The sequence below is a fragment of the Bradyrhizobium sp. CCH5-F6 genome (genome assembly GCF_001556045.1).
GTDB lineage: Bacteria > Pseudomonadota > Alphaproteobacteria > Rhizobiales > Xanthobacteraceae > Bradyrhizobium.
In genome coordinates this window covers 1-107,190 of record NZ_LSIC01000050.1, presented here as the reverse complement: position 1 = coordinate 107,190, position 107,190 = coordinate 1, and the positions used below count along the sequence as shown (strand labels likewise).

97 protein-coding genes, 2 tRNA genes and 7 pseudogenes are annotated in these 107,190 nt (G+C 63.7%); 33 read left to right on the top strand and 73 right to left on the bottom strand.

Going from position 1 to position 107,190, the window contains the following annotated elements; genetic code table 11:
* Positions 1-1,220: 1,220 nt before the first annotated feature.
* Positions 1,221-1,472 (top strand): annotated as a pseudogene (locus AX729_RS08925) (transposase); the annotation flags it as partial.
* Positions 1,473-1,571: 99 nt separating this feature from the next.
* On the opposite strand, the gene AX729_RS41745 reads toward AX729_RS08925, so the two are convergent.
* From AX729_RS41745 to AX729_RS40415, 6 genes and pseudogenes are all read right to left on the bottom strand, one after another.
* Positions 1,572-1,715, bottom strand: coding sequence for a hypothetical protein (locus AX729_RS41745; RefSeq protein WP_502686904.1), 144 nt, complete (start codon positions 1,713-1,715; stop codon positions 1,572-1,574).
* Positions 1,716-2,074: 359 nt separating this feature from the next.
* Complete coding sequence (locus AX729_RS08920; RefSeq protein ID WP_245325097.1) at positions 2,075-2,464, bottom strand: site-specific integrase; 390 nt, start codon at positions 2,462-2,464, stop codon at positions 2,075-2,077.
* A 747-nt stretch (positions 2,465-3,211) separates the two neighbouring features.
* Positions 3,212-3,367, bottom strand: coding sequence for an IS66 family insertion sequence element accessory protein TnpB (tnpB, locus tag AX729_RS08910; RefSeq protein ID WP_061022118.1), 156 nt, complete (start codon positions 3,365-3,367; stop codon positions 3,212-3,214).
* A complete protein-coding gene (gene tnpA / locus AX729_RS38485; RefSeq protein WP_082770383.1) occupies positions 3,364-3,786 on the bottom strand; it encodes an IS66-like element accessory protein TnpA in 423 nt (140 codons plus the stop codon). Before tnpA ends, tnpB begins: the two co-directional genes overlap by 4 nt.
* 69 nt (positions 3,787-3,855) lie before the next feature.
* Positions 3,856-4,176 (bottom strand): annotated as a pseudogene (locus AX729_RS38480) (IS256 family transposase); the annotation flags it as partial.
* Between the two features lie 231 nt (positions 4,177-4,407).
* Complete coding sequence (locus AX729_RS40415; RefSeq protein ID WP_197433558.1) at positions 4,408-4,551, bottom strand: hypothetical protein; 144 nt, start codon at positions 4,549-4,551, stop codon at positions 4,408-4,410.
* A gap of 119 nt (positions 4,552-4,670) precedes the next feature.
* On the opposite strand from AX729_RS40415, the gene AX729_RS38475 reads away from it, so the two are divergent.
* A protein-coding gene (locus AX729_RS38475; protein ID WP_245325096.1) for an IS630 family transposase occupies positions 4,671-5,821 on the top strand; the annotation gives its coding sequence in 2 pieces (ribosomal slippage) (positions 4,671-5,133 and positions 5,133-5,821; 1,152 coding nt in all).
* Positions 5,822-6,072: 251 nt separating this feature from the next.
* Here the strand turns inward: AX729_RS38475 and flgK are convergent.
* From flgK to AX729_RS08865, 4 genes are all read right to left on the bottom strand, one after another.
* Positions 6,073-7,941 carry a flagellar hook-associated protein FlgK gene (flgK, locus tag AX729_RS08885; protein WP_061022107.1) on the bottom strand — a complete coding sequence of 623 codons (1,869 nt, stop codon included), beginning with the start codon at positions 7,939-7,941 and terminating at the stop codon, positions 6,073-6,075.
* Between the two features lie 1,034 nt (positions 7,942-8,975).
* A complete protein-coding gene (locus tag AX729_RS08875) occupies positions 8,976-9,527 on the bottom strand; it encodes a GNAT family N-acetyltransferase (RefSeq protein WP_061022104.1) in 552 nt (183 codons plus the stop codon).
* A 197-nt stretch (positions 9,528-9,724) separates the two neighbouring features.
* Positions 9,725-10,129, bottom strand: coding sequence for a flagellar basal body rod protein FlgB (flgB, locus tag AX729_RS08870; protein WP_061022102.1), 405 nt, complete (start codon positions 10,127-10,129; stop codon positions 9,725-9,727).
* A gap of 93 nt (positions 10,130-10,222) precedes the next feature.
* Complete coding sequence (locus tag AX729_RS08865; protein ID WP_061022099.1) at positions 10,223-12,769, bottom strand: TonB-dependent receptor; 2,547 nt, start codon at positions 12,767-12,769, stop codon at positions 10,223-10,225.
* A gap of 858 nt (positions 12,770-13,627) precedes the next feature.
* On the opposite strand from AX729_RS08865, the pseudogene AX729_RS41740 reads away from it, so the two are divergent.
* From AX729_RS41740 to AX729_RS08840, 6 genes and pseudogenes are all read left to right on the top strand, one after another.
* Positions 13,628-13,749: pseudogene (locus AX729_RS41740) on the top strand (IS5/IS1182 family transposase); the annotation flags it as partial.
* A 1,172-nt stretch (positions 13,750-14,921) separates the two neighbouring features.
* Positions 14,922-15,178 (top strand): annotated as a pseudogene (locus AX729_RS41735) (IS110 family transposase); the annotation flags it as partial.
* 608 nt (positions 15,179-15,786) lie between these two features.
* Complete coding sequence (locus AX729_RS08855) at positions 15,787-16,266, top strand: hypothetical protein (protein WP_061022096.1); 480 nt, start codon at positions 15,787-15,789, stop codon at positions 16,264-16,266.
* Positions 16,267-16,395: 129 nt separating this feature from the next.
* Positions 16,396-17,139 (top strand): P-loop NTPase family protein, encoded by a 744-nt coding sequence (locus tag AX729_RS08850; protein WP_061022094.1) that lies wholly within the window; start codon positions 16,396-16,398, stop codon positions 17,137-17,139.
* The gene (locus AX729_RS08845) at positions 17,136-17,717 is read left to right on the top strand and encodes a hypothetical protein (RefSeq protein ID WP_061022091.1); all 582 of its coding nucleotides are present in this window, start codon (positions 17,136-17,138) and stop codon (positions 17,715-17,717) included. The genes AX729_RS08850 and AX729_RS08845 overlap by 4 nt, the downstream gene beginning before the upstream one ends.
* Before the next feature lie 4 nt (positions 17,718-17,721).
* Positions 17,722-19,356, top strand: coding sequence for a type IV secretory system conjugative DNA transfer family protein (locus AX729_RS08840; RefSeq protein ID WP_061022090.1), 1,635 nt, complete (start codon positions 17,722-17,724; stop codon positions 19,354-19,356).
* Positions 19,357-19,634: 278 nt separating this feature from the next.
* Here AX729_RS08840 and AX729_RS08835 read toward each other — a convergent pair whose 3' ends face one another.
* From AX729_RS08835 to AX729_RS08815, 5 genes are all read right to left on the bottom strand, one after another.
* Complete coding sequence (locus AX729_RS08835; RefSeq protein ID WP_197433559.1) at positions 19,635-20,825, bottom strand: DUF932 domain-containing protein; 1,191 nt, start codon at positions 20,823-20,825, stop codon at positions 19,635-19,637.
* A gap of 396 nt (positions 20,826-21,221) precedes the next feature.
* Positions 21,222-21,533, bottom strand: coding sequence for a DUF736 domain-containing protein (locus AX729_RS08830; protein WP_061022087.1), 312 nt, complete (start codon positions 21,531-21,533; stop codon positions 21,222-21,224).
* A gap of 761 nt (positions 21,534-22,294) precedes the next feature.
* Positions 22,295-24,280, bottom strand: coding sequence for a ParB/RepB/Spo0J family partition protein (locus tag AX729_RS08825; RefSeq protein WP_061022085.1), 1,986 nt, complete (start codon positions 24,278-24,280; stop codon positions 22,295-22,297).
* A gap of 403 nt (positions 24,281-24,683) precedes the next feature.
* Positions 24,684-25,373, bottom strand: coding sequence for a hypothetical protein (locus AX729_RS08820; RefSeq protein ID WP_156456819.1), 690 nt, complete (start codon positions 25,371-25,373; stop codon positions 24,684-24,686).
* A 115-nt stretch (positions 25,374-25,488) separates the two neighbouring features.
* On the bottom strand, positions 25,489-26,928 hold the full coding sequence (locus tag AX729_RS08815; protein ID WP_061022080.1) for a hypothetical protein: 1,440 nt from the start codon (positions 26,926-26,928) through the stop codon (positions 25,489-25,491).
* A 209-nt stretch (positions 26,929-27,137) separates the two neighbouring features.
* Between AX729_RS08815 and mobF the strand changes: the two genes are divergently transcribed.
* Positions 27,138-29,804 (top strand): MobF family relaxase, encoded by a 2,667-nt coding sequence (gene mobF, locus AX729_RS08810; protein ID WP_061022147.1) that lies wholly within the window; start codon positions 27,138-27,140, stop codon positions 29,802-29,804.
* Positions 29,805-29,930: 126 nt separating this feature from the next.
* On the opposite strand, the gene AX729_RS08805 is transcribed toward mobF, so the two are convergent.
* On the bottom strand, positions 29,931-30,890 hold the full coding sequence (locus AX729_RS08805) for a metallophosphoesterase (RefSeq protein WP_061022077.1): 960 nt from the start codon (positions 30,888-30,890) through the stop codon (positions 29,931-29,933).
* Positions 30,887-31,462 carry a metallophosphoesterase gene (locus AX729_RS08800; RefSeq protein ID WP_156456818.1) on the bottom strand — a complete coding sequence of 192 codons (576 nt, stop codon included), beginning with the start codon at positions 31,460-31,462 and terminating at the stop codon, positions 30,887-30,889. Before AX729_RS08800 ends, AX729_RS08805 begins: the two co-directional genes overlap by 4 nt.
* A 491-nt stretch (positions 31,463-31,953) precedes the next feature.
* On the opposite strand from AX729_RS08800, the gene AX729_RS39500 reads away from it, so the two are divergent.
* The 4 genes and pseudogenes from AX729_RS39500 to AX729_RS41730 form a co-directional block, all read left to right on the top strand.
* Positions 31,954-32,559: a hypothetical protein gene (locus AX729_RS39500; protein WP_156456817.1), complete on the top strand. Its 606-nt coding sequence runs from the start codon at positions 31,954-31,956 to the stop codon at positions 32,557-32,559.
* Positions 32,560-33,551: 992 nt separating this feature from the next.
* Complete coding sequence (locus AX729_RS39495) at positions 33,552-33,830, top strand: hypothetical protein (protein ID WP_156456816.1); 279 nt, start codon at positions 33,552-33,554, stop codon at positions 33,828-33,830.
* 22 nt (positions 33,831-33,852) lie between these two features.
* Positions 33,853-34,221, top strand: a complete 369-nt coding sequence (locus AX729_RS08780; protein WP_061022070.1) for a hypothetical protein — start codon at positions 33,853-33,855, stop codon at positions 34,219-34,221.
* 96 nt (positions 34,222-34,317) lie between these two features.
* Positions 34,318-35,475, top strand: a pseudogene (locus AX729_RS41730) (recombinase family protein); the annotation flags it as partial.
* Positions 35,476-35,988: 513 nt separating this feature from the next.
* On the opposite strand, the gene AX729_RS08765 reads toward AX729_RS41730, so the two are convergent.
* The 9 genes from AX729_RS08765 to AX729_RS08725 all read right to left on the bottom strand — a co-directional run bounded on the left by AX729_RS08765 (position 35,989) and on the right by AX729_RS08725 (position 42,001).
* Positions 35,989-36,064 (bottom strand) — tRNA-Phe (locus AX729_RS08765).
* 186 nt (positions 36,065-36,250) lie between these two features.
* A complete protein-coding gene (yacG, locus tag AX729_RS08760) occupies positions 36,251-36,433 on the bottom strand; it encodes a DNA gyrase inhibitor YacG (protein WP_061022064.1) in 183 nt (60 codons plus the stop codon).
* A gap of 156 nt (positions 36,434-36,589) precedes the next feature.
* Positions 36,590-37,219, bottom strand: coding sequence for a Maf-like protein (locus AX729_RS08755; protein WP_057027605.1), 630 nt, complete (start codon positions 37,217-37,219; stop codon positions 36,590-36,592).
* Between the two features lie 156 nt (positions 37,220-37,375).
* A complete protein-coding gene (locus AX729_RS08750; protein WP_061022062.1) occupies positions 37,376-37,843 on the bottom strand; it encodes an arsenate-mycothiol transferase ArsC in 468 nt (155 codons plus the stop codon).
* A 71-nt stretch (positions 37,844-37,914) separates the two neighbouring features.
* Positions 37,915-38,412: a UPF0262 family protein gene (locus AX729_RS08745; protein WP_061022060.1), complete on the bottom strand. Its 498-nt coding sequence runs from the start codon at positions 38,410-38,412 to the stop codon at positions 37,915-37,917.
* Positions 38,409-39,704 (bottom strand): histidinol dehydrogenase, encoded by a 1,296-nt coding sequence (gene hisD, locus AX729_RS08740; protein WP_061022058.1) that lies wholly within the window; start codon positions 39,702-39,704, stop codon positions 38,409-38,411. Before hisD ends, AX729_RS08745 begins: the two co-directional genes overlap by 4 nt.
* A 146-nt stretch (positions 39,705-39,850) precedes the next feature.
* Positions 39,851-40,294, bottom strand: coding sequence for a DUF2948 family protein (locus tag AX729_RS08735; RefSeq protein ID WP_061022056.1), 444 nt, complete (start codon positions 40,292-40,294; stop codon positions 39,851-39,853).
* 82 nt (positions 40,295-40,376) lie between these two features.
* Positions 40,377-41,036 carry an NAD(P)H-binding protein gene (locus tag AX729_RS08730; protein ID WP_061022143.1) on the bottom strand — a complete coding sequence of 220 codons (660 nt, stop codon included), beginning with the start codon at positions 41,034-41,036 and terminating at the stop codon, positions 40,377-40,379.
* Positions 41,037-41,062: 26 nt separating this feature from the next.
* A complete protein-coding gene (locus tag AX729_RS08725; protein ID WP_061022054.1) occupies positions 41,063-42,001 on the bottom strand; it encodes an SDR family oxidoreductase in 939 nt (312 codons plus the stop codon).
* Between the two features lie 89 nt (positions 42,002-42,090).
* On the opposite strand from AX729_RS08725, the gene AX729_RS08720 reads away from it, so the two are divergent.
* The gene (locus AX729_RS08720; RefSeq protein WP_061022051.1) at positions 42,091-42,732 is read left to right on the top strand and encodes a TetR/AcrR family transcriptional regulator; all 642 of its coding nucleotides are present in this window, start codon (positions 42,091-42,093) and stop codon (positions 42,730-42,732) included.
* A 6-nt stretch (positions 42,733-42,738) separates the two neighbouring features.
* Here the strand turns inward: AX729_RS08720 and AX729_RS08715 are convergent, their stop codons facing one another.
* The 5 genes from AX729_RS08715 to AX729_RS08690 form a co-directional block, all read right to left on the bottom strand.
* Positions 42,739-43,563: an alpha/beta fold hydrolase gene (locus AX729_RS08715; protein WP_061022050.1), complete on the bottom strand. Its 825-nt coding sequence runs from the start codon at positions 43,561-43,563 to the stop codon at positions 42,739-42,741.
* A gap of 164 nt (positions 43,564-43,727) precedes the next feature.
* Positions 43,728-44,237 carry a hypothetical protein gene (locus AX729_RS08710; protein ID WP_061022048.1) on the bottom strand — a complete coding sequence of 170 codons (510 nt, stop codon included), beginning with the start codon at positions 44,235-44,237 and terminating at the stop codon, positions 43,728-43,730.
* A 232-nt stretch (positions 44,238-44,469) separates the two neighbouring features.
* Positions 44,470-44,778: an EthD family reductase gene (locus tag AX729_RS08705; RefSeq protein ID WP_035706504.1), complete on the bottom strand. Its 309-nt coding sequence runs from the start codon at positions 44,776-44,778 to the stop codon at positions 44,470-44,472.
* Positions 44,779-45,013: 235 nt separating this feature from the next.
* Positions 45,014-46,720: an FAD-dependent oxidoreductase gene (locus AX729_RS08695; protein ID WP_061022043.1), complete on the bottom strand. Its 1,707-nt coding sequence runs from the start codon at positions 46,718-46,720 to the stop codon at positions 45,014-45,016.
* Between the two features lie 39 nt (positions 46,721-46,759).
* Positions 46,760-46,948, bottom strand: a complete 189-nt coding sequence (locus AX729_RS08690; RefSeq protein ID WP_061022042.1) for a hypothetical protein — start codon at positions 46,946-46,948, stop codon at positions 46,760-46,762.
* Between the two features lie 305 nt (positions 46,949-47,253).
* On the opposite strand from AX729_RS08690, the gene AX729_RS08685 reads away from it, so the two are divergent.
* Positions 47,254-47,328: transfer RNA gene (locus AX729_RS08685), tRNA-Thr, on the top strand.
* Between the two features lie 94 nt (positions 47,329-47,422).
* On the top strand, positions 47,423-47,773 hold the full coding sequence (locus AX729_RS08680; RefSeq protein WP_082770385.1) for a RidA family protein: 351 nt from the start codon (positions 47,423-47,425) through the stop codon (positions 47,771-47,773).
* 1,068 nt (positions 47,774-48,841) lie between these two features.
* Here the strand turns inward: AX729_RS08680 and AX729_RS08675 are convergent.
* From AX729_RS08675 to AX729_RS08660, 4 genes and pseudogenes are all read right to left on the bottom strand, one after another.
* Positions 48,842-49,084: pseudogene (locus AX729_RS08675) on the bottom strand (cyclic nucleotide-binding domain-containing protein); the annotation flags it as partial.
* Between the two features lie 472 nt (positions 49,085-49,556).
* A complete protein-coding gene (locus AX729_RS08670; protein WP_061022040.1) occupies positions 49,557-50,051 on the bottom strand; it encodes a Crp/Fnr family transcriptional regulator in 495 nt (164 codons plus the stop codon).
* Positions 50,052-50,180: 129 nt separating this feature from the next.
* Complete coding sequence (locus AX729_RS08665) at positions 50,181-50,810, bottom strand: ferric reductase-like transmembrane domain-containing protein (RefSeq protein ID WP_061022038.1); 630 nt, start codon at positions 50,808-50,810, stop codon at positions 50,181-50,183.
* Between the two features lie 12 nt (positions 50,811-50,822).
* The gene (locus AX729_RS08660) at positions 50,823-51,326 is read right to left on the bottom strand and encodes a peptidase associated/transthyretin-like domain-containing protein (protein ID WP_061022036.1); all 504 of its coding nucleotides are present in this window, start codon (positions 51,324-51,326) and stop codon (positions 50,823-50,825) included.
* Between the two features lie 218 nt (positions 51,327-51,544).
* Between AX729_RS08660 and AX729_RS08655 the strand changes: the two genes are divergently transcribed.
* A complete protein-coding gene (locus AX729_RS08655; protein ID WP_061022140.1) occupies positions 51,545-52,552 on the top strand; it encodes an LLM class flavin-dependent oxidoreductase in 1,008 nt (335 codons plus the stop codon).
* A 22-nt stretch (positions 52,553-52,574) separates the two neighbouring features.
* On the opposite strand, the gene AX729_RS08650 is transcribed toward AX729_RS08655, so the two are convergent.
* From AX729_RS08650 to AX729_RS08620, 7 genes are all read right to left on the bottom strand, one after another.
* Positions 52,575-54,203: a tannase/feruloyl esterase family alpha/beta hydrolase gene (locus AX729_RS08650; RefSeq protein WP_245325094.1), complete on the bottom strand. Its 1,629-nt coding sequence runs from the start codon at positions 54,201-54,203 to the stop codon at positions 52,575-52,577.
* A gap of 80 nt (positions 54,204-54,283) precedes the next feature.
* On the bottom strand, positions 54,284-55,159 hold the full coding sequence (locus AX729_RS08645) for an amidohydrolase family protein (RefSeq protein ID WP_061022033.1): 876 nt from the start codon (positions 55,157-55,159) through the stop codon (positions 54,284-54,286).
* Positions 55,160-55,170: 11 nt separating this feature from the next.
* The gene (locus AX729_RS08640) at positions 55,171-55,566 is read right to left on the bottom strand and encodes a RidA family protein (RefSeq protein ID WP_061022032.1); all 396 of its coding nucleotides are present in this window, start codon (positions 55,564-55,566) and stop codon (positions 55,171-55,173) included.
* Positions 55,567-55,588: 22 nt separating this feature from the next.
* Complete coding sequence (hpaH, locus tag AX729_RS08635) at positions 55,589-56,392, bottom strand: 2-oxo-hept-4-ene-1,7-dioate hydratase (RefSeq protein WP_061022029.1); 804 nt, start codon at positions 56,390-56,392, stop codon at positions 55,589-55,591.
* A gap of 6 nt (positions 56,393-56,398) precedes the next feature.
* Positions 56,399-57,256, bottom strand: coding sequence for a fumarylacetoacetate hydrolase family protein (locus tag AX729_RS08630; RefSeq protein ID WP_061022027.1), 858 nt, complete (start codon positions 57,254-57,256; stop codon positions 56,399-56,401).
* Positions 57,257-57,299: 43 nt separating this feature from the next.
* Complete coding sequence (locus tag AX729_RS08625; protein WP_061022025.1) at positions 57,300-57,917, bottom strand: flavin reductase family protein; 618 nt, start codon at positions 57,915-57,917, stop codon at positions 57,300-57,302.
* 3 nt (positions 57,918-57,920) lie between these two features.
* Positions 57,921-58,886, bottom strand: a complete 966-nt coding sequence (locus tag AX729_RS08620; RefSeq protein WP_061022024.1) for a Bug family tripartite tricarboxylate transporter substrate binding protein — start codon at positions 58,884-58,886, stop codon at positions 57,921-57,923.
* A gap of 128 nt (positions 58,887-59,014) precedes the next feature.
* Between AX729_RS08620 and AX729_RS08615 the strand changes: the two genes are divergently transcribed.
* The 3 genes from AX729_RS08615 to AX729_RS08605 are packed head-to-tail and all read left to right on the top strand — an operon-like array spanning position 59,015 to position 61,979.
* Positions 59,015-59,836 carry an IclR family transcriptional regulator gene (locus AX729_RS08615; protein ID WP_061022022.1) on the top strand — a complete coding sequence of 274 codons (822 nt, stop codon included), beginning with the start codon at positions 59,015-59,017 and terminating at the stop codon, positions 59,834-59,836.
* 60 nt (positions 59,837-59,896) lie between these two features.
* Positions 59,897-61,192, top strand: a complete 1,296-nt coding sequence (locus tag AX729_RS08610) for an O-acetylhomoserine aminocarboxypropyltransferase (protein WP_061022020.1) — start codon at positions 59,897-59,899, stop codon at positions 61,190-61,192.
* Positions 61,193-61,196: 4 nt separating this feature from the next.
* Positions 61,197-61,979 carry an alpha/beta fold hydrolase gene (locus AX729_RS08605; RefSeq protein WP_061022019.1) on the top strand — a complete coding sequence of 261 codons (783 nt, stop codon included), beginning with the start codon at positions 61,197-61,199 and terminating at the stop codon, positions 61,977-61,979.
* Between the two features lie 189 nt (positions 61,980-62,168).
* Here AX729_RS08605 and AX729_RS08600 read toward each other — a convergent pair whose 3' ends face one another.
* Both AX729_RS08600 and AX729_RS08595 read right to left on the bottom strand, forming a co-directional pair.
* Complete coding sequence (locus tag AX729_RS08600; protein ID WP_156456814.1) at positions 62,169-63,122, bottom strand: aliphatic sulfonate ABC transporter substrate-binding protein; 954 nt, start codon at positions 63,120-63,122, stop codon at positions 62,169-62,171.
* Positions 63,123-63,134: 12 nt separating this feature from the next.
* Complete coding sequence (locus AX729_RS08595) at positions 63,135-63,356, bottom strand: hypothetical protein (protein WP_061022017.1); 222 nt, start codon at positions 63,354-63,356, stop codon at positions 63,135-63,137.
* A gap of 388 nt (positions 63,357-63,744) precedes the next feature.
* Between AX729_RS08595 and AX729_RS08590 the strand changes: the two genes are divergently transcribed.
* On the top strand, positions 63,745-64,476 hold the full coding sequence (locus AX729_RS08590; protein ID WP_061022015.1) for an SDR family NAD(P)-dependent oxidoreductase: 732 nt from the start codon (positions 63,745-63,747) through the stop codon (positions 64,474-64,476).
* A 276-nt stretch (positions 64,477-64,752) separates the two neighbouring features.
* Here the strand turns inward: AX729_RS08590 and AX729_RS08585 are convergent, their stop codons facing one another.
* From AX729_RS08585 to phnG, 9 genes are read right to left on the bottom strand one after another with little or no spacing between them, the layout of a single operon-like run.
* Positions 64,753-65,364 (bottom strand): pyridoxamine 5'-phosphate oxidase family protein, encoded by a 612-nt coding sequence (locus tag AX729_RS08585; RefSeq protein WP_061022013.1) that lies wholly within the window; start codon positions 65,362-65,364, stop codon positions 64,753-64,755.
* 23 nt (positions 65,365-65,387) lie between these two features.
* Positions 65,388-65,981, bottom strand: a complete 594-nt coding sequence (phnN, locus tag AX729_RS08580; RefSeq protein WP_061022012.1) for a phosphonate metabolism protein/1,5-bisphosphokinase (PRPP-forming) PhnN — start codon at positions 65,979-65,981, stop codon at positions 65,388-65,390.
* Positions 65,978-67,135, bottom strand: coding sequence for an alpha-D-ribose 1-methylphosphonate 5-triphosphate diphosphatase (locus tag AX729_RS08575; RefSeq protein ID WP_061022010.1), 1,158 nt, complete (start codon positions 67,133-67,135; stop codon positions 65,978-65,980). Before AX729_RS08575 ends, phnN begins: the two co-directional genes overlap by 4 nt.
* A gap of 11 nt (positions 67,136-67,146) precedes the next feature.
* A complete protein-coding gene (phnL, locus tag AX729_RS08570) occupies positions 67,147-67,845 on the bottom strand; it encodes a phosphonate C-P lyase system protein PhnL (protein ID WP_061022133.1) in 699 nt (232 codons plus the stop codon).
* 8 nt (positions 67,846-67,853) lie between these two features.
* Positions 67,854-68,666 (bottom strand): phosphonate C-P lyase system protein PhnK, encoded by an 813-nt coding sequence (gene phnK / locus AX729_RS08565; protein ID WP_061022007.1) that lies wholly within the window; start codon positions 68,664-68,666, stop codon positions 67,854-67,856.
* Positions 68,659-69,549 (bottom strand): alpha-D-ribose 1-methylphosphonate 5-phosphate C-P-lyase PhnJ, encoded by an 891-nt coding sequence (locus tag AX729_RS08560; protein WP_061022004.1) that lies wholly within the window; start codon positions 69,547-69,549, stop codon positions 68,659-68,661. The genes phnK and AX729_RS08560 overlap by 8 nt, the downstream gene beginning before the upstream one ends.
* Positions 69,546-70,649, bottom strand: a complete 1,104-nt coding sequence (locus AX729_RS08555; RefSeq protein WP_061022002.1) for a carbon-phosphorus lyase complex subunit — start codon at positions 70,647-70,649, stop codon at positions 69,546-69,548. Before AX729_RS08555 ends, AX729_RS08560 begins: the two co-directional genes overlap by 4 nt.
* A gap of 3 nt (positions 70,650-70,652) precedes the next feature.
* A complete protein-coding gene (gene phnH, locus AX729_RS08550; protein ID WP_061022000.1) occupies positions 70,653-71,261 on the bottom strand; it encodes a phosphonate C-P lyase system protein PhnH in 609 nt (202 codons plus the stop codon).
* A gap of 4 nt (positions 71,262-71,265) precedes the next feature.
* Entirely contained in the window at positions 71,266-71,730 is a 465-nt protein-coding gene (gene phnG / locus AX729_RS08545) for a phosphonate C-P lyase system protein PhnG (protein ID WP_082770384.1), read from the bottom strand.
* 105 nt (positions 71,731-71,835) lie between these two features.
* Here phnG and phnF point away from each other — a divergent pair, with 105 nt between their 5' ends.
* Positions 71,836-72,567, top strand: a complete 732-nt coding sequence (gene phnF, locus AX729_RS08540; protein ID WP_061021998.1) for a phosphonate metabolism transcriptional regulator PhnF — start codon at positions 71,836-71,838, stop codon at positions 72,565-72,567.
* A 166-nt stretch (positions 72,568-72,733) separates the two neighbouring features.
* Here phnF and phnE (AX729_RS08535) read toward each other — a convergent pair whose 3' ends face one another.
* The 4 genes from phnE (AX729_RS08535) to phnC form a co-directional block, all read right to left on the bottom strand.
* Positions 72,734-73,549 carry a phosphonate ABC transporter, permease protein PhnE gene (gene phnE, locus AX729_RS08535; RefSeq protein ID WP_061021995.1) on the bottom strand — a complete coding sequence of 272 codons (816 nt, stop codon included), beginning with the start codon at positions 73,547-73,549 and terminating at the stop codon, positions 72,734-72,736.
* A 29-nt stretch (positions 73,550-73,578) separates the two neighbouring features.
* Positions 73,579-74,463 carry a phosphonate ABC transporter, permease protein PhnE gene (phnE, locus tag AX729_RS08530; protein ID WP_061021994.1) on the bottom strand — a complete coding sequence of 295 codons (885 nt, stop codon included), beginning with the start codon at positions 74,461-74,463 and terminating at the stop codon, positions 73,579-73,581.
* Between the two features lie 72 nt (positions 74,464-74,535).
* Positions 74,536-75,471: a phosphonate ABC transporter substrate-binding protein gene (gene phnD, locus AX729_RS08525; RefSeq protein ID WP_061021992.1), complete on the bottom strand. Its 936-nt coding sequence runs from the start codon at positions 75,469-75,471 to the stop codon at positions 74,536-74,538.
* A gap of 66 nt (positions 75,472-75,537) precedes the next feature.
* A complete protein-coding gene (gene phnC, locus AX729_RS08520; protein ID WP_061021990.1) occupies positions 75,538-76,347 on the bottom strand; it encodes a phosphonate ABC transporter ATP-binding protein in 810 nt (269 codons plus the stop codon).
* A gap of 173 nt (positions 76,348-76,520) precedes the next feature.
* On the opposite strand from phnC, the gene AX729_RS08515 reads away from it, so the two are divergent.
* From AX729_RS08515 to AX729_RS08505, 3 genes are read left to right on the top strand one after another with little or no spacing between them, the layout of a single operon-like run.
* Positions 76,521-77,192: a transferase hexapeptide repeat family protein gene (locus tag AX729_RS08515; RefSeq protein WP_061022129.1), complete on the top strand. Its 672-nt coding sequence runs from the start codon at positions 76,521-76,523 to the stop codon at positions 77,190-77,192.
* Positions 77,189-78,382: an alpha-D-ribose 1-methylphosphonate 5-triphosphate diphosphatase gene (locus AX729_RS08510; RefSeq protein WP_061021988.1), complete on the top strand. Its 1,194-nt coding sequence runs from the start codon at positions 77,189-77,191 to the stop codon at positions 78,380-78,382. Before AX729_RS08515 ends, AX729_RS08510 begins: the two co-directional genes overlap by 4 nt.
* A gap of 18 nt (positions 78,383-78,400) precedes the next feature.
* Positions 78,401-79,099, top strand: a complete 699-nt coding sequence (locus tag AX729_RS08505) for a DUF1045 domain-containing protein (protein WP_061021986.1) — start codon at positions 78,401-78,403, stop codon at positions 79,097-79,099.
* 3 nt (positions 79,100-79,102) lie between these two features.
* Here the strand turns inward: AX729_RS08505 and AX729_RS08500 are convergent, their stop codons facing one another.
* The 12 genes from AX729_RS08500 to AX729_RS08445 all read right to left on the bottom strand — a co-directional run bounded on the left by AX729_RS08500 (position 79,103) and on the right by AX729_RS08445 (position 95,166).
* Positions 79,103-79,696, bottom strand: a complete 594-nt coding sequence (locus AX729_RS08500; protein WP_156456822.1) for a hypothetical protein — start codon at positions 79,694-79,696, stop codon at positions 79,103-79,105.
* An 83-nt stretch (positions 79,697-79,779) separates the two neighbouring features.
* Positions 79,780-81,180, bottom strand: a complete 1,401-nt coding sequence (locus AX729_RS08495) for a selenium-binding protein SBP56-related protein (protein ID WP_061021981.1) — start codon at positions 81,178-81,180, stop codon at positions 79,780-79,782.
* A gap of 304 nt (positions 81,181-81,484) precedes the next feature.
* A complete protein-coding gene (locus AX729_RS08490) occupies positions 81,485-82,426 on the bottom strand; it encodes a dihydrodipicolinate synthase family protein (protein WP_061022127.1) in 942 nt (313 codons plus the stop codon).
* Positions 82,427-82,550: 124 nt separating this feature from the next.
* Positions 82,551-84,632: a methyl-accepting chemotaxis protein gene (locus AX729_RS08485; RefSeq protein WP_061021980.1), complete on the bottom strand. Its 2,082-nt coding sequence runs from the start codon at positions 84,630-84,632 to the stop codon at positions 82,551-82,553.
* A gap of 112 nt (positions 84,633-84,744) precedes the next feature.
* On the bottom strand, positions 84,745-85,515 hold the full coding sequence (locus AX729_RS08480; protein ID WP_061021978.1) for an enoyl-CoA hydratase: 771 nt from the start codon (positions 85,513-85,515) through the stop codon (positions 84,745-84,747).
* Between the two features lie 14 nt (positions 85,516-85,529).
* Positions 85,530-85,979 carry a MarR family winged helix-turn-helix transcriptional regulator gene (locus AX729_RS08475; protein WP_061021976.1) on the bottom strand — a complete coding sequence of 150 codons (450 nt, stop codon included), beginning with the start codon at positions 85,977-85,979 and terminating at the stop codon, positions 85,530-85,532.
* Positions 85,980-86,027: 48 nt separating this feature from the next.
* Complete coding sequence (locus tag AX729_RS08470; protein ID WP_061021974.1) at positions 86,028-87,689, bottom strand: tannase/feruloyl esterase family alpha/beta hydrolase; 1,662 nt, start codon at positions 87,687-87,689, stop codon at positions 86,028-86,030.
* 80 nt (positions 87,690-87,769) lie between these two features.
* Positions 87,770-89,014, bottom strand: a complete 1,245-nt coding sequence (gene serA / locus AX729_RS08465; RefSeq protein WP_061022126.1) for a phosphoglycerate dehydrogenase — start codon at positions 89,012-89,014, stop codon at positions 87,770-87,772.
* A gap of 249 nt (positions 89,015-89,263) precedes the next feature.
* A complete protein-coding gene (locus AX729_RS08460) occupies positions 89,264-90,496 on the bottom strand; it encodes a rhodanese-like domain-containing protein (protein WP_061021972.1) in 1,233 nt (410 codons plus the stop codon).
* Between the two features lie 69 nt (positions 90,497-90,565).
* On the bottom strand, positions 90,566-91,750 hold the full coding sequence (locus AX729_RS08455) for a PepSY-associated TM helix domain-containing protein (protein WP_061021970.1): 1,185 nt from the start codon (positions 91,748-91,750) through the stop codon (positions 90,566-90,568).
* Between the two features lie 2 nt (positions 91,751-91,752).
* Entirely contained in the window at positions 91,753-93,966 is a 2,214-nt protein-coding gene (locus AX729_RS08450) for a TonB-dependent siderophore receptor (RefSeq protein ID WP_502686903.1), read from the bottom strand.
* Positions 93,967-94,281: 315 nt separating this feature from the next.
* Positions 94,282-95,166 carry a dihydrodipicolinate synthase family protein gene (locus AX729_RS08445; RefSeq protein WP_061022124.1) on the bottom strand — a complete coding sequence of 295 codons (885 nt, stop codon included), beginning with the start codon at positions 95,164-95,166 and terminating at the stop codon, positions 94,282-94,284.
* Positions 95,167-95,331: 165 nt separating this feature from the next.
* On the opposite strand from AX729_RS08445, the gene AX729_RS08440 reads away from it, so the two are divergent.
* Positions 95,332-96,744 carry an FAD-binding oxidoreductase gene (locus AX729_RS08440; RefSeq protein ID WP_061021966.1) on the top strand — a complete coding sequence of 471 codons (1,413 nt, stop codon included), beginning with the start codon at positions 95,332-95,334 and terminating at the stop codon, positions 96,742-96,744.
* Positions 96,745-96,751: 7 nt separating this feature from the next.
* Positions 96,752-97,417, top strand: a complete 666-nt coding sequence (locus AX729_RS08435) for a GntR family transcriptional regulator (protein WP_061021965.1) — start codon at positions 96,752-96,754, stop codon at positions 97,415-97,417.
* Positions 97,418-97,422: 5 nt separating this feature from the next.
* Here the strand turns inward: AX729_RS08435 and AX729_RS40410 are convergent, their stop codons facing one another.
* On the bottom strand, positions 97,423-97,587 hold the full coding sequence (locus AX729_RS40410) for a hypothetical protein (protein WP_197433557.1): 165 nt from the start codon (positions 97,585-97,587) through the stop codon (positions 97,423-97,425).
* A 285-nt stretch (positions 97,588-97,872) separates the two neighbouring features.
* Between AX729_RS40410 and AX729_RS08430 the strand changes: the two genes are divergently transcribed.
* Positions 97,873-99,894, top strand: coding sequence for a YgiQ family radical SAM protein (locus AX729_RS08430; RefSeq protein ID WP_061021963.1), 2,022 nt, complete (start codon positions 97,873-97,875; stop codon positions 99,892-99,894).
* Positions 99,895-100,449: 555 nt separating this feature from the next.
* On the opposite strand, the gene AX729_RS08425 is transcribed toward AX729_RS08430, so the two are convergent.
* Positions 100,450-101,385: a LysR family transcriptional regulator gene (locus AX729_RS08425; RefSeq protein WP_061022122.1), complete on the bottom strand. Its 936-nt coding sequence runs from the start codon at positions 101,383-101,385 to the stop codon at positions 100,450-100,452.
* A gap of 129 nt (positions 101,386-101,514) precedes the next feature.
* Here AX729_RS08425 and AX729_RS08420 point away from each other — a divergent pair, with 129 nt between their 5' ends.
* Both AX729_RS08420 and AX729_RS08415 read left to right on the top strand, forming a co-directional pair.
* Positions 101,515-101,844: a nuclear transport factor 2 family protein gene (locus AX729_RS08420; RefSeq protein WP_061021961.1), complete on the top strand. Its 330-nt coding sequence runs from the start codon at positions 101,515-101,517 to the stop codon at positions 101,842-101,844.
* Complete coding sequence (locus AX729_RS08415) at positions 101,841-102,629, top strand: SDR family oxidoreductase (RefSeq protein WP_061021959.1); 789 nt, start codon at positions 101,841-101,843, stop codon at positions 102,627-102,629. Before AX729_RS08420 ends, AX729_RS08415 begins: the two co-directional genes overlap by 4 nt.
* 151 nt (positions 102,630-102,780) lie before the next feature.
* Here the strand turns inward: AX729_RS08415 and AX729_RS08410 are convergent.
* Positions 102,781-102,981, bottom strand: a pseudogene (locus tag AX729_RS08410) (IS3 family transposase); the annotation flags it as partial.
* A 393-nt stretch (positions 102,982-103,374) separates the two neighbouring features.
* On the opposite strand from AX729_RS08410, the gene AX729_RS08405 reads away from it, so the two are divergent.
* Positions 103,375-103,599, top strand: a complete 225-nt coding sequence (locus AX729_RS08405) for a hypothetical protein (RefSeq protein WP_061021958.1) — start codon at positions 103,375-103,377, stop codon at positions 103,597-103,599.
* A 98-nt stretch (positions 103,600-103,697) separates the two neighbouring features.
* Here the strand turns inward: AX729_RS08405 and AX729_RS08400 are convergent, their stop codons facing one another.
* Positions 103,698-104,387 (bottom strand): Crp/Fnr family transcriptional regulator, encoded by a 690-nt coding sequence (locus AX729_RS08400; protein WP_061021956.1) that lies wholly within the window; start codon positions 104,385-104,387, stop codon positions 103,698-103,700.
* Between the two features lie 92 nt (positions 104,388-104,479).
* Between AX729_RS08400 and AX729_RS08395 the strand changes: the two genes are divergently transcribed.
* Positions 104,480-105,895: a DUF1254 domain-containing protein gene (locus tag AX729_RS08395; protein ID WP_061021954.1), complete on the top strand. Its 1,416-nt coding sequence runs from the start codon at positions 104,480-104,482 to the stop codon at positions 105,893-105,895.
* Between the two features lie 16 nt (positions 105,896-105,911).
* Positions 105,912-106,949 carry a DUF1254 domain-containing protein gene (locus AX729_RS08390; RefSeq protein WP_082770380.1) on the top strand — a complete coding sequence of 346 codons (1,038 nt, stop codon included), beginning with the start codon at positions 105,912-105,914 and terminating at the stop codon, positions 106,947-106,949.
* Positions 106,950-107,190: the final 241 nt, after the last annotated feature.

Sequence of the window (107,190 nt, the reverse complement as noted above, 5' to 3'; positions counted from 1 at the left end):
TCCCTTGTCCCTTAACTCACCGCTTAGTCGCTTCGCGCCTTCGGACACACCCGCATGAACGCGAGGGACTTAAGCGAACCACCTAAAACGGGACGACCTTGGGATGCCCCCCTCCGTCGCAAATTGATAAGAGACGAAGGTTGATGATCGCGCAACAGTAGACAGCGTGTCACTGGACGTCGGCTAGCATTTTGCGGGCAAATGTTGCGTAAATATCACGGAACGCTGAGTTATTCCGACCCGTCCTCCCCAATTGGGGCAAAAGTCGTCGATCCGAATTTTTGGGAGTGAAAGGGTCCGCGGGATAGAGGCATGAGCTTGAACTCGAAAAGGAATTAAGCGCAGCGAAACGGTTGACCAAGCGAGGGAAAATGTGTGGCAATATTGTCCGTCCGTATATCGAAGCGAGCGCAAAGTTCCAACAACCTCGGCATTGCTCGCAGAAAGCTCACCCTTCCATTTTTTGCAAGCGCACTATCGATCTTAAGGGTGTCAGGATAGCCGAGGGACCTTTGCAGGAAGCGTTGTCGTTCTAGAGCCTGCAGTAAATTACGGAATACGCCGGATCCGACGCCGACCGTCTCGGCGCGCACACGCGAGATAGCGACTCTGGCCAATCCATTCTTAGCATCTGTGCTGATGATCGCCTCCCGCACTATTGCACCGATGACGGACTGAACCTCGCTACTCAGTCGCGAAGGCTCGCGCCGGTTGACAATGGCGCTATCATCCCGAATTGCCCCCCAAATCGATTCGACTACTGCGCGCCCCCCGTTAGAGACCGCGCCGCAGCTGAGGTCCATTGGCCGTTGATCTCGTTTTGGCTCCTTTGGATCATCAGGTTCAGCGGTTGAGCGCCCGAGTTGTCTGAGCCGATTTTGCACGCTGGAAAAAGTTCTCGTTAAGATCGCAGCGATAGCTGCCGAGTTATAGCCCTTCTCGGCCAAAGCAACGAGACGCGCCTCCTCGTCAGGCGACCATCGTCGGCCAGCACGTGCCCTATTGGGCTTGTTATCGCGTTGAACCTTAGCCGGCATATCTCCTCGCAGGAACATCGGGATGCGAATCAGCGAAAGCTGTTTTACGATAACGACATTCCCAAAAATTCAGCGCGTGATACAATGGATTGAGGCATGCAGGAGCTATAATTCTGCACAGGGGCGATAAGTGGAGTTTCTGCCTGACAGCGGGCACGCTATGCCTGCGAATCGGGAGCGGCAATGGGCAGAAGAACGCGCCGGAACCACGCACCGGCCTTCAAGGCGAAGGTGGCGCTGGCCGCCGTGAAGGGCGATCGAACGCTGGCTCAGCCTGCCGAGCAGTTCGACGTCCACCCCAATTAGATCGCGGCGTGGAAGGCTCAGCTTGAAAGCAAGGCTGCCGATGTGTTCGGTTCTGGCGGAGGCAACAGAATGAGCGAGCCTGCCGTGGACGTGAAAGCGCTGCACGCCAAGATCGGGGAGCTGACGATGCCCTCGAGTCATGTGAGCTATCTACGCCAGTGAGATCGATACCACACTGTCCGACGTCGAAGGCCTTACGAGCTTGTCACGATTCAGGCCCGCAAGCCGTCATGCCGAAGGATCTTGACCGGATCGCCGCGGCGACCGCGGAAGATGTTGAGATTTAGCATGAGGATCGCGCTTGAGGTTCTCCTGAACTGCCAGCACCAGGCTTTGCATGCCGCGGCGCATGTCCCTGTGGCCGATTGCGATCCAGACCCTGCGCCGCTGGGAAGCGGGATCATCGCGTTCGTCCGTCCGCCAAGGCCGCGATAGCCGCCTTCACTGTTCACGCATTGACTGCGCCGTGATCCGCATACGAGCTCCAAGAGCAAAACTCGATCTCAATTGCGCCGCTACTCGCTGGCCTGATCGGATCAGGCGTCACCTCTGGATCTGGGACCAACTTTGCTGAGACGAAGCCAATTGTGTGCCGGAGGCATCCTTGGGACACGAGCGCTACCACTGTGCCATGGGCAAGTTCAGAAATGTAAAGCTTGACAATAAGCCGCAATTTAAAGGTAAGCGTCGTTCCGCTCCCACCTTCTCGCGGCACATGGGATAGGCGAGTTTCACGATCTCTTTGAAGGGATCGGCTTGTGTCTATGCTTGACCATACGCTTAAGTCGGACGTGACGGCGCGCCGGCTGGAAGTGATCACGGATGTGCGCCCGTTTAGTGGGGATCGTCAGAACCTGTTGGGCGACGCCGAAGGAGGCGGGATCGGCGGCGGCGACGTGATGGAAGAAGGATCGGATCGCGGCAAGCCGGGCCTTGCGCGTTGCGACGGAGTTGTTCCGCTTCTCATCGAGAAAGGCGAGAACAAGGTCCCGATCGAGATCCTCAAGGGCGAGCGCCGCCGGCTTCTTCCCCCTACGGGCGGCGGCAAAGAGGATCAGCATGCGCAAGCCGTCGCGATAGCTGGCCAAGGTCGCGGAGGTGGCGTTGCGCTGCTTGGTCAACCGGCGACGAAAGTACGACTCCAGGAGTGGCGCCAGCAGGAGGTGTTCACTCATGCCACGCCTCCGTCGAGGAAGGCGCGCTCAGCCGCGATGGCGAGGAGAGCCAGATCCTGCTCGTGGTGGCCACCCCAATGCAGAAAGCGGAGAAACGTTCGGATTTGAGAAGTCGCCGCCGTGCGAGTGCCGGAGCTCGCCGAGAGCGACAGCCGATACTCGACGGCGGCAAGGACATGCTCCGCCGTCAACGTCTCGAGGTCTTGGCCAGGATGGCGATGGCGGAGCCAATCCAGAAAGCGCCGTGCGCCCAAGAGAACGCCATCGCGGGACCTTGGCTCAAGGCCTCGTACCCTGCTCAGATAGTCAGAAAAGGAGCTCAAAAGCGGAGCGTCCGGATCATCGACTACAATGGGCGTCGAAGCAATGAATCGTTCGGGCGCCACCCGTCGCTCGTGTTGGAGCGCAGACACTGCCGCAATCCGCGGTGAGTCAGTGGTGAATGTGCATAGACAGCTATCGACGATAGCTTCGCCGATCGGTCCTGAACCGCAATGTGCGTGCCCCGCGATGCGATCCATCTCGGCGCCAAGCACCCCGCTACGAAGGCGCCTAAGCACCCCGCGGTACGAAAAATAGAACTCGAGCATTGTGCCCCTCCGGCGTTACGGCGCAGGGGGATCCCGCATCCGCACGAGAGGCACGAAATATTATGTGGCGGAGGAATCTAGCCGTGGCCGGCCCTGGCTGGCGTTACGGCGCCTCCGCCACATAATCTCGTCCGACACATAAGAACGGATCGAGGCCAAGCATCTCCTGGACCTTCGCAGCAAGCCCATTATGCCCACAGCGGAAGTCGACGGGCCGCGTCGCGATGTAGATCTTCAGATCAGCACCGGCCGTGATCATCGTGACGCTCGCACCGCGCGGATCAACCGAGACAGTTGCTCACCGTCAATGGCCGCTTCCGTCCGCACAACGACGTCGCCAATCGTAATCTCAAGCTCGCCCGCCGAAACGCGACGCTCCTCTATTGGCGCTTCCACAACCAGCGGCGCGAACTGCGGCCGCGAAGCCTCGCACGACGGCAATTCGCCTCGCTGCCGAAAGCGTCGCCGCCAATCGTAAATCTGCCAACGAGTCGCGCCGTGCCTGCGAGCCACCTCCGCCACCTGAGCACCGGGCAGCAGGCTTTCCGCAATGATCCGAGCCCGCTCGGCCTCCGAACGCACACGACGTCCGGACGGGCCCTCAAGCACCTCAAGCCGGCTGACCGCTCCAATTGACGAGCTGTCTAAATGGACGTCCTTTTTGCCGTCCAATCCCATCCTAGGCCTCCGTTTCAATCCGGAGGCTTCTTCGCACGTCTAATCTAACGTCGAACCGAGGGTACCGGCTTAGCGCTTACCAACGTGCTTGATCGTCGTGCGATTGTAGCGAGCTTGAAGGACCGCACGCAGAAGCGACAATTACTTGTGCGGCGCCTTCAACCTCGGAAGCCCTTGTTGGCCGCCACCCATCGCAAGGCCATACCTGCATCCCGCCAGCGTTTGACGGTGCGCGTGACGGGGCGATGGGGCCCATCATGTTCTGGTCGATGTTGGTACAGGCGAGCGATCGACGAAGCTCCTTCGCAGCTTCAACCGGACGACAGCCAGGATTTCGTCGAGGCCTTCGAGCATGCTGGCCGCTACGCCGGGCCAGTGCTGGTCGAAGCGGATGCCGACCGGATGCTCGCACGGGCCGATGTGAGCGGCAACCTCCAGCAAAAAACGCGTAAGCGGAGCTGCGGCATGGTCCGAGCCAAGCAAAGCACCTGAAACGGATTGACATCTTCTTGCCTCCGACCCGAAAGACCCGGACACCTTGGAAGCTGGCGAGAGGCCCTATTAGAATTGTAGGTTGCGAAAGAATCGTGGCGCTTCTTCTGGGCGCGTCCTCACGCGGGGTCAGTTCATCTTTCTGCGAAGCTTCTTGATGATCTCCCGCAGATCGTCGGCATACTCCTCGATCGTCCGCCGTGCCTCCTCGCAACGGGGCGGCTTAGCGGTGGAGGTGTTTTCACCCGAACGCTCTTCGGTCAACAGCTTCATTCTGACATTGTCGACGCGAATCCGACGCGACCTTTGATCTAGTCGCTCGCTTCAATCAATTTGCAAGGACGAGGGTTTTATGATTCGATTCGGTCGCGAGGCAAGCGACGGAGCGGATCATGGCTGCCAAGGAGATTTCGGTAAAGAAGTATGTTGTGCGGCTGAGCGGTGAGGAACGCGAGCAACTCGAGACGCTGATTAGCAAAGGCAAGAGCGCGGCGCAGCGCTTGCTGAAGGCGCGGATATTGTTGAAGGCTGACATTTCCGAAGCCGGCGAAGGCTGGAGCGACAACCGGATCATCAAGGCGCTGGAGACCAGCGCATCGATGGTTTACCGGGTCCGGAAGCAACTGGTGGAAGAAGGCTTCGAGGCTGTGTTGAGCCGCAAGCAACGGGCGACACCGGCGGTTGCACGGATTTTTGACGGCGAGAAAGAAGCCAAACTGATTGCGCTGGCTTGTTCCAAACCTCCCAAGGGACGCGCGCGCTGGACCTTGCGGCTGTTGGAGAAAAAGGTCGTGGAACTGCAAATTGTCGATCGCGCCAGCGACTCGACGATTGGGCGGGCACTAAAAAAAACATTCTCCAGCCCCATCGCCAGCAGTGCTGGGTCATCCCGCCGAAGGCCAACGGCGCGTTCGTAGCCGCCATGGAAGATGTGCTGGCGGTCTACACGCGGCCACGCGATCCCGATTACCCTCTGGTGTGCCTGGACGAGACCTCCAAGCAGTTCCTTGCCGAGACGCGCCTGCCGATCCCGATGAAGCGGGGACGCCCGGCCCGCTGCGATTACGAGTACGAGCGCAACGGCACCGCCAACATCTTCATGATGTTTGCGCCGCTCGAAGGCTGGCGCCACGTCAAGGTCACCGATCGCCATACCGCCGTGGACTACGCTCACGTCTTGAAAGAATTGGCCGATCGCTACTTCGCCAACGCCAAGACCGTCGTACTGGTCCAGGATAATCTCAACATCCACGGCAAGGGGTCACTCTACGAAGCGTTTCCAGCCGCCGAGGCCAGGCGACTGGTCGAGCGCTTCGAATGGCACTACACTCCAAAGCACGGTAGTTGGCTTGATCTGGCAGAGTCCGAACTCGGCGTCCTCACATCCCAGTGCCTCGACCGTCGGATTGTCGATAAACAGACCCTCGTCGAGGAAATCTCCGCATGGGAGCACGACCGCAATGCCAACCACACCAAGGCCAATTGGCAATTCTCAACCCCAAATGCCCGTATCAAACTCAAGCATCTCTACCCATCACTCTGAATGAATCGGGCGACTAGATCAAAGTGTTGCGCACCGAAGATGGCGATCAGGGCTCGGCGGAACGCGTCGGCGAACTTCAACCATCCAGGGCCGATCTAGGCTATACTTGGTTTAATCGTCCGCCAGGCGGCATACATCGGGTGCCTTGGGGAGCCATCTTGCCTCGACCGACCCGGCGGGCGAAAGGACCACGACGCGCGGCAGTTTGAGCTGATATTCGGCGGTCAAACGGAGCACTCGTCTAGTTCCGCTTACGTTTGAGCTTTGATCAAGGTATCCATCATGCTTTGCACCGCAGACATGATGCGCGCGTTGGCGGCGTATGCATTCTGGAGTTGGATCAAATTCGACATTTCAGCGTCGAGGTTGACGCTGGAGGTCGAATTGAATTTCGCCTGCAGCGTCGAGACGACGACGCTCTGGCCCTGCTGTAATTGCGTGGCCTGGGTCGACGCGTTACTCTGGATGCTCAGGAACTGCTGTAGATAGTTTGACACCGTTCCGGTGAACGGCTGGCTCGCCGAGCCCAGTCCCGTCGTCGGGGAATAAGAAAACACCGACGTAGTGAGTTGCGAATACAGGAAATCCGAGCGCGTGGTGTCGCCTGCCGGCGTCGCCGGCGAGGTGTTGTAGACCGAGATCTTGCTCGGGTTCGTGACCACAGCCCCGTTCACCCCGATACGGCCGGCAAGGCCGGTCATCTGCAATCCCGACGATGTGATAGCGCCGGTATAGAGCGCGCTGCCGTCGGTGAACAATGCCATCTGCGGGTTGCCCGACTGCAGCGATGAGATCGTCTTGGTCACCGAGGCAGCATTGACTTTGCTCGCGCCAATGCCGTTGTCGGTGACCCGCAGCGTCGAGCCGCTGCCGGAGAAGGTGAGGCTGGCGCTGCTGCCGAGGGCGGTGTTGAGGGTCGATAGGATCGAAGCCATCGGCGCGGAGAAGTCCACGCCGACCTTGAACGGATTTGCATTGGTGGTGTTCTGCAGCGGCAGCGCTGCCGGATCGGTCACGTTGACGATGGTGATCTCGCGCTGGGCATTGGTCGCGGTGTCGGTGTAGGTCAGGTTGACCGAATTGCCGGGCTGCGCGCCCGATATATCGACCGCGAAGCCGGACGGCGGACCCGCGATCGCGGTGCCCGCGGTGGTCTTGTCGGACAATGCGCTCGCCATCGACGCGGCGAGCTGGTCGACCTGGGTTTGCGCCTGCACCAGGGTCTGGTCGCGCAGCTTGAGGTCGGCCGCGATCTGGCCGGAAGAGACCGCGTTGTTAGCGACGACGTCGATCGAGGAGCCGTTCGGCATGTTGATGTTGAAGGCGCCGACGCCTGACTTGGCCGGATTGGAATCATAAAGCGACTGCGCCGTCAGCGCGCCGGCCGATGCGTAGGAGAACTTCGAGGCGAGCCCCGCGCCGACGAGCTGGATGCCGGTATTGGTGTAGACGTTCGCCTGGTTCGATCCGTCGGTGGTGACGCGGACGTCGACATATTTGGACAGCGTGTTGATGGCCTGGTCGCGCTGGTCCATCAGCGTTGCCGCCGACGGGTCGCTTGCGGCCAGCCCCTGCAGCTTGGTGTTGATGTCCGCGATCTGCTGCATCGCCGCGTTCGCCTGCTGCGCCGAGGTGCCGAGATCCTGCTCGGCGTTGCTGCGCAGCGACTGGATGCCCTTGGTGGTGACGTTGAGTTGCTGCGCCAGCGCCCGCGCCGCCGCGACGGCGACGGTCTGCGCCGAGGACGCACCCGCGCTCGTCGACAGCGCCTGCAACGAGCTCGTGAAATTGTTCAGCGCGGTTTCGAGCGTGCCGCTGCCGCCCGGATTGCCGTAGACGTTCTGGAGCTGCTTCAGAATGTTGGCCATCTGGTCGGCATAGCCGGCACCGCCCGTCTCGGTGCGCAGCTGGCCCAGAACGTAAGTGTCGAGGTCGCGGCTGACGCCGGTCGTCATGACCGTCGAGCCGAAGGTGCCGGTGGTGACCTCGATCTGGTTGGGCGACTGGGCGACGTAGCCCGGCGTCTGCGAATTGGCGACGTTAGACGAGACGATCGACAGCGCGGCCTGGTTGGCACGCAGGCCGCTCATCGCACTGGCGAGGGACGAACTCAAACCCATATCAGTTCCCGCCTTCGGTTACGTTGCGCGCGAAAGATCGGCGCAGGGTGGTCAGGAGATACATCGCCATCAAATTCGTCGTAGTGATCACTTTGGTGTTGCCGGAATAGGCGTGCTGGATCACGATCAACGCGCACCTGAGGAGATGCTCGCAGTCGGTCAGCTCCCGATCGACTTCCTTTGCAGCTTCGAGATGTCGCTCCGATCGCCCTGTCGGTCCCGTTGGTACTGCCTCTTTCGCGCGCTGCGATCAACGTCGTCTCCACATTCGGGCTCGGCGGCATCCGATATATGTTCGCCGCCTATCAAATGGAGCTTCGCAAACATCGTGCCAATGCAGATAGCGTAGACAAATCATTGGCCTACATGAACAAGGACGATCGGTGATCCCGGACATAATTGCCGGGGTGCGCTATAATTGCCGAGCAGAGCCTTCGGTGATTAATGGGGATTGGTAGCGAGTTGCCACAGCGGCAGGCTGCCGAGCTGGATCGGATTTGCCCGCATCAGTAGCCGCTCCATGATCGCGTGTCTTCGCCCGAGTCACCTTGGCCCCTTGGCCGTCCCGGTGCCGCTCTGGATTGTTGTTCGCGCCGGCGCGGTACGCATGCCGCGCCACGTGGCCCGCTCGTCGGCAAGTTTCCCATCCCTCACTGCATCAAAACGAGAGATGAACTCGACGGCGTTGCGAGAAGCCGCCATGCACCAGCGCGCAGGAAATCGATCAGCGGAGCGGCAAAGCTCCTGGCTGGGAGAGTTAGAAAACACTAGTGTTCGGGGTACCACTCCTGCGGTGGAGAAATGGAGTCGAACCAGCACCCACGATAGCCGCCTGACCCCTGATGCCGTCACCAACTTTTTTAGCCCGTCCTCACGCCCTCCTGAGGAACGGCGTCCTTCAATGATCGGCGACCTCGAGCGTAATTCGTAACTCTGACCGCGAGCCGGGCTGACCAGACTGCGCTCCGCCGCCCAGATGCGGACGAGCTACAGAGCGCAGCGGACGGTGCTTGCCGAAGAAAGCCTGTTCGCGCTCATCCGGCATGGGTTGCGCGGTCCGTGCTTTCAGCGCTATCGTCAGTTCTTCGCTCAGCCAATTCAGAGATCATTGCTCGCCCACCCACATATGTGAGCGCTTCTTCGACGCCGACAAAGCCTGCATATTCGTACAGGTGCCGTGCCGGATTTTGCGGGTGAACAACCAACTCAATGTGCGCGACATTTTGACGTTTGGCGTAAGCTGCCAGATGACAGAGCAGCTGAAGTGCGATGCCCCTTCTCCGAAACGCCGATTCAACAAACAGGTCTTGCACGTACACCGCAGGCTCTGGCCAGCCGGTGTAGTATTTCAAACTAAAGAGGAGGGTGCCGACCATGCGAGAGTTGTGCTCCGCGACCAGCGCTTCAAATTGCCGATCAGGTCCGAACAAGCGCTCGATCCATAGTTCAGCATTCGGCGCAATAGTATGCCTGTTGCCCTCTTCAACCTGCAATGCATACTTGAGCGCCGCTATCGCGCTTCCATCGCGCGGCTCAGCCAACCTTACGCTGAAAATCTGATTTCGATTTGATATTGCTTCCTCCATTCGGCGCTTCTTGCATCCCGTGGCGATGACGCGCCGGGACCTTCATCCAGTTCTCTCGGACTAAATTAGCTTTTATCGACACAGACCTAAAGGAAGCAGACCTTCTGCCGAGCAATACTCGATCCTCGCCGGGATCCGTCCAAGCCACGGCGCAAAACTTGAAAGGGATAAGCAGTAGGCGAAAAGCTCGATCCCCCTTAGCGTTTCCCTATCGCAGTCTTAAGGAGATTCAAGTTTTTGGTATACAATGAGGTTGCCGCCGCGTAGTCCATCTGATTTTGGGAAGATTTCATCATTTCTTCCTCAAGGCTGACCGCGTTCCCGGCTGGACGAGTTTGATATCCCGCTCTGGCACTGGGGCTTGACGACGACGTGGAGCTCGATGCCAGATGGCCCGGGCTGGTTTGTACCATCAGGAGAGAGGCCCCGGAAACGCCAGAAGGACGGCCAGCACCGTCGAATTTTGGCTCAACGAGATCCAGAGGCTTGAACCGCGGCGTATCCGAATTTGCGACGTTCTGGGCCAACACGCGTTGGCGTTCTTGATGCCATTGCATTTTCGTGCGGAGCACGGAGAGCGTCGAGATGTCACTGATTGCCATCGGCAATTCTCCAAGGGTAGGCAGAATTTGCCGACTGCATGGTTAATTTTCGGTAAATGCACCTCCCCGCGGCATATTGCCCCAACGATCAAATTAGTATCGCGCGGAGACGACCAGGTAGGCGGCACGCCCAGGTGCTTCCAGGACAAAAGGCGCCGCGCTCTGGTACAGAGCGTCATAGTAGCGCTTGTCGAAGATATTGTTCACGAATAGCTTCACCGTCCAATTCTTGTTCACCTTCGCCTCGGCAAAGGCATCGAACCGCCAATAGCTCGGCAGCGAGGCACCCTGGTTCGCGGCAAGGAACGTGCCGCCGTAGATCTTCGAGCGGTACACTGCCTGTCCGCCGAGCTCCCAGATATCCGTGAGCTGATATTTGGTCAGCAGACTGAAGGATTGGTGCGCGACGTTGGCAAGCGGCAAACCGACATTGCTTGCGTAGAGTGTCGTGTTTGCCGGCGGGATCAATGACTTCGTCACCTCCGACTGCATCAGCACGAGACCGCCGAACACGCTCCATTTGTCCGTGATTTTACCGCCGGCTTCCAGATCGACGCCGCGGATCCGATAAGCCGCCCCGGCGCTGATGCAGGACACCGTGCCGGTCGAACCGGTCGGATAAGGACAGCTTGCGGTCGCGGTCGCAGGCGTGATGTTACGCGACTCGCGCGCGTTTTCCTTCTCGGTCTGGAATACTGCCGCGGTCAGAAGCAGATGCCGGTCAAACAACTCCCATTTGGTACCAATTTCGATCGCCTTGTTCTTCTCCGGTCCGAAGATCTGGTTGGCATTGCCGTTCAGCGTCGGCGCCAGGCCGCCATATTGGGCGCTCGTCCCGTCGAATTCGGCACCGACCGGATTTGATGAAGTCGCGTAGGCCGCATATACGCTGGCGACCGGCATCGGCTTGAGCACCATGCCAAGATTGAAGTTCGGCAGTCCATAGTGCTGTTCCTGCTGCCCAAAGACGTTTGAAACGCCGTTGACGGTCCCGTAGCCGTTCACCTTGATTTTGTAGTCATCGTAGCGAATGCCGCCGTTAAGAATGACAAGATCGTTGAAGTTCGCCGTGTCGAGCAGGTACGCGCTCGTCGTGTCGATGCCGAGCTTGGTTGGGAAACCGGCCAATGACGGAGTACCGAATGGCAGAAACGTGTATTGAGGATTGAAGACGCTCACACCCGGGACCGAACCGCTCGCTGGCGCACCGCCCAGCGCTTCAGAGCTCAATCCCGTATATTTGTCGATCTTGGCGGTTTCCTGCGAAACCTCGACGCCCGCAAGCGCCGTGTGGTGCCAGCCTTCGGTCGCAAACTTGTAGGTAGCCTCGGTCTGATTGGCCAACACATTGGTGACCTGATACCGGCTTTGCGGATTGGCCGTCAGCGTCGAGGCCGACAGCGGATTGGCGATCAGCGGCGCCTCCGGCAGGGTGCCGATGTAGTTCAGCAGCGACTGCGACTCCCTCGTCTTGTTGCTGACCTGCAGATCGGGCGTAACCTGCACCTCCGTGTTGATGGTTGCGATGTCCTGCTTGACCTGGAAGAAGTCGCGATTGACGAAACCGTACCAGTTGTTGCGGTTGACCCCGAAGTCTGGGAAGGGCCCGCCTGCGGTGCTGGCCGTGCTCGGCCGATAATAGGGCACGCCGAAGTCGGGCAATCCGTGCAGGTCGGTGTGGATGTAGCCCGCCGTGACTTTCACGGCATCGGTTGGCGTCCATTTGCCAGTCACGAAGCCACCGCCCCTGTCATCGCTGACGAAATCTCGGCCGGCGACGCCGGCATCCTGGAACAGGCCGCCGGCTCGCACGGCGAGGGTCGGGCTGATCACCTGGTTGACGTCGAGCACCACCCGCTTGGTCTTGTCGGTGCCAAACGTGGTTTCCATGTTGTAGAAGCTATTCTCCGTCGTCGCCTGCTTGGTGACGATGTTGATCGCGCCGCCCGTCGTACCGCGGCCGGCAAAGGACGAGCCGGGTCCGCGCAGAATCTCGACCTGCTCGGTGAAGAAGTTTTCGCGCACGCTGACGCCAGGGTCACGCACACCGTCGATGAAGATGTCGTTGCGCGCATCGAAGCCGCGGATGAAGAAACGATCCCCGAAGGCGTTGCCGCCCTCGCCCGTGCCGAGCGTCACGCCAGCCGTGCTCAGGATCGCTTGCTTCAGCGTGGTGGCGTTCTTGTCCTCCAGCACTTCCTTGCTCAGCACCGTCACCGTCTTTGGCGTGTTGAGGATGGGTTCTGGAAATTTGCCGGACGCCTGGACTCGGTCGATCTTGTAGGGGGCGATTGGATCGGCATAGGGATTGCGGTCCGCGGCAAGGCCGCCGGCATTGGGAAACGGTACCGGTGCTTGCACTGTCTGCTGGCGCTGAGCGGCATGCCGGAGCGCATTACGCGCGCGAACCTGTTCCGGCGAAGGTTTGCTTGCCGTGGGTCGCGGCCGTTCGACGGGGGCGTCCACGGTGACGGGCGGTAAGCTGGTTTGTTGCGCGTGTGCTCCGCTTGAGAGCGAGGCCATCGCAATTAGGCCGGCGACGGCCGAGACTGGCTTGCCGGATTCGACCTCGAAAGCTGCGCCAACATTGCTACCCGCCGCAGTCAAACGCAATGACCGCGGAGCCTTCGCTGTTCCCATCTTACGCCCCGCATATTCCCTTTGATCGTCCGCATGGGAGCAACCCTACGCTCCTCGTATCGAGCGGGACGAAATCGGTCAATGCGATCACGCTTCTTGTCAGATTTGAATCGATCAAATCAGGGACTTAGAATCTCTCCAGATTAGATCTCTTTGCAGGCAGCCAAATCCGTCGCTGGTGCTAGTTTGATGAACGCCCGATAACTGGCAACGAGCTTGTCGTAACTGGTCGCGGCACGTCGAATTCCTAATTTTGTCCGATCAAGTTGCGAGCGCAATGGAAGCGGGCTGAAGCGGGTCGGGTTTTTGCGATTCCGTCGACGCGGAGTATTGCACCACGTGCCTTGTCCGCAAGCGAACTCCCTGATCGAATCGCGCCATATCCGTGATCTGCGAGTAACATCGTTTGGGGAAGCAAAGTGTTGTGAAGAACCGGGAAACGATTGTCGCGCCTCTTTTGGGGGCGAGAGTGCGCGATACACCGGCAGGCCATTGCTGTTCGCCACCGCATGAATTCTTGCTTGTCAGAAGACCTCGTGAGCGACCGACATTTCGCTGATTGTACTGGGCGATGCAGGCTCCACGAGGACGATCGAGGTATCGATCGTTGCACTGTTGCGTCACGACTGCCGGCCAGTGCATCCCTGATCCGGCTTCAGTCGCCGGCCTACCGAGGCGCACTTTTTTCCAAAAGCCTATGACCATGTTCGAGTAGCTTGGCCATTCGGCTTTACCCTACAGCGCCGGGTGGGCGGCTTTCCCGCACCCGGCTCTTCCCGAGGGTGTTCCAAGCTCCGAAACGGGAGCCTTGTATTGTGCGCTCCGTACAGCAATTACGATTAGACCGCCATTAAATCGATGCTGCCGAAAAGCTGCGCGGCGTCCGGCGTGGCATTGACCGTCGTGTGCTCAATGGCATCTTTTGGGTACGCCATGGCGACCAGCCGAAGGACTGCGGCCCCCAGCATTTGTACAATCGCAATCGGACGGCTGCCCTCGCCTTTTCCCGCGCGTCCATGTCTCGCATGGGCCAGGAGGTGGGGGGTGTCGGTTTGGCCGATCAACAGGAGTATCGGCTCGCTGGGCGGCCGCTGAAAATCTTATCCGCGACGTGAGGACAGAGGGCGATCGCAGCCCGGGAAATCCGATGGCTCACCGTTCGGACACGTGCCATTGGCGATCATCATGTGGACGTTTCGACGGACGACTGATCGAAGAATGGTGAGGCGTCCGTGCGCAATCTCAAAGCGCGCACGGCATCCCACGGCATCTCTCGATTTGGCAGTCACGCGGCTACTTTAACCAGCCGTCGCCATCCCGGATTGGATAGCGACCGTTCTTTTGCAAAAAAGACCATGTGTGATGCTCATCACAGCGGCGAACGATGAGCTGCACTAGGTTGAAATCGACATCGGCCAAGCTGGAAGAACGGTGGTGAAGACGCCTTCTCCCTTACGATGTCGGTCATCAAATCGAAACTCTGGAGATGTCTCATGTCACGCAAGACTATCATCGCTTTTCTAGCTTTAAGCTTGATTGGGGGCGCCGCGCTTGCTCCGACTACCGCCTCCGCAGACGACGTGCACGACCAGTTCTTCAGCCTTTTGCATGGCCATGGACACGGGCATGATGGCGGCCATGGGCATGACGGCGGCCATGGACATGATGGTGGTCATGGACATGATGGTGGTCACGGGCATGGCGGTGGGCATGGGCATTGATGCCTAAGTCGCGACCTCGTCAATGAGGTCTGACCTAAGTAGTGCTTAGAAGTCACGGCGAGGTGCGCTCGGTGTTGGGGCGCGCCTCGGCTTGGTTCTGTCCAACGTCAAGAAATGTTGGTTACAGGACCATTGGGAGGCACAGCCATCAGTACGAGGCTGTGAGCAAAGGCGGACAGGTGGCCGCAACGACCGAATGCCGCAACGTCAGAAAAGGTCCGCCATGCGGACCCATCCACAGTGATGGGTGTGGTGGCGGCGGTCACCGGCATCGAATGTGCCGAAAGCCTCGTCACATTCGCTTGAACGAAGCCATCCGCGGCACCGGCTGTGACCATTGGACTGATCGACTGATCTCGCCTGGTATGTTTTTCAGGTTCACGAGTTTTGACGCGACAAGGTTACCGTCGGATTGGTTGGTGAAGACCCGCGGCACCGCTCATCATTGGGCCGCGAACTGATGCGCTCGGACACGAGGTGCGGTTGATGCTGGCGGATAGTTCAAGACGTACGTCAAGCGCGGCAAGCATGATGCGGTCGACGCGGAGGCCATCTGCGAGGCCGTGATCGGCCCGACGACGCGGTTTGTCGAAATCAAGAGCGGGGCGCATCAATTGGTCTGATGCTTCATCGGACACGCGAACTGCTTATCTGGCAACGGACCGCGCGGAATAAAGCGTTACGCGGCAGAAGCGATAATCGCACTCCTCGGAGAGGTCATCGCCACCCACCGCCTGTCGATCTCATTTTAGTCCAAGCATGTGCTTGACAGCGAGGCTGAAGGCAGCTTGGCTTCTGAGAGCCCATTCGGCTTTTCCGAAGTTGGAGATGCACAGGTGTGCCCAAAATCTGAGTGGTCTTCTGTATGGTACTTTCTCTGGCCTTCGTGTGGTTGTTAGTGGTCGTACTGCGGACCTCGGTGGTCATGCGCGGCCCACCCGCTAGGTGGGTGGGCCCGAAATCGGACAGGCCGCCTCGTCGAGTAAGCGAAGAAAGAGCATCTTGGTACGACGGTGGCGACCGTCTGCCGTCCAGCTTGAAGAACCGGTGTCCCGGCCCGGCTCTTCAAGCTGGACCGCAACTCGCTTCCTCCCCCCTGGGATACTGATTTCAGCAAAGCGTAGGCGGCGCCCTTCCGGCCGGCCCTAGAGGGCCCGCCGACCGTGAGCTTGAAGCGCGCGATCGTTCAACTTTGCACGATCCGGTTGGTGGTTAATTGGCCCTATCCCGGCTTACGTGTGGCCCTGCGTGTCCCCCGGGTGGCGCCGTTAACTTCCGCCACCTACGTACTGCATCATGGATATCGACCTGAAACGTCTGCGCGGCGACATGAAGCGGCTCAAAGCTGCTCGCGTCGCCTCGCCGATAGGCAAGATCAAGACAGGCGCGACCGAGGTCATCCGAAGCAATTTCGACGAGCTTGAGCGCTTGCACCGTGAGGACGGTGCGACCTGGACCGAAATTGCCAGCGGTCTGGCCGCTCAGGGCGTCACGCAAGGCGAGGGCCAGCCGATTACGGGGCGACGGCTGACGGCGCTAATGCACAACATCAGAACTCGCGCGGAGAAGCTCAAGGGCAAGGCCACCGTGCAAGATCGGGTCAAAGGGTTGCCGGAACGCCTTCAAAAGCACGGCCGGGCTAACAGGAAAACGGTTTCTCTCAGTCCCGAGATGGGCAGACCGATCGGCGATAGCCTGCCGAGCCAGACCATCAGCGAGGACGAGATCCGTCGCGCTGAGCTTGCCAAACACGCCCACCTGCTGGGCAAGCGCTGACCGGCCTCACAGTCCATTTTCAATTGGTCTGCAAACTGGAGCGGCCTTTCTCGCTAGACCTCCTGCTTCACCCACTTGGCTGACCGCAACCGGATTGCGCTCGCCATTCAGTGCCTCAGGAGCATTCCCATGCCACGCCTTTTGCTTGTTGCCCAGGAGACCGGCGGTGTCGGTAAGTCCACGCTCACCCGCGGGGTCGCGGAAGCTGTGCCCGACGCGCCGATCATCGAACTCGAGTCCACGCCGCGAATCCTGGAATACGACCACGGCAAGACCAAGGGACCGAAGCGTGTCTCGCATTTCCCGGTGCGTGCCGACCGGGCATCCATCGACCGTACCGGCGGCCAGGCCGCCCGTGCCGAGTTCGACGGGCCGATCAACGCCATGGTCGGCGCCGAGCTGCCGACCATCATCGACGTCGGCGCCAACACCGCCTCATCGCTGCTTGCTTCGTTCGACGATGAGTTCGTCACCGGTATCGCCGACACCGGGATCGAGATGGCGCTGGTCGTGGTGGTAACGGCCGATGCCGCCGCGTTGACCGACGGCGCCAAGGTGTTGGCGGCGTCGAAGCGTTGGGCCAAGGCCCGCTTCGTGGTCGAGAACAAGCTGCGGGGCGATGTCGATCCCGCGATGCTGAAGCGGGTCGCCGACGGCGCATATGTCACGGTGCTGCCGAAGTTCGGGTTCGAACCGCGCACGCTCGGCTTCCTCCAGGCCACCGGGCTCTATGCCATCCCGCAGTTGAAGGCGTCCGACTTCCAGAAGGAGTACGGCTTCAACGAGGCACGGCGCATGGTGAGCGACCTCAAGGCGTTCCGCCTCGCGGTGATGGAAGCGGTTCGGCCCGCTGCGACGTGGCTCGCGTCATGAGCAAGCGCCTGCAAACTTTGCGCAAGCGGTTCATCGACGCGAAGGCAGACGCCGACGCGTCGAAACGCGAGGTGCGTCAGGCGAGCGCAGCCAAGCTCGCTGAACTTCGGGCATTGCCGGATCCCGCCGCGCGGCTGGCGGGCTTGAAGGATCCGGCGCTGCTTCCCTCCGACCGTCAGGTTCTGGAGCACGCGCTCGCGGACGTGTTGCCGCGGCGGCACATCCGGTTTCCTCGAGCGATCGGGGCCACCTTGCGGTCCGGACTGCGGCACGCGCGCTACCATTGGCGGGGCTTGGTGGTGGTCACCCTGATCTCGATCCCCGCCATGATGATCGGCGGCTTCGCGGTCCACAACACCGGTTACGCAACGGTTCATTTCGACCGAGACCTCGACCTCATCTGGACATTGCCGGATGGGCATACCGAACTTCGTCGGCTGACGACCGACACGGCAGTTGTCGTGATGGGCCGGACTACAGCTGGAGACGTTCGGCTGCGGGTGTGGTCGCCCGCAGAAGGCCACCTCGAAGCCATCATGTTGGCAGAAGCCTACGGCCGGCTTGCACGCAAGGAGTAATCAAATGTTCTGGAAGATCTTCGTGCCGCTCACCATCATGGCCTTCCTGTTCGGCTTTCCCGTTGCGGAATTCACGGTGCATGGCCTCGACGCCTCGCTGTGGCCAAACACGATCCAGCCTCCTTCTGTCTGGTTCACCGCGATGCGAAACAGCTGGGGTCTGGATTCGCTTCTCGCCTACCGTGACATGGCGTTCGGCCAGACCAAGGCGCTTGGGCCATATGGTAGGACCGCTCTCGCCTGGATCGTCGCTGGCCCACTTCTGGCATTCGTCGCGTGCTTCGTGCCGAACTACGGACCTCGGCGCGACCCGCGCGGCACCTACGGCAATGCCCGGTGGGCGAGCCGCAAAGAGCGGGCGCGCATGCGGATCGGCCTCGAGCTGGGCCTCGATCCCGACACCCGTCGGCCGATCCGCGTCTCGACCGAAAGCAGCCTCATCACTGTCGCGCCGCCGCGCACGGGTAAGACATCGGGGCTGCTGATTCCCAATCTCGCCGTACCCGACAATAAGGGCTGGTGCGGACCGGCCGTTGTCATCGATCCGAAAGGTGAGGCTTATCGCGCCGTCGCCGCCCGTCGGCGCGCGCTCGGTCGCACGGTGCATTGCCTCGATCCCATCAACATTGTCGGTGGGACGGACACGTGGAATCCGCTTGCGGAAGTCGATTCCAAGGACATCCTCCATCTGCAGCGGATCGCTCGCTCCCTCCTACCAGAGCAGGCGCAGGGTGAGGCGGTTTACTTTCAGAACCGCGCGGTCGACGTCATCGTGGGGGCGTTCCTGGTCGCGGATGACATCAAGCGCCCGACGCCCAAATGTGCCGCATGGCTGTTGTCGAACCTTCCTCACTTCGAAAACGCGCTTGCGCCTTTGAAAGGAGTGGCCGCGGCGGCCGCCAAGGCCGTGCTCGCTATGGAGCCGAAAGGGCGGGATTCGATTCTGTCGACCGCGGCCCAGGCCTTCAGTTGGTGCGCCGATGAAAGATTACAGCGTCTGACCGATGAAAGCAGTTTTTCCATGTCGGACGTGACGTCCGGCAACGTAGACCTGTTCGTCACGTTGCCGGCGGAGGACATGGAAACGCTGACGCCGCTGACGCGATGGTTGCTATGCGAACTCTTCACCGCAGTCCGGCGACGCCGGGCTCGAGAGCCGATCGTGTGCTTCATCGACGAGGCGGCGACGCTTGGCCGCTTCAAGGAACTCCTGATCGCTGCCGGCGAGCTGCCTGGACAAAATCTTCGGCTCTGGACCTTCTGGCAAAGCCGCAGCCAGATTATCGACGTCTACGGTGCGGAGGGCGCCCGTACGCTGCTGAACACGGCGGAGTTCACCACCTACTCCGATCTGCCGCTCACCGATCCGGATGAACGCGAATTCCTCTCGCGGTCAATCGGCGACTTCACCCTGATGGACATGGTCGAGACCACCGACGAGAAAACAGGCAATATCTCTCGGGCGTTTCAGCCGAAGGCGGTGCGTCTGATGACGGAGGACGGCGTCGGTCAGGTTCCGACAACGGATGTTATCGTGTTTCCCAACAGCAAGCGGTACGCCAAGCGGCCGATGATCTTGCGCAAGACCGCCCACAACGATTCCCGATTGACGAATCTTATCGTCTCCGAGCAGCGCTGAGGAACGTCGTCGAGAACGACTTGACCAGGAGTGATCGCCGCAGCATCGCCAAGCTGAAACTTCATGGCAGTGGTGCTCGTGTTCTTGAAATGAGAATTCCTCCTTAAGGGTCGGGCCATTCTTCCTCGCGAGCCGGGCCGTCAGGCCCGGCGAGCAGCGGGCGCGGCTACGCGTCAACCGCCGGTCCGGCCAGCCGGATCGGCGGAAAAATTCGAGATTCTCCCCAGGCGGAGCATCTGCCGTGCAGCCAGGGAGCGGCTGCACGGCTTCTGCGGTGCTCAGGCGGCCTGCTCCAACAATCGTTTCGCTTTGCCCTCAAGCTCAAGCCGCGCATCCTGATGCGCCCTGCCGCGGGCCAGCGCCGTGATCCCCTGCACGAAATCGAAAACGCTTTCCGGCGGCCGGCCTTCTTCATGCAGGACAGTTTCAATGATCTTGGCGGTCTCCGTCTTGGAGAAGCCGCGCTTGCGGAGGAAACCATCCCGATCCTCTTCGTTGCGAGCAACGACCCGTTCTCGCGCCGACTTGATACCTGCGACGAAGTGAGCGGGCGAGGAGTTGGCGAAATTCGTCAGCGCCGGTGTTGCCTCGTGCGCAAAGCGCTGCGCCGCAAATTTGGAATGCCGGATGGTGATTTGCTCGAAATTCTCGACACCCCAGAGATTGCGATTCATGCAGACCGCGCGAAGATAGAAGCTCGCAATGCCTAGCGTCTTGCTGCCGACCTCGCTATTCCAGCAATAAAACCCCCGGAAAAACAAATCCGGCGATCCATCGGGTAACCGTCCCGCTTCAATCGGGTTGGTATCGTCCACCAGAAACAGGAAGACGTCGCGGTCGCTGGCGTAAAGCGTCGTCGTCTCCTTGGTGATGTCGACGAACGGATTGTGGGTCATGGTCGCCCAATCCAGCACCCCCGGGACCTTCCACCTCGTGTCGCCAGTCCCGTTGCCGGCGATCTTCATCACAGCGGCCGTCAGTTCATGATCCCAGATACGCCCGTAGTCTGGTCCAGTCACCGCGCGAAGCTCGACCCGCCCATCATCGGCTTCCAATGTCTTCAATAGCTCTACGCGATGTGACAGCAGACCGTGTTGCAGGTTGATCCCGGCGAGCGGCGCAGGAAGCTGCCGCATGTAAGAGGTCGGGGCGCCGACAAGGCTGCACAACTGCCCAAAGCTCCAATGCGTCGGCAGGACCGGCTCGCTGCGGCCCGGCACCATCAAGGCGAGCCGCTCCGCATCGTCGCGGCTTGCCTCAACCCGCACGGCGCGGCTTTCCACGGTCCGGGTTTGGGCGCAATCGGCGCGGCGGTGGACAGCGTCATGAAGGTCGGTCAGGCTGAGATAACGCTCGTCATCGGGGCGGGAAAACCACTGCGAAGACACGCGGCCGACGCGCTCGCCGCGCGATAAGTCCACGCGAAATCCGCTGGAAACCGGCTGCTCGTTACGGTCCAAGGTAATCATAGTCATGGGTCTTTCTCCTTAAGGGATTGGGTTGAAGCGCAGCGCTGCGCTGCAACCCTGCCCGTCGGCGAGACCGGGGTAGCAAGAGCAAGGGCGGCTGGAGTGGAGGGGGATCACCCGCCTGAAGGGGCGCGCATCAAGCGCGCGTCTGCACGCGCCCAAGGGCCATGCCGTCTCGAAATTCATGGGCGCGGAAGACCGGGGACACCGCTCCAGCCGGCACCGGCTTCGGGGCTTCACCCTTGCTCGCGCGAGGGCGGAGCCCTTAGCAATCGTCGTGAAAAGCGTGACCGAGGCTCTTGCCGAAGGTCTTTTAGTCTTCCTGTAGCGCGTCGAGCCATGGGCACGAAGAAAAGCCCCGCCTCGGAAGGAGGCGGGGCGGATCGATCCCGGCGATTACTCGCCGTTGCGGCGGGACCAGATCAGCGTGTAGCTGTCGTCGCCTTCGCCCTTGACCAGCGAGGCGTAGATCGGGGCCGGGAAGCTCGGATCGTCCAGCTTGACCGAGAGATATTCGCGGTCGGTCTCGCGCGCGGTCTTCCTCCAGGCGGCACCGAACTCGGTCGCACCCGACCGGATGCGATAGTCCGGCGCCTTGTCGTTGTCCTTTTCGGATGCGACGAAGGTCGCCTTGACGTTGAGCGTGAGCGTTTTGACCGAACCGGTGAAGCCGTTGTTCGACGCGGTGAAGGTGCCGATGGTAGCCATGGTGTCTCCGTTCTGTTGTCGGGCCGCGACCGTCGCAGCCTCGATGGCGGTCCTTGGCCCGGGGAGCGATCGGCCCGCAGCCGTCAGGCCCGCAGCAGAGCGGAGGACGGCATGAGACGGCTTTTTTGTCTTCCGCGAGGAATGCCGCCACTTCGCGGCAGGGGAAAAAAGCCGCCGAAGCCGTTGCGGGAAGGCGATCGAGGCTCTTGCCGTCCCTCGGGACTGATCCGTCCATTCGAGGTTGCAGAGGACCCGGCACATCAACGAACTGATGGAGATATCATGGCTGCGATCATCCGACCGTCACAAGGAAAGGGCCTCACTGAGGACAAGGACGCTCGCTGGCGGGTCAACGAGGACAAAGATCCGACATGGGACCGACAGCCCTCTGCATCTGTGCGCGCATATTCGGATGCTTCTGGAGGAAGACCTCGCGGAGTCGAGACCGTGATGTGATCTCGGCGTGAGCCTCCGATCGTCCAGACGGTCGACCTCGCAAAATGGGCTATAACGACGGCAGCTCCATGTTGATCTGGCACCTCCGCAACGGCGGCTGATCCAACTGGAACGATCGATCACTGCTTCTCCGGGTGCGGGACCACAATGTGCCGCGACGCGCCTTGTCTTGCCTTGCTTTCGAAATGCGGCCCGTTGGAATATGGGTATCGTGATGATGGCCGCGCGCCGAGGGCGCGCGGCCGAAAAATTCGGCGGTTGCGGGTGAGAAGGCCGGGACCGCAACAGGGTCCCGGCCTTGCCGATCACTCGGCCGCGTTGGCATAGGCGTTCGCTCGCCCATCTGTGGGAGCATCCGCCGCTGATGGTGCCACCTCCTGCTGCGTGGCTTGCGGCGTCCGCAGCAACGCGGGCAGCCAGTCCGTTGCGGCCAGCAATTGCTCGGCGGCTTCCGCCATATCCGGCTTCTTCATATCGGCCATGCGGTCCGCTGCCTCAGCGCCGACGGCTTCCCGCACCGCTTCGAGGATGCGCGCTTTGGTGATGCGCCCGAGATAGGTTCGCACTGTCGGTCGCCAATAGCCGGTCATGTCGAGAGCTACGACTTCGGCCAGTCTGTTGGCGGTTGCCAGCGCACGCGGGCGATGATCGCGCGGCAATTTGACCGCGTTGGCGGTCAAAGCCACGCAATGCGCAAAGATCGCCATGCGACTGTCGTAATCGAGGGCAACGACGAACGCCCAGAGATCGGCGACATCTCGCGGCAACTGCGCCGCCCAGCGCGCATGACGCTCGGACCAAGACCGGCCCGCTGCGGTATCCGCTATTCCGTCCGCGTGGGAGCCGAGGAACAAGCTGCCCGGACGAAGATCAAGGACGCTGGCCTCGGCGCCCCGGTAGAATGTCTGCGCCACCAGCGCATGGGTGACGGCGATCATTGCGATATCGGGTTGCTCCGACAAGGCGAGACGAAGGCCAAGGGTTCGGTGCGCCGTGAGGTCGGCAACCAGATTGTCCGAAAGGCCGGCGTCGGTTTCCGTATCGTCTTCGCATTCGGCCGCATCCTCCTCATCGTCTTGTGCGGCGCCTCTGGCCGTAGCCTTCTGCCTGATATCGTCTTCGGGGCGAATAAAGCCGCGCTCGATGCGGACGCCACCGTCATGGTTGAGAACCACGAACGCACCGCCACAGGCGATGTCATCGGCGTCGTAGGCCTTGCGCAGGACTTCAAAACGCTCGATCTCGGCCTCAAGCTCGCCGAAGCGGATATCGACATCGTCGGGCAGTTCCTCAAAGCTCTCGTGCTGCTTGGTGAGGAGGTCGAATTCCGCCTGTGCGGCCTCATAGAGGGCTTGATCCTCCGGCGAAAGTTCGGCTTCCCGGGGATAGACCCGCCGCAGACCGTGACCGTGCGGAAAATCGAGGTTGGCTTCTACCCACTTCCACCCCTCATTCGTCTGCAAGATGGCTGCGACCTGTTGCAGCTTTTCCAGCGCAAGCCGGTCCAGCAGCACCGCATCCTCGAAATAACCGCCGCGATCCTCAGTAAAGAGATCACGCAGGATGGTCCCGCCCGCCTCAAGGTAGGCCTCATGGCCGACGAAGACCGCGCGCCGGTCGGTCGCCGCGACATTGGTTTCTGTCAGCATCCGTCGGATCGTGGCGGGATCGCGGCTATAGGTCAGGCGGCTATAGATTTCCTCCTGCCGGTCATGATCGTCGATCAGGGCGAACGCGATTAGCTGCTCAAAACCGATGTCGCCGTTGCGGTAAGCATCGATCAAGCGCGGTGATACGCTACTCAGCCGCAGGCGCTGCCGCACCAGATGCGGCGTGACGCCGAACCGGGCGGCGATTTCTTCGGCACCGAACCCCCGTTCGTCCGCGAGCTTCTTGAAAGCCTCGAACTGGTCGGCGGGATGCATGCTTTCGCGGGTGACATTTTCATCGAGGCTGATTTCGTGGGGATCATTGGCAGTGTCGATGACGCAGCGGATCGGCTCGGTCTTCTTGATCTCCTTGCGCCTGACGCGCAAGAGTTGGGCAAGCCTGCGGCCTTCGCCGATGGTGACGAAATAAAAGCCGGTGGCAGCGCCCTCGCTATCCAATTCCGGTTCGACGACAAGATTTTGCAGAATGCCTTTTGCGGCGATGCTTGCCGCATAGGCTTCGATGGACGCTTCGCTGTGCGGCGTCTTGCGCGCATTTTTCGGCGACTTCTTGAGTTTGTTGAGCGGAATCAGGACTTCTGCGCCGCTTGCGGCAAGTGTTTGAAATTTCTTGGCAGACATGGGGCATTTTCCTTTCAGGCATGGGTTGCAAGCGCAGCACGCGCTGCAGCCCTGCCCGTCGGCGAGACCGGGGTAGCAAGGGCAAGGGCGGCCGGGGCGGAGGGGGATCACCCGGCCTGCACAAGCGGGCCTTGAGAATTGGATTCGTCCGAAAGTGATCCGCGCGGAAGGTCGGGGAGACCGGCCCGGCCGGTCCCGGCGTCGCCGGGACGTCACCCTTGCCCGCGCGAGGGCGGAGCCCTTAGCACTGAAGCCATGAGAGGCAGGTTGGCAGAGCGCAAGTCGAGAGGGGCGATTGGACGCCCAAGCCGGCTTTGCCACGCAACTCTCGGCCGGCCATCCAAATTGGCAAAGGGCAGAAAACAGGGGCGTCCTTTCGGGCGCCCCTGCAATCGAAAGTGGCCTAGGCGACCGGCGGAAGAGGCGGCATGATCCACTTCAGGCTCAGACGCCACAGCCTCAGCGGCCTCGGCAGCCCCGGCGTGTAGATCACGAGGATCGCAGCCCGGCTCGCGATCACCTGCTCGCAGAACGGGAACAGACTTCCGGTGATCCCGATTGCGTCAGCGTCCTTCTCCACATCGGACAGCCAGTAGCCGTTCGTTGCGAGATAGGCGCCCACCGTGTTGGCGATTTCGCGGCCATCGAGAACGTGCCGTGCGTCATCGACCGTCAAGAAATGCCAACCGTTGTTCACGAGGGAACGGATCACGTCCCGCCCCGTCGCGAACGGCATTTCGCCATCGCCCTCAACCAACGTCGCACCATGCTCTAGGAAAGTCGTCATGTACGCTTGGCGACCCCCGATCAGCCCGCGCGCAGCCCTCTCGCTGACGCGGATCAGCGGTACGTCATCAAAACGGCACGTTCTGTATTCGACCAATTCGATACGCGGAAGGCTCGGATAGTCCGCTTTGACCAGATAGCAATGCGGATACCGGGCGAGCATCGCAGCAGCGACCTCAATGGCGTTCCGGTGGCACAGTCCCTGTCTCAGATTGCGAACAGCCTGAACTAAGGGCCTTTTGCCGAGATCTTCACTGATTTCGGCGAGGCGATTTTGCAAGATAGTTCGAATGGCGCGGAAATTCATGGTTGTCTCCTGCTTTAACGACAACCGGTGTTGTCGTGCGAGCAGGATGGCCGATGAGCCGACGCGATGTTGCAGACCAATTGAATATAGGCTGCGCCCCGTCAGATGAGGCCGCTCACCACAATAGGGGACGGAAACGCCGCACGTGAAGCTTCTCGCCTTTCGTCATCTGCGAAAAATTCTCGTAGTCCACGGATAGGCTGATGCCTTCTTGGCCTCTTCCGACCTTGAAACGCTGATCGATCCTGGCGTCTGGATGGTCAGGTTTTACCGTTCTTGGCGTAATGACGACGTTGTAAAATAGTGGACGTACTGGAACGGAAGTTCGCGTTGCAAGGGCCTGTTGTGCTGCCTCTCGGAGACTTTCTCCTCCGACGAGCAGATCAACCAGATATTGGATCTCTCTATAAATCTTTTCGAGATGCTCAATATCATCTTCAATGACCGCAAACCTCGGCTTCGATGAGAGGCAAGTGATTAACGTCACAGCGATTTCGGGCGGCAGCTCATCACAATCGCCGCGGGCGAAATAGCCGAGCCACGCGGCAAGGTCAAACAGGTCGGTCAGCGATTCGAATTCACCATAAAGTGCAGTCGGGTTGATGCCGCCATAGAGCGCCGTAATAAAGCAGCCCCAGAGGTTAAGATCGAATTCTTCGCCGTAGTCCAGGCGCGCCTTTATTCCGGGGCTCACGGCTGCGCCGTTCGCCACCTGAAATTCGGCGGTTTCCCGCGCGATACGATGCACCGTTAGTGCCCGCAGATGGGCTCGACGCAGTACGCTAATGATAGGCAACTCCCGGTCAGCGACCGCCTGATAGCTGAAGGGACCGTAAATCTGCTCGTAGCAAAGAATTTCGACGTTGGCCTGCGCCCTGATGCCGGTCGGAATCTGCTTGAACCAGGTCTTGACGTGGTCTCGTCCTTGCGTTTCGACATGGTCCATGGTCACGTTGCGTTCCCGATCTTCGCGCACTTCGGGCGTATCATATATATCGCTGACGTCTCGAAAGACGTTCTCGACTTCTGCAAGTTCCAAGTTCTTCAACTGATCCCGATCAGTTGTGTTGAACTGCGTATGCGGGTGTCTTTCCCGCGCGGCTCTAAATTGCGCCATCTGAAGCACGCGGTTCGCTCGCACAAATTGAGCGTGCAGCGCCGTCCTTAGGATCGCTGTGATCGATCCTTGGTCTGGATTGCCTACTTCACCTTCGTCGTCATGCGCCGGAACGATGGCGATCCAATCCCCGCGCTCGAATGCCGCGCTTTGAGTTTCGTTGAGTTTGACGCCTCGGGTGCGCAGCTGGAATGTCGTGACCGCCTGAAAGTCTTTCGTGCGCCACTCTGCGAGAACACCTGCGTTGCTGGGAAGCGGCGGAACGCCGAACTTGGCGTTGTAGTAAACGATCGGGACCCGGCTGAGGCTGTATCGATCGCGAATCACATGAATTTCACCTTCCGGGTACTGTTCGCACACCTTCGTCAAATAGTCTTGTTCCAGGTAAATCCGCGCGCTGTCGCGATGTCCAAAAATATCAGGCCTTCCAAAGAGCATACCGCTTCCTCTGCCAACTAAAGTGACAGTGCGGATTAACCCAGCGGGCATTACAGGTCGGCGAAACGCGCTCCGCAGTTTTGAGTAGAATTTGATCTTCTATCGCAGCGCGGGCGGATTCCGGCGCTCCGAGCGCGGCTTCTTCAATTGGCCTGCAACATGAGGCGATAGACGCAACTACTGACGGGCTTCCTTCGATGGAGGCCGACGTGGTAGCGACGATCGCGGCAGGAACGACCGCCCGATATTACAGCAAGCAATCCGAGTACTATCTCGGCGGCGGGGAGCCTGCCGGTCGCTGGATCTCCTCGACCAACGATTTCGGCGTCAGCCATGGTGCCGAAGTCGACAATGCTCTCTTCGAACGCCTCCACGCTTCCCTTGATGTGGATGGACAACCCCTTCTGTCGAACAGCGGCGACACCGCAAAGCGCGTCGGCGGCATCGACCTGACGCTGTCGGCCCCGAAATCGGTTTCCGTTGCTTTTGCGCTCGCCGATGTCGAGACACGTCGCGCCATCGAGAAGGCTCAGCATGAGGCTTGCGAAGCAACTATCGCATTCCTGGAGAGGAATGCGGCGTTTTGTCGTCGCGGCAAGGATGGTCATCGTCTCGAACGCGCCACGCTCACCGTTGCGGCGTTTCAGCACGGAGAAGCGCGCCCCGTCGAGCATGACGACGGCAAGGTCTACGCCGACCCCAACCTGCACACGCACGCAGTTTTATTAAACTTTTCACGTCGTCAGGATGGCACTGTCGGCGCTCTCGACGCGCGCCATCTGTTCGCTCACAAAATGGCGGCCGGCGCGATCTACCATCTCGCGCTATCCTCAAATTTGCAGAGAATTGGTTTCGAAATCGGAGAAATCGGCCGCAACGGGGTATTCGAGCTGGTCGTCCCCCAGGCGGGTGACCAATCGGTGGCGCTCGCGAAGAGTTTTGCGGCCTTGCAGCGCCACTATTCGGGGCGGCGGAAGGAAATCGAAGAGGCCATCGCGGCTGAAGGACTGTCGACAGCGGAAGCGCCGACACTGGCGGCTGCGATCGCTCTTGGAACACGCTCGACGAAGCAAGAAGCGCGCACAACCGATCGTTTCGAACTATGGGCCGAGGAAGCCGCACCGTTCCTGGACGTCGAACGGCTCGCAACGAACCTGCGCACCAACAGGACATTGAGCCAGGCCGAGCAGGAAAAGCTCATCGCCGAGCGCGTGGCGGCCGTGCCCGCGCAGCTGACCGAACACGAAAGCGTTTTTGAGCGGCGTCACCTCTACGCAGCCGTCGCATCAGCCTTGGTGGGAACAGGTGCCGCCGCGATGCGCGTCGAGCACGAAGTGGACCGCCTGGTAGAGGCAGGTCGCATCGTCGAGCTCGGACGGGACGCCCTCCAGCAGCCGGTCTATTCGACGCCGGAGCAGATCGCTATCGAGCGCGAGCTGGTCGCGGTGGCCGATCGGCTGACCCGCGAGCGCCGCGCGGCGCCTGATCCGGAATACGTGCTGCGGCTTTGCCGTGAGCGGGGACTTTCCGCGGAGCAAACCCACGCGGCGCAAATGGCGACGAGTTCGGCCGCCATCGCTGTCATCGAGGGTGCCGCCGGGTCGGGAAAGTCAACGACCTTGGCCGCTATCGTGGCGGCGTACGCCCGAGACAACGGTACGGGACTTCCCTTTGCTGGCGCTGCGCGGCGCGTCATTGGCACGAGCCAATCCTGGAAGGTCGCCCGGGAGTTGCAGAAGCTCGGAATCGAAGCAATGGCCACTGACGCGTGGCTTGCCCGAACCAAAGAGCCATTTCTCGATGCCAATACCGTGCTCGTTGTCGATGAGGCCGGGCTTCTGTCCTCACGCCAAATGTTGGCGATCACCGAGAGGGCAGCGGTTGCGGGAGCAAAAATTATCGTCGTAGGGGACCGTGAGCAGCTCCAGAGCCCGGGGGCAGGCCCAGGACTTTCCATTCTCGCTGGCGTCACCGGCACAACCCGGGTCGACACCATCGTCCGCCAGCGCGAAGCCTGGATGCGAGCAGCTGTGACGGATTTCGCCAAAGGCCGCGCGGCGGAGGGCTTGGCTGCTTTCGAGCAGCGTGGCCTCTTGCAATTTGCGCGCGGCGAGAAGGCGACGGTCGCGCGGGTTGTCGATGCGTGGGAGAACGCAGAGCGCGCGGAGCCGAACGCATCAAGGTTGTTGATCGCCAAGACCAACGTCCAGGTGCGCGCCATCAATGACGAGGTCCGCCTCCGGCTGAAGCGCGACGGGCGCATCATCGACGAGGATATCGAGGTGGCGTCGGTGACGCCGTCCGGCCACGGCCAGACGCTTGCCTTCGCAATTGGCGATGAGATCCGGTTTCTGGTCCGGCACGATCGCCTTGCCGTCATCAACGGCACCACGGCTACTATCACGGGCATTGACGATCGCGACACGCAGGATCCAGCCGTTCACGTAGACATCAGCGGGCGTCGGGCGAGCTTTCGGGTGTCGGAGTTTGCTGATGAACACGGCCGCGCGCGGCTCGGCCATGCCTACAGCACGACGATCTATGGATCGCAAGGTCAGACCACCGATCGGGCTTTCGTCTGGGCTGGACCGTCGATGACGAGGAACGAGGCGTATGTCGCATTCTCACGGGCGCGAGACCACCTTGAGATCTTTGCCGACATCCGCGAGATCGATGCACAAGTCCGCCTGGATTTGCCGCTGTCGGAGCGGCTGCAGGCCACCATCACGCCGGAGTGGCGGCTCGACTGGTTCGCGGATCGGTTGTCGCGATTGCAGGTCAAGACTTGCACGCTCGACCCCATGCTGGACCAAGCCGTGCGCGCCTATGAACGATTGCCGGAGCGAGGTCGGGCGGCGGGGTATGAGCGCAGCTAAGGCGCGGATGCACGGAGCTTATCCTCATCGAAGCGCCAAATCGCGCTTCGTAAAGAGCGAACAACAACAGGCGGCAGGTCAAATTCCTCAAAGAGAAAGCCAGACAGGGTGTATTCGTGCGGCAGCCTACATTTCCGCTGCCGCGCTGATGTTTTGCGCGTGCACCTGCCTGACGTTGTCTGCCGTTCGCTTGGCTGCGATGTCTGCCACATGCTGGCTACCGGTCACGACCTCGGTCTGAAGGGAAGGCCTCCCATCGACCTCGACGATCATGCCCGCATCGAAATCTGGATTCTCGCGCTTGCCGCCGGGCGCCGGATAACCGCGCGGGTTGCAAACAATCCGCGTTCCGCCGACGCAATAGTCGCGGCTGCTGTGCACATGACCGTGTAGCCACAGCGCCGGCGGGGCGCCGCCGGTCATCAGTCGCTCGACATCGCTGGCGTAGCACCAGTCCAGGTCCGTGATCGTCGGCCAGTGGAGCAGCGACCGCGGCGACGGCGCCATGTGCGTGATGACGACTGCGTCCTGGCCCGCCGGACGCATAGCGAGAGCCTTCTCGATGTACGCGACTGAGGCCTTGTGGGCGTCGATCGTCTGACCGGGGCGGAGCCGGTCCTTCGACCGGCCGGCGCCAGTCTTTATTAAACGGTAATCGTTCATCTGCGTCGTGGCCGCGCGCACCGCGTCGCCGAACATCACGTACGGAGACCTGGTCATGAAATCCGTCCACAGCGTAGCGCCGACAAAAAGGACGCGGCCGATCTCAACTGATGCATCATCGAGAAGGATGATCCCGAGTTCCTCCGCGACCTCAGGCATCCGCGCGCGCTGCTCCTCCCACGTGGTCTTGAGGTCCGGACGGTGCTTGTCGTGAAAGGAATAAAAGTCGTGATTTCCGGGGACGTAGATGAGCGGCCGGTCGCGATCGGGGTAAAGCTCGCGGACATGCCGCAATGCCAGCGTGCCGGGCGCGGCGGCGTCGCCTGCGACTACGGTCACGTCTGCGTCGATGCGCGGCATGCTGCCGAGCCCATTGCGCTCGATATCGACGTGCAGGTCAGAAACCGGATTAATGCGGATCACGGCACCACTCCATTGTTCTCGATATCTCTGCCCTCCAGATCCACGCGTGGCGGCAGTTTCGCCATGTAAGCCTTGATGGTAGCAAGGCGGACCGGAGCGATGCCCATGACATCGACGCCGATGTCAGCGGACTGCTGGTTGCCGGGCATCTTGCCGTGATGATGCCCATATAACATCAATGTGGTCGGCTTGCGAGACCCGGGCCAGCTCGCCCATCGATAGTGGCAGATTACGCATTTGGTGCTCTCGATCGTCTCATACGCGACATCGCGGACCGATTCCCAGCCGAGGCCCTTTGTGGCCTCGCCGTCGTGATTGCCTGCTACCAAATGTTTGCGTCCTGGTAGGCTGTCGAACAGCTTGCGAAGCTCAACCGGATCGGCTCGGTGAGCAAAGTCACCGACGACGATGATCTCGTCGTCGGGCCGCACGACGGTGCGCCACGATGCAGCCATCGCCTCGTTCATCTCGCGTCCATTCGCGAACGGCCGGTTACACATTCGGATAATGCCGTCTGCTTTATCCGGCGATGCGTGGAAAAAATGCGGATCAGCGTAAAACCAAGTCGTCACTGCAGCTTTCCCTCCCTCGGGTCATTTCAAACCACAACGGCTTTGCCCGCCTCGATGTCGTACGGGTTGACGATCATGTTAGGGACTGCCGTCGCCTGGCTCATACCTGTTCAGTGTGCCGGCAGATGAAGCCGCCGCCCTCCTGAAATACCAGGACGCTACAAGTGGAACATCAGGGCTGGCGAATAGTCTCACAGTGGCTCTTCTTCCTGGTCAAATTATCTGGCAGAATCGAGCGGAGGCGTCAGTTCTTCGAGCCGGCTTCAATCAACGCTAGTTCCTCTTGGATTGCTCTGATCGCGTCTTCTGGATTGACGCCGGAAACTACTGTCAGGTCGGCGAGTACCTTGTGGCAGTGCGTCGTCAAACCCGTTAGCGCGCGCAACATTGACGATCAGTTACTCGCCCGGGTCGGCTTTCTTTTTGAATGCCGCGTGGTTGACGCGCAGTAATCGCGCTCAAGCCCCGCCGTTTACAGGCGCCGAGCCGTAATGGACAGGCTCGATAGAAATGGCCAGCAGGTTTTGCAGAGATCTTGCTCTGGGGCTCACCACGATATGCGCCAAAATCTTCGCCGGCGGGGCTTGGTCAGCCACGAAATGTCGCTGAGTCGTGTTTTGAATCACGATGAAGCGCTCTCCAATTATCGGAGCCCCTTGGCTTATTCTTCCGCGGTTGACGTGAGAGGTTGGGTAGCCGTAATTTCCCCTGCTGATATTTCCGGGCACGCAATAGCTGAGGATGGGATGCCACGCTTTTTTGTTAGCTATGATATTAAGAAAGCAACGCCTGATCCGCATCCCGCGTTACTTGAGCTCGCGAGCGAATACGGGTTTGATGTTTGGCTTCCCATGGAAAATGGGGAAATTAAGCGGCTGCCGAATACCACTTTAGTTGGATCGTTTCCGCTGGTGGAGGAGGCGCGGAGCGCCTTCAGAAGGCTTGTCACGGCGACGAGCAAGAAAATCGGACAGACGGTCGTCGTCGAAAAAGTTTTGATAGTCAAGTCGGCGGGCGCGCGTCTTCAATCCGATAAAAAGAAGCCAAAGACCGACACGCTGCGCCTAATAGAGATGGTGAAGAAGGCACGAGGCTAGGCACCTCCTATAGCCGCTGCTCCCCTCGCCCGAAAAATCGCAAGAGATGCTCGACGTGAGGCCTGGATCGTTGAGGCGGTGCGGTGCCAACTTGGTCGGGGAACTCCCCAGAGCTGTTAACACCTCCCGGCGTTGTCCATTTCCTCGGGTGCGAAACCTGCAGCCCTGTCACCATCAGCTCCAAGCCGCTCTTGCTCGCGTTCCAGCTCCTCGAATATGTCAATATAATCCTTGAGGCTGCTTGATGGGCCTATGTGTCGGTCGATCAAATGTCGAAGCTCATCTCGGAAGACTTCGCGATTAAAGGGCATATTCAGCTCCACAAGTCCGCGTCATTGAGCGCGGCTCCAGAAAATCTCTTGGCGTTGGCGATAAAACGTTCTTGTGGCGGATTCCTGTCCTAAACGTGTTGCCAAACCAGCGGGCGCGCGCGATCGACGGCGCACGAGCGTGGCTAAGCGCGGCCCAATGCCACTGCTACATGAGCGGGCGCCGTTGCGAGAGCCAGAAGCGAGAAACTCGCAACCGTTATGGTCCCTTCTCGGACAGACGCTGTCCGGCTCAAGTACGTTGCCGCGCACTTGCTGAAGCCGAACGCTTGAGTATTGGCAACTTATGCCGAACGATCGAAAGGCTTCTCTACGTTTTATCTAAAATCCAACTCTTGCAACGACCGTCAACGCGGGCGTCGACCAAGACAGCACCGATCTTGTTCAATTGGTCTGCAACCTGATCCGCTAAACGTCACTACAGACAGCCTCCTTTGATGGAGGCTTTCGTGGTTGCGGCGATCGCAGCGAAAACAACGGCGAGCAGGTTCACCAGGCAGCACGGGTATCATCTCGGCTGCGGTGAGCCCGCAAGCCGTTGGGCCTCATCCCAGGGCAGCTTCGGCGAACGACACCAGGTCCGTTCTGCCAGCTGGCCGACCCGGCTCCAATTCAAGGCTTGCAGCCTTGATCTTACGCTCAGCAATGCTGCGGGGGCCGGCCGTGGCTAAATCACGCATCACCAAGATCCGGTTGCGGCCGCGAGAGACAGCACCGGCCACGCTCCCGCAGCCACTGGCGACCGGCACGAGGCCGACCAGGACGGCACAGGTTCGTGGCCCCTCTGGCCACTTGCGGCCGTCAGACCCCGAGTTCTGGACCGTGATCAATGAGGTCGCGGATCCCACTCCCATCGCGCCCGCCGAGCTCGACGCCATCGAGCGTTATTTCTCGGCGGTGCTCGATGACGTCTTCGCTCCTTCTCGCAAGACGTCTCCTTAAACCAACCGAAAGGACTGCGACCATGCCCGACAACAACCTCCCGCTCGACACCAACACCATGCCTCGCATGCAGGTCGAGCACTTCGCCAACTTCGCCGTTGAGGCCGCGCTGGGGTTGGTGCTCGCATCGATCGATGCGATCGCCAACAAGACCGATTTCGCCCCCGATCCGGAGAGCTGCTTCAGGGTGCTCGGTCGGCTGCCGGCGATCCGCCAGTTGCGCGAGCTCACGGAAGAGCAGCGTCACGACATGTTCGTGGAAGGCTTCCGTCGCATTCCGAACGGCGCCCAGGAGACGTTTGAGTTGCTGCTCGCCACCAACAGAGAGCTTCTGTGGGAGGGCTTCCGGCAGCGGTGGAATGTGGTCGCAAACGAGGTCCCGCTTCCCTGATCTTAACCCTGCAGGGGAGTCAGGCGAAGTATCACTTCCCCTGATTCCCCTGCATCGATAGACTCTTTTCTTCTGTATCGCGTGAGGAAGCTGCCGATGGCCCGCAAGAACCTTCAAGTCTCAGAAGCTCCCGACAACGCCGCCGGGCCGCGGCCGCGCAATGTCCTGATTTATATTCGCGTCTCAACTGAAAAGCAGAGCAGTAACCAGCTCAGCCTCAACTCACAGGAAAAGAATTTGATCGCGCGCTGCAAGCGCGACGGCGACCATATCGCCGGCATCTTCCGCGAAGAGGGTGAGACTGCGACCAACATGAAGCGGCCGGCGTTCGAGCAGATGATTGCGCGCGCGACCGACGGCACGCGCACTGTCGACGCGATCATGGTGTATTCGTTTTCGCGGGCTTTCCGAAACCAAGTCGAGCAAGAGCTGACCGTCCAAACCCTGCGCAAGCATAAGGTGGAGCTAATCTCGCACGCCGAGCCGCTGGCGAACGATGACACCGGCGACATGTTCAGGAAGTTCATCGGTATCGTCAACGAATACCAGTCTAAGGAGACCAGTCGTTCCACGATGAGAACGATGAAGGCCAATGCTCAGCTCGGCTACTCCAACGGCGGCATCATTCCCTTTGGCTACAAATCCATCGACGCAGAGGTCATCGGCAACAAACAGAAGAAAAAGCTTGCCATCGAACCGGTTGAAGCGGAAGTGGTGATCCGCGCCTTCGATCTGGCCAAGAACGGCGACGGCAATAGCGGCCCGCTGGGCACGAAGAAGATCGCGGAGTGGCTGAACGCGAGCGGCTATCGCTCGCGCAACGGTTCGCTGTTCGGGACCGGCACCGTCCACGAAATGCTCACGCGCCGCGCCTACACCGGCGTGCGGAACTTCAACGAGTTTGATCGCAAGGGCGACGGCGAGCGCAAGGCGCAGTCCGAGATCATCGAATACGAAATTCCCGTCATCATCGACCCGGCGACCTTCGAGGCGGTTCAGGCCCTGCTGGTGTCACGCCGCCCGAGATCTCGTGGGCCGCGGCTCGTCTCGGCGCCGTCCTTGCTGGGCGGCCTCGTCCGTTGCGACTGCGCCAAGTCCTGTGCCCTGACCACCGCTACCGGCACCTCCCGGACCGGCGTCATCTACAGCTATTACAAATGCATCCAGTCCATCAAAAAGGGGCCGCATAAGCACGCCGATGGCGCCTCCTGCAGTAACCGCAAGATTCCTCGTCCGGTCATCGAGAAGCTCGTGGTCGAGGCCCTGCTGAATCAGCTTCTGCAGCCCGAACGGGTGATGGCCATCCTGACCAACCTGAAGGCCCGCCGAGACGACCGGCAGGCGTCTGCTGACCGCCGCCTGGTCGACCTCGCTCGTCAGGTTACCGATGCTGAAGAACGCCTCTCACGTCTCTATGCCTCGATTGAGGCCGGCACCATCGACGGCACGGACCCGACGCTGAAGGAACGCGTGGCCGCCTTGAAGACGACCCGCGACCGGGCTCGTGAGGCCCTCGACTACGCCAGGAAATCCAGCGCGGCCCCGATCGAGATCGACCCTGTGGCCGTCGACCGCTTCATCCGTTTGATGCGCGAACAGCTCGTGTCAGGCGACGTGGCCGCCCGAAAGGCCTACCTCAGCGCGATTGTGGATGCCATCGTTGTGAGCGAGAGCACCATCCGGATCATCGGCTCGAATGACAATATCCGGGCCACGCTCGGCCCGAACGGCGAACCGAGGACCCTGGTTCGTAAATCTGTTCAGGAATGGTGCCCAGGGGCGGAATCGAACCACCGACACTGCGATTTTCAGTCGCATGCTCTACCAACTGAGCTACCTGGGCGTGCTCCAAGAGAGGGGCCAAAGCCCATCGAGCGGGCGGTTTATAGTGGCCCGAGGGCTGCCTGTCCACCCGGCTTCGCCAAGAGGCTTCGCCGGGCGCGGCCCGGCTGTGCACAAGGTGGGGCCAACCTGCCATTGCTACCGCGCGGCGTGGCAACCACACCTTTAATGAATTGATATTACTTAGCTATTCGACGTCGTCCACGTCATCGTCACGGCCGGGGATGACATAGGTGCCTTTCAGCCAGCGGTTCAGATCGACGTCGCGGCAGCGCGAGGAGCAGAATGGGCGGGTGGCCTGTGCCTGCGGCTTGCCGCAGATCGGGCAGGGCTTGAGCGGAGCGGCGGGCGTTTTGACGTGGTCGTCCATGGTCGGGGCGGCTTACGCGGGGTGAGAGAGGTCAAGCGCCTGTCGGCACACGGGTTCCGCGGACGGCGGCGCAGGCGTCGCCGACGAATCCGCGAGGCCAATTCTACTGTGCATGGGGTTGTTTTCGCGAATCTCGCAGGCGCGGGTTCTCGCGGCTCACACCGCGGTGGTGTTGAGCCAGCCGAAGCGGATCGGAAAGCCTTCGCCGCCGAGCAGCGTCGTGGTCTCGTAGAGCGGCAGGCCGACGACGTTGGTGTAGGACCCCACCATCTTGACCACGAAGGAGCCGGCGATGCCCTGCACGGCATAGCCGCCGGCTTTGCCGCGCCATTCGCCGGAGCCGATATAGGCCTGGATGTCGTCCTCCGACAGACGCTTGAAGCGCACACGGGTCTCGACCAGGCGCTGGCGGAATGCCTCGCGCGGCGTGACGAGGCAGATCGCGGTGTAGACGCGGTGGTTGCGTCCCGACAGCAGCCGCAGGCATTGCGCAGCCTCATCCACCAGATTGGCCTTGGGCAGGATACGGCGGCCGACCGCCACCACGGTGTCGGCGGCAAGGATGAAGGCGCCGCGCAGCTCGTCGTCGAGCTGCACCGACTTCAGCGCCGCGTCGGCCTTGGCCCGCGCGAGGCGGTTGGCGCAGGCGCGCGGCAGCTCGCCCCGCTTCGGCGTCTCGTCGACGTCGGCCGGCCGGAGCGCGTCCGGCTCGATGCCGGCCTGGTTGAGCAGCGACAGCCGACGCGGCGAACCGGAGGCAAGTACGAATTTGGGGCGGCCGAGCATCAGGTGATTTGGGGGATGAAGCGGGGTGAATTGCGCGCGGAACCTATCGGAAGGGGGCCGGTTTCACAACCCGGGAACTGGAGGTTTGGTGATTCGAGGCTCCCCACCACGCATCTGCCTGCGCTCTGTGACGCGGGTGTTACGCAAGGTCTCGTGTCAGACTGGCGCCGAGCCCAATTTCGCGAAGCGCCTGCGGATGCGCATCAAGAGCTGATCGCAGACCTCGCGATAGGCGGCAAGTTTCTGGTCGCGGCTGCCTTCGATGGTGGTGGGATCCTGCGTCGGCCAGTACTCGACCTCGGCTGCGAGCGTCCGCGTCAGCTCCAGCGCCTTGTGGTGCGCCTCGGGCGAGAGCGTGATGATGAGGTCGAAATTCAGCCCCTCCCAATCCTCCAGTTCCTCGAAGGTCTGCGGCTTGTGCGCCGAGATGTCCTGGCCGAGCTCGGCCATCACGGACACCGCAAACGGATCGAGCTCACCGCGCTTCGCGCCGGCCGACTTCACGTAGAGGCCTTGCGGAAACATGTGCCGAAGCAGGCTCTCGGCCATCGGCGAGCGCACGCTGTTCATCGCGCAGGCGAACAGCACCGATTGCGGATTGCGGGCGCGTGGCGGATCCGCCATCGCGCTTAGCCTCTTTTGATAGAGGGCATGGCCTTGTCGGAAAACCGCTGCACACTTTTCCGGGCCATGCCCTAACCCTTCCAATGCAGGACGGTGATGAGCGTGAACAGCCGGCGCGAAGTCTCGAAGTCGACCCGCACCTTGCCCTTCAGCCGCTCCTGGAGCGTGCGCGAGCCCTCGTCATGGATGCCGCGGCGGCCCATGTCGATCGCCTCGATCTTGTCCGGCGTCGCGGTCCGGATCGCCTGGTAGTAGCTGTCGCAGATCATGAAATAGTCCTTCACGATCCGCCGGAACGGCGTCAGCGACAACAGGTGCGCGACGACGGGGGTGCCGTCCTCGCGGCGGATGTCGAACATCAGGCGGTTGCCGGTGATGCCGATATGCAGCGTGAACGGGCCCTTCCCGTCCGCGCCCTCGGGCGCGAACAGGTTCTGCTCTATCAGATCGTAGATCGCGATCGCCCGCTCATGCTCGATGTCCGGCCCGGAACGGCCGATCGACTCCTCGTCGAGCGTGACGCCGACGATGCGATTGGTCGAGTCGTCCTGTTCGGGCGGCTTTGTCATGACAGATTGAGGCGCAATCCAATCGAGCGCGAGTGGGCGTCCAGCCCCTCCGCCTTGCCGAGCGTCATCGCGGCCGGACCGAGCGCACGCAATTGATCGGGTCCGCATTTCAGTATCGAGGTGCGCTTGATGAAGTCGTGCACCGAGAGCCCCGAGGAAAATCGCGCCGAGCGCGCCGTCGGCAGCACGTGATTGGAGCCGCCGACATAATCGCCGATCGCCTCGGGCGTATGGGGCCCAAGGAACACCGCGCCGGCATTGCGGATCTTCGCGGCGAGCGCGTCGGGATCACCAGTCATGATTTCGAGATGCTCGGCGGCGATGGCGTCCGCGAGCGGGATCGCGTCGGCCAGAGTCTTCACCATGATGACGGCGCCGAAATCGGCCCAGGACGCGCCTGCGATCGCCGCGCGCGGCAACGTCTTCAACTGTGCCTCGACCGCCTTTTCGACGTCGGCGGCAAGGCGCGCCGAGTCCGTGATCAGGATCGACTGCGCGCTCGCGTCGTGCTCGGCCTGCGCCAACAGGTCGGCGGCGATCCAGTCGGCATTGCCGGTGTCGTCGGCGATGACGAGCACCTCCGAAGGGCCGGCGATCATGTCGATGCCGACCTTGCCGAACACCAGCCGCTTTGCGGCGGCGACATAGGCGTTGCCGGGTCCGACGATCTTTGCGACTGGTGCGATGGTCGCGGTGCCGTGTGCGAGCGCGGCGACGGCCTGCGCGCCGCCGACACGATAGATCTCGGTGACGCCGCCGAGATGCGCGGCCGCCAGCACCAGCGGATTGAGCTTGCCGTCCGGCGAGGGCACCACCATCACGAGGCGCGAAACCCCGGCGACTTTCGCGGGCACCGCGTTCATCAGCACCGACGACGGATAGGCCGCAGTGCCGCCCGGCACGTAGAGGCCGACGGATTCGATCGCGGTGTAGCGCCAGCCGAGCTCGACGCCGAGCGGATCGGTGAAGCGCTCGTCCTTCGGGAGCTGACGGCGGTGATAGGTCTCGATGCGATCCCGCGCGAGCTTGAGCGCATCCAGCGTCGCGGCATCGCAGGCCTTCACGGCGGCCTCGATCTCGGCGGCGGTGACGCGGAGGCCCGATGCATCCAGCGTCAGGCGGTCGAACTTTGCCGTGGCTTCGAGCAGGGCGGCATCGCCACGCCTGGCCACGTCGTCGACGATCGTACGCGCCGCGGCCTCGACATCGGCCGAAGCCTCGCGCTTGGCGGCGAGGAAGGCGGCGAATCGCTGGTCAAAATCGGCGCTGCTGCGGTCGAGGCGAACGGGCATGTTTCGCTTGGCTTCCGGCTGGTCTTCGGGGGCGGGATCGGCGCACCAGCCCCCTGCTCAATGGCGCGGCCGGGAAGCTGCGTCAACCCTCGGAAGATGCCGTTCCGGCGCGGGCGTAAGCCCATTTGGCTGGTATACGGGCCACTTCACCCCTCCCCCTCAACGCCCGTTCCCAGCGCGTCTGCCCCGAGATCGGTCAGCTCGCATTCCAGGCATTCGACGTCCAGGCGGATGGCGCCGCCCTGGGCGAACAAGAGCAGCGCGCTGCCGCCAGGCTCGTCAGGGCGCCCGTCCTGGGGGTGGAATTCAATGCCGACGAGGTCCAGCACGTTGTCCGGCGCGGCGAGGTCGATGTTGCGCGACTTGCAGGCGAGCACGCGGTCGAAACGGAGCGCGGCGACCAGCCGGCGTGGTTCGGTCTCGCCCTCCAATGTCTGCCCCCAGTCCAGACGGCTCATTCCGACCACGAGCCGCTTCTCGCCCTGCCGCCAGATGATGTCGGAGGTCTGGACCCGGGCGTCCTGGACATGGGTCGAGATCACGGCGAGATCGTCGGCGTCGAGCGCGATCAGTTTGAGCTGGGGCGACATCGCCGAAGCTTCTCCTTGGGAGGGGACAGGGCTCAACGCGCGCGGGCCCCGAAATTTCCGCACAAACTAACGCGCCGGCAGGCTAGAGGCCATTGATATCCTCCATCTCCAGCACCTTGCGCGGGTAGCCCTCCCGGGCAACGCGGATCATGGCGCGGCCGATCTGCTCCGTCGATGTCACGAGCCGCGGCGAAATCCGGCGCAGCACCGACCAGAGCGGCCCGCTCACGGCATAGACAGCCTGCACCCAGGGGGTCTTGGACCGGGCGCCATGCAGGGGCTGGATCGCGCCGGGCCGGAACGCGTAGGCGGCCTTGAACGGCAGTTTGAAGAGATCGTTCTCGGTCTTGCCCTTGATCCGCGCCCACATTCGCGGGCCCCGCTCGGTGGAATCGGTGCCGGCGCCGGTGACATAGGTGAAAATCATCTGCGGATTGAGCCGCGCCAGCGTCGTCGCGGCAGCGAGCGTGAGATCGTAGGTGAGGTGGCGGTAGCGCTGCTCGTTCATGCCGATCGAGGAGACGCCGAGGCAGAAGAAGCAGGCATCGAAGCCGGTCAGCTGCGCCTCGATCGCCGAATAGTCCATGAAATCGTTGTGGATGATCTCGGTGAGCTTGGCGTCGCGCACGCCGGTCGGGCTGCGGCCGACCACGAGCACATGGTCGATGCCGGCGTCGAGCAGGCATTCGCGCAAGACGCCCTGCCCGACCATGCCGGTCGCGCCGAAGATGATGACCTTCATCGAAATGTCTCCAGCGGCCTCGCGGCTCATGCGGCGGCCGCGATCTCGTCGAACGATACACCGGTCAGCGTTGCCGAGGCATCCCAGAGCATGGCCGCCGCAGCGAGATCCCTCGCCTGCGGCATGATCCTCGCCGGCCCGGGCGATCCCTTCAGTTCGTAGAACCCGTTTGGGCCGTAATAGCCACCGGGCTCGGCGTCAGGAGAAGTCGCCGCAAACAGCGTGGGCAGCGCGCCTTCGGCTGCCGACTGGCTGATCCAGGGCTGGAGCAGCCGGCCGACCCGCCCCTGGACGGTGTTGGTGCCCGGACCGTTGGCGATGAGATCGGTCCGCGCGTAACCGGGATGGGCGGCAACGCTCGTCAGGCCCCAGCCGGCAGCGAGGCTGCGGCGTTGCAGCTCCAGCGCAAACATCAGCATCGCCAGCTTGGATTGGCAGTAGGCGCGCCATGGACGATAGGAATGCTTGCCCTGCAGATCGTCGAAATTGATCGCACCGGAGCGGTGGGCGAGGCTCGAGAGATTGACGATGCGAGGCGCCCCGGCGCGGCGAAGCTGGGGCAACAGCCGCGCCGTCAGGGCATAGTGACCGAGGTAGTTGGTGCCGAGCTGCATCTCGAAGCCATCCTCCGTCTGCTGCCGCTTCGGCAGAGCCATCACACCGGCATTGTTGACGAGGAGATCGAGTCGTTCGTTGTCGGCGGCAAAGCGCCGGGCAAAATCGGCGACGGAGGAAAGGCTTGCGAGGTCGAGATGCTCATAGGCGATCAGGGCGTCGGGAAACCGTTCGCAAATGCCTTCGATTGCCCGCAGGCCCTTTGCGTCGTCGCGCCCCGTGAGTATGACGATGGCACCGGCGCCGGCGAGCGCCATTGCCGTCTCGTAGCCGAGGCCGCCCGTCGCCCCGGTCACGACCACGGTCTTGCCGCTGAGTGAGGGGATGTGCGCCGTGGTCCAGTCGGTCATGCCATGTCTCCGCGGCTTTCAGGGATGGGAAAGGCCCGCGACCGGTCTAAATGTGCACTGAGTGCAAGTTTGCAAGAGGTGAAAACGATTTGAAGGCTTCGAAGCTCGCCGGAAAGGGCGTCAAGTCATTGTCCGCAGGAGGAAAATCTCCGGCCGCCACCGGTCTGCGCCAGCGCAAGCGGCAGGAGACCCGCGAGCGGCTGGCCCGCGCGGCGATGACCCTGTTCCTGCAGCGCGGCTTCGAGGCCACCACCATCGACGACATCGCGGCGGCAGCGGACGTGTCGCGACGCAGCTTCTTCCATTATTTCGCGTCGAAGGAAGACGTGGTCGCCGCCTGGCAGGAGGGCGCGGCAAGCGCGCTGGTCGCCGAGATCGTCGCCCGGCCCGCGGACGAATCCATGCTGACGGCGGCGGAGAACGCGATCGCCGCGGCGGTCAAACGGCTCGATCCTGCGGAAGCTGCGGCGATGGCGCGGCTCAAGCGCGACAATCCCGCGCTTCAGGCGCGCGACCAGCTCAAATACGAAAAGATCGAACGCGCGCTGGCCGACGGGCTGGCACAGCGCGCACGCACCAAGTCGGACCGACAGAAAGCGCGGCTCGTCGCCATGATCGCCGCCGGCGCCATGCGCGTCGGCGGCGAGAGCTGGATCGGCGAAGGCGCGCGGGAGAAGCCGGAGGCTTTCGTCAAGCGCACCTTCGATGCGATCCGGGCGATACTGAAGTGAGGTCTCTCACTCCCTGAAGAACGCCAGGAGATCGGCGTTGATGGTTTCCGCGTGCGTGGTCGGCATGCCGTGCGGAAAGCCCTTGTAGGTCTTGAGCGTGCCCTTCTTGAGCAGCTTGGCCGACAGCGGCGCGGAATCGGCGTAGGGCACGATCTGGTCGTCGTCGCCGTGCATGACCAGCACCGGCACGTTGATCTTCTTGAGATCCTCGGTGAAGTCGGTCTGCGAGAACGCGACGATGCCGTCGTAATGCGCTTTCGCACCGCCCATCATGCCCTGGCGCCACCAATTCTGGATCACCGCTTCCGACGGCTGTGCGCCGGGGCGGTTGTAGCCGTAGAACGGGCCGGCCGGGAGATCGCGATAGAATTGCGTGCGGCTGGCGGCGAACTGCTTCTGGAGATCGTCGAACACGCTCTTGGGAAGTCCGCCGGGATTGGCCGGCGTCTGCACCATCAGCGGCGGCACCGCGGAGAGAATCGCAGCTTTCGCCACCCGGCTCTCGCCGTGGCGTGCGATGTAGTGCACGACCTCGCCGCCGCCGGTGGAGTGACCGACATGAAGGGCGTTCTTGAGGTCGAGATGCGCGGTGAGCGCGGCAAGATCGTCGGCATAGTGATCCATGTCGTGGCCGTCGGCGACCTGCGCCGAGCGGCCATGGCCGCGGCGATCATGCGCGACGACGCGGTAGCCGCGCGTCACGAAGTATATCATCTGCGCGTCCCAGTCGTCCGACGACAGCGGCCAGCCATGGCTGAACACGATCGGCTGGCCCGAGCCCCAATCCTTGTAGAAGATCTCGACGCCGTCTTTGGTGGTGATGGTGGGCATTGCACGGCTCCTGTCGTGAGAGAGTCATTTTCGGGGCACGCGCGGCGTGAACCCGGAATCTGGAGATTGTTGAATCGAGCTTCTCAGGTGCGCGATTGCGCACCAGAGTTCATCGCTGCGCGATGCCCCGGAATGACACGTGAATGCGTCGCGCGCGCGAACGGTCAGGCGAACGTCATCGGCCTGAAGCGGCGCCAGGCGCCGATGGTGAGCACCACGAAGAACACCAGCACGATGCCCTGCACCACCGCGAACACGGGGCCGGACGGCGGCGCGGGCGGCACCGCCGGCGCGAGCGCGGCGAGCGCCGGCACCTTCAGGAACGACTGGATCACCAGCACGAAGACGTTGAAATAGAGCGAGATCATCGCGGTCACGATATAGACCGGGCGCCAGACGCCGGCGAGCTTCCTGCCGTACAGCGCGATGCAGGCGATCGCGAGCAGCACCAGCGAGATGATGCCGATGATGTGCGATGGCAACAGCTCCTTGAACGGAAACAGGAATCCGGTGGCGCTGGTGAGGATCGTGGTGAGCAGGAAGATCGCGGTGAGGCCCGGCATCGGCTTCGAGCCGAGCAGGCCGAACATCACGACGAGGCCGGCGACGATGGCGATCAGGCTGATGACGACATGGAGAAGCGTAAGGGCGGGCAGACTCAATCCAAGGACCATGAGGTCTCTCCTACTCTCCGCGTTGAGACGATGAGAGTAGTATTACGGTCCTCATCGGATTACCACCTGCGTTGTCGTCACATGCAGTGGCGCAGCCATGCGTCATCGTGCGAATTGGCAAACGCGTGGCTGAATTTTTCGCATCGCTGTCGCAAATCGCAGCAGATTGCGACGAAAGTTGAATCCGGCGTTGCAACATCGGCCCGCGACCGGCGGGCCGATGCGACGCATCTCACACGTCCTTGGTGTCGAAGATCAGCAAGTCAGCGCCGCCGCTGGCGAATTTCGGCACGTCGGCGCCGGTCGCCTTGCCTTCCGGACTGGCGAATGCCGCTTGAATGTCGGCCACGCTGTCGAAGGTGAGAATGGCAACGAGATGAATCCCGGAAGGACCTGCGGGAGATGCAACCGGCCCCTTGCTGACGGCGTATTTCTTCAGCCCGGGAAGTTTCTTGGCGAGCGGGATGTGCGTCTCGGCATAGTACTTGTCGAAGGCGGCAGCGTCCTTGGGCGTTTTGTAGAGCACGACGATTTCAGCCATTTAGTCCTCCCTTTGAAACTTCTTCTGTTGGATCCTCATGGTGAGGAGGCGCGCCAGCGCCCCTGCGGACGATGCTTCGCATCGCCACGCGAACCATGCAGGCCTGGCTGTTGCATCCAGGCCTTCATCCTTCGAGACGCCGCTATCGCGGCTCCTCAGGATGATGAGATAGTCTGTACTTGCCGGCACGATGGCAAGCCTCATTCCGCTTGCCATTTTCTTCACTTGTCCTTGCCTAGAGCGCCGGTTTTGCGGCGTCGCCGAGATAGCCGTGCAGGGACGCCACGACCTGGGCGCCTTCGCCGATGGCGCCGCCGACGCGCTTGACCGAGCCGGAGCGGACGTCGCCGACGGCATAGACGCCGGGCACGGAGGTTTCCAGCGGCGCCACCAGCTTGCCCTGGTTCTGCTCGGACTGCGCACCTGTCACGACGAAGCCGCCGCGGTCGAGCGTGACGCCGCAGCCGTCGAGCCAGGCGGTGGCGGGATCGGCGCCGACGAACAGGAAGAGATTGCGGATGTCGGCAAAATCCTCGTCGTCCGAGAGCCGGCTCTTCCAGCGGATGCGCCGCAGCAGCGAGGCCTCGTCGCCTTCGAGCGCCGTGATCTCGGTGTTGAACATCAATTCGATGTTCGGCGTGGCTTCGATGCGCTCAATGAGATAGCGCGACATGCTCGCGCCCAGGCCGCCGCCGCGGATGATCATCAAGACTCTCTTGGCATGACCCGACAGGAACACGGCCGCCTGGCCTGCCGAATTGCCGGCCCCAACCAGCGCGACTTCCTCGCCGGCGCAGAGCCGCGCCTCCACGGGCGAAGCCCAGTACCAGACGCCGCGGCCTTCGAACTTGTCGAGGTTCGCGATGTCGGGCCGGCGATAGCGCGCGCCGCTTGCGACCACCACCGCGCGCGAACGCAGGGGATCGCTGCCCTCGAGCGCCACCGAAAATGCACCGTCCTTGCGCGTGCAGTCGAGCGACTTCACCGTCACCGGAATCATGATGTCGGCACCGAACTTCTGCGCCTGGGTGAAGGCACGCGCGGTCAGGGCCTGGCCGGAGATTCCGGTCGGAAAGCCCAGATAGTTCTCGATGCGCGCGCTGGCGCCGGCCTGACCGCCGAAGGCGCGGGTGTCGAGCACCGCGACCGACAGCCCTTCGGACGCGGCATACACGGCGGTGGCGAGCCCCGCGGGGCCGCAGCCGACCACCGCAACGTCGTAGATGCGGTCACCGTTCGCGCCGCCGATCATGCCGATGGCGCGCGCGAGGTCGGTCTCGTTGGGATTGCGCAGCACCGCGCCATCGGCGGTGACGACCAGCGGCCAGTCGTCGGGCTTGGGCAAATACCGCGCGATCAATTCGGCCGCATCGCGATCGCGATCGGGATCGAGCAGATGATGCGGCTGGCCGTTGCGGGTGAGGAATCCCTGCAACCGGACCACGCCGGCGGAGTTCGACGGTCCGATCAGCACGGGACCACCGGCGCCGTCCTGGATCAGATTGACCCGGCGCAGGATCAGCGCGCGCATGATGCGCTCGCCGAGTTCGGCCTCGGCGACCAGCAGCGCACGCAGCCGGTCCGGCGGCAACAGCAGCGTCTCGACATCGCCCTCGGCGCGGCCATCGACCAGCGCAGGCCGGCCGGAGAGCTGGCTGAGCTCGGCCAGGAATTGCCCCGGCCCCTGGTCGATCACCGGGGTGACGTGGCCGAGTCCGTCGCGCTGGGTGATGGCGACATGGCCCTTCAGCACGACGAACATGCCGGGCCCGGGCTTGCCCGTCTCGAACAGCAACTCGCCGTCCGCGAAAGTGCGGATCTCGCCGAACTGCCTGATCCGTTCGATCTCGGCGGGCGTCAGCGCCGGAAAGGTCTGTTCCGGGCGCGCGAATCGCGACAGCTGCGCGTCACGGTCGGTTCGTTGCGGTTGGTCCTGCCCCATTGCCACGTCATGCACTCCACAAATTCCAGCCGTCCGCCTTCAACTGCCGGTCTTGCCGGCGGTCCCCTCATTTAGGGAACCATCGTCGTTCTGCGAGGGGTCGGTGATTGCGGCGCGTTCGCGGGCCTGCATCTTCCGCCGCTTCAGGTTTTCGCGCAGCGCCGATTTCAGGCGGTCGTCCCGGGACGCCCTCGCCTGGCTCGCGTTCTTGTCGGTCTGATCAGTCATCCAGGGTCCATTGACGGGATCGACGACAGGATGCCACCGAAGTGTGGCAGCTCAAGAGGCCAATGCGTGCGAAGCGCGAAATGGAGCCAAGTCCCGCGTTCCGGCAACTACCCGGTTGGCCGGGATATCGGAACCGGAATCGGCGCAAAATCGGAGATTTCGAGCCAAACCGGGCATTTTGGCCCCGATATCGGCCCGATTTTCTCGTCCCGATCAGCCTGGCAAGCTTGCGCAGGAGGGGGGCTTGTGGCAGATATCGGCCCGCTTGGTCGGCCCCTCGGGCGCCCGATTCTTCACCAGCACATGCTGCCGTAGCTCAGTGGTAGAGCACTCCATTGGTAATGGAGAGGTCGACAGTTCAATCCTGTCTGGCAGCACCAGCCTTCGCTATTGAAGCGAGCCTTGTTGAAACAAGCCTTATTGAATCAAGCCTTGAGCCTGGCCAGCGAGCCAGCAACTTCCACGGATGCCATCGTGATCAAACGTTCCCTGCCCTATGAAGGACTGCTCCACGAGATCGTCGAGCATAACGGCGTGCTCTATCTCGGCGGCATCGTCCCCGAGGATGCCGGGCTCGACATGGCAGGCCAGGCCGAGGATGTGCTTCGCCAGCTGAAGACCCTGCTCGAGGGGGCCGGCTCCGATCTCTCCTGCGTTCTGCAGGTGACCATCTTCATGGCTGATCTCGCCGACAAGGCGGCGTTCAACCAGGTTTGGAAGCGCTATTTCACCGCGGAGCATCTGCCGGCACGCGCCGCCATCGGCGGCGCGGATCTCGGCAAAGGCGTCAGGCTTGAGCTGACCGCGATCGCTGCCCGTCGCTGATCCTCAAGCGGCACTGGCGAAGCGAGAACGCCGGGTCATTCCTGCGTTCGCGCATGAAGCAGCATTCTCGCGGCTTGAAGCGCCCGAGTTTTGCTCGTTTCCTTGACCCTCTTCCTTGAAGAGAGCGCAGGGAAGGCCGGGTGCCGGCTGGCACCCTTGATCCGCCGCGCGAAGAATTTGCACACGCAAATGCGCAAGCGGGACAACAGGTAGGCCGGAAAACACCCGGCCTTCCCTGCGCGATGGTTCGACGGCTTATGCGCGCTCTCCCCGGAGCCGAGTTCCTTCTGGCCTCCGTCACCTCGCGAATTGGCGATGCATCGCGACCCGGTTGGGCCCCGATCCATCTCCGCAAGGCTTGACCGTAGCAACGACGGTCAGGACCACGCGCTTTCGCCGTACGCAGCCGGCCCGGCGCCGCCCAAGGGCTTCGCCGGACGTGAGCGCCGTTCGTCCGCACGCAGTGAGACCTCACGAGGTTCATCTCGCCCTGGCCCCACCCTCGCGTGCCCGGCACTGCCGCGTCCACCGCAGCCCGGTCCACGTTCGTGACGACGTACGATCGCCCCTCTCCCCGGACCGGGATGGCGGGAGAGTGCCGTATTTCCGAATTTCGTTAAAGTGGAATATTTTCGCGGCGGAGGGTTGACGGGGTCGAGGTGTTTTGCCCGACGGCGCGCGATGGGGCCGCTGTGGTAAGGTTAATTCTTCCTTTCGATTGTCGGTAAAGTTTTATCTATTATGGTCTTTGGCATTCGTGACGAACCAGAGGTTTCGCCAGTGTTCGCGTTTTGCCTGATCGTGGCTGGGACTGCGCTGCTTCTTTCCGGCATCGTTGCCTTCGGCTTTCATAGAAATTCGCTGCACTCGATGGCACTGCTGTAGCCGTATCAGGGCGCGGGCTTGCGGGACGGGTGGGGCGTGCGCGAGTGAGCGACACACTCCGTCATTGCGAGCGAAGCGAAGCAATCCAGGATCTTTCCGCAGAAGGACTCTGGATTGCTTCGTCGCAAGGGCTCCTCGCAATGACGAGTTGAGACACCTCCGTCACCCCCATCCTGCGCACGATCAATTGTCGTTATCCGCCGCGCGCCGCGCGAACCGATCGTCTGCCCGCCGCAACCGCCGGCACAGCTCGCGATTGATGTTCTGCAGGACGATGACGTAGGCGTGGATGTCGGCCTTGTAGCAGGCGTAGAGATTTTGCGCGGTCAGCTCGTACAGCAGTGTCGGACTTTCCGCGACAACCGTGGCGGAGCGGTTCTGCATTTCGATCAGCGTCATCTCGCCGAAGAAGTCACCGGACTGCAGCCCGTATCGGCGCGAACTATCGCTTCTGATTTATCGATCGTAGGATGGGTAGAGCAAAGCGAAACCCATCAAATCATTCCGCGCGGTGACGAAGCCGATGGGTTTCGCTGCGCTCTACCCATCCTACGCTCTTCGCAAAGATGCAGTCACGCTGTCCTTTTGACCCCTAATTTCATGGTGATAATGTCGTAACCTGCGGTCCGTCCGGGAGGACACCATGGAATGGTTTGACCGGCTGTTTGGAAGGACGTCGTCGCCTCCGACCCGGCTCTTTGCGAGATTCAGGCGGCGGGCACCGACTGATCCCGACCTTCTGAAAATCGCCAAAGACCGGAAAGGGCATGTTTCGCGAAGAGCCGTGCGAGATGAATATGATCGGCTGGTCTTGGAGAAGTACGCGCACGATAAGTCGTGATTTCCAAGCCCCATCGAGCCTTGCGCAGTGGCGAAACATGATGGTTTCGCAACAGCTCTATCCGTCCTGCGCACCATCGATCGAGCCACCCACCTGCCGTGCCGCGAACCGATCATCTGCCCGCCGCAGCCGCCGGCACAGCTCGCGATTGATGTTCTGCAGGACGAGCACGTAGGCGTGGATATCGGCTTTGTAGCAGGCGTAGAGCTTTTGGGCCGTCAGCTCGTACAGCTCGGTCGGGCTCTCCGCGACCACCGTGGCCGAGCGGTTCTGCATTTCGATCAGCGTCATCTCGCCGAAGAAATCACCACGCTCAAGGCCGGAAAGCGGGATGACGCTGCCCGAACTGGCCCGCTTACTCACCGCCAGCCGGCCGGATTTGACGATGAACATCGAGCGTCCCGGCTCGCCCTCCGCCACGACGGTTGCTCCGGCATCGAAGCGGCGCTCGACCAGCATTGAGATCAGGAGGTCGAGGCTCGGCTCCGGGAGACCGCCGAAGAACGGTGTGGCGAGCAGGAACGCCTTCAGATCGGGGATGGTGACGGTCATGGTGCAAGGATATGCCGCGTCACCCTGCACGACAAGCAGAGCGGCGTAGCCCGGATGGAGCGCAAGCGTAATCCGGGGCCATCAACCACGGATGCAGTTGCCCCGGATTTCGCTTGCGCTCCATCCGGGCTACGGGCTCTCCCCGCGCAGCGTCCTTCGCTTTCGCCAGACCTGCAGGTCAATCATGACCTTTGCAGTTGCGGCGACCACCAGCACGCACAGCACGGCCTTCGAGATCGTCTCCATCGTCCCCTCGATCAGCAGGCAATGCACCACGCTGCCTGCGACGATGACAATCGCGAGCGGAATGTGGACGATGCGCCAGGTTCGGAGCCGCAGCCCCAACCGCCGGCGCAGGGCCGCCAGAAGCGCGACGATGAAGATGGCCCACATGGCGGTCACGCCGAAGGGGGAGAACGGCGTCGGCGATGCGTAGGTCAGGGCGTCGATCATGTCGGGCGGGCTGGTGAACCAGAGGCCGGCGACGTGAATCACCACCGCCAGCACCAGCGCGCCGCCGATCCAGTGATGGGCGCGCCGGCCGCGATAGGCCGACAGGCCCGGCAGATATCCGCCGATCAGCAGGGGCTGCATGAGCACGAGACCGAGGGCGATAATCCCGGCGAAGCCGGCGAGGATGTAGACCGGGCCGCGCCATGCGAGTTGCTCGCTTGCCGCAGCAGCGGCGACCGGCACGCCAATGGCCAGGACAAGGGCGGCCCAGATCAGGCTCGCCCGGGCCGATCTCCATCCCCTCATTTTCAGGTCAGCTCAGGCCGGCTGCAGCACGAAGTGCGCCTCGAGGCTGGTGTCCTTGGCGCTGCGCATCACCGGCCGCAGGAAGACGGTCTTGAACTCGCCGCTGTCATAGGCGAGATGGCCATGCGGCTGGCCGAAGATCGGGATGATCTGCGGCATCTCGAGCCGGAACTTGCCGTCCTTGTCGGTGAGCGTGGCGCCATGGCTCTGCGGCTCGTGCTCCTGCCCTTCGACCGTGTGCGCCCAGATCTGGATGCGCTGCCCGGCGAGCGGAGCGCCGTCGCCGGCGCGGCGCACCGTGCCGCTCATCCAGAAGCCGCCCTTGCCGATTCGCTCTACGATCGCCGCGCCCTTGCGGTAGTTGTTGGCCCCGCCCGACATCGACTGGGTCGGTGCGAGGCCGTCCGCGCGCGCCGGCAACAGGAGGCCGGGGAAGCCTGATGCCAGGACCCCGGTTGCGAGGACGGTGCCGCCGGCGGCGAGGAGACTGCGGCGGTCGAGTACGACGTTGGTCATGTCAGTTCCTCCCGGCATCGGGGCTCTTGCTCGCGCAAGCTACAACAACAGGCGCAGAACGCCCAGTTGAGACGAAGGGCGCCAGTGGTCGCAATAACAGTGTTGTGAACGGCCATGCCGGCGGCTCAAACTGTTGAGCGGCCGTGTCTTCCCGACATTACATGTGACCCTTGCAGACGCGCATCATCGCGCAGATCCTCCACTCAGGTGCCCCCCGCATGATCCCCTTCTCCGTGCTCGACCTCGCGCCGATTTGCCAGGGCGGCGACGCCGCGCAGGCGTTCCGCAACTCGCTCGACCTCGCCCAGCACGCCGAGAAGTGGGGCTACAAAAGGTTCTGGCTCGCCGAGCATCACAACATGACGGGGATCGCGAGCGCGGCAACGTCGGTGGTGATCGGGCACGTCGCGGGCGGGACCAAGACGATCCGCGTCGGCTCCGGCGGGATCATGCTGCCGAACCATTCGCCGCTGGTCATCGCCGAGCAGTTCGGCACGCTGGAATCGCTCTATCCCGGGCGGATCGATCTCGGGCTTGGCCGCGCGCCGGGCACCGACCAGTTCACCGCGCGGGCGCTGCGGCGCGACCTCGCGACCACGTCCGAGAATTTTCCGCATGACGTGCTGGAATTGCAGGCGCTGCTCGGCGACGTGCAGCCGAACCAGGCGATCCGCGCCGTGCCCGGCATGGGGACCAAGGTGCCGCTGTGGATCCTGGGATCGAGCACCTTCGGTGCGCAGCTTGCCGCGATGCTCGGGCTGCCCTTCGCGTTCGCCTCGCATTTCGCGCCGCAGATGATGATGCCGGCACTGCGCGAATATCGCGCGCGCTTCGAGCCCTCGGCGCAGCTCGACAAGCCCTATGCGATGATCGGCGTCAACGTGTTCGCGGCGGACACCGACGAGGAGGCGTGGCGGATGTTCTCATCGCTGCAACAGCAATTCATCAATCTGCGCCGTGGTACGCCGGGGCCGCTGCCGCCGCCGACCGGCGACATGGACGCGCTGTGGTCGCCGGCGGAGAAGGCCGGCGTCGGCCAGTCGCTGTCGTGCTCCGCGGTCGGCTCGCCTGATGTGGTGGAAGAGAAGCTGAAGGCGCTGATCACTGAAACCGGCGCGGACGAATTGATGACGACGGGGCAGATCTACGATCACGCCGCCCGGCTGCGCTCGTTCGAGATCGCGGCCGAGGTGCGGGATCGGATCGCGAAACAGCCGGTCGCGTGAGCCCCGGTCGCCTCGCGGCCGCCTAAGGCGCAGCGCAGGTGAAGTTCTCGGCCTTCTCGATGCTGCCATGGCCGAGATAGCGCGCCTGGCGCGGATAGGGGCACAGCGGCCGGCTACGTTCCGGCCATGGCGTTTTCGCACCCGCGCGGGCCTCGATGCGCTCGGGCGCGCGTCCCTGCTCAACCCAGGCGACCAGCGGTGTCAGCACGTCGAAACTGTCGGTGGCGGGGCCTCCCGAGCAATGGTTCATGCCCGGCACGAGGAAGAGGCGGGCAAAGTCGGCCGTCTCCTTCTCTGCGCCCACCGCGCTCGTGAGGCGCTTGTACCAGTCCACGGTATCAAGCGCGGAAAAAGTGGGATCGCTGACGCCGTGATAGAGCAAGAGCTTGCCGCGCCGCGCACGGAACCCGGAAAGGTCGACCGAGTTGGCGGAGATTGTCTGCACCGAACTCTCGGGCATCGTCGCGCTGGTGCCGAAGATTTTCGCATGGGCGTCCGTGACGTCGACGGAGCGATAGAAGTCGTAAACGGCCTCCGCTTCGTTGGCCAAGGGCGATTGCGGCGGCGTCATGTAGAGATAGGCCAAGGTCGCACCAAAGGAGACGTTGAAGGCGTTGACGCGGCTGTCGGGCGCCGTGCCGAGAATCCAGCGCCGCCAGCCCTCCGTGGCAACGCCGGCATCATAGGGATAGGACGCATAGATCCGGCGGCCCTGCGCCGTGGCCGGTCCCTGGAAATAGGTTTCGAGCGCTGCGACCTGGCCTGAGGACAGACAGCTCGCGGTCTTTTCGGCCGGACATTGCAGCTTGCGCGGGGAGAAGCGGCAGGCCGGCATGTTGTCGATGATGCCGTCGGCAAGGCCGTCGGACTCGTCGCAGGACTGCAGGATCGACTTGGAGAGCAAATCCATGTCGGCCTGCGACAAGGCCTGCGCCAGGATTGGCCGGCCGTCCGGCGCCGTGGGTGAGATCGCCGCAAAAGCTTGTGTCGACGCGGCGCCAGCAAGGCCCTTCTCGGGCATTCGGAAAGCCGGTGCGCCCGCGGCCACGCCATCGAAATGATCCGGATAGCGCTGCGTGACCATCATGCCGTGACGCCCGCCATTGGAGCAGCCGAGGAAGTAGGAGTAGTTCGGCGGGCGACCGTAATAGGTCTGGATGAGTTGCTTTGCGCGCCGGGTCACCTGATCGTCGGCGCGATAGCCGAAATCGATCCGCGCCTGCGGATCGAGGCCGAAGCTGGCGCCGCCGAGCGGCCCCGGCGCATTGCTGTGGCCGGCATCCGTCGTGACCGTCGCGTAGCCCTGATTGAGCGCACTCGGCTTCCCGCCGCCGGGCTGCGCATCGCCGTTGCCGAGGACGCCGTCGGTGCCGCCCTGCCCCTGAAACACGAAGCGGCCGTTCCAGGCGTCGGGTAGTCTCAGATGCAGGCCGATCGCAAACTTCTGGCCGTCGGCGCCGGTTCGTTCGTCGAGATATGCGATCACCTCGCAATGCGCGGGCAAGCCGCCCGACGCCGGCCGTGCCTGCGCCTCGCTGACACGCATCGCCGCGCCCGACTCGGCCTGAAGCCGATCGCACGCGGTCACCGGCGCGATCGTCTCACCGGCGACTGCCGTGGCGATGGAGACGACGCTTGCGATGCAAGCCAACGTGGCCCGCCAAACCTGACGATGCAGGTTTCTCTGTGCCGAGACAATCAACTTGCGTCCCCCTGTCGCAAACGCTCCGGCTAATCCGGAAAGCCGAACAGCTTGGCCGGATTGTGCACCAGGATCTTCTCCAGCTCCGCCTGGTCGGGCGCGTAGCGGTACATCAGCTCGAGCAGATCGGCATCGTTCGGCGGCTGCTTCACCGAGACCGGATGCGGCCAGTCGCTGGCCCAGACGCAGCGGTCGGGAGCGGCCTCGATATAGGCGCGCGCGATCGGGATCACGTCGTCGTAGGGCGCGCCGACCTTCGAGGTCTTCTCGCCAAGCGAGAGCATGACCCAGAAATTGCCTTTGGCGAGCAGCTCGAGCATCTTGCGCAGGTTCGGATCGGCGTTGCCGGCTTCGGGATCGGGGCGCGCCATGTGGTCGATCAGCACGGGCACGTCGAGATTCTCGTACTTGGCAACGCTCGACATGATGCCGTCCTTCTCCGGCTGGATCTTGACGTACCAGCCGAGCTCGCGGATGCGCGCCATCGCGCGGGCGAAATCGGCGTCGGACAGCACGGCGCCAAGCTCCTGGCGAAAGCTGAAGCGCGCGCCGCGCACGCCGGCATCGTGGAGTTTCGCGAGATAGGCGTCGCTCGCCTCGGCGAACACCAGCGCATTGGCGCAGCCGCGGTAGTTCGGACCCATCGCTTTGAGCCCGTCGAGCACGACGGCATGGTCGGCCCCATAGGTCGTGGTCTGCACGATGATGCCGCGCTCGATGCCGAGCGCCTTGTGCATGCGCAGCGCTGCTTCCCAGGTCGCGGTCGGCATCCGATAGGCGGCGCCGGGACGCTCCGGATATTTGTCGATGGGACCCAGCACGTGAAACTGGCTGTCCACGGTCTTCGGCGGCGGCGCCTTGCTCGGGCGGCGCGGGTTGGGATCGAACGGCAGATAGGTCGGCATGCGAAACTCCCTCAGTCGATCACGGCGGTGAAGTCGCACTGCACCAGCGCGCCGCCGTCCATGTTGTCCATCGGCAGCGCGTGGCGCGCCGGGCGCGAATGCTCGTCCGGAAACATCCTCAGCCACTCGACATTGACTGGCCCGCGATTGCTGCGGTCCTTCAGCCACACCGTCATCTTGATGATGTCGTCGGTGGTGCCGCCGGCCGCTTCCACCGTGGCCTTCATATGCGCGAACATGTTGGCGCATTGCGCGTCGAGACTCTCGGGCATCGTATTGGTCGCGGGGTCGCGACCGAGGATGACGCCCGACATCACGAGATTGCCGATGCGGCAGGCGTTCGGAATGGGATTGGCGTGCTTGAAGCCCCCGATGTGGATGCTCTTGCGCCGCTTCTGATCTGACATTGTGCGCTCCCTTGTTGTTGGTTCAGACGAACTGGCACGACACCGAGCCGAAGGCGCCGTAATCGGCGTGGAAGGTGTCGCCGCGGCGGATGTCGACGGGACGCGTGAACGATCCCGCCAGCACGACCTCGCCTGCGGCGAGATGCTCGTCGTGCGGTGCGAGGCGGTTGGCGAGCCAGGCGATGCCGTTGGCGGGGTGATTGAGCACGCCGGCGGCAAGGCCGGTCTCCTCGACCTCGCCGTTGCGGAACAGGAGCGCGCCGATCCAGCGCAGATCCGCATCCAAGGGACGGAAGGGACGGCCGCCGAGCACGAGCGCGGCGTTCGCGGCGTTGTCCGAGATCGTGTCCATGACTTTTCGCGTCTTGCCCGTCTCCGGATCGACGCGATGCATCCGCGTCTCCAGGATTTCCAGCGCAGGCGTGACGTAGTCGGTGGCGTTGAGCACGTCGAAGATGGTGCAGTCGGGCCCGCGCAGCGGCGCCTTCAGCACGAAGGCGAGCTCGACCTCGATGCGCGGCGCGTGGAAGCGGTCGAACGGGATGGGCGTCGCATCGGCATAGAACATGTCGGCGAACAGCACGCCGTAATCGGGCTCGGAGATGCCGACCGCGTTCTGCATCGCCTTCGAGGTGAGGCCAATCTTGTGGCCCTTGATGACGCGGCCGCGACCGAGCTGAAGCCTGGTCCAGGCGCGCTGGATCGCGTAGGCGTCCTCGATGCTGAAGTCGGGGTACTCCTTCGTGAACATCGGAATCAGCGTCTTGGTGCGCTCGGCTTCATCGAGGCGCGCGGCGAGGCGTTCGATCGTCGCAGCATCCAGCATGGCTTATTACTCCGCGGCCACAGTGTTGCGCAGCACGCCGATGCGGCTCGACTCGACCTCGACGACGTCGCCGACCTTCAGCCAGCGCGGCGGATCGAAGCGGACGCCTGCGCCGGTCGGGGTACCCGTGACGATCATGTCGCCGGGCTTCAGCGTGGCAAAGGTGGAGAGATAGGAGATCAAATAGTCGAACGGGAACATCAGCCGTTCGGTGCTGTCCTGCTGCCGGACCTCGCCGTTGACGCGCGTGACGATGTCATGCGGCCCGCGCGGGTCGAGCTCGTCCGCCGTGACGATCCACGGGCCCATGCTGCCGGAGCGGTCGAAGTTCTTGCCCTGCGTGACGTTGAACTTGCCGTGGCGGAGCCAGTCGCGGATCGTGCCCTCGTTGCACAGGGTCATGCCGAAGATGTGCGACCACGCCTGTTCGCGCGGGATGTGGCGGCCGCCCTGCCCGATCACGATGACGAGCTCGCCTTCATAGTCGAGCTGCTCGGAAACCTTGGGCTTCTCCAGCGGCTGGCCGGAGCCGGTCATCGAGGACATGCTGCGGACGAACAGGCTGGGATATTTGGGCAGGTCCGAATTGTCTTTATATTCGGCGTTGCGCTCGGCGTAGTTGACGCCGATGCACCAGAGCTTTTCCGGCGCCAGCACCGGCGGCAGCAGGACGAGCTTTTCCAGTGCGTGGTCCGGCGCGGCGCCGGCAACCGCCTCCTGCGCGTCGGGCAGCGCGTTGGCCGCGATCAGCGCCTTCAGATCGGAAAAGTCGCGGCCGATCCGTTTCGTCAGATCGACGACACCGCCTTCGACGACCGCGCCGTAGCGCGGCTCTCCGTCCAAGAGATAGCTTGCGAGTCGCATGGTGGTTCTCCAATGGGGTCGCGGCGCCGCCGGAGCTGCGCGCTCAGTCGGTCGATTTGGGAGTCTGGAAGACGGAGTTCAGCGTCACGATCTCGCCGAGGCTCGCGTAACGCGGCCCGCCGATGCGGGCGATCGGGTCGAGCGCCCTGGTCTCGACCTTGCCGTCGTTCACGAGGCCGTCGCGCAGGTGAAACATCACGACCTCGCCGACGATCAGCCGGCTGCGGGCCTCGCCGAACTCGAGGCACTGCCGGAAGCGGCATTCCATCGCGACCGGCGCGGCGGCGAGCCGCCGCACCTTGATGAGGTCGCAGGGCAGCGTTTCGAGTCCGAGATGCTCGACCTCGCTGACTTCAGGCGGATGCTCGACGGAGCTGTCATGCACCGCGGACATCAGCGGGGTATCGGCAATGTGGATGACGTATTCCTCGGTGTCGAGGATGTTGTGCGCGGTGTCCTTGTAATCGGCGCCCTTGCGGCCGACGCTGATGGCGAGCATCGGCGGCTTCTGCGAGACGAAGGTGAAGGCGCTGAACGGCGCGAGGTTGAGCACGCCGCTTCGCGACAGGCTCGTCACCCAGGCGATCGGGCGCGGCACCACGATGCCGGTCATCAGCCGGTAGATGCGCTCGGCGCCGAGCTCGGCGGGATCGATCCGCATCGATCAATCAGCCCTGATGTTGGCCTTGCGCACGACCGGAATCCACTTGGCATCCTCGCGCTCCAGATAGGCCTTGAACTCGCTTGGCGTCATCGGCGTGGCTTCGCCGCCGAGCTTCTCGAACTTGTCGATCACGGCGGGGTCCTTCAGGATCGCAACCAGCGTCTCGTGCAGCTTGTCCACGATCGGCGCCGGCGTGCCCGCGGGCGCGAACAGGCCCGTAAAGGTCTGGCCGTCGAAATCCTTGTAGCCGAGCTCGGCGAAGGTCGGCACGTCAGGCAGCGACTTCAGGCGGTGCGGGCTCGTGACAGCCAGCGCGCGGAACAGGCCGGCCTTGATGTGCTGGAGGCTGACCGTGAGCTGGTCGAACGCGAACTGCACCTGACCGCCGAGCAGATCGTTGATCGCCGGCGCGTTGCCGCGGTAGTGCGCGGTGACCCATTGCAGGCCGAGGTTGGACTGCATCAGCTCGCTGAGCAGATGGTTGGTGGTGCCCGGACCGGGCGAGGCCATGGTCAGCTTGCCGGGCTCGCGCTTGGCGAGATCGATGAACTCCTTGAAGTTCGTCGCCTGCACCGAGGGATGCACCTCGAGCACCAGCGGCGTCATCGAGATCGTCGAGATCGGGAGGAAGTCCTTCTTCCAGTTGTAGGCGTCGCGCTTGTTGATCTCGGTCGCGAACAGCACCGGACCGTTGGCGCCGACGAACAGCGTGTAGCCGTCGGGCGCCGATTTCGCGAAGGCCTCGCCCGCGATCATGCCGCCGGCGCCGGCCTTGTTCTCGATGACGAAGGGCTGGCCGAGCTTTTCCTGAAGCTTGTCGGCGACGATGCGCGCCGCGCTGTCGACATTGCCGCCGGCCGGATAGGGCACGATCAGCTTCACGTTACGCGCCGGCCATTCCTGGCCCGATGCGGGCCCGGCCAGCATCGCAGTGACGGCAGCTATGGCAATCCAGATTAATCTCATGTTAACCTCCCGGCGGCGCTTCCAACTCACGTCGAATGCCTGACGTTTCGCATGGCATTCCGATCGGAGCGCAATCTCCAGATGCGCGCTTGCCCTGTCGAGTGAATTGTGGCGTTCTTGTCCATATCATGGACAAGAGGCGTTCGGTAAAATCCACCCGCGGCGCGGTTGAGCCGCGACAGGGCGCGCAGGCGATCCGGCGCGCGCTCGCCGTGCTGCGCATCCTTGCCGCCGGTCGCGAAGACGGTGTGCCATTGGCCGACGTGGTGCGCGCGACCGGCCTCACCCGCCCGACCGTGCATCGCATCGTCCACGTGCTGATCGAGGAAGGCATCGTCGAGCGGCATGGCAAGAGCGGCCGCTACGCCATCGGCAACCAGGTGCCGGAGCTGGCGCTGGCGCGGCCGCGGCCCTCGCGGCTGCTGGTCGCAGCAAATCCGTCGCTGCAGCGCGCGTCCGCCGAGATCGGCGACACGCTGTTCCTGACGGTGCGCACCGGCAACGACACGCTGTGCGTCGATCGCCGGATCGGCGTCTATCCGATCCAGGTGCTGTCGATCGAGATCGGCGCGCGCCGGCCGCTCGGCGTCTCCAGCGCAGGCGTCGCCATCCTTGCAGCAATGCCGGCGCAGGACGCGCGAAAGATCGTCGCAGCGAACGAGAAGCGGTTCGAGGCCTACCGGACCGACGTGGGTGCCGTGACGAGCCAGGTCACCGCAGCGCGGCGGCGGGGTTACAACATGAGAGAAATCGGCCTCGTGCAGGGCACCAAGTCGATCTCGACCTGGATCAAGACCCCGGACGGACAACCCGCCGCTGCAATCACGGTCTCCGCCGTTCGAACCAGGCTCGGCCCCCGCCGCGAGCAGGAGGTCGCGGAGATACTGTTGCGGGAGGCACGCGCCATCGAGCAGGCCATCCGGGGCCAGGCGGCGCTGTCAATGGGCTGACGTGGTCCCTCGTTTTGTGGCACAAGAGCCGCCATCGCCGACCCACCAACGAGGCCACGCATGCCCGCGCCAAAACCGCCTGCTTTCGAGACCCTGAGCCTGCATGCTGGCCAGCATCCGGATCCCGTGACCGGCGCCCGTGCGGTGCCGATCTACCAGACCACGTCCTACGTGTTCCAGGATTCCGATCACGCCGCGGCGCTGTTCAATCTGGAGCGCGCCGGCCACATCTATACCCGCATCTCCAATCCGACCACCGGCGTGCTGGAAGAGCGGCTCGCGGCGCTGGAAGGCGGCGTCGGCGCGATCTGCACCGCGAGCGGCATGGCCGCGCTGCATCTGGCCATCGCGACGCTGCTCAACGCCGGCGATCACATCGTGGCGTCGAGCTCGCTCTATGGCGGCACCATCAACCTGCTCGCGCACACGCTGCCGCGCTTCGGCATCACCACAACCTTTGTAAAGCCGCGCGACCTCGACGCGTTCCGCGCCGCGATCAAGCCGAACACCAAGCTCGTGATCGGCGAGACCATCGGCAATCCCGGGCTGGAGGTGCTCGACATTCCCAAGGTCGCGGCGATCGCGCATGAGGCCAAGATCCCGCTCTTGATCGACAACACTTTTGCCACGCCCTATCTCAGCCGACCGATCGAGCTCGGCGCCGACATCGTGATGCATTCGGCGACCAAATGGATCGGCGGCCATGGCATCGCGATCGGCGGCGCCATCGTCGACGGCGGCCGCTTCGACTGGCGCGGCTCCGGCAAATTCGGCGTGCTGACCGAGCCCTATGGCGGCTATCACGGCATCGTCTTCGACGAGCAGTTCGGCACGGCGGCTTTCATCATGCGGGCACGCACCGAAGGCCTGCGCGATTTCGGCGCCTGCCTGTCGCCGACCAATGCGTTCCAGCTGCTCCAGGGCGTGGAGACGCTTCCGGTGCGCATGGACCGCCACATGCAGAACACGCATCTCGTGCTGGAAGCACTCAAATCCAACAAGGCCGTCGACTGGGTGCTGCATCCCTCGCTGGAGACGCATCCCGACTATCAGCTCGCCAAGACCCTGCTGCCGCGCGGCGCCGGCTCAATCGTTTCCTTCGGCATCAAGGGCGGCCGACCGGCGGGGCGCAAGTTCATCGAATCGCTGCGCATGATCAGCCATCTCGCCAATGTCGGCGACGCCAAGACGCTGGTGATCCACCCGGCCTCGACCACGCATCAGCAGATGGATGCCGAGCAGCTCAAGGCGGCCGGCATCGGCGAGGAGCTGGTGCGGCTGTCGGTCGGCATCGAGACGGCAAGCGACATCATCGACGATCTCGCCCAAGCGCTGCGCATCTCGCAAAAGGTCTGACGCCATGAAGCTTTCCGTCAACGGCACTGAAGTGTTCGCCGCAACCGGCGGCCGCGACTTCGACAAATCCCTGCCCGCGGTCGTCTTCATCCACGGCGCCGGTTTCGACCATTCCACCTGGGCGCTGCATACGCGCTGGTTCGCCCATCACGGCTTTGCCGTGCTGGCGCCCGACCTGCCCGGCCACGGCCGCTCCGCCGGGCCTTCACTCGGCAGCATCGCGGAGATGGCCGACTGGACGGCGGCGCTGCTGGATGCGGCAGGCGCTGCGAACGCGCATCTGATCGGTCATTCCATGGGCTCGCTGATCTCGCTGGAGACGGCGGCGCGCCATCCCGACAAGGTCGCCGCGCTCAGCCTGATCGGCACCGCAGCGACCATGACTGTCGGCCCGGATCTCTTGAAGGCGGCCGAGGCCAACTCGCAGGATGCAAACGACATGGTCTCGATCTGGGGTCTCGGCTTCAAGGCCGAACTCGGCGGCAGCCTCGCACCGGGCCTGTGGATGCACGGCGGCGCACAGGCCGTGCTCCAGGCTTGCGAGCCCGGCGTGCTGTTCAAGGATCTTTCCGCTTGCAATGCCTACACGAATGCGCTTGCCGCCGCGGCGAGCATCAAGGTGCCGACGACGCTCATTCTCGGCGAGCGGGACATGATGACGCCGGCAAAGGCAGGCAAGGCGCTTGCGGCCGCGATCCCGCATGCGAAGACCGTCGTGGTGCCCGGCGCAGGCCACATGATCATGGCCGAGCGCCCGGATGAATTGCTGGCGGCGCTGAAGGGCTGAGCCGCTTCCAGCTCAAGCGTTTGGTACGCGGATAGCCGCGGGGAGCGGCATGGCCGGGCTTGTCCCGACCATCCACGCCTGGCGGCGAAGACCGGAGAACGTGGATGCCCGGACCTTCGCCTCGCCGAAGCGGCTTCGGCGCGCGGGCGGGACAAGCCCGGGCATGACGGCGTCCTCTCAATGTCCAGCTCACGAGCCCGGCGTCCATTTCCAGACGATGTCGGAGACGTTGACCGGCTTTGGGATAAGACCGAGTTTTGCGAAGCGATCGGCGACCGCCTGCTGGCTCTTGACCACCTCGGCATCGAGCGGCACGACGCGATAGTTGGAGCGGGCCACGAAGCGCCTGACAGCCTCGATATCGACGCCGGTCGCCTCTGCTTGCGCCTTTGCCACATCCTCGTGGTGCGAATCCGCCCACACGCCTTCGGACGCGAAGGCTGTGTTGAGCTTCGCGACGAGGGAAGGATACTTCTCCACGAAGTCTGCGCCGGCGATGTAGAAGGCGTTCGGCTTGTGCACGTCCTTGTCGAAGACGATCACGCGCGCATTCTCCTTCAGTTCGGCGAGTGCGAGATAGGGATCCCAGATCGACCAGGCGTCGACCGAGCCCTTCACAAAGGCTGCCGTCGCATCCGCCGGGGCGAGCGGCGCCGGGGTGATGTCGGACCAGGACAGGCCGGCTTTTTCGAGCGCCGCGACGAGGAGATTGTGCGCGCTCGATCCCTTGCCGAAGGCGACGCGCTTGCCCTTGAGATCGGCGAGCGTCTTGATCGGCGAATCCTTCGGCACGACGATCGCCTGGGTGTTGCCTTCCGATTTCACCGCGGCGACGTAGCGGATCCTGGCGCCGCCGGCCTGCGCGAAAATCGGCGGGGAGTCGCCGACATAGCCGAAATCGACGCTGCCGACATTGATGGCCTCCAGCAGCGGCGGACCGAACTGGAAGTCGATCCACTTGATCGCGATGCCGAGCGGCCTGAAAGCATTTTCGAGCGTCTGGCGCTGGCGCACCGCCGGGAAGAACCCGCCCTTCTGCGTCCCGATGCGGATTTCCGCCGGCTTGTCCGCGGCGTGCGCCGGCGCGGCGACGGCGGTGGCGATGAGCAGCGCTGCGGTCAGGATGTGTCGTCGTGCAATCATGTTGCGGTCCTTTCAGTAGACGGAGAGTGGGGAACTCGCGCGACGGCGCCGCTCCGAGAACACGGCACGTGCGGCGCGCTCGGCATCGCGGGCCGAGCGGAACTGGCGGCCTTCGAGACTGTCGAACAGTCGCTCGGAGGAAAAGAAACGGAAGCCGCGTTCATCTCTCGTGATGATGCCGGCGGCGCGGTCGTGGATCTCGATGATGTAGGCATTCGACTGAGCCTGGGACATGACTGCTCGTTCGCCGAAGTCTCGGCGTTCCTGCTTGGGGATTTTCGGTGTGAGGTGTTGCTAAGAGGCGGTCAGCAACAACAACAGGCGCCCGTTGCCGCGCAGAAACAGCGCCGCGTCATGCACGCATGCATGTCGCCTTGGTTACGCTGGTGATCCATTCTCATATCGCGGCATCAAGCTCGAGGAGCAGCTTCGATGCTCCGAATATCGAGCAGCTGGCACGATTGGTCAATGAAATGGCTATCCATATTTGCGGTCGCCGCGCTTGCGCGCTTCTCCCGGCGCAAGCACCGGCAAACGGATTCATCTCGCGATGAGTTCAACACAGGCTCACGGGCGGCGTGATACGCTTCAGGAGCCAAAACGCAGGTCGGGAGAATCAGAGATGGCTGATGATCTGAAGGGGCGCACCGCGCTCGTGACCGGCGGCTCGCGCGGAATCGGCGCCGCCGTTTGCCGTGCGCTGGCCGAAGCAGGCGCTGCCGTGGCGATCAATTGCCGCGAGCGGATCGGGCAGGCCGAGCAGCTGGCTGGCGAGATCGGCGAGCAAGGCCGCCGCGCCATCGTCGTCGCTGCTGACGTCTCGCAGCCCGGGGCCGTAGCCGCAATGGTCGAGCGCGTCACGGCCGGGCTCGGGCCGATCGACATTCTCGTCAACAATGCCGGCATCGCCATCACGCGCGGCATCGACGATCTCACCGAAGACGATTTCGACCGCACCATCCTGGTCAACCTGAAATCCGCCTTCCTGTGCACGCAGGCCGTGTTGCCGTCGATGCGATCAAGGAAATGGGGCCGCATCGTCAACATCTCCTCGGGCGCGGCGCGCGGCGCCGGCTCGATCGGCCCGCACTACAATGCATCCAAGGCCGGCATGGAGGGCCTCACGCGAGGTTATGCCGCGCGGCTGGTGAAGGAGGGCATCACGGTCAACGCAGTGGCGCCGTCGCTGATCGAGACCGACATGATGAGCGGCCAGCCCCAGCTCGTCAGCCGCATCCCGCTCGGCCGCTTCGGCACGGCGGAGGAGGTGGCGAAAGCCGTGATGCTGCTGGTCGACAACGCGTACATGACCGGGCAGACCGTGGCGCTCAGCGGCGGGATGGCGTTTAACTAGGTAAGCAGCTGGTCTCCTTCACCTCTCCCCGCTTGCGGCAAGGCTGTCGCATATGAGTTCTTGGCAGGGCCTGAGCGCGCGCCTCGTCCTTCGAGACGACCGCTTTGCGGTCTCCTCAGGATGAGGCTAAGTGACATCGGAGCCCACCGAAACTGCTGCCGCGCACTCCGTCCTCATCCTGAGGGCCCGCCAACGGCGGACGTCTCGAAGGATGGACACAGAGAAAACGCTCCCACTAGCGATGGCGCTGCACAAGAAGGGGAGAGGAGAGAAGGATCACCACATCGTCGCGGCGGCGCGTTCCGGCCAGATGCGATCGTACTCCGCGCCGCCGACCTTGTTCTCGCTCATTTCCGCGAGGATCTGGCCGGGCGTCGGCAAACTCTTCGGGTCGACGCGCTTGTCGGGATTCCAGAGATCGGAACGGACGATGGCGCGGGCGCACTGGAAGTAGATTTCTTCGACGTTCATCACCATCACGCTGCGCGGCGCCTTGCCCTCGACCTTGAACGAGGCCAGCAGATCCGGATCGATCGAGAGACAAGCGCGGCCATTGGCGCGAACGGCGTTGCCGGAGCCGGGGATCAGGAACATCAGCGACACCCTTGGGTCGCGCACGATGTTGCGCAGGGAATCCACCCGGTTGTTGCCGCGGCGGTCCGGCAGCATCAGCGTCTTGGGATCGTGGATGCGGACGAAGCCCGGGAGATCGCCGCGCGGCGAGCAATCGATGCCTTCGGGCCCGATGGTGGCGAGCGCGGCAAACGGCGCCTTCTCGATGAAGATGCGGTAGAGCGGCGTGACGTGGTCGGCGACTTTCACGGTCGAGGCGTCATTGGTGGCACCATAGATGGCCTCGAGCTGCTCGACCGTTTCGATCACCGTCATTCCACTCTCTCCTTGTTGGCCGGCTATTCGTGCCAGCCATCATCCCTGATCACGCGCAACAGCTGGCGGCCGTGATACTCGGCGCTGCCGGCGTTGAGAATGGTGACGTCGGCCCGTGCCGACGCGTCCTCGACGCTGCGCGACAGCCGCTCGGCGATGTTGCCGTCGCTGTGCCGTGCCCGCGCCGCAAGCCGCTGCGCCAGTACGTCCGGCGGCGCGGTGATGGCGACCACCACGACATTGGCATAGGTCTGGCGCAGCGCTGCGATCACGGTGCGCGAGACGTTGACGACGACTGCGCGGCCGGCACGAATGTCGTCGTTGATTTCGAGCGGCAACGCATAGGCGTGTCCATGCGCCTCCCAGTGCACGGCGAAGTCGCCGTGCTCGCGCGCGCGACGAAACTCGTCGGGGCTCACGGAGATGTTGTCCTCGGCCTCGGAGGATTCGCGCGTCACGACGCGGCGTGGAAAGACGACGTTGCGATCGTCCGCGCAGGCCGCCTGCGCGAGCCGGAGCAGCGTGTCCTTGCCGGCACCGCTCGGACCGACCACCAGCACCAGCCGGCCGGGTCCGATCGCGCCTGCCTGCTTTGCCATGGTCGCGGTCTCGCTCATGCGACGCGGTTCCCTTCGCGCCAGACGCTGCGGACCACCGGAACGCTGCCGGCGACGTGCACGCGGATCAGGTCGGCGCGCTTGCCGGTGGCGATCTCGCCGCGGTCGGAGAGACCGACCGCCTCGGCCGGCGCCTTCGTCACGGTGCGAACCGCTGCCGGAAGACTGATCGCCGGCACATGCTCAGGCAATTGCAGCGCCGCCATGAGAAGGCTCGACGGGATGTAGTCCGACGACAGGATGTCGAGCAGGCCTTCGCGGGCGAGATCGACCGCGGCGATGTTGCCGGAATGCGAGCCGCCGCGCACGACGTTGGGCGCGCCCATGAGAATGTCGATGCCGGCCTGATGCAGGCCGCGCGCGGCCTCCAGCGTGGTCGGGAATTCCGCCACCGAGACGCGATCGCGCACGGCGTCCGCGACGTTCTCCTCGGTGGTGTCGTCATGGCTCGCCAGCGGGATCTTGTATTGATGCGCCAGCGCGACGATCTCGCGCATGTTGGTTGCCGCATATTGCTTCTGGTACTCGAAGCGCTTTGCGAACAGCTCGTCGAGCTCGGCGTCGGTCTTGCCGCCGCCCTTGCCGCGATAATAGTCGCGCAGCTTGACCTCGTCGCGGAACTGGCGCTGGCCCGGCGTGTGATCCATCAGCGACATCAGCTTGACGTCCGGACGGTCGATCAGCTCCTTGGCCTCCTCGACCACGCTCGGCATCGGGATCTCGCAGCGCAGATGCAGGAAGTGGTCGGCGCGCAGCAGGCTGGCCTCGCGCGCGGTCGTTATCGCGGCGGCGAGCACGCCGGCGCGGCCATCGACTTCCTCGGCGCCGTCCTCGCGCCAGACCCGGAGCGAGTCGAACACGGTGGTGATGCCCGAGGTGGCGAGCTGGCCGTCATAGGAGATGACGGCCGCGACCGGATTCCAGAACACCTTCGGCCGCGGCACGTAATGCGCCTCGAGGTGGTCGGTGTGGAGCTCGATCAGGCCGGGCATGATCAGGTCGCCGCCGGCGTCCTCGGTACCCGCGGGCGCCCTGCCCTCGCCGATCTCGGCGATGCGTCCGTCGGCAAGAGCGAGCCAGCCCTGCTCGATCACCCGGTCGGCCAGCACGATCCTGGCGTTGGTAATGACGGTGTCCTTCGGCTTGGGGTTCATTTCCTCTTCCTTCAGGCCGCGGCAGCAAAGCTGGCGACGTCGACAATGCGGTCCGCAATCAGATGACGGATTTCGTCGTCATGGACAATGGCGACCATGGCGACGCCCTGGCGCTTCTTTTCAGCGACCAGCTCGACCACGACGGCGCGATTGGCGGCATCGAGCGATGCGGTGGGCTCGTCCAGCAGCAGGATCGGCAGGTCCGAGATGAAGCCGCGCGCGATGTTGACGCGCTGCTGCTCGCCGCCGGAGAAGGTCGCGGGCGGCAACTGCCAGAGCCGCTCGGGGATGTTGAGGCGATGCAGCAGCGCGCCGGCGCGCGCCTGTGCGTCGGCACGGCTCATACCGTTGACGATCAGCGGCTCGGCGACGACGTCGACGGTCGCGACGCGTGGCACGGCGCGCAGGAACTGGCTGACATAGCCGATGGTGGATCGGCGAACGTTGAGGATCTGCCGCGGCTCGGCAGTGGCGAGGTCGATCACTGTGCCGCGGTGACGGATGCCGATGCGACCGCTATCGCAGCGATAGTTGCCAAAGATCATCTTCAGGATCGACGATTTGCCTGCGCCTGACGGCCCCGACAGCACGACGCACTCGCCCGGATTGACGTGGAAGGTCACGCCGCGCACGACCGGCAGCTCGATGCCGCCCTGCAAGTGCATCGTGAAGGTCTTCTGGGCATCGGCAACGTCGATCATGGCGGTCATCGAAAGGCTCATGGCGGGAGAATCGAGGAGACGAGGAGTTGCGTGTAGGGCTCGCGGGGATCGTCGAGCACCTGGTCGGTGAGACCGGTCTCGATGACGCGGCCGCCCTTCATCACCATCACGCGATGCGACAGGAGGCGCGCGACCGCGAGATCGTGGGTGACGATGATGACGGCGAGATGCAGCTCGGCGACCAGACTGCGCACGAGATCGAGCAGGCGCGCCTGCACCGACACGTCGAGGCCACCGGTCGGCTCGTCCATGAACACCAGCCGCGGCTCGGTGACGAGGTTGCGGGCGATCTGAAGACGCTGGCGCATGCCGCCGGAATAGGTGCGCGGCGCATCGTCGATGCGTGCGACGTCGATCTCGACGCGGGTGAGCCAGTCCGAGGCGGTGTCGCGGATGCGGCCGTAGTGATTCCAGCCCACGGCCATCAGCCGCTCGCCGACATTGGCACCGGCCGAGACCGCCATGCGCAGGCCCTGCGCGGGGTCCTGGTGCACAAAGCCCCAATCGGTGCGGAACAGGAAGCGCCGCTCGGCTTCGCCGAGCGTCGTGAGGTCGCGCGTGACGCCGTCGCGCATCCGGTAGGACACATGGCCGGCGCTCGGCGCCAGCTGGCCCGACAGCATCTGCAGCAGCGTCGACTTTCCCGAACCGGACTCGCCGACGATCGCCAGCACCTCGCCCGGATACAGCGAGAACGACACGTCGCGGCAGGCGGCGATGCGACCGAAGGACTTGCTCAGGGACTCCGCCACCAGCAGCGGCCGGTCGCTTTCGAGCGTAGCGAGATCAGCCGAGCCTTGATCAACCATGTGAGCCCGCCTTTTCCTTGTACGGCGCAGCGCTGAGACTGCCGTGATGGCCCGCGGCCTGGCGGCCCTCGCAATAATCCGTGTCGGAGCAGACGAACATCCGCCCGCCCTTGTCGTCGGTCACGATCTCATCGAGATACGAATTTTCCGCCCCGCAGAGCGCGCAGGGCGCGTTGAAGCGGTAGGGCTCGAACGGGTGATCCTCGAAGTCGAGCGAGACCACCTGCGTATAGGGCGGGATCGCGTAGATGCGCTTCTCGCGGCCGGCGCCGAACAATTGCAGCGCGGCGCAATTGTCCATCTTGGGATTGTCGAATTTCGGCGTCGGGGACGGATCCATCACGTAGCGCGCATTCACCTTCACCGGATAGGCGTAGGCGGTCGCGATGTGGCCGAAGCGGGCGATGTCCTCGTAGAGCTTCACGTGCATCAGTCCGTACTCGGCGAGCGCGTGCATGCGCCGCGTCTCGGTCTCGCGCGGCTCGAGGAAACGCAGGGGCTCGGGAATCGGCACTTGGTAGACCAGCACCTGGTTCTCGTTCAGCGCCGTCTCCGGGATGCGGTGACGGGTCTGGATCACCGTCGCCTCTTCCGTCGCCGTCGTCGTCGCAACGCCGGCGGTCTTGGCGAAGAACTTTCGGATCGAGATCGCGTTGGTGGTGTCGTCGGAGCCCTGGTCGATCACCTTGAGCACGTCCTGGGGACCGAGGATCGCGGCGGTCACCTGCACGCCGCCGGTGCCCCAGCCATAGGGCATCGGCATTTCGCGGCTGGCGAACGGCACCTGATAGCCGGGAATGGCGATCGCTTTCAGGATCGCGCGGCGGATCATCCGCTTTGTCTGCTCGTCGAGATAGGCGAAGTTGTAGGCGGGCGCGTTCATTCCGCGGCTTCCTTCATGACGTCAGGCGCATTGGCATCCGCGAACTCCTGCCGCAGCTTGCGCAAGAGGCCGAGCTCGGACTGGAAGTCGACGTAGTGCGGCAGCTTCAGATGCTCGACGAAGCCGGTCGCCTGGACGTTGTCCGAATGCGACATCACGAATTCTTCATCTTGCGCCGGGGCGAGCGCCTCTTCACCGAGCTCGCGGGCGCGCAACGCGCGGTCGACCAGCGCCATCGACATGGTCTTGCGCTCGCTCTGGCCGAAGGCGAGGCCATAGCCGCGGGTGAAGCACGGTGCTTCGGTCGCAGACCCCTTGAACTGGTTGACCATCTGGCACTCGGTCAGCTCGATCGCACCGAGCGGCACGGCGAAGCCGGCGTCTTCCGCGAAGAATTCCACCTCGACCTCGCCGAAGCGGATCTCGCCGGCGAAGGGATGGTTGCGGCCATAGCCGCGCTGGGTGGAATAGCCCATCGCCAGCAGGAAACCTTCGTCGCCGCGCGCCAGATTCTGCAGGCGCAGGTCGCGATCCGCCGGGAAGTTCAGCGGTTCGCGGGTGAGATCGCCGACCGGCGCGCCGTCCTCGGCCTGCGGCGAGGATTCGATCAATCCGTCGCGGCCGAGAATGTCGGTCACGCGGGGCGTGGGCGCGGTCGACGATTCAGCCGTCGCAGGTGCGTCGGGAACGAAGCCTTCGGCGAGCGAGGGATCGAGCAGGCGATGGGTGTAATCGAAGGTCGGTCCAAGGATCTGCCCGCCGGGAATGTCCTTGAAGGTGGAGGACACCCGCCGTTGCACCCGCATGGCGCCGGTGTCGACGGGCTCGCTGGCGCCGAAGCGCGGCAGCGTGGCGCGGAAGGCGCGGACCAGGAAGATCGCCTCGATCAGATCGCCACGCGCCTGCTTGATCGCCAGCGCCGCGAGTTCGCGATCGTAGAGCGAGCCTTCGCTCATGACGCGGTCGACGGCGAGGCCGAGTTGCTCCGAGATCTGGTCGAGCGTGACCTCCGGAACGCTCAGGTCGCCACGCCGCTTATGCGCGAGCAGGCGATGGGCGTTCTCGATGGCGCGTTCGCCGCCCTTGACTGCGACATACATGCTTCAGCTTCCCTTGCTCACGACGCGCGTGGTGCGCGGGATCGCAACCACGGCGTCATCGGCGACCAGCACCACGTCGATGCCGCGCGGAAACAGCGCCTCGTTGATTCGCAGGCGCTCGAACAGGTCGAAAGGCTTGATCGACGCCTGCAGGGTCGCGACACCGTCGATGCCGGGGCCGTGAAGCTCAAAGCTGCGCCCGGAGGCCAAGCTATCGACCTGAATGATCACCGTGGTCGAACGATCCGGGTATTCGCTCGTCCCTAGCGCAAAACGATCGAGCGATGGAAGCGCGGCACCGTCGCCGATCAGCGCGAAGCTCGCGATCGAGCAATCCTGCACCACCGGCGCGCCGGTATGAAATTTCAGCCATTTCACCAGGTCGGAGCCCTCCGCCATCCGCGCATCGAGCCAGAGCGGCGTGTCATGGTCGAACAGCGTCAGCGCGATTGCGGCGGTACCGCGCATCATCGGCCCCGTCGCCCCCGTCATCGGCACGATGCGCTGAACCGAGCCCGGCCGCGCCATCGCGTCCATGACCGAGCGAAAGGTCGACTGCGCCGACAACACCTTGTCGGCAAAACCCGGCGGCAGTTCCGCAATCGTGGTCATGATCTCAGCCCTCACCGCGCACCATGGTGTAGAAATCAACCTTCGTCGCGGCGATCTCGGCCGCCGCCTGCTTGCGCCGAATCATAAGCTGCTCTCGCAAGGGCGCGATGACATCCCGCTCCACCATGCCGCCGTGATCGCGGGATTGCACCATCGCATCGCACAATGCGATCAACCGCGCCTTGTCACCGTCACGGCCGAGCGTGTAGCCGAAACCGATTTCACCGCTCGCAAGCCGCACGGCGGCGCGCGACACCGTGGCCTCGCCGAGATTGAACGGCGCGCCGTCGCCGCCGACCCGGCCGCGCAGCATGACGAGACCGTTTTCGGGCGCGCGCAGATCCTGATGGGCCGGGAGGGCCAAGTTGCGGAGGCGAGCGGCGATCTCGCCCGCCTCCGCTTGCGCCAGCACCGCCATCGCGGCCTTGCGCCGGGCTTCCTGATTGTTGCGCTGCGTCACCTGGTCCACCGAACTTGCCGCATCGAAGTTGTCTATGATAATAGACAACTTCATACGGACGCGCCATGACTGTTTCGTGACAATGATGTGATTTCTGGAGTAGGTTCCCGCGACATGAGCATGCAGGACACAGCCTCCTCGGGCGTCGCGCTATGGCGCCTCGTTGCCGACGGCATCGAGCGCGGCATCGCCGACGGCCGCTTTGCGGCCGGCGACAAGCTGCCGGGCGAGATGGAGATCGCCGAAACCTATCGCGTCAACCGCCACACCGTGCGACGCGCGCTGGCAGCCCTCGCCGAGCGCGGCCTCGTGCGCGCCGAACGGGGCAGCGGAACCTATGTCGAGGCGCAAAAGCTCGCCTATCCGCTGCGCTCGCGCACGCGCTTCTCCGAGATCGTCGGTGCGGGTGGCCGGGAACCGCATGGGCGGCTGATCGAGGCGACCGACGATATCGCGACGCGCGAGCTCGCACGGGAACTGGGACTAAAGACCGGCGCGCCTTTGGTGCGGATCGAGGCGATCCGACTCGCCGACCGCACGCCGATCTGCGTTTCCACCACCTGGCTATCGGCGGAGCAGTTTCCGGACGCCGGCGCGGTGTTCGCGGCGACGCGCTCGATGACGAAGCTGCTCGCACATTACGGCGTGCGCGACTATCGCCGCGGCGCGACCCGAATCACGGCTGGCATCGTCGATGCGACCGACGCCGCACGGCTCGATCTGGCGCTGGGGCGGCCGATTCTGGTGGTCGATGCTTCCGACCACGATCTCCTGGGCCAGCCGCTGGTGACGAAGCATTCGCGCTTCGCGGCGGAGCGCGTGGAGTTTGTGGTGGAGAACGGGTGAGAGCGCCCTCTTCCCCTCTCCCCTTGTGGGAGGGTGGCTCGTCGCGAAGCGACGAGACGGGTGAGGGGTTTCTCTCCGCGAGTCCCATTCTCATTTGAGTGCGCGGAGAGAGACCCCTCATCCGGCGCTTCGCGCCACCTTCTCCCACAAGGGGAGAAGGAAGAATTCACGCCACCGCCCGCCGCCCGATGATCGCAAACCGCAGCTTGCCCGAGATGAAATCGATCGCGGCGACCGCGACGAGGATCATCAGGATCAGGAACGAGACCTTCTGCCATTCCAGCACGCGGATCTGTTCGGCGAGCTGGAGGCCGATGCCGCCGGCGCCGACGATGCCGATGATGGTGGCCGAGCGGGTGTTGGATTCGATGAAATAGAGCACCTGACCGGCGATGACGGGCAGCACCTGCGGCAGCAGGCCGAAGCGGATCTCGTGCAGCGCGCTACCGCCGGAGGCGCGGATGCCCTCGACCTGCTTCTGGTCGGCGCCCTCGATCGCCTCGGAGAACAGCTTTCCGAAGGCGCCGAAATCCGACACGGCGATGGCAAGCACGCCGGCGAACGGGCCGAGCCCGACGACGTTGATCCACACCAGTGCCCAGATCAGCGTGTCGACGCCGCGGATCGAATCCAGGAAACGACGGACCGGGAAGCGGAGGAAGTTCGACGGCACCACGTTGCGCGCCGCGAGCAGGCTCACCGGCAGCGCGAACAGCGCCCCCAGCGTGGTGCCGAGCAGCGCGATCGACAGCGTCTCGCCGAGCGCCTTCAGATAGACCGGCAGCGAGGAGCCGGGATCCGGCGGGATCATCATCAGGCTGATCCAGCCGAGCTGGCTGAGGCCGGCAAAGAAGCGCGACGGCGAGAAGTCGAGATCGACGACGCCGTAGACCAGGATCGCGAACGCCCCGACGATCATCGCGGGCGTCGCGAGCCGCGCCGACGCCGGCCGGTCGAACACGTCGGGATAGCGCGCACGCATCTGCGCGGCATCGACCTCCTGTGGAGTCCTCACGTCCGCGCCTCCTTGCCGAACAGGCGGCCGCGCAGCCAGCCGGTGGTGATGTCGATGATGAAGACGGTGACGACGATGGTGAGCAGGATCGCGCTGACGTCCGAATAGTAGAACTTGCGGATGGCGACGACCAGCTCCTGACCGATGCCGCCGGCACCGACGAACCCCATCACCGAAGCTTCGCGGACGTTGATCTCGAAACGCAGCAGGGCGTAGCTGGCATAACCGGCGGTGACTTGCGGCACCACGGCGAAGCGCATGCAGGAGAGCCAGCTCGCCCCGGTCGAGCGGATGCCCTCGACCGGCTTCATGTCGGCATTCTCGACGATCTCGGAGAACAGCTTTCCGAGCGCGCCGGTGGAGTGGATCGCGATCGCCAGCACGCCCGCCATCGGCCCGAGGCCGAAGGCGATGACGAAGACCAGCGCGAACACGATGCCGGGCACGGTGCGGGCGAATTCGAGCAAGCGCCGAACGACGAAGCGCAGCCAGGGCGCAGGCGAGGTGTTATCGGCCGCGAAGAAGTTGAGGGCGAAGGCCAAAGTGGCGCCGATCAGCGTGCCGACATAGGAGATCAGCAGCGTCTCGGCCAGCATCTTCAGCCATTTGCGCCAGCCCCAGAACCACTCGCCGACATCGGTCCAGACACGCTGGCCGTTCTCGAGCGTGAGGATGCGGTCGAAATAGCTGAGGAAGTTGCCGAAGTAGGTGAACAGCGTGCGCAAATTCACTTCCGCGCCAATCGCGGCGAGAAGCAACGCGGCGGCGAAGACCACGGCTCCCAGCAGCAGACGAAGCCGCCGGCGCGCGACCGCCTGGCGATAGGCGGCATTGAGCGCGGCAAGCTGCTGCTCGGGAAGGATCGAAACCGCTGTCGTCATCGGCCGAACAGGTCCCTTCAAAGAAAGAGCCGGGTCCGAAGGACCCGGCTCGAGTTGCATCGTCCCAAAACGTCAGGACGCCTTCTTCTTACGCAGCGCATCGACGAACTTGATCAGCTCGATCGTGCCATCCCAGTCCTTGGTGGTGGCGGGATGAAAACCCTTCTTCTGGCCGTCGGAGAGACGGTCGAAGGCGGCCTTGTCCTTGGCCGGCGCGTCGAAGAACGCTTTCGCAATGGCGGCCTTGGCGTCTTCCGGCAGGTCGGAATTGTAGGCATAGGGGCCGTTGATGATCGGCGCCGATTTGTGGACGATGCGGAAATCGTCCTTCTTCATCGCCGAGCCGTCGGCGTTCTTCAGCATGCCCTTGATCAGCATCTGCGCCAGCGTGGAATCGTTGTCGCTGGTCCACTGGTTGGCCGCGACGTCGACCGTGCCCTGCGCCAGCGCCAGCATCGCATTCTCGTGGCTGCCGGTGAAGACGACCTTGCTGAAATAGGTGTCGGCATCGTGGATGCCCAACTTGTCGAGCTCGAAGCGCGGCACGTTGTTGCCGGAGGTCGAATTCGGGTCGACGAGGCCGAGGTTCTTGCCCTTGAGGTCGTCGATCTTCTTGTAGGCGCTGCTCGCCTTGACGAAGAACACCGAGTAGTAGCCGGTCGAGCCGTCGGCGTTGATGTCGTTGGCGAAGGCGTCGGTCTTGACGCCGGTCAGGCGGGCGCGGGCGAACGAGGCCGAGCCGTAGCTCGCGATGTGGATATTGCCGGCGCGCTGACCCTCGATCACAGCGGCGTAGTCGTTGGCGATGCGCAGCGTGACCTTCACGCCGAGTTGCTTCGAGAGGTATTCCACGAACGGGGTCCAGCGCTCGGTGACTCCCGAGGCGTTCTCGGCCGGCACGACCGCGAAGGTCAGCTCGGGATATTTGGCTTTCCAGTCGCTCGCCGAGGCGGAGGCGGAGAACGCGAGCGCGGCGGCGCCGGCGAGGACTAATCTGCGAGTGATCATGATACCCTCTTCATCGGTTGGGGTCGGTTGACGCAAGAACTTGCAACGAAACAGATGCGTCGCGACTCAGGCGGCCGCGGCCGTTCCGAGTGCCGGGACACCCGCAGGCGCCGGGGCAGGCGTGCCGCCCATAACGTCGGCGGCTTCGAGATCGTAGAGCTCGCGGGCGACGTGATCGGTCAACTCAGCCGGCGCGCCGTCGAACACCACGCGCCCCTGCGCCATGCCGATCAGGCGATCGCAATAGCTGCGGGCGAGATCGAGCGAATGCAAATTGCAGAGCACGGTGATGCCGAAATGCTTGTTGATGCGCAGAAGCGCATCCATGACGATCTTGGTGTTGCGCGGGTCGAGCGAGGCGATCGGCTCGTCGGCCAGAATGATATCGGGCTGCTGCACCAGGGCGCGGGCGATCGCGACGCGCTGCTGCTGGCCGCCCGAGAGCTGATCAGCGCGCTGGGCGGCGAGCGAGGCGATGTCGAACTGCTCCAGCGCGGACATCGCCAGCGCCTTGTCCTGCTCGGGCCAGGCCTGCGTCAGGGAGCGCCAGGCCGGCATCGTCGCGAGGCGCCCCATCAGCACATTGGTGAGCACGTCGAGCCGGCCGACCAGGTTGAACTGCTGGAAGATCATGGCCGAACGGGCACGCCACTGTCGCAGCTCCTTGCCGCGCAAGGCGGTGACGTCTAGGCCGTCGAACAAAATACGGCCCTGCGACGGTGTCGCGAGGCGGTTGATCGTCCGCAGCAGCGTCGACTTGCCGGCGCCGGATCGGCCGATCACACCGACGAAGCCGCCCGGGGAAACCTGAAACGAAGCGTCGTCCACCGCGGCTTTCGCGCCGAAGCGACACGTCAGACCATCCACCACCAGCATGCAGCGCTCCAGAGTAGCTGGAGGCAACCAGCTAACGTCTGTGCTTAACACTTGTGTGACAGCACCATTGCAGCGCAGCGATCAAGCACGCTTCATCCACTGTCATCTGGACGTCATGCTATCGTCATCAAGCCACCCGAAGAGAAATGCCCGCCCTCCGCCTCGGATTCAACATGGCCGCCAAAAAGCTCTCGGTCCAGCCGACAATCGATCCCTCCGCCAAGCTGCACGAGACCCGGCTCGGCGCTTATACCGAGGTCGGCGCGCGCACCATCCTGCATGAAGTGGCGATGGGCGATTACTCCTACGTCGTCAACGACGCCCAGATCACCTACACGACGATCGGAAAGTTCTGCTCGATCGCGGCGATGACGCGCATCAATCCCGGCAACCATCCGATGCACCGGGCGACGCAGGCGCACTTCACCTACCGTTCCAGTGCCTATTTCGAGGGTGAGAGCGACGACGCCGAGTTCTTCGACTGGCGGCGCCAGCATCATATCCATATCGGCCACGACGTCTGGATCGGCCATGGCGCGATCGTATTGCCGGGCCGCAACATCGGCACGGGCGCGGTGATCGCCGCCGGCGCCATCGTCACCAAGGACGTGCCGGCCTACACCATCGTCGCCGGCAATCCGGCACGCATCGTGCGGCGGCGGTTCTCGGAGGAGATCTCCGGGCGGCTCGCCAAGCTCGCCTGGTGGGACTGGGATCACGACAAATTGCACGAGGCGCTGCCCGATTTCCGCAAGCTCGGGATTGAAGATTTTCTTTCGACATACGAAGCACGGGTGAGCTCCCTCACCAATTCTCCTGCCAGCAAACGAAGCGCGGTCGCGTGACAGACATATTCCTTGCGGGCGGCCGGACCCTGATCGGCGCCGAGTTCGTCGAAACCTCACTTCTGGTGTCCGGAACGGACATTGCACAGGTCGATGCTTCTCGCGGCCGCGCGCGGCTAGCGATCGACGCCCGCGACCTGCTGGTGCTGCCCGGCATCGTCGATCTGCACGGCGATGCCTTCGAGCGGCAGATGATGCCGCGCGCCGGCGTCGATTTCCCGATCGACGTGGCGCTCGCCGACAGCGACCGGCAGGCGATCAGCAACGGCATCACCACCGTCTTTCACGCGACGACCGGCTCCTGGGAGCCGGGCCTGCGCAGCGCCGGCAACGCGCGCGCCCTGATGGAGGCGATCGAGCGGCAGCGCCCGCAATTCGCAGCCGACACCCGCTTCCATCTGCGCCATGAGACCTACAACCTCGACGCCGAGGCCGAGATCGCCCAGTGGCTCGCCGAGGGCCGCGTCGACCTGTTTGCCTTCAACGACCACATGGACGGCACCGTCGCCGACATGGCCAAGCCGCGCAAGCGCAACCGCATGGTGGAGCGTACCGGCCTTTCGAGCGAGGACTTCGACCGGCTGGTCGAGCGCGTGGTTTCGCGCGCCGACGAGGTGCCCGCTTCGGTGTCACGCCTCGCCGCCTCTGCCCGTGCGGCCGGGGTGCGGATGCTCTCGCACGATGATGCAACGCCGGCGATGCGCCGCGAGTTTCGCGATCTCGGCGCTGACATCGCGGAGTTTCCCATCAACGAGGAGACGGCGCGGGCGGCGGCGAGCCACGGCGATGCCATCGTCTATGGCGCGCCGAACGTCGTGCGCGGCGGCAGTCACACCGGCTGGACCAGGGCATCCGACATGATCGCCAAGGGGCTCTGCTCGGTGCTGGCGTCGGATTATTACTATCCCGCACAGTTGCTCGCCGCGTTCCGCCTCGCCGCCGATGGCGTGGTGCCGCTGGCACAGGCCTGGGATCTGGTTTCCGCCGGCCCCGCCCGCGCCACCGGCCTTGCCGATCGCGGCGTGCTCGCGGAAGGACGCCGCGCCGACATACTGCTCGTCGACGACAGCGTGAAGCTGCGGCCGCGGCTGATCGCGGTGATCTCGGGCGGCAAGCTCGTCCATCTCACCGACGCGACAAGGCTGCTCACTGCCGTGACGGCGCCGCGCGAGGCTGTCGCCGCGGCGTAAATTGGTTATGCTGAGGTGATGACAGGCTTTCCCCGTTACGCGATCTATTTTGCCGCCGGCGCCGACAGCGCCCTCTCCCGTTTCGGCGCCGAGCTGCTCGGCTATGACGCCTATACCGGCGACGATGTGGCCTTTCCCGCCGACCCAATGCGCATCGCGCCGGACTGGCGCGACATCACCGCCGATCCCCGCAAATACGGCTTTCACGCCACGCTGAAGGCGCCGATGGCGCTGGTGTCAGGCAGGACCGAGGCCGAGCTCATGGCGGCCTGCGCGGAATTCGCCGGCCACTCGCGGACAATTCCAGTGATCAGCCCTATCGTCGATGCCATCAGCGGCTTCATCGCCGTCATTCCAGCCGAGCCGGTCGACGCTCTCCAGCAGCTTGCCGCCGATTGCGTTCGTGAATTCGACTCCTTCCGCGCGGCCCTCACCGCGGAAGATCGTGCGCGGCGCAAGCCCGAAAAGCTCACCGAGCGGCAGCGCGACTATCTCGACCGCTGGGGCTACCCCTACGTGATGGAGGAGTTCCGCTTCCACATGACGCTCACCGGCCGGCTGGATGCCGAGCGCCGCAGGCCGGTTCTAGAGATGTTGCGGACCCGGTTTGCGTCGCTGCGTCTCGGCGCGCTGGCGATCGACCGTCTCGCACTGTTCAAGCAGGACGAGGCGAAGGCTCGCTTCCGCATCATCGGCGAGTGGGCATTGACGCGGTAGGCCTCACTGCCAGCTCCCAAGATTGAAGGCGAGCGCCACGGCGCCGACCAGGACGAGGCTGGTCGCCCAAACAGCATCCAGATTGAACCAGCTTCGCGAGACGAATCTCAATCCCAAATAGCGGTAGACCAACCACGCCAGACATCCGCCGGCGCTGACCATGGCGGCAACGTGCACCAGGGACACCAGCGCCGCCATCCCGACACTTGCCTTCATCAACTCGCCCGCCGCCTCATGTCCGGCGTCGAGCTCGAAGGCCTGGCAGAGTCCAAGATAGATCGGCACGAGCATCAGGGCGGCGCCGTGAGCAATGGCGACGGCGAACGACCAGAGCACCAATTGCGTCGGCGGAATTCGTGCCAGTGCGCGCGGATGGCGCCGAACGATCAACCGGTAGACGCCGAAGCCGATGACGAGAAGGCTCGCACCGATCTGGATCGGACGCTGCCACTCCGCCAGAACGAGCAGGAACGCGAATGGCAGCAGCACGAGAAACGTTGCGAGCAGATGCCCGGCCGACAGGGCCCACAAGGCTTGGAAAAGCGCGCGCGGGCTCTTGTCCATGAGCCCGGCCGAAACGGCGAGCGGCCACCCCATGCCCGGATTGACTCCGTGATAGAGACCGCTCGCAACGAGAGCGAGCCACAGCCAGCCGAGTGCCGGGCTCGCCTGCCCCCAATCTAGACCGACGGATAGCAAAAGGAATCCGTCGAACAATCGCCGCCCTCGAGCCTGATCTGGTGCGCACGATATCCGTCGGGGAAGCTCACGAAATAGTTCTTGTCGAGCTCGAGGCCGCCGTTGCGACCGACATTAGCCATCACCTCAACGCCCGGAACCCCATCGGGATAGAACTGGTCATCCCAGGTGGAATAGAGCGAATTGGTCCAGTACACGCGCTTGCCGTCGCGGCTGATCTCGACCATCTGTGGACCCGCCGCAAAGGCCTTGCCGTTCGGATGCGGCGTGCGGCGCGCGATACCGCCGATATGGACCGAGCCCGCAAGCTTCGGCTTGCGCGGATCACTGACGTCGTACTGGCGCATTTCTCCCGTGCCCCAGCACGAGACATAGAGAAACCGGTCATCCATCGACAGGTCGATGTCGGTCACCAGCGGCGGCACGGCACCGAAGCCCTGGAGCAGCGGCGGGAGCTTCTCCTTTGGCGCGGGCTCGGGCGGGATCGTCGCGGTCTTCTCCGCGTGGAATTTCCCGCCTTCGCGCCACCACGTCCAGATCGATGCTTCGAGATTCGTAGTGTCGACCACGACGCCTACGAAGCCGTATTCGCGAACCGGATCGTGCGCCGGTCGTACCTCCAGCGCCATTTGATGATTGGCGCCGAGGTCGATGGTCTGGACGTTGCGACGTGCGCGGAGATCCCAGAAGTGCAGACGATGTCCATATTTGTTCGCAAGCAAATCTTCCGGGACGATCCCGTTCTCGAACTGCGGCGGCAACGCCCATTCACTCGTCACCATGTAGTCGCTTGGCAGATTCCACCAGAAATCATAATGCAGCGTCTGTGGACCGCGGTCGATCTCCCATCGTCCGAGGACCTCGAAGCTCTCGCAATCCATGATGAAGACGCCTGGAGGCCCGTTGGTGCCGTCCTTGCCGCCACCGCCCAGCGTGCTCACGTAAATGCCGTCCGGTCCGCAATGGATCGTGTGTGGCCGCGAATAGCCGGTCTTCCTGAAGACTTCCTCTGGCTCGATGATCTTGTGGATCTTGGCTTGGGTCGGATCGGGCTTGGTATCGATGATGTAGATGCGCGACGAGCGCAGCCCGGGAATGATGAGATAGCGCCGCTCGATGAAGGCATGTCCGGCGAGCGGCGACAGGGCGGAGGAGCAGGCATTCCAGCCGAAGTGATGAAACTCGTCGCCCTTGTTGGGCATCGTCACGGTGTGGACGATCTGGCTATAGGTTGGCGATCCCGGCTTGACGTCGATGACCGCGAGAGCATCCGGCTTCGAGAAGTCCGGACTGAGCAGCAACGTGTAGGCAAAGTTCTCCGCAGGTGCTTCCATCGCAAGCCTGGGCGATGCGTGAAAGGTGGGATCCGGCCTCATCGTCATGGCACTGCCTCCCTGTTCTGTCGGTTTGCGCCAAACTGACTCGGGATAACGGCATAGTGAAGAGGTATTGCGCGATGTCTTGACCGCTCCGCAGAGTCTGGTTGGTCAGCGTACGATACTTGATCGCCGGGTCCGGGGGAACTGGCGGAATTGCGCCAGTTCGACACCTGGAACCGAAATGGGCGGGCCCCATCACTGCGGCGCAACGGGGCAGTCCAGCTTGTCTCCGCGGAACCGGCCTGGATTGCTTCGTCGCTTCGCTCCTCGCAATGGCGACGGAAGGACCGAATTTCGGCGGGAGAGGTTACTTCCCCCACCGCAGCGCCAGCGCGTCGCGCTCCTTGGCGAGCTCCAGCAGGCCCGCGCGCGTTGCCGGATGCAGGGGCTGGAGCGGATGGCGCACGGCTTCTGACTTGATCACGCCGCCGGCCTGCATCATGACCTTGCAGGCGATCAGGCCGCATTGACGGTTCTCGTAGTTGATCAGCGGCAGCCAGCGCTCATAGGCGGCCTTCGCCTCCTCGCGCTTGCCGGCGAAATACGGATCGATGATCTGGCGGATGCCGTCGGGATAGCCGCCGCCGGTCATCGCGCCGGTGGCGCCGGCATCGAGATCGGCGAGCAGCGTGATCGCCTCTTCGCCGTCCCACGGGCCTTCGATGTCCTTTCCGCCCGCCTCGATCAGGCTGCGGAGCTTTGCAGCCGCACCTGCGACCTCGATCTTGAAGTAGCGGATGTTGGCGAATTCGCGCGACAGCCGCGCCAGAAGCTCGACCGACAGCGGCGTGCCGGCCACCGGAGCGTCCTGGATCATGATGGGAATGTCGATCGCGCCCGACAGCACCTTGAAGAATTCGACGATGCCTTTCTCGGGCACCCGGAAGGTTGCACCGTGATAGGGCGGCATCACCATCACCATGGCGGCGCCGGCCGCCTCGGCCTGCTTGCTGCGCGCCGCGCACACGGCCGAGCTGAAATGCGTGGTGGTGACGATCACGGGAACCCGTCCCGCGACATGTTCCAGCACCGCATGCATCACGGTCTCGCGCTCTGCGTCGGTGAGCACGAACTGCTCGGAGAAATTGGCGAGGATGCAGAGGCCGTGCGAGCCGGCATCGATCATGAAATCGATGCAGCGGCGCTGGCCCTCGAGGTCGAGCTCGCCGCGCTCATCGAAGATGGTGGGCGCGACCGGGAATACGCCGCGATAGGGACGCTGGGCCTTGTATTGCGGCGTGACCGGCATCGAACTCTCCATCCCTGATATGTCTTGCGTCTGTCGCCGCGCTCGTGGAGCGAGACGGCACAGATGTACCCGCCACGCGGACCGGCGGCAATGCCCGCGCGACGTTGGATGGTGAGAGAACGAACTACGCGGTCTTGACGGCTCCCAGGAAGCCCTCGACCGCGACGCGGAGACGATCGGCGTCGGCCGACATCTTCTTGACGGACTCCGTCAGCACCGTGCCGGCGTTGCCGGTCTCCTGGTTGAGCCTCGCGACGCTGCCGATGGTGTCGGTCACCTCGCGGGTGCCTTGAGCGGCCTGCTGGAAATTGCGCGAGATCTCGGTGGTGGCCGCGCGCTGCTGCTCGACCGCGGCCGCAATCGTCGTCATCTTCTCGTCGATGCCGCTGATGGCGCCGCCGATCGAGCGGATCGCGGCAACGGCCTGGCCGGTGGCGCCCTGGATCTCCTCGACCTGGCGCGAGATCTCTTCCGTCGCTGTCGCCGTCTGGGAAGCGAGGCTCTTGACCTCGCCCGCGACGACGGCAAAGCCGCGACCGGCCTCGCCCGCACGCGCGGCTTCGATGGTGGCGTTCAGCGCCAGGAGGTTGGTCTGGGCGGCGATCGCGTTGATCATCTTCACGACCTCGCCGATACGGCTCGCGGTCTGGTCGAGGATCTCGACCGTCGCGTTGGTCTGCTCGGCCTGGGCCACGGCCTCGCGGGCTTCGCGGGCGCTCGACTGCACCTGTGCGGAAATCTCGCCGACCGATGCGGAGAGCTCCTCCGTCGCGGCCGCGATGGTTTCGAGATTGTTGGTGGCCTGCTCGGCCGCGGAGGAGACCGCCGCGGTCTGGCTGCTCGATTCGGAGACCAGCGAGCGCACCCCGGTCGCGGTGGCGTCGAGCTCCCGTGTCGAGGCCACGACGCTCTGGATGACCGCCTGCACGGTGTCGTCGAAGCTGCGGCAAGCGGCATCGACGGTGCCGGAGCGGGCGAGCTGGAGCGCCTGCTGCGATTCGCGTTCCTGGCCCAGCCGTTCCGCGGTGGCCGCGCTTTCGCGCAGGCTCTCGAGTGCGGCGGCCATGGTGCCGAACTCGTCGGGATGGCGGGATTGCGGAACCGGCGTCGCATAATCGCGCGCGCTGATGCGCGCGATGGCATCGAGGATCGCGCGCACCGGACGCATGAGGCGATTGCGCACCACGAACACGCCGGCCAAGGTTACGGCCAGCGCGAGCAGGAACGCGAGCGACTGCACGATGAGATTGGTGAGGGCTTTTGCCTGAACCGCCTCCGCGCGCGCGATCGAGAGGTCGAGCGCCTTGTTGGCGACCGCGACGATGGGAGCGAAGGGCGATTGGCACAGCGCGTTCCATTCCGCGGCGGGCATCGCGGGACGGCCGCTGCCGTCGAAGGTCTTGGTCAGCTCGCCGATCTGCTTGAGGACGCCGTCGGTCTTGGCGCGTGCCTCCTTGGCCGTGTTGACGAGATCGGCGGTCACATCAGGCGCAGCCAGCAGCTCCTCCATGCCGGCCCAGCCGGCAGTGATGATGCCATTCCATCCGGCCACGGTCTGCTTCTGGGTCTCGTCGAGCGGCTTGGAGCCGTTGACGTTCGGACGCAGGGTCGAGCACTGGATGCCGTAGCGGTCGCGCACCTGCCAGGCAAGGCGGCGGGCCTGGATCATGCGGGCAATGAAGGGGTCGTTCATCCAGGCGCGGTTGGACACCGCAGTGGACGCGAGATTCGCCGTCTCGATCACCTTGGTGACGGAATCGTACCAGGGTGCGGTGCGCTCGACCTTGCGTTCCGCGCGCGGCAACTTGGCTTCGTCGTAGAACAGCTGGAACTTCGGCGCGGCCTCGCTCCAGCGCTGCTTCAGCGTGCTGGCCAGCTCGTCGCGCCGCGCGAATTCGACGGTCGAGAGTGCGGCGGCGATGGCGTCGAAACCGGCCTGCTCGGCCTTCTCGGCGGCGCCGAGCTTGGCGCGCGGATCGTCCTCGCCGAGCAGCGCGCTTTGGGCATCGCCGCGATTGTTGCGCAAGGCCAGCACGCCCTGGAAGATCGCCTTGTCGGCATTCGCGAGCCGTTCGGTCTCCAGACTGTCGCTGTAGCGGGAGAAGGCCCCGCCCATCTGAATGGCCGTGCTGGTCAGCGCACCGACGGCCAGTAGCGCCATCAGCACCAGGAGGAGCGTGCTTACCGATCTCTTAAAAATTGACATGGGTCGAGGGACCTAACTCGCGGGAGAGGTCACCTTGCACCGGAACATGCCAATGTTTCGTTAAGGTTTGAGTTGAATCCGAGCGATCCAACCTGCACGCATTCGGGATCCGCTATGCGACCCGGGTGAAATCCGGCGCTCGGCGCTCGGCAAAGGCCGTGAACGCCTCCCGCGCTTCGGCGGTGCGCAGGCGCTGCGCAAACTGCTCGCCTTCGGCCTGCATCTGCGCGACCAGCATCTCTCCATTGCGCATCAGCTTCTTGGTGGCCGTGAGCGCACCGAGCGGCTGACGGGCGAGACGCTGCGCGAGGGCGAGCGCCTCGGCATCGAGCTTGTCGAGCGGCACCACACGGTTGGCAAGGCCCCATTCCAGCGCCGACTTTGCGGGTACGGTCTCGCCGAGCGCGAACATCTCATAGGCGCGCGCATGGCCGATGCGCGCCGGCATCAAGAGGCTGGATGCCGCTTCCGGCACCAGCGCCAGGCTGACGAAGGGCGTCGACAGTTGTGCGTTGTCGGCGAGCACGACGAGATCGCAATGCAGCAGCATCGTGGTGCCGACGCCGACGGCACGTCCCTGCACGGCGGCGACCAGCGGCCGGGTGCAGCGCGCCAACGACTGGATGAAGCGCACGACGTTGCGGCTGCCTTCCGACTTGCCCGCTGCGACCGCCGCGAACTCGCCGACGTCGTTGCCGGCGGTGAACATGTCGCCCTCGCCGCGGATCAGGATCACGCGGGCGGACGGATCGAACTCGGCGGATTCGATTGTGTCCGCCAGCTTGCCATACATCGCATCGGTCAGCGCGTTCTTCTTGTCGGGACGCGCCAATGTCAGCGTGAGAATTCCAGCGTTGCTCTCGATCCGGACGTGCTCGGTCATTCGTCTGCTCCCTGTTATTCGTCTGAAGTTCTTGGAAACTTGTCCTGAATGCTGGTCAGCCAGCGCGCGACGATGTCGATCTCCGCGGCCGTGAATCCTTCCGTCAGCGCCGCATTGACCGCGGCCGCGTCGGCCTTCGCTTGCGCCAGCGCGGTACGCCCCTTCGGCGTCAGCCAGATGCGCCAGGCGCGGCCATCCTCGCGGTCGGCGCGCCTCTCGACCAGACTTGCGGCAGCGGTGCGGTCCACCAAGCCGGAGATGCCGGCCGGCCCGAGATCGAGCGCCGCGCCGGCTTCGCCCATCAGCACACCGTCCTGCCTGCCGAGGATGAACAGCAGCCCCGCCTGCGCAGGCGTCACCGTGCTCTGCGGCTGCGCCGCCATCCATCGCTGCAAGCGGCGGTGCGCGACGCTCAGCAGGTAGATCAGCCGATGATGCTTCGCTGCGGCCTCGTTATTTCGCATGCGAAGTATCTAGCCGCGCACGGGGCGATTGTCAAACCGGCCGTTTCGCTATGGCGCGCAGGTAAAACTCGACGCCTCCGACACCGCACCCGCCTTGTAGTGCGGCCAGGCTGGCCAGCGGCACAGCGGCAGCGCGCGCAGCGTCGCGAACGAGGGCGACTCGACCTTCTGCTCGGCAACCTCCAGATCGCCGGGCGCCTTGCCGTTCTCGACCCAGTCCACCAGCACGCTCAGCATGTCGACATTGGCCGGCGCGCCGGAGCCGACATGATCGACGCCGGGCGCGGTGTAGAGCCGCGCGAACTCCGCCGTCTCGGCCTTGCCCATCTTGCGCTCGACGTTCTCGAAATAGCGGATGCCGGCATAGGGACTCTGCGCATAATCGGCCATGTGCTCGAGCATGATCAGCCGGCCGCCGCGGGCGCGAAAACGGCTGAGATCGGGATCGGTCGAATCCATCAGCTTCGAGACCTCGAGCAACCGCGCCTTGTGCGCCTCGACCTTGTAGGTGGTCACATCGAGCTTCGGATCGCGCGCGAAGACATATTGAATGCCGCCGGCGCCGTAGATCCAGGCAATGCCGTTGTTGGGCGCAGGCGGCTGCGCCGGCGGCGCCGTGCCGAGCCACCACGCGACCCAGCCGCCGGTCGGCCCGATCGCCGGCGTATCCTCGCCCGAAACGCCCCAGCCCGGATAGTCGTCGAGACCGTTGGCGAGCGCGAACGGGAATTTGTAAGGAGCGTGCAGCGTGTTGATTGCCTTGATCTGGGGATCGGTGAGGCACTGGTCGCCACTCTGGCCCGTCGCGCAGCGCAGCGTCTCGACCTTGAATGCCGCCTTGCAGGCGACGGGATCCTGCACCAGCGCATCGTCGGAGCCGTCGGCCTTGTCGCAAGCCGCACGCACGGCATCGCCGACCAGCTTGACCTGCGCCGGATTGATCCAGCCCTCCCCCATGGTCACCAGGCCCGAGCGCGTTCCGGCATGTTGCAGACCGACCCAGTTGATCACGGGGACGCGGGCGAAGATGCCGTCGAAATCATCGGGGTAGCGCTGCGCCATGGCGAGGCCTTCGCGGCCGCCCTCGGACGAGCCCATGAAGTACATCTTGTCCGGCTTCCTGCCGTAGGCGCGCTGCATCAGCGCGACGGCGGCGTCGCGCACCTTCTTGTAGGCACGATGGGCGAAATTCTCGAAGGCCTCGTCGTTGAGCGCGAACACCTGCGGCGGCTCGCCCTGTCTGGTCTCGTGGCCGGAATCGGTGCCGTAGGTGACGAAGCCGCGCGCGAGCGGCGACGGCTTGTCGAAGGGATAGGCCGGCGGCAGCGCGAGGCCGGTGATGAGCACGCCATTGAACCCGCCGCCGCCATATTGCAGCGAACGGCCGTTCCATTCGACGGGAAGGTTGACCTGAAACTTGATCGGCGGCGCTTTGGGATCGACCGGATCGATGTGGCCGAGCACCTTGCAGAAGCGCGGATTGGCCGGCGTGATGCGCCCCGACGGCGTCGGCCCACGTTCGGCAACGGCGATTTGCGACGGCGCCTGCAATGTCGCGCTATCGATCTTCATAGCGTCACTACCGCCATGGAGGCCTTTGCAGACGGTCTCAGCGTCCTCCGTCAACGTCACGGCAAGCGCGGCGTTCGCGCTCAACGCAGCTGCCGTTCCCACGAGCAATCCGCACAGCTTCGCCCTCGTCGGAGTCATCGTTTCCACCCGGTTTCTTGTTTGTCGATCCGTCAGGAGACCGCATTGAATGCGACCTCCTGAAGCCCGTCAACAAGACTCTAGTGCTCGAACACCAGGCGCGCGCCGATGGTGCCGTCGAGGGCGCGGATCTGCTCGAGAAGCTCGCCGGAGTCGTGGCCGCCGAGATCGGCGTCGAGCACGACATAGCCGAGGTCGCCGGCTGTCTCCAGATATTGAGCGGCGATGTTGATGTCGCGCTGCAGGAACACCTCGTTGAGCCGCCGCAACATGCCCGGCACGTTGCGATGAACATGGCTGAAGCGCGCGCCGGAAGGGCGAAGATGCAGTTGCACTTCGGGGAAGTTCACCGCGCCCATGGTCGAGCCGGTGATGAAATAGTCGACCAGCTTGCGCGCCACCTCGCCGCCGATACGCTCCTGCGCCTCTTCGGTCGAGCCGCCGATATGCGGGGTGAGGATGACGTTCTCGAGGCCCTGAATGGGACTCTTGAAGCGATCGGAATTCGAGGACGGTTCGACCGGAAACACGTCGACCGCCGCGCCGGCGAGGTGACCGTCGCGCAAGGCGCGCGCGAGCGCATCGAGATCGACCACCGTGCCGCGGCTGTTGTTGATCAGGAACGAGCCGGGCTTCATCGCCCGCAGCTCCTTCTCGCCGATCATGCCTGCTGTCTCCGGCGTCTCCGGCACGTGCAGGCTGACGACGTCGCTCTGTGCCAGCAGCTCTTCGAGCTTCTCGACAGGCTCGGTGTTGCCGTGGCGGAGCTTGTCGGTGCGGTCGAAATAGATCACGCGCATGCCCATGGCCTCGGCCAGGGTCGAGAGCTGCGAGCCGATATTGCCGTAGCCGACGATGCCGAGCGTGCGGCCGCGCACCTCGCGGCTGCCGGTCGCCGACTTGTCCCAGCCTCCGGCGTGGGCCGACACCGAACGCGGAAAGATCCGCCGCAGCAGCATCACGATCTCGCCGATCACGAGTTCGGCGACGCTGCGCGTATTGGAGAACGGCGCGTTGAAGACGGGAATGCCGCGCTTGCGCGCCGCCGAAAGATCGACCTGGTTGGTGCCGACGCTGAAGCAGCCGACCGCGAGAAGCTGGTCGGCGGCGGCGAGCACCTCATCGGTGATCTGGGTTCGCGAGCGGATACCGAGCAACGACACGCCCTTGAGCGCGCGGCGCAGATCCTCGCCATCCAGCGCCTTGGTCAGCCGCTCGACATTGGCGAAGCCCGCGCTCTTGAACAGGTCGACGGCGCTGTCATTGACGCCTTCGAGGAGCAGCGCCTTCGCATTCCGCTCGGGGCCTTGGCCTGGGGCTGACATGGTCTCTCCGTAAGTCACAGCTTCGCCGCAGCTCATAGACCGCGGACGGTGCGCGGCACAATAGGGCACTGATACGGGGAGAAAATGGCGGGGCGGCAGGGACGGGTTACCAGACCCGTCATCCTGCGGTGCGAGCCAGCGAAGCGTTGCGTGGGAAGCCTCGAAGGATGAACGGCCCCGCTGCGGCAGGACCGTCGCCCTTCGAGGGCCGCTGAAGAAGCGGCCACGTCAGGGTGACGGATAACGGAATCAAATCACGTAGAACCCATGCGTGCCGTCGCGGCGGAGCTGCTCGACGAGGCCGTATTCCCAGTCGAGATAGGCCTGCATCGCAGCTTCGGCCACATCAGTCCCTTCATAGGGCCGGCGGTAGCGGTGTGCCGGATCCGGCTTCGGCAACACGTGCGGCGGGCCGATCTCAAGCGCGCCGTCATAGCCGCCTTCGAGCACATAGACCTCCCAGCCCATCTGGGCCAGCCACGACGCCGTCATGTCGGCGCGAACGTTCTTGTCGTCGGTCAGGATAATGCGCGCGCCGCGCACGGGTGCGGCCATGTCGGTCTCCTGGACGAGCTGGCCGCCGGGATAATGGCGAAAACCGGGGAGATGGCCGGCCGCATATTCCTCGGCCTCACGCACGTCGAAGCGATAGAGCGTACGATGGGTCTGCACGGCAAGCGCCGACATCTCGTGCGCACCGATATGGCGAACACCGGCGCGATAGGCGACATCGCGGGCATTGGCCGGGCCGCCCTCGAACGGCCCGATCGCGCCGCGCCTGTCAGCGCCATGGTCGAGCGTATGCCGCGCCAGCGTCCAGCCGATGGTGCCGTTGCGCAGCGCGCGCACCTTGTTGGGCACGCCGGCATTGATCAGCGACTGGGTGCCGATGATCGAGCGGGTACGGCCGGCGCAGTTGACGATGATCGTCGTCTCGGGATCGGGCGCGGCTTGCCCTGCCCGCAGCACCAGCTCCGCGCCGGGCACGCTGACCGAGCCCGGGATGTTCATGGTCGCATATTCGTCGAAGCGGCGGACGTCGAGAATGGTGATGTTGGCCTTGTCGGCGATGAGCTTGGCGACCTCGTCGGCGCTGAGCGAAGGCGTGTGGCGGCGCGACTCGACCAGTTCTCCGAACGCCTTCGAGTAGGAATTGACGTCCTCGAAAACCTCGAAGCCCGCCGCGCGCCAGGCCGTCAGCCCGCCGTCGAGGGCGGTGATGTTGGTGTAGCCGAGCGCGGCCAGACGCTCGGCGCCGGGCGCGACCAGCCCATCACCGCCATCATAGAGCACGATCGCCACATCCTTGCGCGGCAGCCTGACCTCGGCCTCTATCTCGATCCGGTCGAGGGCCATGTTGGCGGCGAACAGCGGGTGTCCGGTCGCGAAGGCAGCCTCGTATCGGAGATCGAGCAGCGCGATTTCTTCGCGCAGCAGCAGCGCACGGCGGAGGTCGGCGGGGGTAGCGGTCGGAAGCTTCATGGCGTGGATCCCGGGAAAGGCAGGCCATGGTTTCTGAACGATTGCAACCGCGTTGGCTAGTCTGTCCGCTCACTCACCGGGAACGAGCCGCCCGAGCGGCGGCTGCGCCGGGCGCCGCAGCTTGCGACGCGACAGATAGAGCAGGATGCCGGTGACCGAGAACAACGGCATCAGGATCGCGGCCATCATGAAGGCGAGCTTGCCCGGCCATCCCAGGATCGCGCCGCGATGGATGTCGTAAATGGCCGCGATGATCTTCTCGCCGAATGTCTTGTCGTCATAGCGCTCAGCCGAGACCATCTGCCCGGTGACTGCGTCGATACGAAATTCATCGCGTGTGGTCTCGAGCGTCCTATCGTTCCCCCACGACCGGATTCGTATCACCGTGCCAGAGCCAGCCGGCAGCGTCAGCAAGGCCCTGGAGAAGCGGCCGCCTTCCTCGCGCTGGAACGTCGTCCAGGCCCGATCGAATCCGATCGGCTGCGCGGTCCCAGGACGGTCGGCCGCCCGCGGCGACTTTGCGGGCATCTTCGCTACGGTGACGTGAGGACGCGCCAACAGCCAGGTCACGCCGTCCTTGTACCATTCGAAGGAGAACCACAGCCCGGTGAGCGTCATCGCGAGATAGACCGGAAGCACCCAGGTGCCGATCACCGCATGCAGCGACCGGTGCAGTCCGCGGCCGCTCAGCGCGAGGTTCGGCTTCAGCCACATCTTCACGCTGCTCGCGCGACGCGGCCAGCGCAACACGAGGCCCGAAACCAGCATGACGATCAGACCGAGCGCGATGGTGCCGGTGATCGGACGTCCCCAGCCCTTGGCGTCGCCGGGAATCAGCAGCCAACGGTGTAGCTTGCGCACGGTCGCGAAGAACGCCTCGCCGCGCGGCGAACCCAGCACGCGCGCGTCATGGGGGTCGACATAGAGCGAGCCCGGCCGGCTGCCCTGTTCGTCCCGCGCGAAGCGGACATGGACCGCCGCTGCCGGATCGCTCGACAGCGTGACGGCCGAGACTTTGCCGACATCCTGCGCCGCCTTCACCCGGGCGATCAGGTCGTCAGGCATCAGCACCGGCGTTTGACGCGGCGCGACCTGCATGATCCCGGCGTTGAGTTGATCGACGATCTCGTCCTCAAAACTCATGATCGCGCCGGTCAGCGCGATCAGGGCCAGCAGCAGCGCGAGCACGAGGCCCGCGACGGAATGGATCTGGAGCAGGGCTGCCTTGACCTTATGCCCGATCCGCACCGTCATCGCTAGAACTTCACCGTTGCCGACAGCGACACGCGGCGTGCGTCGCCGATGGCGACGCCCAAATTGTTCTGGGCGGAGGTGTAATAGAGCGTGTCGAACAGGTTCTTGACGTTGAGCTGATAGATGACCGGCAGTGTCTGGTGCTTCGTCTCATAGGTCGCGAAGACATCGGCAACGACATAGGATGGCAGCACGAACGTGTTCAACGCATCGCCGGGCCGGTCGCCGACATAGCGGGCACCGCCGCCGAGCCTGAGCTGACCGGGAAGCATCGTCCCAAAATCGTAGACCAGAAACAGCGAGGCCGTGTTCATGGCAACGTTCTGCAACTGCTTACCGGCATATGTCGGATCCTCGATCACGCGCGCATCGGTGTAACCATAGCTTCCGATCATGCTCCAATGGTCGGTGAGCCGGCCGGTGACGTCGAGCTCGACACCGCGCGAGCGGACCTTGCCGGCTGCGGTATATACGTTGAGACCGGTTGCCGTGTTGAGCTGGCTGACCAGCACGTTATGCTTCTCGATATCGTAAATCGCGAGCGTGCCTGAGAGGCGCTTGTTGAGATCGAACTTGAGGCCGGTCTCGTATTGCGTGCCCTCCTCGGGCGCGATGTCCGATCCGAGCACGACGCCGCCGCCGTTGCTGAGCGGAGCAATGGTGGAGTTCGGCTTCAAAGACTGGGTATAGCTCGCATAGAGCGAAAGCTCGTCGGTGAGCTTGAAGATCGCGCCGCCGAGCGGCAGTACCGCATCCGCGGAGACATTTGTGTTGGTTTTGAACGGCCTTCCGCGCCCGGCGAGCTGATCGTAGTCCATGTAACGCACGCCGCCGACCAGCGCAAACCGCTCGGTCAGATGCAGCGTGTCCTGGAAGAACAGCGACCATTGGCCGAGCTTATCGGTCTGGGCGCTGTCGCTATTCGAAACCGTCGTGCCCGGCCCGATCAGACCGTAGACCGGGTTGTAGACATTGAAGGACGGGGTCGCCTGCCGGATCAGATTGTCGCGGTAGATCGTGCGATACTGGCCGTCGCCGCCGAACAGCACCTCGTTGCGCATGTCGCCGAGCCAGAACCCGCCCGAGATGTAGGACGTCCCGTAGCTGGAATTGCTCAGCGAGCCCTGCGTGCCATCATTGCTGCGAGTCTCGACACCGGTATTCGCGTTGACGCCGGTGATGCGGAGCTGGTTCGCGCTGAAGGTCTCGGTGTTGTAGCTATAACCGGCAAAGAGCTTCCAGTCCTGATTGATGCGATGCTCGACCGAGGCCTGGATCAGGTCGGACGTCCCCCACATGTTGTTGTAGGGCTCGTCGAGCCGGCGCGTCTTCGGAATCGCCAGCGGCGCGCCGTTGATGAACGCCGTTCCGCGGTCGAACGGATAGATGAACTCGCGATGCTCGTAGTTGAGCTGGACCGTGGTGTCCTTTCCGTACCAGGCCAGTGACGGCGCAACCAGCATTTCGCGGTGCCGGCCGAAATTGCGCCAATAGTCCTCGCTGACGCCGTAGCCGATGAAGCGATAGGCAAGACCCTGATCGCCGATCGGGCCGGTGACGTCGAGCAGGCCGTCGGCGCCGCTGCGATTGTTCGCGTAGGTCGAGCCGAGCAGCGTGACCGAACCGTGCTGATAGAGCTCCGGCCGCTTGCTGATGGTGTTGACGATGCCGCCGGGATCCATGATGCCGTAGAGCAGCGAGGCCGGCCCCTTGAGCACCTCGACGCTTTCAACCGCGGGATTGAGACTGCGGCCCTGCACCAGCGGCATGCCGTTGCGCATGATCGAGCCGTCGCGATTGTCGCCGAAGCCGCGGCGGATCACGGCGTCCTGGGTGCCGGCGAGCGTGTTGGTCTGGGTGACGCCCGAGACGTTGGCGAGCGCATCGTCGATGTTGCGCGGGAGCTGATCCTTCAGCACCTGCTCGGGCACCACGTTGACGGCCTGCGAGGTGTCGAGCGGCGAAGCCCCGCTGCGCAGCGTGGTCGCACTCGGCATCGCGCGGTAGCCGAGCTTTGCGGCTTGCTGTGCGGCGGCTTCCGCGGCCGCTCGCTCCGAGAGCGTCGGCGCTGCGGGTGCGGTATTGCGACTACGTTGGCGCGCGGCGGTTTGCGAGCGGCGTGAAGCCTGATCCGATGCCCGCGCCGGTTTCGGCCGCTGCACCGGCGCTTCCACCGTCACGGGCGGCAGAGCGGATTGCGCCTGCGCGGTCGTCATGTTGGAGGGGCATTCGGCGAGCAGCACAGCCGCTCCGATGAGAAGACCCGCTCGGCTCTTGCCGGCACGGTGACGGTGGCCGCTAGCGCATTGGCCATCCAATTGAGCACGCACGTTCGATTCACTTCCAGGTCAGACGCAGCATTGAAGCTGGCGCGTCTAACAGGCACGGAGCGCGAGCGGAACCGTAGGCGGAGTTGAATCGCTCTAGTATTGAATCGTTCTAAGAACGGATCGGACCAATCCTCAATCTTCAATTGCCACCACGCCGAGTGCTGCACGCACCACGCGCATTTGCGACGCCGCATCGCGATTCTACGCGATGGCAGGCACCATCAGCGCGTCGAGACTTCGCTTGAGCGCGGCGCCGTCGGACAACGCGCGGAGCGGGGGGCGAACGCGCAGCCAGCCTGTATCGCCCGTCTGCGCCGCGAGGATAGCCTTCAACGTCGCGACCAGAGACGGCGTCTTCACCACGGCATCTGCCGCTGCCTGCATGCGCGCTTCGACATCCTTGCCGTCAAACATGCCCTTGACCAGCTCCGGTACGATGTTGGCCATGCCGCAAATGGTGCCGGCGCCGCCCGCGGCGATCGCGCGGGCGATGTCGGGCTCGTTGCCGACGGTGATGGCGAGCTCGGGCGCGGCTGCGCGGAAGGCCTGGAACTGCTTGAAGTCGCCGCTGGAGTCCTTCAGGCCCGCGACCTGCTTGCCGTAGCGCTTGCGCAGGTTCGCGGCGACCTTCGTCGGGATCGCGACGCCCGACACCTGCGGGATGTGATAGAGCGAGGCGCGCAGCCGATCATCGGCGACGCCGTCGATGATCGCCGCAAAGGCATCCTCGATGCCTTCGGGCGTGACGCTGCGGTCGAAATAGGGCGGCAGCAGCAGCACGTGGCGCAGGCCGAGGCCGAGCGCGGCGCGCGTCAATGCGATGCTGTCGGTGATGGCAGGAAAGCCGCCGCCGATTCCGATGCGTTCGGGCGCAACGCCGGCCTTGAGCATCGCCTCGATGGTCGCGACGCGTTCGCCGACATTGAACGAGGTGCCCTCGCCCGTGGTACCGAACAGCACGACGCCATCGACGCCCTTGCTGAAGAGCTGCTTGGCGTGGGCGGCGAGCCTGGCGGAATCCACACTGCCGTCCGCTGCCAGCGGCGTCGCCGATGCCACCCAGAACCCGCGAATTGCCTCCGTCATCACGCCACCCCTTGCTGCCGTCCCGAGCTAAGCCGCTGATCTCCAACGATCTTCCGCACTTACCGGGATCCCAATTTTGCTTTACTTTCTATCTTGTACCTTACATACAAGACCGACGCAAACCGACACGCCTTGAGCGCAGCCAGAATTTTGAGGAGGTCTCGCATGGACATGGTGACTCCCACCGGGCGGCCCGATCAGTTGCTCGGCGTCCTGCGCGACAAGCTTGGGCAAGCCGCGGTGTTGACCGGCCGCGACGTGCCCGCGCGCAATTGCAACGACTGGAGCGCGAGCCTGCCGCAGACGCCGCTCGCGGTGATCCGGCCGGTCGATGCGCAGGGCGTTGCCGATGCGATTGCGACGTGCCGGCAGGCACGGCTTCCTTTCGTGCCGCAGGGCGGACTGACCGGGCTGTGCCGCGGCGCATCGCCTGAGGACGGCTGGGTCGCGATCTCGCTGGAGCGCATGACCGGAATCGAGGAGATCGACCGCGCCTCCGCGACGATGACGGTCAAGGCGGGCACGCCGCTTGAGACGATCCAGAAGGCTGCGGACGAGGCCGGCTTCTTCTTTCCGCTCGACCTCGGCTCGCGCGGCTCCTGCGCCATCGGCGGCAATCTCTCCACCAATGCCGGCGGCAACCGCGTCATCCGTTACGGCATGACGCGCGAGCTGGTGCTCGGCCTGGAGGTCGTGCTGCCCGACGGCACCATCATCACCAGCCTCAACAAGCTGATGAAGAACAATGCCGGCTACGACCTGAAGCATCTGTTCATCGGCTCGGAAGGCACGCTTGGCATCATCACCCGCGTGGTGCTCAAGCTGTTTCCGAAGCCGCGCTCGACCATGGCGGCGCTCTGCGCGCTCAAGGATTATGCCGCGGTGATCGCGCTGCTCGATGCCGCGCGCAGCGGGCTCGGTCCGCTGCTGTCGGCCTTCGAGGTGATGTGGCCGGACTATTGGGACGTGATCACCACGCGCGCCGGGGTGAAGCCGCCGGTCGCCCCAGGTCACGGCCTCTACGTGCTGGTGGAGGCGCAGGGCACCGACGAGAGCCTGGACGCACCGCGCTTCCAGAGCTGGCTCGAAGAGCTGATGGAACGTGGGCTGCTCGCCGACGCCGCCGTCGCGCAATCGCTGGCGCAGACGCAGGCCTTCTGGCGCGTGCGCGACATCTGCGCCGAGTTCGGCCAGGTGCTTGGGCCGCACATCTCCTACGACATCGGCCTTGCGGTGGCGCGCATGGACGAGTTCGTCTCGCGCTGCAAGGCGGCGCTGGCCTCCGGCATCAATGGTTGCGAGAGCGTCTATTACGGTCATATCGGCGACGGCAATCTGCATCTCGTCTCCTGGGTCACCGGCCTCTCCGTGGCGCAGCAGCCGAAGGACGCGATGGACGCGATCATCTACGGGCTCGTCCGCGACATGGGCGGCAGTGTCTCGGCCGAGCACGGCATCGGCACGCTGAAGAAGCAGTGGCTGGGCCATGCCAGGAGCGAGGCCGAGATCGCGCTGATGCGGACTCTGAAGGCTGCGCTCGATCCCGATCGCCTGCTCAATCCCGGCAAGGTGATCTGACAGCGCCATGCGATCGCTCAAGCTCGACACGCCGAAATCGCTGTCGCAGCGGGTGATGCAGCGGCTGCGCCAGGCGATCATCGACGGCGAGTTCGCGCTGGGCGCTGCCATCTCCGAGGAGATGGTGGCCAATTCCTTCGGCGTCAGCCGCACGCCGGTGCGCGAGGCGATGGGACAGTTGCAGGCGCAAGGCCTGGTGGTGATCCGGCCGCAGGTTGGTAGCTTCGTGTTCACGCCGAGCGCGGAGGACATCAATGCGCTCTGCACCTTCCGTATCGCGCTGGAGCCCAGGGCGGCCGAGCTCGCCTTCCGCCACGATCGCAAAGCGGCGATTGCGGCAATGAGCGCAGCGATCGCGGCGATGGAGCCGGCGGTCGCGGCAAGAGACAACATCGCCTATGGCCGCGCCGACGCGGCCTTTCACGAAGCCTTGTTCGCCCATTGCGGCAACCGATATCTCGCAGAAGCCTACCAGCTCGTCTCCGGCCGCGTCGCCGCGCTTCGCACCAATCTGACCTCGCCGATCGACGTGCGCACCCGCACGTCCTTCGACGAGCATCGCAGGCTGCTCGATTTGTTCGCACGCGGCGAGTTCGTCGCCTTCGAGAGCCTGATGACGACGCACATCACCAATTCCGGGCGCGTCTACGCGAAGGCGCTGCAAGTGGATTAGCGGGTCTACCGCTGTTCCTTCGGCGGCTGCCTGTCGAGAAAATCCAGCGCGGTGTTGATCTGGTCGAGCTGGTGCTCGATCTTGTCGCGATCCTCCACGGACGGCGCCTTCTCGAGCTGTTCGACGAGCTTCTGCTTCCGCAACAGCAAGTTCTCTATGACCGTGCTCACAGCTCCCCCATCGCAGAGGCGACGTCGCGAGCGCCGAAATGACGGAGGCGCCTCAACCCGGGTCCGAGTCGAACCCTCGACCAGAATGTTTGCTGGCACGGTTGGTTCCTACGGCCGATATCCGATCGAGGACGGAACCCGCCGTTCGCCGCATTGCGCGCTCCCGGCGTCGGCATGAATCGATCGGTGTGTGGGCCGTGTCACAGTCGCACAGGCCATCACAATCGGCGTGGCGGCACAGCGATCGGTTGAATTTGCGGGCCCGGGGTCCTATGCGTAGGCGCCATGGACACCCAGATGATCACCGCCGCCAAGCCGCTAATGGCGCAGGCAAAGCCGCGCAAGCCGGCGCCGTTCCTGCCGATGAGCCGCGCCGAGATGGATGCGCTCGGCTGGGACGCCTGCGACATCGTGCTGGTGACCGGGGACGCCTATGTCGACCATCCGAGCTTCGGCATGGCGATCATCGGCCGGCTGCTCGAGTCGCAAGGCTTTCGCGTCGGCATCATCGCGCAGCCGGACTGGCATTCGGCCGAGCCGTTCAAGGCGCTCGGCAAGCCAAAGGTGTTCTTCGGCGTCACCGGCGGCAACATGGACTCCATGGTGAACCGCTACACCGCGGACCGCCGCATCCGCAGCGACGATGCCTACACGGCCGGCGGCGAAGGCGGCAAGCGGCCGGACCGCTGCACCATCGTCTACGCGCAGCGCTGCCGCGAGGCGTTCAAGGACGTTCCGATCGTGCTCGGCGGCATCGAGGCCTCGCTGCGCCGGATCGCGCATTACGACTACTGGTCGGACAAGGTGCGCCGCTCGGTGCTGGCCGACGCCAAGGCCGACCTCCTGCTCTACGGCAACGCCGAGCGCGCCGTCGTCGAGGTGGCGCATCGGCTTGCGGCCGGCGAGGCACCACGCGAGCTCGACGACATCAGGGGCGTCGCGCTGTTCCGCAAGGTCCCGGCTGACTACACGGAGCTGCACGCCGACGATCTCGATTCCGCCGACGAGGCCGCGTCACGGACGAAAGGCCCGACCGTGATCCGGCTGCCGGCCCTGGAGCAGGTCGAGCAGGACAAGGAAGCCTATGCCCGCGCCTCACGCGTGCTGCACCGGGAAAGCAATCCCGGCAATGCGCGGCCGCTGGTGCAGCGTCACGGCGACCGCGATCTCTGGCTCAACCCGCCGCCGATCCCGCTGACCAGCGAGGAGATGGACGCGGTCTACGACCTGCCCTATGCGCGCGCACCGCATCCCTCCTATGGCGAGGCGAAGATCCCCGCGTGGGACATGATCAAGTTCTCGGTCACGATCATGCGCGGCTGCTTTGGCGGCTGCACCTTCTGCTCGATCACCGAGCACGAGGGCCGCATCATCCAGAACCGTTCGGAGGGCTCGATCCTGCGCGAGATCGAGAAGATCCGCGACAGGACGCCGGGCTTCACGGGCGTGATCTCCGACATCGGCGGCCCCACCGCCAACATGTACCGGATGGCGTGCAAGGACCCGAAGGTCGAGGCCGCGTGCCGAAGGCCGTCCTGCGTCTTCCCCGAGATCTGCCCGAACCTCAACACCTCGCATGACGATTTGATCCGGCTCTATCGCAAGGTGCGCGAGACCAAGGGCATCAAGAAGGTGATGGTCGCCTCCGGCGTGCGCTACGACCTTGCGGTCGAGAGTCCCGAATACATCAAGGAGCTCGTCACCCATCACGTCGGCGGCTATCTCAAGATCGCGCCCGAACATACCGAGCGCGGCCCGCTCGACAAGATGATGAAGCCGGGCATCGGCGCCTATGACAAGTTCAAGCGGATGTTCGACGCGGCGGCCGAGCGCGCCGGCAAGAAATATTACCTGATCCCCTATTTCATCGCGGCGCATCCGGGCACGACCGACGAGGACATGATGAACCTCGCGCTCTGGCTGAAGAAGAATCGTTACCGCGCCGACCAGGTGCAGACCTTCCTGCCCTCGCCGATGGCGACCGCAACCGCGATGTACCACACCGGCGTCAATCCGTTGCGCGGCGTGCGCCACGGCGGCAGCGACAAGGTCGAGGCGATCAAGGGCCTGCGCCAGCGCCGCCTGCACAAGGCTTTCCTGCGCTATCACGACCCCGACAACTGGCCGGTGCTGCGCGAAGCCTTGATCCAGATGGGCCGACGCGACCTGATCGGCTCGCAGCCCCACCAGCTCGTGCCCGCGCACCAGCCGCCGGGCACCGGCAAGGCGGCCGGCACGAAGCGGCCGATGCGCCCCGGCGGCAGGACGCAGCGCTTCACGACCAAGGGCCTGCGGGTGATGAAGTAGCCGGCGGGAGCCGGATCGGGGCCGGCTCTGCGTGGCGCTGTCGCACCTCCAAAACAAAAATGTCGAAAACAACCCCATGCACAGTAGACGGGGTCAGCAGGATCAATGACTTGGAGCGCGACGCGCTTGCGATGGCCCGTCATCGCGGCCTGGCTTGCTGATTGCCCACAAGCTTTCGAAAACTGCCGCGGACTCTCCTGATTTTACGAACGTTGCATCGTCGGGCAAAACAGGCGCATGATGGCATCATCGCGAGACGTGGGAGAGGGCGAGCCCCTCAGCGTTTCGGTATCGACATCCTCGAGCTTCACACAACATCCTGCCCGCATATTGTTTCTCGCCTGTTCGAATCGCGGCAGGGGATCGCGTTTCTAATCGCCGGCTCAGCTGGCAGCCCAGCAACGTCTGCGAGATGACCGCACCGGCCCTTCTCGCCCTGGTTCAGCATGCTCATGGAAGTCGGGTTTCCCAGGCAGTGCGGAAGTCAGCCGTCTTAGCCGGTTAGGCTGCTTGTGACCCATAACCGAAGTTGAATTCACAGCGGTCGAATGTCCGTTACTGGCGCTTCCGAACCTTTGACGGCGTCAGGGTAATGCTGGCTCCACTTTGCCGCCGCGCGAAGTCGACGAACGCCTTGAACGCGGCAGTCGGGTTGCGTCGGCTCGGATAGTAGAGGCTCAACGGCGACAGAATGGGCGTCCAATCCTCAAGCACGCGCACAAGGCGGCCTGCCTCGATGTCGTCTCGTACGTCGGATTCCATAGCTAAGGCCAGACCAACGGACGCGAGGACTGCGGTGCGCGCGAGGCTAGCTTCGTCGAGGGTGATGGCACCCTCGACGTCGATATGGACCGATTGTCCATCCTTCTCGAACGGCCAGCGATGGATCGCGCCATTCGGGAGCCGGACGCGGAGACAAGTATGCTCGGTGAGGTCCTGGGGGGTCAGGGGCGTCCCGTGCGCTTTCAGATAGCTCGGTGTGCCGACCACAACATTGCGCCGCAGACCCCCCAATGGGAGTGCGATCATGTCGGCCGGCACGAGGTCGGCGCTACGAACGCCGAGGTCGAAGCCGGCCGCGACAATGTCGACCAAGCGCCCCTCTGTAACGATGTCGATGTGGACCTGAGGGTGAGCGCGCAGGAACGGCAGGACAAGCCAAGAGAAGATTTCCCGCGCCGCTGTCGGAAAGGCGTTGATGCGCAGTGTGCCCGAAGGGGTGGCCTGTTGAGAGCGCGCAACCTCCATCGCCTCATGAATGTCCTGCACGGCAGGAGCGACTTGCGCGACGAACCGCTGACCTGCCTCCGTCAAGGAGACGCTTCGCGTCGTCCGGTTGAAGAGCCGCACGCCGAGCGTGCGCTCCAGCTTTCCGACCGCGTTGCTGAGCGCGGTCGTTGAAACCCCGAGCTCAAGCGCAGCCGTGCGAAACTTGCCCCGGCGGGCGACCATGAGAACGGCATCCAATTCGTTCAGGCTGCTCTGCAACATTGTCCCGATTTTCGTGATGATGCATTCCGAATTGTCCTGATTATCGCTCCAAATGTCCATCGCTATCTTGGCTGGCAGGCGCACTTGCAGCCGCCCCAGGCTGCGACCGAAGCAAACAGGACAAAAACAATGTCACTCGAACTACCTACCCCGATCGCAGCGTATGTAGCTGCGAACGCCCGCCTCAACGCCGATGGCATGCTGAAGCCCTTCGCAGCCGACGCCGTCCTTCTCGACAATGGTGCCGTTCTTCAGGGGCGCGCTGAAATCAGGCGCTTGCTCGAAGAAGCGGTGATCGCCGCCAAGGCGATCTTCACGCCGGACACTCTCCGGCACGAGAACGGTCAGGTCGTCCTCGAAGGCCCCGCCCGTGGCGACTTCAAGGGCAGTCCGATCCGCTTCATCTACCGCTTCACGCTCGAAGATGACGCGATCAAAACCTTGGAGATCACCGCATGAAAATCGCAGTTGATCCGTCAGAGTTCGCGGGCAAGCGCGTGGTCGTCAGCGGCGGCAGCAAAGGCCTGGGCCGCGCCACCGTCGACCGCTTCCTGGCCGGCGGCGCCCGGGTGATCACCGCCGCCCGCGGAGCGATGGCGCCCGTAGACGGCGTCGCGTTCGTCCAGGCGGACCTGACAACTTCCGAGGGTGGAGAAGCGCTTGCCGAGGCGGCGCTTGAGCGTATGGGCGGCGTAGACATTCTGGCTCACGTCATCGGCGGTTCGTCCACGCCAGGCGGCGGCTTTGTCGCGCTGACGGACGAGCACTGGCTCTCCGAACTGAACCTGAACCTTCTGGCCACGGTCCGCCTCGATCGTCTCCTGGTGCCGCAGATGATCGCGCGGGGCGCGGGCGCGGTGGTGCACGTCGCCTCCATCCAGTCGGTCCTGCCTCTGCCCGAGGCGACCACCGCCTACGCCGCCGCCAAGGCCGCCCTCAGAACCTACAGCAAGTCGATCTCCAAGGAGCTGGGACCGAAGGGCGTGCGGGTCAACGTCGTCTCCCCCGGCTGGATCATGACCAAGTCCTCCGTCGACCTGTTGAAACGTCTGCAGGCCGCCAATGGCGGCACGATCGAGGAGGCGCGGCAAGTCGTCCTGGACAGTCTGGGCGGGATTTCCATCGGGCGTGCGGCCGAACCTTGTGAGGTCGCCGACGTCATCGCCTACTTGGCCTCGGATCGCGCCGCCTCGATCCACGGCGCTGAGTTCGTTATCGACGGCGGCACCGTCCCGACCGTCTGATCAAAGGGAGGCGTTCACGCTTGGCCGAGCTGGCCTGGCGTGGACAGACGCATGCCATGGCCTGATTGTCCCGACCTCCGCTCTCCGGCATTAGAGCGACTGTCCGCTGCTGGCCGATAGCTGAGCTGCTGCCGGTTTGATGGACACCCGGTTAAGCTAATCCCACCTTGCTCTCGAACTCAACCGGGCTGAGATAGCCGATGGTCGAGTGCCTGCGGGTCGTGTTGTAGAATCGTTCGATGTATTCGAACACATCGGCGCGTGCCTCGTCTCTGGTTCGATAGATCTTGTTGGCCGTCCGCTCTGTCTTGAGCGAGGAGAAGAAACTCTCCATCGCCGCATTTTTCCAAATGCAGCGCGATCCTCCTCAACCAGGCTTCGCCCCTGCTCTGCCTGCGCCAAGTGCAGTGCTACGAAGATGACCTGGCCTCCGTTCCGTTCTATCAATCCTCGTACCCGACCCGGAAAATCTCGAGCCACGGTCGGTTCGGGGGCGAATGTGAATACCAATGATCGCTTCTGCTTGGCGGCCTCCTCGAACACCGCTATCCAGAACTGTTCGCGCAAGCGCGAAAAAGCTTCCGTGCCGAACGGAAACACCGCGCCGACCGCGTCGACGACGAGGTGATTGTGAAACAGCGCAATCCCCGTCCGCGCCGCAAGCTGGCGCGCGATGGTCAGTTTGCCCGAAGCGACCTGCCCATAGATGAAAATAAGCTGCATCTGATCACCCCGAAGGCTCCTCTTGGAAATCGCGAAGTCGAGACGGCGCGTCGGCTATGACGCCGGCTATTCGACCATGCCGACGACGGCAACCACGGCTTGGGCCGGAAATAACGGACGCATCGCCCAAAGCGACGTCAATGACCCATTTCAGACATTCGCATCGGAGTTTGCGCGCAACAAGGGCAGGCTGGCAGCGAGGCTCTGGCAGGACGGACAGATTCATCATCATGCGTACATTGCATGAAGCATTCTCTGGCGGGGACGACTGGGCGGCGGCTCCAGTTCGCGGCTTCCAGCAAACTTGACTCACCGAAGAGTGAGATCACGCGCAAGCCGCGAACCTCAATCATCCCTCTCGGCGTCGGCATATCGACGCAGCGCATTGACGTCATTTACGATGATCGAGCGATAGGTGTGCGTGAGCCAGCCAGCGTCCTTGAACTGCTTCAATGCGGCATTCACCTGCTTGCGCGATGCATTGGCCATGATGCCCAGCTCGCTCTGAGTCAAGGGCAGAGGGGCTTCACCAATTCTTATCGTCCGCTGCAGGACGGAGGCGATGCGACGATCCGCCTGGGGCTTCTGCAAATCATGCACGACCTCGAGCAAAGTTTCGACGCTCATCATCAGGATCTGCGCGATGTGGTGCGAGACCGTGGGGTCTTTCGCCGCCATTCGGTCCAGCGCATCGAGCGGCACGTGCAACAGCGTCGTATCAAGGGCAGCTCTCACCTCTCCTCGTCGCGGCTTCCTCGTTAGAAAGCAGGCCTCTCCCGTCCAGTGGCCAGGTATACCGAGCAGCATCAAGCGCGGTGCGTGATCGAGGGGCGCCAGACTGACGCTAATGGTGCCAGCCACGAGCCCGTAAATTCCGCCGGGCGGATCGCCGACGTGAAACAGCGCCTCTCCCTTCTTCAATTGAATCAATACCGAATGATCCAGCACGTCCGCCCGAAACTTGCTTGGTACCCGGGTGAGCCAGCCCGACGAGCTTGCGATCTTTTCGGACTCAACCTTAGATATTTTTCGCATCAGCGCTCACTTTGTCCGATTTCGGACAATCTTGCATTTTGAGGTCGTTAAACTCAAGCGCGCCTACAGCTCGGAAGAGAGGGGTTCGAGTGATGACAACGCCATTAACCCGTCGCGACTTCGTACTCGGGACGGCTGCCATATCCGTCGGCGCCAACACGAATGCCGCCGCGGCCACAGCGCTTGCACCGGGCGATGCGCGAGCTATTGCCAGGGAAGCGACAATCTACGGCGTACCGATGCTGGAAAATTATCGCATCATGAGGTCGTACTTCGTCGATCGCGACGATCCCGAGTTCAAGGCGCCGTGGAATGCAATCAACAACGTCGCGCGCGTCTTTACCCCGGACGACAAGGCGATCCAGACACCCAATTCCGACACCCCATACTCTCAGCTCGGCGCAGACCTGCGTGCCGAACCGCTGGTGTTGACAGTGCCCGCCGTCGAGAAGAGGCGGTATTACTCATTGCAGTTCATCGATCTCTACACGTTCAACTTCGCCTATGTAGGAAGCCGCGCCACGGGCAATGATCCCGGAAGTTTCCTGCTGGCCGGCCCACGATGGCAAGGCGAGAGGCCGAAAGGCATCAAGGCGATCATCCGTTCCGAGACCGAGCTCAATCTGGTGCTGTACCGGACACAGCTGTTCGACCCGGCCGACCTCGACGACGTCAAACGAGTCCAGGCTGGCTACAAGGTCCAGACGCTATCCAGCTTCCTGGGGCAACCGGCTCCGCCCCCAATGTCCGCAACCCGTTTTCCAGCACCACTCACGCAAGACGAGCAGAAGAGCTCGCCAGAGTTCTTCGTTCTCTTGAACTTCCTCCTGCAGTTCTGTCCGACGCATCCGTCCGAAAAATCTCTAATGGCTCGCTTCGCGAGGCTGAACATCGGGGCCGGAAAGAACTTCGATCCAGGCAGCCTGTCGCCCGAAATGCGCAAAGCCGTGACGGACGGAATGGCAGACGCCTGGAAGGCGTTTGCCGAGTTCAAGGCGAAGGAGGTCGATACCGGCAAGCGCACCGCGGCGGACGGATTTGGTACGCGGGCCATGCTGAAGAACGACTACATGGCCCGGATGGCATCCGCCGTGCTGGGCATCTACGGCAATACCAGGGACGAGGCGATGTACCCGGCTTATTTCCGGGATGCAGACGGCGGCATGCTCAATGGCGCAAACCGCTACGTGCTTCGCTTCAAGTCAGGACAATTGCCGCCAGCCAATGCCTTCTGGTCCCTCACGATGTACGAGCTGCCGTCGAGCCTGCTCTACGCCAACAAGATCAACCGCTATCTGATCAATTCGACGATGCTCGATAGCCTCAAGCGCGATCCCGATGGCGGTTACACACTCTACATCCAGAATGAAGCGCCCGGAGCGGATCGCGAGTCGAACTGGCTGCCTTGCCCCAAGGGACCGTTCTGGACGACGCTTCGCATATACTGGCCCAAGGCAGAGGCTTTGAACGGCCAATGGAAGCAGCCCCCGTTGCAGCGCGTCGTCTGAGCGCAAGGAGATTGGCATGAAGATCGGCCGTGTTTCTGTTCTTGCAGTGATGATCACGTCAGCGCAATTCGGTATGGCGCAAAGCGGATTCCCCGCAGAACATAAGCCCGCTCTGGTAACGCCCGAGAACTTTGCCCGCGCGGAATCGGATCTGTATTTCGGCGGCGTCGTGAAGAACGGTGGCTTTGGAAAATTCGACCATACCCGTTCGCCCGCGCCGCTGGACAAGCAAACTATCATCCGTCTCAACCGAGACACGCTCTATTCGGCCGCCGTGTTCGACCTCGATGCCGGGCCCGTCACCATAACGCTGCCGAACGCTGGCAAGCGATTCATGTCGCTACAGGTGATCGACGAAGACCAATACACCTTTGGTGTGTTCTACAAGCCCGGCAGCATCACGCTTGCGCGAAAGGATGTCGGCACACGCTATGCTTTGGCCGCCGTTCGAACCCTCGTCGATCCGGCCGATCCCCAGGACCTCAAGGAGGTCCACGCCCTGCAGGACGCGATCAAGGTGTCGCAGAAGCAGGCGGGGAAATTCGAGATTCCCGATTGGGACCAAGCAAGCCAGAAGAAGGTGCGTGATGCATTGCTGGCACTGGGAACCACACTTCCCGATACGAGCCGAATGTATGGACGCAAGGGGGAGGTTGATCCCCTCCGCTTCGTGATCGGCGCAGCCCTTGGCTGGGGGGCAAATCCTCCAAAGGAGGCACTCTACCTCAACGTCGTCCCGACCCGTAACGATGGCACGACGGTCTACAGGCTGAACGTGAAGGACGTGCCGGTGGACGGGTTCTGGTCGATAAGCCTGTACAACGCGGAAGGCTACTTCGAGCCCAACCAGTACAACGCCTATTCGCTCAACAACATCACGGCACGAAAGAACGACGACAATTCAGTATCCGTGCAATTCGGCGGCTGTGACGGAAAGATTCCCAATTGCCTGCCCATCATGAAGGGCTGGAACTATATGGTCCGGCTTTACAGGCCGCGGGCGGAGATATTGAACGGAAAGTGGAAGTTTCCGGAAGCCCAGCCCGACAAGTAGATTTCGGCAACGCCTATCCGGGTTCACTAAAGCGGAATGGGCTTGGGTTGAATCGATTGCCGCGGCTCGTTCACTCTCCCGCTTGCGGGAGAGGTCGGCGCGTCCCGGGCGAAGCGAAGCATCGTCCCGCGCGCCGGGTGAGGGCTGTCTCCTCTTGGGGATTGTTCCTGGGATTTTTCCTGGGGATTGCCCCTTTGCGGAAACACCCTCTCCCCAACCCTCTCCCGCAAGCGGGAGAGGG

Bases quoted from the DNA above. Each gene is read 5' to 3' on its own strand.
- AX729_RS39500 (WP_156456817.1), top strand. From the start codon at position 31,954: ATGGACAGGCTCGATAGAAATGGCCAGCAGGTTTTGCAGAGATCTTGC.
- phnE (WP_061021994.1), bottom strand. From the start codon at position 74,463: ATGACGACAGCGGTTTCGATCCTTCCCGAGCAGCAGCTTGCCGCGCTC.
- AX729_RS08415 (WP_061021959.1), top strand. From the start codon at position 101,841: ATGAAAATCGCAGTTGATCCGTCAGAGTTCGCGGGCAAGCGCGTGGTC.
- AX729_RS08630 (WP_061022027.1), bottom strand. From the start codon at position 57,256: ATGCGACTCGCAAGCTATCTCTTGGACGGAGAGCCGCGCTACGGCGCG.
- AX729_RS08835 (WP_197433559.1), bottom strand. From the start codon at position 20,825: ATGATTACCTTGGACCGTAACGAGCAGCCGGTTTCCAGCGGATTTCGC.
- AX729_RS08610 (WP_061022020.1), top strand. From the start codon at position 59,897: ATGCCCGCGCCAAAACCGCCTGCTTTCGAGACCCTGAGCCTGCATGCT.
- AX729_RS08435 (WP_061021965.1), top strand. From the start codon at position 96,752: ATGCGATCGCTCAAGCTCGACACGCCGAAATCGCTGTCGCAGCGGGTG.
- AX729_RS08485 (WP_061021980.1), bottom strand. From the start codon at position 84,632: ATGTCAATTTTTAAGAGATCGGTAAGCACGCTCCTCCTGGTGCTGATG.
- AX729_RS08670 (WP_061022040.1), bottom strand. From the start codon at position 50,051: ATGACCGTCACCATCCCCGATCTGAAGGCGTTCCTGCTCGCCACACCG.
- AX729_RS08730 (WP_061022143.1), bottom strand. From the start codon at position 41,036: ATGAAGGTCATCATCTTCGGCGCGACCGGCATGGTCGGGCAGGGCGTC.
- AX729_RS08690 (WP_061022042.1), bottom strand. From the start codon at position 46,948: ATGACTGATCAGACCGACAAGAACGCGAGCCAGGCGAGGGCGTCCCGG.
- AX729_RS08615 (WP_061022022.1), top strand. From the start codon at position 59,015: ATGGACAAGAGGCGTTCGGTAAAATCCACCCGCGGCGCGGTTGAGCCG.
- hpaH (WP_061022029.1), bottom strand. From the start codon at position 56,392: ATGCTGGATGCTGCGACGATCGAACGCCTCGCCGCGCGCCTCGATGAA.
- AX729_RS08695 (WP_061022043.1), bottom strand. From the start codon at position 46,720: ATGGGGCAGGACCAACCGCAACGAACCGACCGTGACGCGCAGCTGTCG.
- AX729_RS08555 (WP_061022002.1), bottom strand. From the start codon at position 70,649: ATGTATGTCGCAGTCAAGGGCGGCGAACGCGCCATCGAGAACGCCCAT.
- AX729_RS08665 (WP_061022038.1), bottom strand. From the start codon at position 50,810: ATGAGGGGATGGAGATCGGCCCGGGCGAGCCTGATCTGGGCCGCCCTT.
- hisD (WP_061022058.1), bottom strand. From the start codon at position 39,704: ATGCCCGTTCGCCTCGACCGCAGCAGCGCCGATTTTGACCAGCGATTC.
- AX729_RS08575 (WP_061022010.1), bottom strand. From the start codon at position 67,135: ATGAACCCCAAGCCGAAGGACACCGTCATTACCAACGCCAGGATCGTG.
- AX729_RS08490 (WP_061022127.1), bottom strand. From the start codon at position 82,426: ATGCCGGTCACGCCGCAATACAAGGCCCAGCGTCCCTATCGCGGCGTA.
- serA (WP_061022126.1), bottom strand. From the start codon at position 89,014: ATGTCAGCCCCAGGCCAAGGCCCCGAGCGGAATGCGAAGGCGCTGCTC.
- AX729_RS08430 (WP_061021963.1), top strand. From the start codon at position 97,873: ATGGACACCCAGATGATCACCGCCGCCAAGCCGCTAATGGCGCAGGCA.
- AX729_RS08455 (WP_061021970.1), bottom strand. From the start codon at position 91,750: ATGACGGTGCGGATCGGGCATAAGGTCAAGGCAGCCCTGCTCCAGATC.
- AX729_RS08820 (WP_156456819.1), bottom strand. From the start codon at position 25,373: ATGAATTTCCGCGCCATTCGAACTATCTTGCAAAATCGCCTCGCCGAA.
- AX729_RS08515 (WP_061022129.1), top strand. From the start codon at position 76,521: ATGGCCGCCAAAAAGCTCTCGGTCCAGCCGACAATCGATCCCTCCGCC.
- AX729_RS08840 (WP_061022090.1), top strand. From the start codon at position 17,722: ATGTTCTGGAAGATCTTCGTGCCGCTCACCATCATGGCCTTCCTGTTC.
- AX729_RS08780 (WP_061022070.1), top strand. From the start codon at position 33,853: ATGCCCGACAACAACCTCCCGCTCGACACCAACACCATGCCTCGCATG.
- AX729_RS40415 (WP_197433558.1), bottom strand. From the start codon at position 4,551: ATGAAGCTGTTGACCGAAGAGCGTTCGGGTGAAAACACCTCCACCGCT.
- AX729_RS08845 (WP_061022091.1), top strand. From the start codon at position 17,136: ATGAGCAAGCGCCTGCAAACTTTGCGCAAGCGGTTCATCGACGCGAAG.
- AX729_RS08865 (WP_061022099.1), bottom strand. From the start codon at position 12,769: ATGGGAACAGCGAAGGCTCCGCGGTCATTGCGTTTGACTGCGGCGGGT.
- phnE (WP_061021995.1), bottom strand. From the start codon at position 73,549: ATGCGTGCGCGCTATCCCGACGTGTTCGACCGGCCGGCGTCGGCGCGG.
- AX729_RS08745 (WP_061022060.1), bottom strand. From the start codon at position 38,412: ATGACAAAGCCGCCCGAACAGGACGACTCGACCAATCGCATCGTCGGC.
- AX729_RS08390 (WP_082770380.1), top strand. From the start codon at position 105,912: ATGAAGATCGGCCGTGTTTCTGTTCTTGCAGTGATGATCACGTCAGCG.
- phnC (WP_061021990.1), bottom strand. From the start codon at position 76,347: ATGCTGGTGGTGGATGGTCTGACGTGTCGCTTCGGCGCGAAAGCCGCG.
- AX729_RS08495 (WP_061021981.1), bottom strand. From the start codon at position 81,180: ATGACGATGAGGCCGGATCCCACCTTTCACGCATCGCCCAGGCTTGCG.
- AX729_RS08400 (WP_061021956.1), bottom strand. From the start codon at position 104,387: ATGCGAAAAATATCTAAGGTTGAGTCCGAAAAGATCGCAAGCTCGTCG.
- AX729_RS08420 (WP_061021961.1), top strand. From the start codon at position 101,515: ATGTCACTCGAACTACCTACCCCGATCGCAGCGTATGTAGCTGCGAAC.
- AX729_RS08625 (WP_061022025.1), bottom strand. From the start codon at position 57,917: ATGCGGATCGATCCCGCCGAGCTCGGCGCCGAGCGCATCTACCGGCTG.
- phnF (WP_061021998.1), top strand. From the start codon at position 71,836: ATGAGCATGCAGGACACAGCCTCCTCGGGCGTCGCGCTATGGCGCCTC.
- AX729_RS08815 (WP_061022080.1), bottom strand. From the start codon at position 26,928: ATGCTCTTTGGAAGGCCTGATATTTTTGGACATCGCGACAGCGCGCGG.
- AX729_RS08595 (WP_061022017.1), bottom strand. From the start codon at position 63,356: ATGTCCCAGGCTCAGTCGAATGCCTACATCATCGAGATCCACGACCGC.
- AX729_RS08850 (WP_061022094.1), top strand. From the start codon at position 16,396: ATGCCACGCCTTTTGCTTGTTGCCCAGGAGACCGGCGGTGTCGGTAAG.
- AX729_RS08560 (WP_061022004.1), bottom strand. From the start codon at position 69,549: ATGAACGCGCCCGCCTACAACTTCGCCTATCTCGACGAGCAGACAAAG.
- tnpA (WP_082770383.1), bottom strand. From the start codon at position 3,786: ATGGGATTGGACGGCAAAAAGGACGTCCATTTAGACAGCTCGTCAATT.
- AX729_RS08640 (WP_061022032.1), bottom strand. From the start codon at position 55,566: ATGTCAGATCAGAAGCGGCGCAAGAGCATCCACATCGGGGGCTTCAAG.
- AX729_RS08445 (WP_061022124.1), bottom strand. From the start codon at position 95,166: ATGACGGAGGCAATTCGCGGGTTCTGGGTGGCATCGGCGACGCCGCTG.
- phnN (WP_061022012.1), bottom strand. From the start codon at position 65,981: ATGAGCGAGACCGCGACCATGGCAAAGCAGGCAGGCGCGATCGGACCC.
- AX729_RS08605 (WP_061022019.1), top strand. From the start codon at position 61,197: ATGAAGCTTTCCGTCAACGGCACTGAAGTGTTCGCCGCAACCGGCGGC.
- phnL (WP_061022133.1), bottom strand. From the start codon at position 67,845: ATGACCGCCATGATCGACGTTGCCGATGCCCAGAAGACCTTCACGATG.
- AX729_RS08590 (WP_061022015.1), top strand. From the start codon at position 63,745: ATGGCTGATGATCTGAAGGGGCGCACCGCGCTCGTGACCGGCGGCTCG.
- AX729_RS08475 (WP_061021976.1), bottom strand. From the start codon at position 85,979: ATGCGAAATAACGAGGCCGCAGCGAAGCATCATCGGCTGATCTACCTG.
- AX729_RS08440 (WP_061021966.1), top strand. From the start codon at position 95,332: ATGGACATGGTGACTCCCACCGGGCGGCCCGATCAGTTGCTCGGCGTC.
- AX729_RS08825 (WP_061022085.1), bottom strand. From the start codon at position 24,280: ATGTCTGCCAAGAAATTTCAAACACTTGCCGCAAGCGGCGCAGAAGTC.
- AX729_RS08710 (WP_061022048.1), bottom strand. From the start codon at position 44,237: ATGGTCCTTGGATTGAGTCTGCCCGCCCTTACGCTTCTCCATGTCGTC.
- yacG (WP_061022064.1), bottom strand. From the start codon at position 36,433: ATGGACGACCACGTCAAAACGCCCGCCGCTCCGCTCAAGCCCTGCCCG.
- AX729_RS08645 (WP_061022033.1), bottom strand. From the start codon at position 55,159: ATGCCGACCTATCTGCCGTTCGATCCCAACCCGCGCCGCCCGAGCAAG.
- flgK (WP_061022107.1), bottom strand. From the start codon at position 7,941: ATGGGTTTGAGTTCGTCCCTCGCCAGTGCGATGAGCGGCCTGCGTGCC.
- AX729_RS08725 (WP_061022054.1), bottom strand. From the start codon at position 42,001: ATGACCGACTGGACCACGGCGCACATCCCCTCACTCAGCGGCAAGACC.
- AX729_RS08875 (WP_061022104.1), bottom strand. From the start codon at position 9,527: ATGGAGGAAGCAATATCAAATCGAAATCAGATTTTCAGCGTAAGGTTG.
- AX729_RS08660 (WP_061022036.1), bottom strand. From the start codon at position 51,326: ATGACCAACGTCGTACTCGACCGCCGCAGTCTCCTCGCCGCCGGCGGC.
- AX729_RS08600 (WP_156456814.1), bottom strand. From the start codon at position 63,122: ATGATTGCACGACGACACATCCTGACCGCAGCGCTGCTCATCGCCACC.
- AX729_RS08500 (WP_156456822.1), bottom strand. From the start codon at position 79,696: ATGGGGTGGCCGCTCGCCGTTTCGGCCGGGCTCATGGACAAGAGCCCG.
- AX729_RS08750 (WP_061022062.1), bottom strand. From the start codon at position 37,843: ATGGCGGATCCGCCACGCGCCCGCAATCCGCAATCGGTGCTGTTCGCC.
- AX729_RS08460 (WP_061021972.1), bottom strand. From the start codon at position 90,496: ATGAAGCTTCCGACCGCTACCCCCGCCGACCTCCGCCGTGCGCTGCTG.
- AX729_RS08425 (WP_061022122.1), bottom strand. From the start codon at position 101,385: ATGTTGCAGAGCAGCCTGAACGAATTGGATGCCGTTCTCATGGTCGCC.
- phnH (WP_061022000.1), bottom strand. From the start codon at position 71,261: ATGACCACGATTGCGGAACTGCCGCCGGGTTTTGCCGACAAGGTGTTG.
- flgB (WP_061022102.1), bottom strand. From the start codon at position 10,129: ATGGCAATCAGTGACATCTCGACGCTCTCCGTGCTCCGCACGAAAATG.
- AX729_RS08830 (WP_061022087.1), bottom strand. From the start codon at position 21,533: ATGGCTACCATCGGCACCTTCACCGCGTCGAACAACGGCTTCACCGGT.
- AX729_RS08620 (WP_061022024.1), bottom strand. From the start codon at position 58,886: ATGAGATTAATCTGGATTGCCATAGCTGCCGTCACTGCGATGCTGGCC.
- AX729_RS08855 (WP_061022096.1), top strand. From the start codon at position 15,787: ATGGATATCGACCTGAAACGTCTGCGCGGCGACATGAAGCGGCTCAAA.
- AX729_RS08505 (WP_061021986.1), top strand. From the start codon at position 78,401: ATGACAGGCTTTCCCCGTTACGCGATCTATTTTGCCGCCGGCGCCGAC.
- phnK (WP_061022007.1), bottom strand. From the start codon at position 68,666: ATGGTTGATCAAGGCTCGGCTGATCTCGCTACGCTCGAAAGCGACCGG.
- tnpB (WP_061022118.1), bottom strand. From the start codon at position 3,367: ATGATCACGGCCGGTGCTGATCTGAAGATCTACATCGCGACGCGGCCC.
- AX729_RS08585 (WP_061022013.1), bottom strand. From the start codon at position 65,364: ATGACGGTGATCGAAACGGTCGAGCAGCTCGAGGCCATCTATGGTGCC.
- AX729_RS08480 (WP_061021978.1), bottom strand. From the start codon at position 85,515: ATGACCGAGCACGTCCGGATCGAGAGCAACGCTGGAATTCTCACGCTG.
- AX729_RS08715 (WP_061022050.1), bottom strand. From the start codon at position 43,563: ATGCCCACCATCACCACCAAAGACGGCGTCGAGATCTTCTACAAGGAT.
- AX729_RS08450 (WP_502686903.1), bottom strand. From the start codon at position 93,966: ATGACGACCGCGCAGGCGCAATCCGCTCTGCCGCCCGTGACGGTGGAA.
- AX729_RS08755 (WP_057027605.1), bottom strand. From the start codon at position 37,219: ATGCTCGGCCGCCCCAAATTCGTACTTGCCTCCGGTTCGCCGCGTCGG.
- AX729_RS08705 (WP_035706504.1), bottom strand. From the start codon at position 44,778: ATGGCTGAAATCGTCGTGCTCTACAAAACGCCCAAGGACGCTGCCGCC.
- AX729_RS08655 (WP_061022140.1), top strand. From the start codon at position 51,545: ATGATCCCCTTCTCCGTGCTCGACCTCGCGCCGATTTGCCAGGGCGGC.
- AX729_RS08395 (WP_061021954.1), top strand. From the start codon at position 104,480: ATGACAACGCCATTAACCCGTCGCGACTTCGTACTCGGGACGGCTGCC.
- AX729_RS08470 (WP_061021974.1), bottom strand. From the start codon at position 87,689: ATGACTCCGACGAGGGCGAAGCTGTGCGGATTGCTCGTGGGAACGGCA.
- phnD (WP_061021992.1), bottom strand. From the start codon at position 75,471: ATGATCACTCGCAGATTAGTCCTCGCCGGCGCCGCCGCGCTCGCGTTC.
- AX729_RS08735 (WP_061022056.1), bottom strand. From the start codon at position 40,294: ATGTCGCCCCAGCTCAAACTGATCGCGCTCGACGCCGACGATCTCGCC.